We start from the raw sequence: 115,343 nt of genomic DNA on the forward strand, positions 1-115,343 counted from the left end.
TGCGGGCAATGGCCGCCGACGGCAAGCTGACCGCCGACGTGGTGACCAAGGCGCTGCTCGATCAGAAGCAGGCCATCGACGACAGTTTCGCCAAACTGCCGCTGACCATCGCCCGCGCGACGGAAAACGTGAAAACCCATTTCACGCTGATGCTGGGCGAGTTCGACAAAACCCATCAGGCATCGGCCTCGGTGGCCAATGCCATCGAAGGCATCGCCAACAATCTCGATGCCATTGCCAGTATCGCCACGACGGCCGGGGTGGCCATGGCGGCCGGATTCGCCGCGAAGACGGTGCCTGCGGTCATGAAAGTCGCCACGGAACTGGTTTCGGCAACGGTCAAGGCGGGCGGTCTGCGGGCGGCGCTTGCCGCCATGCCGACAAGCCTGGTGGTGACGATCGCCGTGGCGGGCGCCGACCTCGCCATCAATCAGGTGCTTAAGTTCGCTGAGGCCAACAGCGAGGCGCAGAAAAACCTGGATGCGCTGAATCAAAGACAGCACAGCGCGCAACTTCAGCACCGTGCCGATCTGCAGGCGACCCTGGCGGCACTGGCGCAGTACAAAGACACGACGCAAGCAACGGCAGCCGAATTCGCGGCCATGAGCGACGCGGAAAAGCAGGATTATCAGTACAAGATCGATGCTGCCCGCCGCTATAACGTCACGCTGCTGAATCTCGCCTATGCCCAACAGCAGCTTGGCGAGCAGGTTACCGCGAATGCCAAGGATGCCCACCAGGCCCTGGATGATCTGAAAACCGGCCAGGATGCCCTGAACAACCGGATCAGCATCGGCGCGCAGAAGCTGATCGACCAGTTCAATGCCGCGAAAACGCAAGGCGCTGAAACCAAGAAAACCCTGGAAGACATGGCCAAGGCGGTGGACATCGGTTCCGGCGGCAGCATCCAGGCATTCGGCGAAACACTGCGCAAGCTGGGTGAAGAAGGGAAAATATCCGCCGCCGACGTGCGTGGAAGCTGGGCGGCGGTGGTGCACGATCTCAACAATGCCGATCTGGCCCGATTCAACGAGAACAGCGCCATCGCGTTCAACGGGTTTGCCCGGGATGCCAAAGCGGCTGGCGATGCGGCTCAGGCTGCCCTGGATGAAGCGGCGAACCGCGCGGGTGTGGATGTCAAAACGGCCATGGGCCAGGTAACCCAGGGCATCACGGATGCCATGGGCAATATCGACAACCTGAAAACCGGGTTATTGGCGACCGGCAACACGGCCAGGGACATCGCACCCGTGATGGAACAGGCCCTCGGCAAAGCCATCGATACGGCGAAAACTCAGAGCGACATCGACGCCTTGAAGCGAAAACTGGCTGCGCTGCAGCAGCAACAGGTGCTGAATGCCGATGCCGCCGGTCGGCTCAGCGACCAGATGGATGCCCAGCGTCTGAAGATCGAGCAGACGATCCCCGGCATCCAGTCCCTGGATGAAGCCTTCGCCAATCTGGGCATCACCAGTGAAAAGGTATTGCAGAAACAGGCGAGCGATGCCAAGGCTGCTTACGATGCGATTCGCGGCGGTAACAGCACTCTCAGCGAGCAACAAGCCGCATTCGAGGCCTATGCGCAAATCGCCGTCAAGGCCAATGGCGGCGTCGCCGACGCTGCGCTCTATGCCCAGGCAGCTCAGGTCAGCATGGCCGATGCGCTCAAGCAAAGTCAGGTTGCCGCCATCAATGCCCAGCCGGCCGTTAAGGCACTGGCCGACGAATACAAGCGTGCGGCCGACAGCGCCAGCGCCAATACCCAGGCGGTGCAGGACTATGGCAATGCCCAGATCACCGCCGCGCAGACAGCCCTTGACCTGGCCAGATCGCAAAATGACGAAGTGGCAGCCGCCCGAGCCGGCTTGCAACTGGCCGATGCAAAAATCGCGGCATCTCAAAATATGGCCGCCGCGAAGCAGCAGGAAGCGGACGCCGCCAGTGCCTACGTGGCCGAACTCAGGGCACAACTGGCGGCGGATGGCGAACTGACCGCCGCAGATGAAGCGGTGATTGCCCAGGCACAGAAGGTCGCCCGGGCCAAACAGCTTGAGGCAGACACGGCCAGCCAGGCAGCAGACGCCGAACAGAAAAAGGCCGAGGCAACGCAGCAATCCAGCAAGGCCACGCTGGCCGGCATTCCGGCACTATCCGGTTATCAGGAAGCAGTCACCGGGCAAATTGCAGCCGTCGGAAAATACAATCAGAGCCTGGCTGAAAACATCAATCTCGCCATCCGCCAGGGGCAGTCCTGGTATGGACTGACCCGTGCCATCAAGGAGCTGGATGCAGCGGCTGGCAACGGCCCGATCGACAAGCTCAAAGCGGATCTACAGTCGGCCAATGCCGATGTTCTCCAGGCAGAAAAGGACATGCGCCAGCTGGGCAGCGCCGCTCAAATCACCGCCTACGAGGGATTCGGCGCGGTGTTGAATGCGATCGCCAGTCAGAAGAAGGCCGCTGCCGAGGCGGCCGCAGAGAACTTGCGTTATCAGTTGGCGTTGGCAGGCATCAAGGCTGCGAGCGATGCCGGCACGCTGTCGCTTGCGGAGCAGCGGGATCAACTGGTCGCGCTCAGCCACAAGTATCGGGATCTCGATGCCGCGACGCTCAGTCAGCTCCAGGCTCAGATCGATGCGGTCAACAACAAGCTGAAGGACATGCAGGATCAGGCCGATGCCACCCTGCGTTCGTTGCAGGAAGAATTGGCCAACCAGCAGGGCAATTATGCCGATGCCGCGCGGATCGAAGGCCAACAGAAACTCTTGAACCTGCAGCAGCAGCTCGACACGGCCAAAGCCGCCGGCAATGCTGCGGCCGTAGCCTCTTTGAAGGAATCCCTGGCCATCCAGACCAAACTCAACGATGCCGCACTGGCCGAGGCGAAGGCCAAGGAGCAACAGGCCAAGGTCGATGCGGCTGCGGCGCAGCAAGCCTCGGCCTTGGCCAACCCCGTGCAGAACACGACTGCCGCGGCGCCATCACCAACCGATACGCAACCTCAAACGGCCCCCGTACCCGCTGCTTCGACCATGCAAACGACAACGCTCGCCCCGAATATCTACATCCAGGGATTACTGGACGTGAACGACAACGCCACGCTCGATAGCCTGGCCCGCAAACTGCAACCGGTCTTCTCCGACCTGACACGGCGGGGGGTCAAGTAATGGACAGCATTTCGGTCAACCGGATCATTGGCAACGTCGACAATGCCCTGCGCACGGCGACGATTTCGGCCAGTACCCAGCGGGGCAGCACCGATATCCGACAGACGTCCGTCAGCCGACAGGGACGGGGGCGAATGAACCTGACGGGGAGTTATACCGGCGCCAGCGATACCACGGTGGATGTTCAGGTGCTTGGGGGTTCGGGATCCGCAATGCGTGCATCTGCCCCGGTCGTGCGTGGCGTGGGCAACGGCAAGATGACCATCTCGGCCATCGCACCGGGCGCCGTGGCCGAGACGCTGACGTTCACTCTGCTCGATGCCGGGGAGCCGGCCGTGGCGGCGACGCTGGATTTTTATGGTGTCACGCTCGCCGCTCAAATACCCGGGCTGCCTGGCAACAGCCTGAGTCTCACCGTGACACGCAATCTCTCGGAAGCACCCCTCTCTTTTGCGACGCTGGAGGCCATCAACAAAGGAACGGTCGATTTCGACGGTACGCAATTTGATTGGGGCGGTCCGCCCACGTCGGACGGCAATATCCCGGCCAATGCTCCGCGCATCCGCTTCGAGGGCTTTCCGCAGGTTTTCCGGCAGTGGAAGGCCTGGACCGGCAGTGTCTGGTCCTATCACATCGATCCAATGCCAGAGTACGAGATTCCGCCGGAAACCCGGATTCTCGGCGTGACGGGGGGCTATACGCTTTCGCTGACGGATGGCAACACGCTCGAAACCTATTCCGCCGTCACCCTGTATGACTTCCTCACCCAGATCAGTGCCCGCTCGGCATTGATCACGGTGCAGGGTGTCATTGCTGCCGATCGGGCTCCGGGCGGTATGGCCATCACCGACATTCCGTTGCGTACCGATGCCCATGCGCTGCCGGCGACGAGCGCGATTCGCAGCATCTACGCCGAGCCCATCGCCAACGTGGCGGCCGCGGCCAATGCACCCACCGAACTCATCACGATCCGCTGTCAGGGCGGTGCGGCCAATAGCGAGACATGGACGGTCTCCGGCTCGGTCTCTGGCCTACTCAATGGCGCAACCACAGGCACGGCCTACAGCAACGGTCCGATTGCATTCGAGATTCCGAGAATCGTCGCGCCGCGCAGCGCACAGGCACGAATCAGCGGCAAGGCCACATTGGCGGCGCGGACATCATCCGGGGCGATCCTGCCGGCGATCTGCTGGTCGCCCCTGGTGCTCGGCAGCCAGGCTAGCGACAAAACCATCACGTTCACCTACAAGGCACGACCGTCATCGACCTGCGATTGCAGCACGATGACGGTCGGTTCGATCTCTTCAAAATGTCTTGGCCTGGAGGGGGTAACCATGACGAACATCAACCCGGACTATCTCGCCCGGCTCACGGCCGTCTACACCTGGCGGGACGAGCTGGTGCAGGCCAACACGAATTCGGGAAACAACGGTTGGCAGGTAAACGTCAAAATCATCGGCGTCAACGATACGCCGTGCGTTCAGTGGGCCATCGGCGACACATACGGCTCTTCCGCCATGGCGCAGGCATTTGCCGATACGCTGGCAGGGACCAAGGTAGCGATTTCCGGCAGCATGCCCAATCTGTCCGCGACGTTTACCGACAGCAACGGCAATACGGTGTTCATCCAATCATCGCTGAATGTCTCCGCGCAGAACTGGCCGGAGTGCCTACCGATCGATGCGCCGAATTCGGTACTCGCCGTTGGCAGCGCGATCGTGGAACCGATCAATTCCGGCAAGGTATTCAATGCGGATACCTCCGATATCGACCTCGTCGATGCCGCCATCGGCATCATCCTGCCCTGTTTGCTGGATGTGATCGACAATGCCGATGCCGTGACGCAATGGGATACGCTTTGGTCCTCGGTCCGTGCCGACATGGGGACGATGGCGGGCGGCCCGTACCAGGCATCGAGCGTGAAGTATTTTGCCCGCTATCGCAGCCAATGCGACCTGATCCGCCTGACGGCGGGCATTCTCCCAAAGTCTGATGCCAGCACCGCGGCCGGGGACGGCTGCTGGCATGACGATCCGACCACCGCATTCTGGTGGGTTCCGGACGACACCGATTATCCCCCGGCATTTTCCAATCAGATTTACGTGGCCGCGAAAAAGGATGGCGATGGCGTTTGGCAGAGCACCCAGGAATTCGGATTCGGCCTGGCCATCGACTGCGTCGATAAGCTGGTCGACGGCGATCAGTTCCAGATCAAGATCTCCGGCACGGGCGGTGGCGCCAGTTATGTCGCCGGAGACCAGTTCGTCATTCCCCTGGTTGCCGCACAGGCTGCTGCATTTTCTCAAGGAACCGACGGTTCGTCGGTGCAGACCTGGACCGTGCGCGGCAGTATTTCCGGCGCATTGCCCGACTGGGCATGGGATCCAGCGAACCCAAACGATTACGTCAACGGTCCCGCGCGCACCCAGCTTGCTGCCGGCGGCATCCCGTTCGAGGTCGGCGACGTCATCAGCTATCAGATCGAGGGAGGACAACTGCAATGGCGCCGTGATGGCGGCACCTGGCAGACCGCCGATCTGTATGGCGCTGCGATCGACCTTGGGGATGGCCTTGTACTGAGTGCAGTACCCGGTGCAGCGCCATCCTTTCTCCCGGGCGATGCCTGGACATTCGATGCCCTGGCCACCCATGGTCCGGATCGACTGCGACTGCCGCGCATCGGCAAAGGGTTTTCCTGGGATGGCGACACGGTCGTGCTGGATATCGATCTGGGGTCGGTGACGGCATGTCCGATCCTGCTGATCGCCCTGCATAGTCTGCCTGTCACAGCCGGGGTCACGATTAGCGGTGGGGATGTGGCGATTGGGGAATGGTCATCCAACCCGGCCATCAGCAACGGCCCGATTGTATCCTTCAGTGCCGGGCGCACCGGCCGGTATCTGCGCGTTCTGGTGACCGGTGCCGGTACCGGCGCGCAAATCGGTTGGCTGTATGCCGGTAGCGGCTGGCAACCGACCGTGGGTGCCTCCAGTCTGGAACTGGTCCGTCAATACGGGCTCGCGCGCGGACAAGGCCTGAACCCCGCCGCGCTGTACCGCGGGCGCGGAATGGGCGGAAACTGGCGCTGGTCGATCGATCAAGGCAGCGCGCTCGAAAGCGATAACGCCGATGCGCTGATTGCACTCGTCGACCACGTCGCCGCCGAGGGAATCGAACCCGTCTGCATGGTGCCCGACGTGCGCGAGCCTGGTCGTGCCGCACTGGTCTTGATCGATACGGATTTGCTGACGTTGTCGGATCGCGTCAACTGGCAGTATCAGTCCAACCGGCTGATTTCGGTCGACCTGCCGCTCAAGGCCGTTCTGGCATGAAGACGCTGTCGATCAACCGTGTACCACCGATCATCCTGACCGAACCCGAGATCATCGGTGTTTCCGGTTACCGGCGCGCCCTTGGCGGTGAATCGCCGACCTTGACCGTCACCCTCGACAATGCCCGGGGTCTTCTGACCGGGCAGTTCGCCAATCCACCCTTGCGCGCCCGCGCCATCGTGACCGACCACGGTCAGACGATGACCGGCATCGTTCAGTCCGTTCGCTTGGGCGCCACCATTTCCATCGATATCGAGACCTGAATCAACCATGGGAGCATCGTCATGACCATTGGCCTTTCCGAATCCATCCGCAATGCCCGCCTGGATCTGATCACCGCTGCACTGGATGCCGGCACTACCGCCGGCCTGCTGCAATTCTTCACTGGACCTCGTCCCGCCACGGGCGCGGCAATCACGAGCCAAACCCTCTTGGGCACGGTGACCTTTGCGAGCCCCGCGGCGCCGGCCGCTGCATCCGGTGTTCTAACCTTTTCACCGATCACCCAGGACAGTAGCGCCGATGCCGACGGTACTGCCGTGTGGGCACGGGCAACCGATTCGGCGGGCAATTTCGTGGCGGACTTCAGTGTGGGTGGCAACGGTTCCGGTGAAGATATCGAATTGAATATCACCACGATCGTTACCGGCGGATCGATCAGCGTCACCTCGGGAACCATCACGGCGGGTAATGCCTGATCTTATGGCCGCACATCGCTACTGGCGTGTTTCGGTTACGGCTACTGGGGGTACGACTTGGTGCACCGTTGGTGAGATCGCCTTTCTCGATGCCCAGGGCAATGCGATATCGACGGCGAACGGCACACCGATTGCCAGTTCCTCCGTGGATTGGTTCACGCCTGACAAGGCTTTCGATGGTTCGCTCGTATACGATACGGGCAGCTGGTCATCGGCGGGTGACATTCCCCAGTGGTGCGGCTTCGATTTTGGTGCCGGCAATGCCCAAGACGTGCTGGCGGTGGTCATCACCAACACCGATGCCAGTTATACGCCTTCCGAGCATCCTGTAGCCGGCTCGATCGATTACAGCGACGATGGTGCGAGCTGGACCACGGTAGCCACCTTCAGCGGTCGGGATACCGCGGCAAACCTGGCAACGACCTATCCTACCGTTCCCAGCCTCATATCGTCGGTGCTGGCCGACGATCAGGTGACGATTTCGGCCCATCATGTCCCGCCGATATCCGCTCACCTGCAGATTGTCCTCGAAGATGATGCGGCGCACCTGGTTGGGCATCAAATCCCGTCGATTTCCGCATCTTTGGCGACTGGGCTAGATACGGATCATGCCAAGCTTGTGGGGCAGTTCATCCCCTTGCGCCAGGTTAATCTGAGCGCCATCCTCTCCGATGACGTGAGCTGCATTCGAGCCGGTACCTTCGCTCCAGCAATTTCGAGCGAAGAACCGGTCACCATCACTTTTCCCCGGCTTCTCTCCGATCCGCTGCCGTTGCGGCGTACCACCGAGTTGGCTCAGTTTCGCGACGATGCACTGATTCCCTGGATCTATGGCCGCTTATCGATCAAGCCGATCGCCCTCGATGCCGATGGACTGGAATGGCTGATCGCAGACCATGCAATCGCATCGATCGATGCTGTCACCCTCGGTGGGGTGGCCACCTCCGGCTGGCAACTGATCAATCGCCTCGATGACACGGGCCATGCCATTGCAACCCTGCGTTTGACGCAACCACCAAAAAACGGTGCCGCTGTCGTCGTGCGCCTGGCTGGGAAACGCCATCCGCAGACCGGCATATTGTTGGAGCATCCGGCCGATATCGTTCGCGATCTTTTGGCGGAATGTGGTTGGACACTTAGTCCGGCGGATCTCGATATCCTGCGGGATGACTACCCCGATCTGGCGATCGCCGGCCTGGTCGGTGAAGCGCGCCCCTTGCGCGATGCGATCGGCGAGATCATGCAGAGCATCGGGGCAATCTGGTCTGGATCACCGCTCAAGGCACGTAAGCGCGGGATCGTGTCTAATCCGATCGCGGTACTGAGCGCGTACGAGATGGAGAAACCGAGTGCCACCGCAAAATCCACGAATCTCGCCACCTTGCTGCGGGTGACCTACGATCAGAATCCCGCAACGGGCATGCCGGCTTCGGCGCTGACACTCCATGCGCCAGATCTCATCAATGAGATCGGGTCGATTGCCGTCGACCTGGCCTTACCCTGGCTGCGTACCTCACGGGATGCCTTGGCCGTGGCCACCGAAGCCTTGCAGCGACTGTCGCGGCCGCAATGGTCCATATCCGATTCCATCGATGCCCAGTATGGGCAAGATTGTGAGCCCGGCGATGTGTTCACGATCGATCATCCGTGGCTGCCAGGCGGCCAGGCGGAACTTCAAAGCACGGATTACGACCCGGATCGCGGCCGACTCGTCATCACCCTGAACTTGGCGGCAGGGGAAATTCCGCACGTCGAATTATTGAATCGATCCGTCGCGATCAATGCAGCCGCAACCGATCCGTTGAAAATCACATATACCAACGGTGTGGCGACCTTCAATATCACGGATGACAGCGGCGTACCGATCGCAGGCGCTGCCGTCACCCTTGATGGCCAAACGACGCATCAAACCGATCGATTCGGCCAGGTGCAGTTCAAAACAGCGCGCGGCGCACATACGCTGGAAGTCTCAGCCAGTGGCTACGCGCCTTTCGAACTCACCTTGACTGTTTGAGACTGATCCGGGAGGAATCCGTATGGCCAATAAGGTGATTCAAACCACGCCGAATCTTGGTCTCAATATCAAGCTGCAGAAGGTAGCCGCCGCTCCGGTTGAACTCGTTCCGGCTCTCGTGCTCGATATCAATGGAAATGTCCTGGCCAGCCTTGGACCTGGTGATGAATATACGTGCCAAGGCGCGCCGTCTGATTTGACCGGGATCAAGCTCATGAATTTCCCGGATAAGTGGGGCCAATATCCCACTCCAACCTTCGTCAATAACTCTTCGTTTGGCTCTAGCTATACGGTGTACCTGCTTCCGATCGGAACATTCCTGAGCACGGATATTTCCTGGTCTTCGGTGTGGCAAGGTGTCGATGTGAGCCAATGGTGTTCAGTTGCGATGAATGTTCAAACCCCCGGTCTCTTAGTTCTTGACGTCTATCTATGCTGCAACAATGGCGGGAATCCTGATGCTACTGCTACCTTGACACTGACGGCGACTACTTCCGATGGTGCGACGGCAAGCATCGATATCGACTTCTTGGTACAAGGCTTCTAAACCCTGCTGATGTGATCGTGTTTCAAAGAAACAGGGGGCATAATGCCCCCTTTACGAAATTCTCTTTCATCATGTTGAATACTGATGATGCCCATTTATGTCACTCGTGGCGCGAAATTTATCGCGCGCCGCTTCATCATGCGTGGGTGTTCATGACCAATCACGTGCATCTGCTGGCAACGCCAAGAACAGTCGATGGTATCTCATCCTTGATGCAGTCGCTTGGACGCCAATATGTGCGTTATTTCAACCATACCTACCAACGGACCGGGACACTGTGGGAAGGTAGATTCCGATCCTGCGTGATTGACGCTGAGGATTATCTGCTCATCTGCCAACGCTACATTGAACTGAACCCCGTCCGTGCCGGAATGGTCAGTCAGCCGGAAGATTACACCTGGTCGAGTTTTCGTTCTAACGGGTTGGGACACCCGGCTTCTTTCTGGTCACCGCATGAGGTATATCTTCGATTGGGTGCAACGCAGGAAGAAATATTGGGTGTTTACCGTAGCTTGTTCCGGGGGCATCTTGATCACAAGCAAACAGACGCCATACGTTCGGCAACCAACCAGAACATGGCCTTGGGCAACGACCGCTTCAAGGAAGAAGTGGCACGATTGACAGGGCGACGGACTGAAACAAAGCGGCGAGGGCGGAAGCCCAGGGAGATGAAGTTATGATTAATTTTACGCTGACTCCAATTGTCCCATTGCAAAGGGCATTCGATCGGGCTGATGACATAAAGATACTTGAAGAGGGGCAGCAACCCTGCTTCGCGGCGGCTACTTTGGTGCATACCAAGAAAGGCTTGAGACCCATTGAGGAAATCTGTGTTGGGGACTGGGTGTTGTCGTACCCTGATGACCAGCAACCCCCCGATAAATTCAGGGAAGGGCATGAATACACTTACCGCCAGGTCACGCAGACCTTTGTGACCGAAAATCAACCTATATCCAAATTGATTGTTGCAGAAATAGTAAACAACAGGAGAGAGACGATATATGTGACGCCCAATCACCCGATTTATCGCAAATATAGTGGATGGGTGCCGGTGTCTGAATTTGAGCCCGGTGACGTAGTGGAGAACTATCAATTTCGTAATCTGATGGTTGCGCGAGTATTCCATGCCGTAGATTTTGCTACGGTATATAACCTTGAAGTTGATGAATTCCATACTTATTACGTTGGCGAGGAAGGTATATGGGTTCACAACAAATGCGAGGTCGAATCGAGTAATTGGGCCAGAAGTAATTGGGGTCAGAATTACCGACCTCTGAGTTTTGAAATATCTTCAGGGAAGCAGGTTCGACTATGTCAAGATTGACCGTATTCCGGATGGAGGAAAACCGTTAGGGCGGAAGCTCAGGGAGATGAATTTATGATTAATTTTACTCTGACCCCAATTGTCTCAATTGTCTCAACGCAGAAATAGATGTAGCCGAATTGCAGGAAGGCGATCCTGTGCAGTTTGTACCGGAACCCAATAATTCTTATGACTCGAAAGCTATCCGCATCGAGCGGGCAGGCAAGCTGCTTGGTTATGTTCCAAGGGGACATCTCGAAATGCTGCACCGAATGCAGGAACAAGGGGCTCATTTGAGTGGAGAAATTTTTCGCAAAAATGGTAGTGCAGAACGTCCCTTAATCTATGTGCTGACGCAGATTTTGCTAGATCACGCAAACAACAACGTAGACACACAGCTGACCACGTCAGCTTAGATCGCAGGATATTTGCCCTCCATCCAGATGATGCAGAGCCCTTGCCCTGCAAAATCCTAAGATAGACCCCCATTTTACAACGCCTGGTTCCCAACCCTGTTCTGAGACGGATTTCCGATCGGTCAAAGGGTGGAGCGCACGGAGGTTACTTGGGTATGATTGTTCCCGGCGGACGGTAGTGCGTTATGTGCCTCGCCTGTTCTTCGAGCAAATGTGTGAAAGCGTCTGCCTGGGCGTAGTGGGCTTGCTGTACGGGATTTGAGAGGGTCGGTTGGGATGACGGTGAAAATCACGCGCAGACGGGTGGATCTGCGTTTTGCCAAGATGGATTCGGATTCGCGTCCGGGCGGCGTTCGGGGTTCCGAATTCCTGTACTACTCGATCTCCTTCTTCTTTCCGGCTGGGGAGAAATTTTTCATCGATTCCGTCCAGAATTACCGGAAGAAAATCACCGATCCGGTGCTGCAGGCCGAGGTCAAGGACTTCATCTACCAGGAAGCGATGCACACCACGATGCATCAGCGCTTCAATGACGCGGTGCTTTCACGCTACCCGGAGATGGTGGCTGTGGGGCAGGCCGGTGATTATCTGCTCGGATTGAACCGCCGTTTCGCGCCCAAGTTGTGGCAACTCGCGGTGACTTGTGCTCTTGAGCATTTCACGGCCCTGTTCGCCAACGAACTGCTCCAGGTTCAGGAATCTTTCGAGAAGAACAACGAACCCAATTTCGCCTATCTCTGGCTCTGGCATTCCGTGGAGGAACTGGAGCACAAGGCCGTCTGTTTCGACGTGTTTGAGACGGTGGCCGGCAAGGGGGTCTTCGCTTACCTGATTCGTTGCGCCTCCATGCTCGGAACCACGCTGCTATTCATGCTGGCCATCCAGATCGGCATGTGGACGCTGAAGCGGAAGGTGGATGCCAAGAACCCCGGAAAGGACGCACTGCCCGCCGAGGCGAAGCGCAAGCCGCCGAAGTCCGTGTTCAAGCTGGTGCCGTTCCGCCTGTATTTCGATTACTACCGCCCGAGCTTCCATCCCTGGAACCACGACAACCGGCACCTGCTCGATGAATGGTATCGCCGTCACCCCGATTCGGCGCCGCCGGCCGATCCGGAACACGTTCCCGCGCCGACCTGAACGGTAAATCAGGGTTTGCGGAACGCCAGCAGGTAGTAGTTCAACAGCCGCAATTTGCCCAGGGTCGTCAACAGGGCGACCAGGGCGTCGGATTTCCCATCGTTTTTTTCATGCGCCTGCTTTCCCTGGGCCGCGCCCAGCAGGCGTTGCAGGTACCGGTAGGTAGGCAGGATGTTCGGGGTGATGTTGTGCGCGACTTCGAGTTCGAATCCCGTGGCCTTTGCCAGCTTCCGGTAATGCCCGAGGGTATGGCTGACATTGCAATGACCGAAGTAATTGAATTTCTGGAATCTTTCTGAACTTGCGCCACGCGTGAAGGGCAGGAAGAGCCGGGATGGCACGAAGTCGGACAGTGCCAGTCGACCGCCCGGTTTCAGGGTGCGAAAGGCTTCCTTGAAAAACTGTTCCCGGCTCGGGAAATGAAAGATGCATTCCACCGCCAATACCGTATCGAACTGTTCGTCCGGGAAGGGCAGGTCACAGGCATCGGCCTGACAGAAGCGCACCGCGTTGGCATGTAACGGCTGGACGAGGGCTTGGGCCCGGGCCAGCTGACGGCCGTCGATGTTCAGCCCGGTCAGATCGAGGGACTGATGCGTCTCGTTCAGGCTGGCAATCGTGCCGCCGAAACCGCAGCCGACATCCAGAATGCGGCTGTTCTCGGTGATATGCGCCAGGGCGCACAATTCCTTGGTCAGCTGTTCCGCGGCCTGGGCGTAATCCGCGTCCTCGGTCGTCGCCGTACGGGGATCGGCCCAGTAGCCCCAGTGCACATGCCGGCCAAAACTGGTTTCAACCGACGGATTGTGTCGTTCGAGCTGCGTGAGCAGGTAGTTGAAGTAGGGCATGTTGCCTTGAGACATGGGGCTCCTTCGGGGCGTCGACGGTTGGGATGTTCCGGCTTGGGACGGTTGGGCGCTCTCGGGCCAGAACGGGCGCCCAACCTAGGATAAAGGAAAATCGGCGGGTGCGGGGTCAGGTGCCGGAAAAGGTGTCGTCCACGTGGCTCCGTTCCCAGAGGCGCCAGAGTCCCAGTGCCGTCAGTACGATGACCGGGCCTAGGATCAGGCCGATCAGCCCGAAGACTTCGATACCGCCGAGAATGCTCATGAGTGTCAGCAGTAGCGGCGTGTGGGTTCGGGCACCAATCAGATAGGGTCGAACCCAGAAATCGGCAATCCAGACGACGCCGTGACCAAGGCCGAACAGAAGGACTGCCGGTACGAAACCGTGCGTGGCCAGCAGCATGACTGAGGCGATCACCAGCACGATGCTGGTGCCCATGGGAATCAGCGAGGCCATCGCGACGGCGACGGCCCAGCCCACGGCATACGGCAGGCCCACGCCCAGCATGATCAGCCCCACGCCCACGCCGCAGAAGAGGGCTACGCCGATCATGCCGCCCAGCACGGACTGGATGGATTGGGCACAGAGGTTGAGTGCGGCACCGACGAATGCCGCATCGCCCGTCAGCCGGGTCAACCCACGTTCCAGGGCGGATGACAGCGCGCCGGCATGGTAGGAAATGCCGTCCATGACCAGCAGAGCGACGGCGATGTGCAGAATCAGGATCCACAGGTGCTTGGCGGAATCCTTGAGCACGCCGCTATGTTCCGTGAGCCATTGCTTGAGCCATTCGGCCGGGCTGTTGGACCCCAGCAGATGCGCGACGGCCTGAGCCGCGGAGTCGCCGACGAAGGGTATCACCCGAAACCAACCGGCGATCTCGTCCGCCTGGGGCGGATTGTGCAGGACGTGGGCAAGGGCGGGTGCCGCGCCACCCACGATCAGCCAGGCAGGCAGGGCCAGCAGCACGAACCAGAGCAGGGTGTTGAGCAGAACCGCAATGCGCAGGGATATGCCCAGGCGAAGGGCCTTCTGCAGATAGGGCTGCGATACGACGGCCATGCAGGCGCCGGCAATGATCGGCGTGGCGAAGGGTGACAGCACCCAGGCAGTGAGCAGGGCGACGGCGCCGAGGGTCAGCGGTTTGCCGACGTTGGCCTGCAGGGCGGTGGGCATCATGGGGGGCGTGTCCTGTGTTGCGAGTCTTGGGTGGCGTGTTTGGGATGGGTTCTACAAGGCAATCAAGTTACCGGAGTGATGCGACACGCGTCTGACACGGTGATGCCGAATGCCCGAGTCGCGTTACAGGCCGGGGCCGTCCGCACTGCCGTCGCATTTTTTCTGCTTCGGGTGCTGCGCGCAGTCCGTGGCTAGATCGATGTCCTGATTCAGATAATAGCCGTAGTAATCCATGGCCGTTCCCTGAATGGAGGTGATGCGCGAACCGTCTGGCGCCAGGAACAGGATGTACGGTACGCCGCGCACGTGGAGCTTGTTCGCGAGATAGGGATAGTCGTGCTTCTTGCCGTCGATGCCGATGTATTTCGTGTCAGCGTCCACCTGAACACGGCGGATCAGCAGGCGGTTCTTGTATTTGGGGTCCAGCCGCATGGGAATGATGAATTCGTTGTCCACGGCCACGCAGTAACCGCAGTAGCTGGCGTGGAAGAAGATCATCATCGGGATCTTGTGCGCCTGCATGTAGGCGAGGTCGGTCGGTACGTCCGTCAGGTGATCAACGAAGGAGACCGCCGCATTGGGGCCCATCGGGTCGACCGGTTGTTCCGCGTGGGCCGGCGTCGTGCCCAGCAGTGCGGCGACCAGGGCGATGGCGCCCAGATGCCAGAACGGCCGCCTGGCCGATAGCGTTGCATGATTCATCGGACTTCCTCTTGTACCGTGCGCCGAGGCGGCGCCGGGATTGTCTGCCGACTTTTCGCGTCGGTCGATGTTGTCGTTGCTTTCCAGCCGGGTCTTCCAAGCCGATTCGCGCGGAAGCGCCCTCGGCATTGGGCCAAGCCGGGGATCATTGTGCGCTTATGGCCCGTTGCGTGCCACTTTATATGTGACGAAAGGGAAAGCGGATCGTTGCGATCCAATCAGTAACGGACGGGACCGTATTGGGATCCTGACCGGGTGCTTGGGAGAATCCGGCGTGGGGCCGGTACGTGGGTATTCTGCCGGACATTGACAACGTCGATCGGGTCACTTCGCCCGTTTTTCGTTCGAGATCGGCGCCGCCTGCGTCATCTGGCGGCGCTGGGATAGACCTAGGGCGAACAGAATCAGCAACGTTGCCACCGCGAATGTGATCGTCATGCCCGTGGCAAGCTGCGGGGCACGGGCCGTCTGGAGGTCGTTCGTTCCGGCACCGAGAGTGAACACCGCGCCCATGACCGATGCGCCTGAAATCAGTCCGAGGTTTCTGGACAGGCTGAGCACGCCGGACAGGGCGCCGCGATGGGCGGCGGGCGCCGCCATCATCACGGCCGTGTTGTTGGCCGCCTGGAACAGCTGATAGCCAGAGGTCAGCAGGGCGATCGCCGCAATGTAGCCCGGAACGCCGATCAGATTCGGCAGCAGGGAAAGCCCCAGTGACCCGAGTGCCATGGCACCCAGACCCATCCTCATGATCCGCGCTGTGCCCATACGGTCCACTAGGCGCCCGGCCGGTACGCCGCTCAGGGCAGAGATGACCGGGCCAATGCTCATGACGAGGCCGACTTCCGCCAAGCCGAGCGCCAGGAAATGCGCCAGATAGAAGGGACCGACCACCAGCGTGGTCATCATCACCGTAGCAATGAACAGGTTCATGAGGAGACCGGCACGACGTGCTCCGTCCTGCAATAGCGACAGTTGGATCAGGGGCATCTTGGCGCGGCGTTCGATACGGAGAAAGAGACCGATGGCCAGCGCGGCGGCCGTCAGCAGGCCGAACACGTCCAGCCCCGAGCTGCCGCTTCCCGTCGTGACGGCCAGTGCATAGGCGGCCAGTGCGAGGGCGAGTAATAACGTACCAGCAAAGTCGAAACCGGAAAGATCCAATCGGGGAAGAGCGAGGCCGTGTTGATCGACATGGCTCCGTGCGTTGCCCGCGCCGGTATTTTCCTGTGATCGTTCATGGGTTTGATCATGGGGTTGATCACGGGTTCGATCTGGGGGCAGGTAACGCCAGGCCAGCAATCCGTTCAGCAGTCCCAAGGGGACGATGACGAGAAAGATGGCGCGCCACCCCGGTCCCGCGAGCAGGAGGCCACCCAGGGAGGGACCCAGTGCGGTGCCGATCGCCGACATGGTACCGAGCAGTCCCATGGCGCTGCCGGTCTGCGCCTTCGGCACGCTGTCCCGGACCAGGGCGATGGTCAGCGCCATCAGCACTGCCGCCCCCACACCCTGAACGGCCCGCGCGGCGACGAGCAGTCCGAATGTCGGTGACAGCCCGCAGACGAGGGAGGCGGCCGTAAAAAGGAGGATGCCGAGCAGCAACAGCCGTCGATGGCCGATCATGTCGCCGAGACGGCCCATGCTGACGATCAGGGTGGTAATCGCGAGCAGATACGCCAGCACGATCCATTGCACCGCGTGAAACGGAACCTGGAACGTCGCTGCGAACGTGGGTAGTGCCACGTTGGCGATGCTCGTGCCGAGGGAGGGCAACAGCATTGCCAGGGAAAGTGCCGCCAGAACCCCTCGGGGTGCTGCGGGCAGGTTCGGATTGGGGGGCATCATGGGCACCTCAGGGAAGGGGGATTGATGCCGTGATTCTAGGTTTGCGCTTCACCTATCGAAAAGTGCACTATTTGCATTGAATACCTGCATGAAACGCAATGATTGTTTCGTTATCCTGCGCGGATCGTGGCCCCGGTCTTTGGGAGGTTCTCGTGTCCAGACCCGATTTCAATCTGCTCGTGACGCTGGATGTGCTACTGACGGAAGGCAGCGTGGCGCGTGCGGCGCGTCGTTTGCACCTGAGCCCCTCGGCCATGAGTCGCGCATTGGCGCGACTGCGCGAAACCACCGGAGACCCCTTGCTGGTGCGTGCCGGCAGGGGGTTGGTCCCCACGCCGCGGGCACTGGCATTGCGCAGCGAGGTCGCCCGACTCGTCCAGGACGCCGAAGCCGTGCTGCGTCCCGCCGCCGCTCTGGATCTCGCCCGGCTGACGCGGACCTTCACGATACGCAGCAGCGAGGGCTTCGTCGAAAATTTCGGCCCGCCGCTGATCGCCCATCTCGCCGATGCGGCGCCGGGGGTTCGATTGCACTTTTTACCGAAATGCGCCAAGGACAATGCGCCGCTGCGCGAAGGTGCGGTCGATCTGGAAACGGGCGTGATCGGGGCGACTTCGGGGCCGGAACTGTGTGTGCAGGCCTTGTTTCGAGATCGCTTCGTCGGAGTGGTCCGGGTGGGACATCCGGTGATTTCGGGCGAGCCGACCGTCGCGAGCTTCGCGGCTGGGCGCCATGTGGCGGTTTCACGTCGCGGTCGTGCCCGAGGACCGATCGACGAGGCGTTGAGGGCACAGGGGCTGGAACGCTCGATTGCGACGGTCGTCGGCGGATTTTCGACCGCCCTGGCCCTGGTTCGCAGCACGGATCTGATCGCGACGGTGCCGGAGCGTCACACGGGCAATCTCCGATCCGGGTTGCATACCTTCCGGTTGCCGATGCCTCTTGAGGGGATCACTATTTCCCAGTTCTGGCACCCCCGTCTGGATGCCGATCCGGCACATCGCTGGCTCCGCGGTTGCGTGCGCGATCTCTGCGCGCCGTTGCGTGACTCGTCCGATTCGACCCGTTGAACCTCTACCGCCTGGGACTTATCGGTGTTGCTATGATTCTTCGAATCAATACCTGATTGGAGGTGCGTCATGACTGGAGGAAGAAACGGGTTCGGTCGGTGGTTGGCGGCAGGCATGGTCATGTTTGCGTTTTCCGCATTTGTCAGTCCGGGCGCGGCCGCTTCGGATGTGGTGACGGTGAAGCGTCTGGCCATGCCGCTGGCGGCAAAGATCGCTGAAAAAGCCGTGATGACCTGCCAAGCTCAGGGCTATGCGGTGACGGCGGTGGTCGTCGATCGCAATGGTGACCCTCAGGTCATGATGCGCGGGACGCAGGCCAACCGGTTCACCATCCAGATCGCGACGGACAAGGCCCGGGCGGTGATTCTCTCGGGCGTCGATTCGAGCGTGTTTCGTCACAATCGCGAGGATATCCGCATGGAAATGGATCACGTGGATGGCGTGCTGATGCTGGATGGCGGTGTCCGCATCGATTCGGTCGGCACCCTCGTCGGCGCTTTGGGTGTCAGCGGTGCGCCCGGCGGCGAGAAGGACGAGGCCTGCGCCAAGGCGGCTGTGGCGGCCTTCGTCGGTCAATTGGATCTGCCTTAATCTCCGCGGGCGACTAAGATAGTTGCACAGGCTATGTATTTGCCCGACCGAGAGGATTCAATTGAGGTGCGATCATGAAGAAAACACTGCTACTCCTGATGCTTTCCGCCACCTTTGCCATTGGCGGCTGCACTGCAAGGCCCTACGGGGTGTTCGACGAAAGTTACGACTATGGCTATCGGAACTACCCGGATCACGGATATCACCACGATCACGATCGTCGGGACGAAGGTCGCTACGGGGGTGATCGCGGCGGGTACGACGATCGGGATGACGGTCGCGACGACGATTGACGAATCGTCGTTCCCCTTCGACAGCTGCCCATGGCTTTGATCAGGGATTTGGCGGAACGGATCAAGGGGATCGTATGTGCAGGGCGGTTCGTATCGCCGCCCCTGTAATCCACCGGGGGCGTTCGCTGCGACGAACGGAACGCCCCCGGTTTTCTATTCAACGACTGATCCGGCAGCGTGCCGCCGGTCAGGTCCTGCTCAGGGATGAATGTTTAGGGATGAATACTCAGGGATGAATACTCAGGGATGAATACTCAGGGATGAATACGTGAAATCTTCGTGCCTTCCAGGCTCAGACTGGCCATCAGCCCCTGCTGGTCGAAGATGAATGCATAGGCGTCGTCCTGCAGGGTCGACGAGGAGAGATTCTTCGCCACGCCGGCATTGACCACCACGACGGACGGGCCGACGCCCACTTCCCAGCCATGGGATTCATGCAGGTATTTCAAGGCCTTGTCGCTCATGAGGAAAAGGGCATAGCCATAGGTTTGCGCACCTGCCTGCAAACCCCACGAGGCTGAAACGGTATTGTAATAGCCGCTTTCCTTGCCGCCCTCGAACAGGACACCCTCACCGTAACTGCCCCCAAAGACCAATCCGGCCTTGATGACCTTAGGGAAGACCAGTACGGCTTTGGCGTGTTTGGACAGCATGGCCGCGGTCGGGTTTGCCTTGTAAAGCCTGTTCAAGGCCTGTGTCGCATCCTGAGTCAGTTCGGCGGCCGTTTCCGCCTGGGCTACCGGGACGGTGCTCAGCCCGAAGGCAGTCATCGTCAGGCTACTCATTGCCAAAAAAAGAAGGTTCAGCATGGTGCGTCGTATTCTTGTCATGATGTCTCTCCTGCTTTGAAAAACAACGTCATTGAATCGGCATGCCATGGATCCCCATCGGTGGCTATTGCCCGGGGATCGATGGGAGGTTCTGGTCGGGGTTTGCGTTGAACGTGACCATGGCCTCCGACCTGAGCATAGACGGTAAAACCGGCGACGAAAGGAAAATTTCACTGTGTAATGAATGGAATAACGGCTGGGGTTTCGTCCGATCCGCCCATTGGATTTCCGAGAGGGCGCAAGCAGACGCGGTGTGGGCGCAGTCGTTCGCATTGCCGACGATTCTGGTCTATCTATGTGATCCCTACAGACCGGGAGAAATTGGATGATTACCTTTCATACGCAGGCTTCGGCAAATATCAGCATGTTCCAGGCGGATGCCCTGAGGATGCTCAGGATGATGGGGGTGGGGGATTCGGTTCCAGGGGCGATTCGGGCAGCGGATGTACCCGATGCCCTTCGACGGTTGCAGGCTTCCGTGACGGAGGCGCAGCGGAATTTTGTGCCCGCACAGGACGCGGCCGATGATGAAGAGGTGGCGCCTGAGACGCGGGCGCAACCCTTGATCAGACTTCTCAACGATGCGGCAAGCGCCGGGAAGGACGTCCTCTGGTCTGACGCTTCCTTGTTCGACTGATCACCGGTCAGTCCCGCCCTGCACGGGGCTGGTCGCGCAGTGCTCAGGGCTTGTCGACGAAATAACCCGCCACGGCCAGATCATGCACGCGTACGATTCCGGCGGGGACGATACGTGCCGCGGGCACCAGCGCCGGTTCGTGGCCCAGCACCTTGGCCATGTGCTTCAGCGCATTGTGACAGGCTGAGAAACGAACGCCTTCCGCAGCCAGTTTGGCGATCAGCTTGGTGTTGGGGTTGTCATGTGCGAACAGCAGTTTGATGCCGGGGCCAAACGCGACGATCTCGATATCGACCTTGTCCTTGCCGTAGTTCTTGAGCAGATGCTCGGCGACATGCAGCACCATGCTGCGTTTGGCTGGATCCGCATCGCTGATTTGCAGCGCATAGCGGGCAACGGCATCGGAATGGGCGGCCTTGACGGCCTCGACGCTCTCGGCGGCCGGGTTGGCGAGTGCGGTTCCGCCCATCATCAGGGTGGCAGCAAGGCCAACGGCGACCAGGGCGGTACGGCGTCGCAGGACAGCGGACATTAAGCGGTTATTCATGACGGTTCTCCTGTTTCTTGTATGTGACTTGTCACGGGCAGGACAAGCCCGACAAGATTAGTTCCTGTGCTCATACTTTGCCAAGCAATCTATATGCGCTGGCCCGGTGCTGCGATTGCCATCGGTCGTGTCAAATCGCGCGACGGATTGGCGGTATCTGTGTGAAATGCCGCGCCATGCGCACTTTATGCTTAATTAAATCAAGATGTTGATGTTGGCACGCCCCGTGCTCCAGAGAGGCCGACCTATCGGGCTCGGGGCGCGTAGGGTCGGCACGCATGCCGACATCCGTTTCATGTGCCGAGTTTGATTGGTCATTGTTCTTCAATAGCCAGGAAGCCCTTCACATGTATTTCGACACGCCGATTAGCCCGAGTGGCCGTTTCTCTCCCCGCCCCAGCGGACAGATAGTGCATGATCGACGCCATCAGCAGCTGCGGCCGCTGATCCAGGCCCGTCCAACCCTGATCGCCAGCCTGGTTTCCAGTTGGATCGTCCTTTGGGCCTGGGCCCCCGCGACGGTGGCCGCAGCAGAAGTGGACGGGGCGCCGGTTCAGATCGGCGAGGTGGTCGTGCAGGGGCAGTCGGATAGCCATTCTGCGACCGTGGCGGAGCAGGGGGCCATCCCCCGCGATACGCCGGGTGTCGTGGTACGGGTGCCGCGCAAGGATCTCAAGGCGATCAATCAGGTGACGACGTCGGAGGCGCTGCGCTATCAACCGGATCTCGACGTGCGGGAACGCTTCATCGGCGATACCAATGCGCTGATCGGCGGGCGGGATTTTTCCGTGCTGCAACCGGCGCGAGCGCTGGTGTACGTCGATGGCCTGCTGATCTCGAACTTGCTCGGCAACAACTATTCCTATCCGCCGAAATGGGGCGTGATCAGCCCGGACGACATTGGTCGGGTCGATATCCTCTACGGCCCGTTTTCCGCGCTGTATCCGGGTAATTCGATGGGCACCACGGTGGCGATCCAGACGCGCAAGCCGGATCGGCTGGCGGCTTCCGTGCAATCCCAGTGGCTGTCGCAGCGCTATAACGATCCCTATGGTCATGGCGACGATTTCTCAGGGAATCAGCAGTCCGTGCACTTGGCCGATCGACGGGGCAGTTTCTGGTACAGCCTGAATGCCAGCCGGCTGAGCAATGCCGGTCAGCCGATGATGTACGCCGTACCGTCCGCATCGAACAAGACCGGGACGCCGGTCACCGGCCTGGTTCAGGATACGGGCACGGATGGCCAGCCCCGGATGATCGCCGGACAGACGAGTCAGAGTCAGGTGCTGCAGCAGCAACAGAGTCTGCGCATGGGTTATGCCTTCACGCCGGACATCGAAGCCACGGCCACGCTGGGGCACTGGACGAATCACGCCGACACCACCGGTTATACCTTTCTCCGCGATGCCAACGGCAATCCCTTTTACAGTGGCACGTTCACTGAAAACGGCCGCAATTACAGCCTGCGCTCCTCGATGTTCTCGCCCAGTCGCAACACGGAGGAGGATTGGCTCTACGGCCTGGGTTTGACGGCGAAGCTGGCGGGCGGCTGGACGCTCAGTGCCAATGCCTCGAAATACGATATCGCGGAAAACACCACCCAGTCCGCGAGTACGGCGCAACCGGCCGCCAATACGGGCGGTGCCGGCAAATACGCCGACGGCAGCGGAACGGGCTGGCAGAATCTCGACCTGAAGCTCGTCTCGCCGAAGCTGGGTGCGCATCAACTGACGGCCGGCGTGCATGAGGATCAATATCATCTGAGCAGTCTCGTCTACGGCACGACGAACTGGCTCGCGGCCACGGATCTGTCGTTGAATTCCGTCTATGCCGGAAAGACGCGGACCGATGCCGCCTATCTGCAGGACGTCTGGACATTCCTGCCCAAGTGGACGCTGACGGTGGGGGCCCGCTACGAACGCTGGAAAGCCTACGATGGCCAACTGGGCAACGGTTCGACCACCCTCGACTACGCCGCCGTTCGGCACAATGCCTTCTCGCCGAAGGCGGCTCTGGCCTGGACCGTGACCGACAACTGGCTGCTGCGGTTGTCCTACGGCGCGGCAACGCGCTTCCCGACGGTGGGCGAACTGTTCCAGGGCACCATCGCGCAGGACAGTATCGTCAACAACAATCCGAACCTGCAGCCGGAGCGGGCGCAGGATCTGGATCTCACATCCGAGTATTTCCACGGCAATGGCCGCTACCGCGTCAGCCTGTTCCAGAGCCGCATCCGCAACGCGATCTACCAGCAGACGAGTCTCGATACGCCGCCGGTCACCAACTACCAGAACATTGGGCTCGTGCGCACGCGCGGCATCGAACTGGCCTATTCGGGACATGACGTGGGGATTCGCGGGCTGAAGGTGAACGCTAACGTTTCCTACGCGCAGGCACGGATTCTCGCCAACCCGTTCAACCCGACCTATGTGGGCAACACGGCCCCGGGCATCCCCCATGTGCGGGCCAACCTGCTGCTCGACTATGCCGTGACCCCGGCGTTGTCGGCGAGCGTCGGCGTGCGTTACGCCAGCAGCCAGTACGGCAGCCTCGACAACTCGGACACCTATGCCGACACCTATCAGGGCCGCAGCGCCTATACGGTGGTGGACACCAAGCTCAACTATGCCGTCAACCGACATGTCTCGGTGCAGGCAGGCATCGACAACCTGACCAACCAACGGTACTACGCCTACCACCCCTTCCCGAGCCGAACCTTCTTTGCGGGTGTGAAATGGCAGCTGTAATCGATTTAGATCAGATGGTCAGGAGGGGATGGTCATGACGGAAGCTCAGTTTGAAGGTTCGCGGTCGACGCGTGCGGTGGGTGATCCGGCCCAACCGACGGTCGGCAAGACCTATCGCCGGCTCTGGCGCTGGCACTTTTATGCGGCGCTGCTGGTGATTCCGTTCGTCCTCTGGCAGTCGGGCACCGGCTTGCTGTATCTCTGGGCGAACCAGTGGACGGCGTATCAGTATCCGGATCTCGTCCATGTCCACCCGGACGGGGCGAAGCATGGCCTGTCCGATCAGGTGCGCACGGCGTTGGCCACGGCGCCGGATCGGCCGGTGATCTCGATCGAGGTGCCGCCGGAGCCGGATCGCAGCACGATCGTGATGCTCAAGGGGGCCGATGGATTGCCGCAGCCGGTGTTCGTCGATCCGTACCGGGATCAGGTTCTGGGCACGTTGACGCCGACCCACTGGCTGCTGGGACTCAGTCGTCAGCTGCACGGCGGTTGGCCGCTCGGCGCACCGGGCAGCTGGCTGCTGGAGCTCGGCAACTGCTGGGCCATCGTGATGATCCTCACCGGTCTCTACCTGTGGTGGCCCCGGGGGCGCCGTCATTGGCTCAGCGGTCTTGTGCCCCGACTGGGGGGCGGGTCGCGGGTGTTCTGGCGTGATCTCCATGGTTGCGTCGCGGCCTGGTTCTCGATCGTTGTCCTGGCGTTCCTGATCTCAGCGCTGCCCTGGACGAAATTCTGGGGCGGTCAGATCCTCAAGCCGATCCAGCGCGCCACGCACCAGACGAGTCCGGCAGGCTTTTCACCCGGCGGCGCCCGCCCGGATCAGGTGCTCAAAGCCCTGCCGGCGCTGGATCAGGCGATGGTCCGGATCCAGGCTGAGGGTCTCGGCAATGGGTTGAGCGCACGTCTGTCCGCCCGACCTGGGTCGCCCTGGCGCATCCAGACGAAGGCCGTCGATCCGTTGGCCGAGCATGTGCTGCTGGTGTCGCCCACCACCGGGGCGGTGCTGCGGGACGTCACCCGGGACCAGTTGCCGCTGATCGCCGGTTTGGTCGCCCTTGGCATCAACCTGCATCAGGGGGATTTCGGCTGGGTCAATCGCTGGGGCAATACGCTCGTCGCCGTGGCCCTGATCTGGGTGGTGATCAGCGGATTCATGAGCTGGTTGCGTCGCCGGCCGGGGCAGGGCGTGACGGCACCCGCCGCTCCGGCCGCTCGTTGGCCGCGTTGGCTGGTGGCGACCGCTGTCGTCATGAGCGTGTTGCTGCCTCTGTTCGGTCTATCGGTGGTGCTGGTGCTGCTGACCGATTGGTTGTGGCGCAAGTGGCGACCCCCGGTCGGTCTGTCTGGCCGGCCCGCGTGACGATCGCCCATCCGCTGGTATCCCAACCGGGGGTGCCCCAATCCGCTGAATGCGGATCGGCGGGCACTCATCCGACTGCCCGGGGCTCGCCCCGGGTCGACGAATTGATCGCTCCACGGCGAGTCGTGATACCCATAGGGGATATCCGGGCCGGGGAGGGGCGGCGTTGGCTGATGGCGACGATGTTGGCCATTCTGCTCGAAAGCAGCCTGATCGCCGGGCTGGCCTGGTATGCGCAACATCCGTCTGCCCCTTTGCCGAAACCCCATCCGCTCGTGCAGCCCATCCAGGTATTCATGGCTGCGGTGGTGCCTGCATCCACGCCGCCCACCGCGGCCTCCGCCGTATTGCCGAAACCCATCCCCGCACCGGTCCTGAATCCGACACCGGTCCAACCTGAGTTCGACACGGGGATCAAGCCGGTGGTGGAATCGGACGAGCAGGCCGAACCGCAGTCGCTGCCGAAGCTGCCGATCCGTAAACCGGCGCCACCGACGCCGATGCAAGCGGCGCACAGCAAACCACGGCTGGAATCCGAATCGAAGCCTCAATCCACGCCCAAGTCCCTACGGAAGGCAGGTGATCGGCAGGAAGTCCCCAAGGCGCACCGACACGAACCGCAAGCCGCGCATTCGCCGCGTAAACCCGTGCATGGTCCGGTGCGGCAAGCACGGCCATCCCCGGTGAGCGCAGCAGCGTCAAGCGCCTCGGTGGCGCCACCCTCATCTCTGAAAGCCGAGGAAAACCCATCTGCCATACCGTCCCGTGCCATGCCGTCCAATCCACCGGCAGCCATCCCACCGGCACCCATCCCACCGGCACCCATCCCACCGGCACCCATTCCTCCGGCCGATCTCGGTGATCTGATTCGGACCTTTGGTGGCCGGCTTAGCCGGGCGGTGCAGGACAATCTGCGTTATCCCCCCGCGGCTCAGGCCATGGGGCAGGCGGGACGTACGCTCGTGGCATTCACGATCGAGGCGGGCCAGATACGCGATGTGCGCGTGAAGCGCTCCAGCGGGTCTGCCCTGTTGGACGCGGCGGCCATCCGGGCCGTGCAAACGCTGGCGTGTCCGCCGTTGCCGGGGCCGCTGGCGGATCGGACGCTGCCGTTTACCCTCTGGGTTCGTTTCGATTCGGATTGAGCGATTGGACAGAACGGGGGGTGCCGACCACCGGCCTTGAGATCAGGAAAAGGTCCGGACGTCCAATTGGCCTTCGTCGTTCAGCTCGATCAGGGCGCGCTTGCCCCAGGCAGGGTGCTTGGCGAGTTGTTCCCCATCCAGATAGATGCCGTTGATGGCGATGATTTCGGGTTCGAAGGATTCGCAGAAGATGCGGGTATGGGGCATGCCCGAAATGCCGGCTGCCGCCGTGCCCTTCAGGGCGCCGTGGATGTAGATCGAACCGTCTGCCACGATTCGGGCGCCGGCACTCACGACGTTCATGATCACGAGATCGCACTGACGTGCGTAGAGCTCTGCCCCGGATCGAACGGGGTGTCGCACGATCATGGGCGGCAGAAGGCCGACAGGCTGGGGTTCTGCCGGGTTGGCGGCGGGCGCATCGACCGGGGCTGCGGTCGTCGGCTCGGGCGGTGCAGCTTGTTCGACCGTCTCGGCTGCCGACGATGGGGTCTGGGTTGCCTCAATGGCTTCGCCGGGGCGCTGTTCGATGACCATCAGGCGGGCCAGCGCAGCTTGCTCACGCTGCTTTGCGTTGCCGCCAAGCACGGCGATCGGTTCGAGCTGGTAGTTGCGCAGCAGGCTGACCAGCGCCGGGAAATCCACCCATTTGCCGCTGTTTTCGATGCCGCTGAGATCGATGAGGACCGGCTCCGGTGCGGCAAAGATGCCCTGGCCTCCGAAACTGTCCTTGAATGCGCGGGTCAGTTTGAGCAGATGGGTTTCGCGGAGCGTGAGGCTGGTGATCGGGATGGGCGTGCGCTGGAGAGAGAAGGCACTGTGGTCGAAGGCGATGGCTTTGCTCATGATTTTTCTTATTGTACGGGCTGATTAGTCGGCGCGATGGATCGGTGCGCCCGGCGCGGGATCGTATCTCGTGTTCGGGGAATTATATTTGGCAGATGGCGATCTGGAAGGGGACATCGTGGTTTACCTGAGCCGGGTGACCGGACAGACGATCCAGTTTCATGAAGCGCACGATGACGCGATGCTTGCCCGCGCTGATTTCCGGATACACGTTGGCCTCGTCGGGCAGGAGTACCCGGGCGAGCTGGTAGGGCAGTCCGGAATCGATATTCTGCTGAAAGAACCCATCTTCTGCCAGGCAATCGGTGGGCGTGACGCTGGTCCGGATCAGGTCGATCACAAGCTCATTGGCCGCCCGAATGGTGGCCAGCGGTTCCATCCACTCCTTCAGGTCCGCACAGCGCTCGCTGTGCGGCAGGGCAAGCCAGTGGTGAAATGCGGGCAGATCGAATTCGCAGAGGGCGCCGGGAATGGAGGCCCGCTGCCGGACGGCATTGAGCAATTCGTGCTGTTTGAGATGTGCCCCGGGTTGGCCGAGGAAGCGGTGCAGCTGATCGAGCAATTGGGCCTGCCGATCGAGCAGACTCGTCAGTTTCTCGGCGTCGATGTCCGGGGTGTTCGCCAGTTGCAGCAGTTTGGCCTGCTGCCGCTCCAGTTCCTTGATGAGTTCGCGCTTGACGTCGATGCGACCGACCACGTCGGTGGCCTCGATCAACAGCAATACCGCGCACAAGGGGCCCTCCGCCGTTTCGTCCTCCAGGTGATGGTCGATGCGACCGAAGAGGTAATCGAGGCGAAGGCAGGCGCGGATTCGCTCATTCAGGGGTTGTTCGAAAATGTTCAGAGCAGTAATCCTATACCGTGTCGTCCATTTCCCTGTTCGTCTGTTTTCTCGGCTCGGATCAGATGCAGTCGGACACGGTAAAACGATAGACAGAACCTACATAAGGCAAGCGCTTAAACTAACACTAGTGCTTCGGTAGGTGCAATGCCCTCCATGTTCGAGGGATTGCCTGCTGCCACTCGGCTCGACGCGGCCGAATCACTCGGGTTCGTAGCCCAGGATCGGTGCCAGCCAGCGTTCGGTTTCCTTGATCGACCAGCCCTTGCGCTCGGCATAGTCGTGCACCTGGTCGCGGCCGATTTTGCCCGTGCCGAAGTAGCGCGAGTCCGGATGGGCAAAGTACCAACCGGAGACGGCGGCGCCGGGATACATGGCGAAACTCTCCGTGAGCGAGATGCCCGCGCGCTCCTCGGGTTCCAGCAGTTGCCAGAGCAAGCCCTTTTCCGTGTGGTCCGGGCAGGCCGGGTAACCAGGTGCGGGGCGGATGCCCTGGTATTTCTCTGCGATCAGGGCCTCGTTGTCGAGATTCTCGTCCGGTGCATAGCCCCAAAATTCCTTGCGTACGCGCAGGTGCAGGTGTTCGGCGAATGCCTCGGCGAGCCGGTCGGCCAGGGACTTGAGCAGGATGGCGTGATAGTCGTCGTTGTCCTTTTCGAAGGCCTCGATATGCGGTTCGATGCCGTGGCCAGTGGTTACGGCAAATCCGCCGATCCAGTCGCGGGTGCCGCTGCCCGTCGGCGCGATGAAGTCGGACAGACATTGGTTCGGCTTCCCGGCCGGTCGGGGGATCTGCTGGCGGATATGGTGCAGGGTGGTGTGCACCGCCTGGCGGGATTCGTCGGTGAAGATCCGGATGTCGTCGTCCACCGAGGCCGCCGGCCAGAACCCGATCACGGCACTAGCCTTGACCCAGCGTTCCGCCACGATGGTCTCGAGCATTTTCTGGGCGTCCGCGAAGAGCTTGGTGGCTTCCGCACCGACTTTCTCGTCGTCGAGAATGGCCGGATAGTGACCGAAGAGCTGCCAACTCTGGAAAAACGGGGTCCAGTCGATGCAGGGCAGGATGTCCGCGAGCGGATAGTCGTCGAATACCGTGATGCCGGGCTTGTTCGGCATCTTCGGCGTGTACTGCTCGTAGGACATGACCTGCCGATTCTGTCGGGCCTCGCTCAGGGTCACGCGCTTGGCGTCCTGCTGGTTGGCCTGGCGGCGTGCCACCAGGGCCGCGTAGTCGGCGCGGATCTCGGTCATGTAGTCGTCCCTGCGGTCACCAAGCAGGTTGGCGGCGACGCCGACGGCACGAGATGCATCGGACACGTGCACGACGGGTTGGTCGTAGGCCGGGGCGATCTTCAGGGCCGTGTGCAGCTTCGAGGTGGTCGCGCCGCCGATCAGCAGAGGCTGGGTGAAGCCGAGGCGCTGCATTTCGCTCGCTACGTTGACCATTTCGTCGAGGGACGGGGTGATCAGACCGGAAAGCCCGATGATGTCGACGTTCTCCGCCCGCGCGGTGTCGAGAATTTTCTGGGCGGGTACCATCACGCCGAGATCGATGATCTCGAAGCCGTTGCACTGCAGCACCACGCCGACGATGTTCTTGCCGATGTCGTGCACGTCGCCCTTGACCGTGGCCATCAGGATCTTGCCGGCGGATTCCACGGCACAGCCCTGGTTTTCCTCGGCCATGAAGGGGAGAAGGTGGGCCACGGCCTTCTTCATGACGCGGGCGGACTTCACGACCTGGGGCAGGAACATCTTGCCGGCGCCGAAGAGGTCGCCGACCACGTTCATGCCGTCCATCAGCGGCCCCTCAATCACGTGCAGGGGGCGCTCGGCGGCCAGACGGGCCTCTTCGGTATCCTCGATGACGAATTCGTCGATCCCCTTGACCAGCGAATGCTCCAGTCGCTTGTTGACTGGCCACTGGCGCCATTCGAGATCGGTGCGCTCCCTGGCTTCGCCGCCGCTGCCGCGGTATTTCTCGGCAATTTCCAGCATCCGGTCGGTGCCGTCCGGACGGCGATTGAGCACGATGTCCTCGACGGCTTCACGCAGTTCGGCCGGAATCTCGTCGATCACGACGAGCTGGCCGGCGTTGACGATGCCCATGTCCATGCCCGCCCCGACCGCGTGGTACAGGAACACGCTGTGGATCGCCTCGCGGACCGGTTCGTTGCCGCGGAAGCTGAAGGAGACGTTGGAAACGCCGCCGGACACGAGCGCGTGCGGCAGGTTCTGCTTGATCCAGCGGGTGCCCTCGATGAAATCGACGGCGTAGTTGTTGTGCTCCTCGATCCCCGTGGCGATGGCGAAGATGTTCGGGTCGAAGATGATGTCCTCAGCCGGGAAGCCGACTTCCTCGGTCAGCAGTTTGTAGGCGCGCGAGCAGATCTCTATCCGGCGTTCCAGGGTGTCCGCCTGGCCGTTCTCGTCGAAGGCCATGACCACGGCGGCAGCACCGTAGCGGCGCACGATGCGTGCGTGCTCCAGGAAGATGTCCTCGCCTTCCTTGAGGGAGATGGAGTTCACGATCGCCTTGCCCTGAACGCATTTGAGACCGGCTTCGATCACCGCGAATTTCGAACTGTCGATCATGATCGGCACGCGGGAGATGTCCGGCTCGGCGGCGATCAGCTTGAGGAAGCGCTCCATGGCGGCGGCGCCGTCGATCAGGCCCTCGTCCATGTTGATGTCGATGACCTGGGCGCCTGCCTCGACCTGCTGGCGCGCCACGTCCAGCGCCGTGCTGTAGTCGCCTTCCTTGATCAGGCGGCGGAACCGGGCCGAACCGGTGACGTTGGTCCGCTCGCCCACGTTCACGAACAGGGAGTCGGGCGTGATGTTGAAGGGCTCGAGGCCCGACAGGCGGCAGGCCGGTTCAGGTTTGGCCGGTACTCGGGGTGGGTGGGCGCTCGCCTTGCGGGCGATTTCGGCGATGTGCTGCGGGGTGGTGCCGCAGCAGCCGCCGACGATGTTGATCAGGCCGGAGGCGGCCCATTCGTCGATTTGCGCGGCCATCGTCTCGGCATCGAGATCGTATTCGCCCAGTTCGTTCGGCAGGCCGGCGTTCGGGTGCACCGATACGGGAAATTCGCTGACGCGGGACAGCTCCTGCACGTATTGGCGCAGCAGATCGGGACCGAGGGCGCAGTTCAGGCCGATCGACAGGGGCTTGGCGTGCCGCAGGCTGTTGTAGAACGATTCGGTTGTCTGGCCGGACAGCGTGCGTCCGGAGGCGTCGGTGATCGTGCCGGAGATCATCACCGGCCAGCGCTGGCCCAGTTCCGAGAACAGGGTTTCCAGTGCGAAGACCGCCGCCTTGGCGTTCAGGGTGTCGAAGATGGTCTCGATCATCAGGATGTCGGTACCGCCCTCGATGAGCCCCTGGGCCGATTCGCGGTAGGCAGCCACGAGCTCTTCGAAAGTGACGTTCCGGAAGCCGGGGTCGTTCACGTCCGGCGAGATGGAGGCGGTGCGGCTGGTCGGGCCGATGATGCCGGCGACGAAGCGCGGCTTGTCCGGGGTCTCGGCAGTCTTGGCGTCCGCGGCGGCCCGGGCCAGACGGGCGGCGGCTACGTTGATCTCGTAGGCGAGATCCTCCATCGCGTAGTCCGCCATCGAGATGCGGGTGGCATTGAAGGTGTTGGCCTCGATGATGTCGGCACCCGCATCGAGATAGGCCTGATGGATGCCGCGGATGACCTCGGGCTGGGTCAGCACGAGCAGGTCGTTGTTGCCCTTGAGATCCACCGGCCAGTCCGCGAAACGGCTACCGGAGATGGGCTCGCCGCTTGGCGTTGCCACCCCGCGGTAGGCGGCCTCGTCCAGCCGGTGCTTCTGGATCATCGTGCCCATCGCGCCATCCAGAATCAGGATGCGTTGTGCCATCAGGGCACGCAGGGTTTGGAAAAGCGGATGTTCGACGGGTTGGGATTGGGTCATGGGTAATTCGAAGATGTATCTGAAATTAGGGAAGCGGGTTCCGGTCCTGGTTCGCGGGCGCCTCGCGTTCGTCTCGGACTGACGTCGGCACCGCCGGTTCGCGGCGTGCCGCACGCTTGCGCTGTTTGTGCCGGATGATATGCCATCGCCACAGGAGTTGAATCAGTCCGTAGCTGACGAGGGCACTGAGGATGGAAAAGGTCAGCAGCCCCAGGAGGAGCGGCAGCCAGATCACCTGAACCTGATCGATGAGCCAGGGGACGGTCATGCCTTCGGCCGGCACGCGGATCGATTGCCCAGTGTACCAAGTCCCGAGCATGAATGCGGCCCAGGCAATGGGCAGCATGGTCAGGGGATTGGTGAGCAGTACCATGGCAACGGCCAGCGCCACGTTCACGCGGAGCAGGATGGCGGCCAGGGCGGCCCAGACCATCTGGAACGGCGTGGGGATGAAGGCGATGAAGAGCCCCACGGCGACGCCCCCGGAGACGGAGCGGCGATTGAGATGCCAGAGATTCGGGTGGGCGAGCCATTTGGCGAACGGGCGCATGAACGAAGGTGCCAGCACCGCTTCCCGGCTGGGGGCCCATTTTCGAAAAAATCTGCGCGGCATATGACTTTCGATCCTCGTGTATGCGTCCGAGTATAACCGATGGCACAGGCTCGGATGTGAGGTGATGGCGGTGGCGGCGGATTCTGATGGCGATCACCGGTCATGGCCGGTCGCGATGAGGATCATTCGCTGGCCGCTGCGGGCCTGGGGGTGCTTCTGGCCTTGCTTTCGGCGCGGAATGCGAGCACCACGGGCACCATGACGACGAAGCTCGCGAAAATCAGGACATAGGCGTCATGGTAGGCGAGCATGTCCGATTGGCTCATGAGGGTCTGACTCAGGATTGCCGCGCCGGTTGGCGAGTTCGGGGCCAGGTGTAGCGGGGCGAGATATTGCCAGGTCAACGGGTTGTCGAGGGTGATGCCGCCACCCAGCTGATTCCAGGCCGCTTGTGCGTGTCGACTGACCAGCGTGGCGACGATGGAAATGCCGATGGATGAACCGACAGTGCGGATCAGGCTGTATAGCCCGGCAGCCTCCGCGGCGAACTGGGGCGCCAGCGTCGAGAAGGCGATGGTCGACAGCGGGACGAAAATCATGCCGATGCCCGCGCCCTGGAACAGCAGGGGCCAGATTACCTGCCAGGTGTCGATGTCGAGGTTGTATTGCATCATCCCCCAGCTGCCCACGAGACTCAGGAAGATCCCGAAGCCGATGATCAGGCGAATATCGACGAAATTGATGATGCGGCCAATGATCATCATGGCGATCATGCTGGCAATGCCGCGTGGCGCGAGGACGAGGCCGGTCGTCAGGATGGGATAGCCCATCTCGCGCTCGAGCATGAGGGGCTGGACGTAGATCGCCCCGAACATGCCGAGCCCCATCAGCATCATGATGCCGTTGGCCAGGGTAAAATTGCGATCACGGAAGATCGCCAGCGAAAACACGGGTCTACGGTTGGGCACGAAACTCAGCCAGAGGAAGAACAGCCCGGAAACCACCGCGATGATGGCCGCCGAAACGATGACGGGCGAATCGAACCAGTTGTCCTGATTGCCGCGGTCCAGCACATACTGCGTGCCGCCGATCGCCAGGGCGAGCAGCGTAAATCCCAGCCAATCCATCGTCCGACCCGCCTTACGGGGCAGGCGGGGGGCAAATCTACCGATGGCGGCGAGTGCGAACAGCCCGACGGGCAGGTTGATATAGAAGGTCCAGCGCCACTCGATGGCCTGGGTGAGCCAGCCGCCGATGGTGGGTCCGAGGATCGGGCCAACCATCACGCCGATGCCCCAGATCGCCATGGCCTTACCCCGTTGATCCGGGGGAAATACCTGAACCATGATGGCCTGGGACAAGGGTACCAGTGCCGCACCGGCTATTCCCTGCAATAGTCGAAAACCGATGATTTCCAGCAGATTCTGCGAGATGCCACAGAGTGCCGAGGCCACCACGAAGAGCGCCACGCTGAACATCAGATATTCCCGCTGACCGAACTTGTCCGTGAAATAACCCGTCAGGGGCATGATGATGGCCGAGGCGACGAGGTAGCTGGTCAGTACCCAGGAAATCTGGTCAGGCGAAGCCCCCAGATCACCGGCCATGTAGGGGAGGGCGACGGAGGTGATGGTGGTGTCCAGTACCTGCATCACCGTCGCGGCCATGACGGCCACGGTGATCATGAATCGCTCGAACGACGTCAGTTGGGTGTAGTCGAAGCCCTGGCTCATGGGTGATGCCCCGGTCCTGCGTCAGGTCGTGGGTGCGTGCGCGGATCGGTTCGTTCCCGCGACCGGCAGGCCCAGAACGGCGAGCAAGGATTGCCAGTAACCGATCGGGTGATCCACCCGCTGAATGCGGGTGGTGGTACTGGTTCCGATGGGCAGGCGCGGGGCATCGGGGGCCTGATCCAAGACGATGCGGACCGGGACCCGTTGCGTCACCTTCACCCAGTTGCCGGTCGCATTCTGGGGGGGGAGCAGGGAGAAGGCCGTGCCGGCGCCGGCAGCGATGGACAGGACCTTGCCCTTGATGACCCGGCCGGGGTAGATGTCCGAGGTGATTTCCGCAGGCGCGCCGACATGGATGCCGGCCAGATCCGTCTCCTTGAAGTTGGCGTCGACCCAGACGCCCTGTGCAGCGACGATCACGAATTGCGGCTGGTCCGCGGCAATCGGTTGTCCGGGCATGATGGCGTAGTTGGCGAGGATTCCGGACATCGGCGCACGAACCTCGGTCTGCCCGAGGGCGTACTCGGCCTGAGCCAGTTGCGCCCGCGCCGCCTGGATCCGATCGTTTTCCTCGCCGGGTTTGCCTGCTGTCACCTTGGCTTGCGCCAATGCGGCAGATGCCTGATTGACGGCCGCTTCTGCCACGGCATAGGCCGCGCGTGCATCGTCAAGTTCCTGAGCCGACACGAATTGTCGCGTGCGCATCTGCAGCAAACGGTTCAGGTGGTCATGCGTGGATCGGGCGTTTGCCTGCTGCTGTTGCAACGCTGCCTGTGCAGTCACGATGGCCGCCTCGGCAGCGTGTTGTTGGCGTTCGGCCGTGGCTACGCCCGCGCGTGCGGCGGCGACTGCCGCACGAAAGGGCGTGGCGTCGAGGGTGAAAAGGACCTCGCCCTTGTGGACGAAGCTGTTGTTTTTCAGGGGGGCAGTCAGAATCTGACCGGAAACCTGGGCACCGATCTGGACCTGGTTGCCGCCGATAAAGGCATCGTCGGTGGAAAGAAATTGCTTGGTGTCGTACCAGTAGCCTGCGCCCAGCCAGGCGGCGAGCAGAAGAAGCAGGATCAGAACGATCAGTCGGCGTCGGGAAGCGGCGGTTTTCTTGTCGGAAGCCGGGGCAGAGCCCGGCCCGTTGGCGCTTGGCGGTGCGCTATTCGTCGTCTCCTTCGTCGTCTGATTCGGTGCCATGACACATCTGCTCCAGTTTGTGGCGTACCAGCGAGAGCAATCGGATGAATTCGTCCCGATCTTTCTCTTCCAGAACCGACACGATCTCGTGGCGAATGGTGCCCAGTTTCAGGTCCGCTTCCTTGATTTGGGCCATGGCATCCGGAATCAACCAGATGGTCTTGGCGCGACGATCGGTCGGTGCGACGCGACGTTCGATCCAGCCGAGTCGTTCCAGACTGTCCAGCAGCTTGACCAGAGTGGGGCCTTCAATGCCCAACTCGCTGGCGAGTTCCTTTTGTGTTTTCCCTTGACCCTCGTCCCGGAGAACGCGAATGACCGACCAAGCGGAAGCGGTCAATTCGTATTCGGCCAGAACGGTATTCAATTGCGCACGCCACATGCGTGTTCCGTCGAAGAACAGTCGAGCGATCTGTTCGTCACTGATGGTGGCGGGTTCCTTATTCATAATAGTAGTTACCTAATGATTTTTCAAATTAATAATTAATGACGCGATACTATTGTTGGCTCGACGCTATCCCTTCATCACGGGACTGTCAACTAAAATAATTAAGCCAATCTATGAGTCTAATCAAAAAACAGATGAAATAACATTAATCGGTCTAACGGATAGTAAGGCCATGTGATCGCCTTGTGCCGACGGCGTCAAATTGTTCTCGCGTGCCGAATGTTTTATGATGCCGCCCCATCTGCCGGGGTTCGACCGAAGTGGCGATCGCAGCGAATCGTCTGTCGGCCGTCCCCGTTCAAAGGTCCGGGGCGGGGTGTTTTCGTTGCCCGTTTCATGCGTGCTGATCGGCCGCTGCGGTTCCTGTCCGCTCTGCGGATGAAGGTTACTTGGGTCGCGGCCTTGGGTTATTCTTTCAGCGGTACCGGGCGGCCCTGGGGCTGGCTGCGTGATCACGATGAAATGCGCCGATTTTGCAGGACCTTTCGTTTTGTCTCTCTCTATTTGATGGTTCGGTCATGACCAAATTTGTATTCGTCACGGGTGGTGTGGTTTCGTCGTTGGGCAAGGGAATCGCTGCCGCATCCCTGGGTGCCTTGCTCGAATCCCGTGGGCTTCGTGTCACCCTGATGAAGCTTGATCCATACATCAACGTTGACCCGGGCACCATGAGCCCGTTCCAGCACGGCGAAGTGTTCGTGACGGATGACGGCGCGGAAACCGACCTCGACCTGGGCCACTACGAGCGCTTCGTGCGCAGCCCGGTGAGCCAGCGCAACAATTTCACCACCGGGCGTGTTTACGAGTCCGTGATTCGTCGCGAGCGTCGCGGCGATTACCTGGGCGGCACGGTTCAGGTCATTCCGCACATCACCGACGAAATCAAGCGTCGCGTGCTCGAGGGCAGCAAGGGCTATGACGTCGCCCTGATCGAGATCGGCGGCACGGTGGGCGACATCGAGTCCCTGCCGTTTCTTGAGGCGATCCGTCAACTGGGGGTCGAACTCGGTCGGGAGCGTGCCATTTATATGCATCTGACGCTGGTGCCCTACATCCGGGCGGCTGGCGAGGTGAAGACCAAGCCTACCCAGCACTCGGTCAAGGAGCTGCGTTCCATCGGCATCCAGCCGGACATCCTGCTCTGCCGTTCGGAAGTAACCTTGCCCGATGACGAGCGGCGCAAGATCGCCCTGTTCACGAACGTGGATTTCGATGCCGTCATCTCCGCCATTGACGCGGACACCATCTACCGAATCCCGCGGATGCTGCACGCCCAGAAGCTGGACGAAATCGTGCTGCGCAAGCTGCATCTGTCTGCCGGTGCCGCTGACCTTTCCGAGTGGGATCGCGTCGTCGAGGCGCAGACCAAGCCGGATCGCATCGTGGATATCGCCATGGTTGGCAAGTACGTCGATCTGATCGATGCGTACAAAAGCCTCAACGAGGCATTGCTGCATGCCGGTATCCAGACGCGTACCCGCGTCAATATTCATTATTTCGATTCCGAGCGGTTCGAGCGGGAAGGTACGACACCCCTTGAGCACATGGATGCCATTCTCGTCCCGGGCGGATTCGGGGAGCGCGGCGTCGAAGGCAAGATTGCCGCCGTGCAGTTCGCGCGCGAATCCGGCAAGCCCTATCTCGGGATCTGTCTTGGCATGCAGGTGGCGGTTATCGAGTTTGCGCGCCATGTCGCCGGTCTATCCGAGGCGCACTCCACCGAATTCCGCAAGGAAACGAGCCAGCCGGTTATCGCGCTCATCACCGAGTGGCGCGACGAGTCCGGTGAGTTGATTCAACGGGACGAGCAAGCGGATCTGGGCGGAACCATGCGCCTGGGCGCCCAGCGTTGCCATTTGACCCCGGGCACGCGGGCGGCTGAAGCCTACGGCAGCACGGAGATCAACGAGCGCCATCGCCATCGCTACGAGTTCAACAACGGCTACGAGAAGACCCTGTCCGATGCGGGGCTGGTGTTTTCAGGCTGGTCGGCGGAGAACCACCTGGTTGAGATGATCGAGTTGCCGACGCATCCCTTCTTCATTGCCTGCCAGTTCCATCCGGAATTCCATTCGACGCCGCGCGATGGCCATCCGCTGTTTACTGCCTTCATTCAGGCGGCGCTGGCACAACGCTCCGGTAACGCGGAAGTCGAGGTGAGCGCATGAAACTCCTGAATTTTACGGTTGGGCTGGATCAACCGATTTTCCTGATTGCCGGACCCTGCGTCATCGAATCCGAAACCCTGGCCCAGGAGACCGCTGGCCGGTTGAAGGAACTGACGACGGCGCTGGGGATCCCCTTCATCTATAAAAGCTCGTTCGACAAGGCAAACCGCTCTTCGGGTGCGAGTTTTCGCGGGCCGGGGCTGGAGCAGGGGTTGGCGATTCTGGAGCGCGTCCGCGCGCAGATCGGCGTTCCGGTGCTGACCGACGTGCATGAGGACACGCCGCTGGATGAAGTGGCTTCGGTCGTCGACGTCCTGCAGACGCCCGCCTTCCTGTGTCGCCAGACCAATTTCATCCAGAACGTCGCCCGGCAGGGCAAACCCGTGAATATCAAGAAAGGGCAGTTCCTGTCCCCCTGGGATATGGGGAATGTCGTGGACAAGGCCCGTGCAGTCGGCAACGAGCAGATCATGGTCTGCGAGCGGGGCGCCAGTTTCGGTTACAACAATCTCGTTTCCGACATGCGGAGTCTGGCGGTCATGCGTCAAACTGGTGCGCCCGTGGTCTTTGACGCCACCCATTCGGTGCAGTTGCCGGGCGGGCAGGGCAGCAGTTCGGGCGGGCAACGGGAATTCGTGCCCGTGCTGGCGCGTGCCGCCGTGGCGGCCGGCGTGTCCGGATTGTTCATGGAAACCCATCCGGACCCGGCCAAGGCGTTGTCCGACGGACCGAATGCCTGGCCGTTGGCGGATATGGCCGAACTCTTGCAAACCTTGATCAGCCTGGATGCGGTGGTCAAGCAGGCTGGGTTTCCCGAGCAGGCGTTATTGGCCGCCAAATGAATTCTGTCGTCCGCATGTCATGCGGAACTGACACCCTATAAACATCTTAAACGCTTTAATTTTTGGAGACCGGACACTATGACAGCCATCGAAGGCGTACGCGCAAGACAAGTGATTGATTCCCGTGGCAACCCGACCGTCGAGGCCGAGGTGACCGTTACCGGCGGTTTCATGGGGCGGGCCATCGTTCCTTCCGGGGCATCCACGGGGATCCGTGAGGCGATCGAACTGCGCGACGGCGACAAGACCCGCTTCGGTGGCAAGGGCGTGAGCAAGGCGGTTGCCAACGTGAACGGCGAGATCGCCGCCGCGATCATGGGTATGGACGTCAACGATCTCGCGGCAATCGATGACGTGATGATCAAGCTCGACGGTACCGAAAACAAGTCCCGCCTGGGTGCGAATGCCCTGCTGGCGGTATCTCTGGCGGCGGCGCATGCGGGTGCGGCGGCGGCCGGCAAGCCCCTGTTCGCCTATCTGGGCGGCGACGAGGCGGTGACCCTGCCGGTGCCCATGATGAACATCATCAATGGTGGTGCCCATGCCGACAATTCCGTGGACATGCAGGAATTCATGATCATTCCGGCGGGGGCCCCGAGTTTCTCCGAAGCCCTGCGTTACGGCACCGAGATTTTCCATACGCTGAAGAAGGTGCTGTCCGATCGCGGTCTGAGCACGACGGTAGGCGACGAGGGCGGTTTCGCACCGGATCTCGAGTCGAACGAGGCGGCGATTCAGGTGATCATCGAGGCCATCAAGCAGGCAGGTTACGTCCCCGGCAAGGATGTCTTCATCGGTCTGGATGCCGCGAGTTCCGAGTTTTACAAGGATGGCAAGTATCATCTTGAAGCCGAAGGTCGCTCCTTCACCGCCGCAGAGATGGTCGATCTGCTGGCTGGCTGGGTCGATAAGTACCCGATCCTCTCGATCGAGGACGGCATGGCCGAGCAGGACTGGGCGGGCTGGGCACTGCTCACCGAGCGTCTGGGCAAGAAGACGCAACTGGTGGGCGACGACCTGTTCGTCACCAACGTGAAGATCCTGCGTGAAGGAATCGACAAGGGGATCGCCAACTCGATCCTCATCAAGGTCAACCAGATCGGTACGCTTTCCGAAACGCTGGCGACAATGAAGCTGGCCGATGAGCGGAGCTACACCAACGTGGTTTCCCACCGTTCCGGCGAAACCGAGGACACCACCATCGCCGATCTGGCGGTGGCCACCAATGCCGGTCAGATCAAGACGGGCTCCCTGTCCCGCTCCGACCGGATGGCCAAGTACAACCAGCTGTTGCGCATCGAAGAGGCGCTTGGCTCGCGTGCCCGTTTCCCCGGTCTGTCGGTGTTCGGACGCTGATCACGCCAGGCTAGGCTGATTCGCGATCCCATGCGCATTCTGCTCCTGGTTCTGTTTGTCCTGCTCGGTGCCTTGCAGTGGCGTCTCTGGTTTAGTGACGCCTCGCTGCCGAATATCTGGAAAAAGGAGCAGCGCCTGAACGATCTGACGATGTCCCAGGATTATCTGGTTGAGCGCAACCGAAAACTGGCGGCTGAAGTGGATGATCTCAAGACGGGCCTGGGAGCTGTCGAAGCGCGGGCCCGGTTGGATCTCGGCTTGATCGGCCCCCACGAAACCTTTTATCAGGTAATCGAGGATACCCGGCCCGATCAGATTACGCCGAGTCTGGCGCCCGGGGACGCTGACTTGTCCGGAGGTGACGGCTCGGCGGCGAAGGCGCCGGATCCGTCGACGGCTCGCGGTGCGGGCCAGACGCCTCCGGTGGCGAGTGCCCGTGCCCGCTAACCCATTGTCTCCCGTGTTTCCCTGGTGGTTGGTGATCCCTGCGGCAGGGCAGGGGACTCGGATGCAGTCGCCGGTCGCCAAGCAGTACCTGTTGCTTGGCGAGCGCGCGATGCTCGTTGTGACATTGTCCCGATTTGCCGATCTGCCCGGTTTGCAGGGGGCTGTGCTGGCCCTGGGGCCGGGCGATGAGATCGCTACGGACCTGTTGTCCGGGTTTTCCGATTTTCCCCTGCACTTCGTTCAGGGCGGCGAAACGCGCGCCTGCAGCGTCCGCGCCGCCCTGGAATATTTATCGGCGCTGCCGGACTGTTCCCAGGATGCCTGGGTTGCCGTGCATGATGCGGCGCGCCCCTGTGTCCACCCCGCCGATGTGGGGCGCTTGCTGATGCGGGTGGCGGCAGCGGGCGATCGGGCCGGTGGACTGCTGGCAGCGCCGGTTCGGGATACCCTGAAACGGTCGACGGATCTGGGGCGAGTTGCTGCGACTGTTCCCCGCGAGCAGGTTTTCCATGCCCTGACGCCCCAGGTCTTCCCCCTTGATCGATTGATGTCCGCGATGGATCTGGCCAGGATGGCCGGCGCGAATCTGACGGACGAGGCTTCAGCGCTTGAGTTCATCGGCGCTGCCCCGCTACTGGTTGAAGGGCGTGCCGACAACATCAAGGTGACGCATCCCGAAGATCTTCCTCTGGCTCGGCTGATTCTACGTTCGCAGGGCGTGCTGGCTGATGAGAATGCAGCCATCGATCATGGTGGCGATCAATCCGGAGAAACGTGCTATGTCTGATTCAGGCGCCGCTTCAGCTATTCCATTTCGTATCGGTCAGGGTTTCGATGTGCACGCATTCAAGCCCGGCGACCATCTCATGATCGGCGGCGTCCGAATTCCTTTCGATCAGGCGTTTCGCGCCCACTCAGACGGCGACGTTCTGCTTCATGCGCTTTGCGATGCCCTGCTGGGTGCGGCTGCACTCGGCGATATCGGTCGTCTCTATCCCGACAACGATCCGGCCTTTGCGGGGATCGATAGCACGCTGCTGCTCGCCGATGTGTACCGTCGGGTCGAGGCGCTGGGATGGCGGGTCGGCAATCTGGACATGACCATCATTGCTCAGGCGCCGCGTATGGCCCCCCATGTTCCTGCGATGCGTGCACGCATCGCCGAGGTTTTGGGTGTTTCCGTCGACGTTATCAACATCAAGGCCACCACCACGGAACGCCTGGGTTTCACCGGTCGCGGCGAAGGGATTGCCGCAGAATCGATCGCCTTGCTCTGTCGCTAGGCGTCGGTTGGTCGGGGTGTCGTCGACGGCGGCCACGGAATGGTTGCCTGGAATCTTCCCCTTCCTGGTGAAATTGCGTATCATATGCGCGCTTCGCGAATTCGATCGCGGGGCAATTCACACGCCCGGTGTTAAAGCAGCGCGGGGTGCCGAAGGGCAGAGGCCTGACGGTTGCGTTGCTTGGCCGGGCGGAGGCTCAACCCAAAGTTAATTAAAGGCAGAAATTTCATGGCATCAATTAGCATGCGTCAAATGATCGAGGCTGGCGTGCATTTCGGTCACCAGACTCGTTACTGGAACCCGGGCATGGCGCCCTTCATTTTCGGTCAGCGCAACCGTATCCACATCATCAACCTGGAAAAGACCGTACCGATGTTCAACGACGCGTTGAACTTCATCGGCAAGGTCGTGAGCGGCGGCGGTACCGTCATGTTCGTCGGCACGAAGCGCTCCGCACGTGAGTCCGTAGCCGAGCAGGCAGCTCGTTGCGGCATGCCGTACGTCAACTATCGCTGGTTGGGCGGTATGATGACCAACTATGCGACCGTGCGTCAGTCCGTGCGTCGTCTGAAGTCGCTCCAGACGATGGAGCAGGACGGTTCGTTCGGCAAACTGAACAAGAAAGAAGCCCTGATGCTGAGCCGCGAGCGCGAGAAGCTCGAGCGTTCTCTGGGCGGTATCCAGGATATGGAACGGCTGCCGAGCGCCCTGTTCGTGATCGACGTCGGTCATGAAGACATCGCGGTCATCGAAGCGAACAAGCTGGGTATCCCGGTGATTGGTATCGTTGATACCAACAGCAGCGCCAAGGGCATCGACTATGTGATCCCGGGCAACGACGACGCGATCCGCGCCATTCAACTGTACACCACCGCCGTGGCCGATGCCGTGCTGGAAGCCAAGGGCGCCTCCGCGATTGCGCCTTCGGACTTCGTTGAAGAGGCTGCGGCCGATCAGGCCTGATCAGCGGATTTTCGACGTTCGGTCATGATCCGGACGTCCTAGGTACGACAACGTGAATGACGGGTCCCTGGTGACCCGTTATTGTTATCCACCCTATTCATTTGAACCTTATTGAAGAGGAAAGAATTATGACGACGATTAGTGCAGGTCTGGTCAAGGAACTGCGGGAGCGTACCGGTTCCGGCATGATGGAATGCAAGCGCGCGCTCGTTGAAACCCAGGGCGATATCGAAGCGGCCATCGAATACATGCGCAAGAACGGTATGGCCAAGGCCGACAAGAAGGCCGGTCGCGTCGCGGCTGAAGGGCAGATTGGCGTGGCCGTGTCTGCGGATGGCCGCAGCGCAGCGTTGATCGAAGTCAACTCTGAAACCGATTTCGTTGCGAAGAACCCGGACTTTGCCGGTTTCGTACAACTGCTCGCCGATCAGGTGCTGCAGAACGATCCGTCCGACATGGATGCGCTGCTGGCCATGACGGTCAATGGACAGTCCATCGAAGACATGCGCAAGGCGCTGGTAGCCAAGCTGGGCGAGAACATCCAGATTCGTCGTTTCGAGCGTTACAGCACCGAGGGTGTCGTCGGCGCCTACCGTCATGGCGAGCGCATCGGCGTTCTGGTTGAACTGGTCAGCGGCGGCGACGTCGATCTGGCGCGCGATATCGCCATGCACGTGGCTGCCAGCCGTCCGCTGTGCGTCAACGAGTCCGATGTGGATGCGGATCTGGTTGCGAAAGAGCGCGAGATCTTCATTGCTCAGGCGGCGGACAGCGGCAAGCCGGCCGACATCATCGAGAAGATGGTTGAAGGCCGGATTCGCAAGTTCCTGGCGGAGTCCGCGCTGGTTGGTCAGCCGTTCGTCAAGGATCCGGACCAGACCGTTGGCAAACTGTTGAAGAGCAAGGGCGCCACCTGCGTTCGTTTTGCCCGTCTGGAAGTAGGCGAGGGCATCGAAAAGGAAACTGGCGACTTTGCTGCCGAGGTCATGGCCCAAGTCAAAGGGGCCTGATGGTTCCTGAAACGGGCCGGAGGCGACTCCGGCCTTTTTTTGAGCACGAATTTATGCCGACTCTGATTGCTTGAGGATAGTTATGACAGACCAACCCGCTCCTCGTTACCAACGTGTATTGCTGAAGCTCAGCGGCGAGGCATTGATGGGCGATCAGGCCTTTGGCATCGATCCCGCGATCATTTTCCGCCTGGCCGATGACATCCTCGCCTTGCGCGCGATGGGGGTCGAAGTGGCGATTGTGGTGGGCGGCGGCAATATCTTCCGGGGCGAAGGGTTGGCCAAGGCCGGCATGGATCGGGTGACCGGGGATCAGATGGGTATGCTGGCCACTGTCATGAATGGCCTGGCCATGCAGGATGTGCTTGAGCAGCGCGGCCTGGAGGTACGTGTCATGTCCGCGCTGTCGATTCCCGCCGTGTGCGAGTCGTTCATTCGCCGCCGTGCCATTCGGCACCTCGAGAAGGGCCGGATCGTCATTCTGGTCGGTGGCACCGGTAACCCCTTCTTTACCACGGATTCGGGTGCCAGTCTGCGCGCGATCGAGATCCAGGCGAACATCATGATCAAGGCGACGAAGGTCGACGGGATTTACAATGCCGATCCCGTCAAGGACCCGGCCGCACGCCGTTACGACCAGCTGACATATAATGCGGCGCTGGACCAGCGGCTGGGCGTGATGGATGCCACCGCGATCGTATTGTGCCGGGATCAGGGCATGCCGATGATGGTCATCGACATTCATGCCCCGAACAATCTGGTGCGCGCCGTGATGGGCGAGCCCGTCGGCACGCTGGTGACGGCTTAGGAGTACTCAGAATGATTGAAGACATTAAAAAAGACTGTGATATCCGGATGCACAAGAGCATCGATACCCTGAAGACCGAACTGGCGAAGATTCGTACGGGCCGTGCCCACGTCAGTATCCTGGACCACGTGACCGTCGAGTATTACGGGGGCATGGTGCCGCTCTCCCAGGTGGCGAAACTGTCTGCCGATGACGCGCGCACGCTCTCGGTGGTGCCCTGGGAAAAGGATATGGTTGCCAAGGTCGAGAAGGCGATCATGACGTCCGACCTCGGGCTCAATCCATCGACGTCCGGCATGACGATTCGCGTGCCGATGCCGGCATTGACCGAGGATCGTCGTCGGGAGCTCGGCAAGATCGTGCGCCACGAGGGCGAAAATGCGAAGGTCGCGGTGCGGAATATCCGTCGCGATGCCAACAACGATCTCAAGTCGTTGCTCAAGGAGAAGGATATCTCCGAAGATGAAGAACGCCGGGGCCAGGATCTGATCCAGAAGCTGACCGATAGCTGCGTTGCCGAAATCGATCGGATTGTTGCGGAAAAAGAAAAAGAACTGATGGAAGTCTGAGTCGGCGTGGACGACCCCACTATCCATCCCGCCACAGCGCCCCTGTCCTCACTGCACGGCGATGAAGACTTTCTTGGGTTGCTCGATCCCGAGCGATTGCCGCGTCATATTGCCGTCGTCATGGATGGCAACGGTCGATGGGCCAAGGCTCGTCATCTGCCGCGGACCATCGGTCATCAGCGGGGGCGTCGCGCCGTTCGCCGGTTGATCGAATTCGCCAGCCGGGCGCAAATCCCCGTTCTCACCCTGTTCGCCTTTTCCTCAGAAAACTGGTCACGTCCCACCGATGAGGTGGAAGCGCTGATGGGCTTGTTCGTCTATGCCCTGGAGCGGGATATGGACGAACTGGTCGCCCATGACGTGCGAATTCGCTTTATCGGGGACCGCAAGCCCCTGTCTGCCCGCATACAGACCCTGATGCATGAGGCAGAGCGTCGAACCGAGTCGAGCGATGGCTTGAATCTGCTGATTGCCATCAGTTACGGTGGTCAGTGGGATATTCTGAATGCGGCCAAGAACTTGGCGGCCGCTACGATGGACGGGCAACTTCGACTCGATGGTGACCCCGATATCTGGCGTGCCGCATTCGAGGCCCAGTTATCCACAGCGCCTTGTCCGCCGGTCGATCTGTTCATTCGCACGGGTGGCGAACAGCGGATCAGCAACTTCCTGCTCTGGCAACTGGCCTATGCCGAACTGTATTTCACGGATTGTCTGTGGCCCGCGTTCGATAGGGCGCATTTTCTGGATGCCTTGCAGTGGTATGCCGCACGGCAGCGGCGCTTTGGTGGATTGAGCGAATGAATATTTCCCGACATATGACCCAGATGATGACGGCCACCCAGGTGCGCATTCTCACCGGCTTGGGCCTGTCTGCGCTTGGGCTGATGGTCATCCTCATGTTCCCGGAATGGGCCTTCATCGCATTCATGAGCGTGATGACCCTCGGACTCGGTTTCGAGTGGTTCCGGCTGAGTTGCGCTGCACCTGTTGGGCGGGCGGTTGCCTTACTCCTCATGAGCGCGGTTGGTGCGGTGCTGTATCTTGCGGTTTCCCCAGGGCAGATTCCCTGGTTGGCCGGTGTGACCACGTTCGGCTGGCTCCTGCTGATGGGCGGGCTATGGCTCCATCGAAAGAATGCCGGTAGCCGTCGCCCTGCCTGGCTGCGCACGCTCCTCGGGCTTTTGATTCTGCCGCTCTTCTGGTTTTCGGTCGTCGAAATCCATCGTCAGGAGACCGGCCCCTGGCTGCTGATCTTCGGGGTGATGATCGTTGCCGTGGCGGATTCCCTGGCCTATTTCGCGGGTCGTGCTTTCGGACGATACAAGCTCGCGCCGGCCCTGAGCCCCGGCAAGACGCTCGAGGGTCTCGTTGGCGGCCTGGTGGGCGTCGGTTTGCTGACCGCTATTGGCGCGGTACTACCGCTTTTCGCGAGCGTCCCGTCCTGGCAGCTGGCCCTGTGGAGTATGGGCGTCGCGCTGTTTTCCGTGGCCGGCGACCTTGAAGAATCGCGGTTGAAGCGGGAGGCAGGCGTCAAGGATAGTGGCCACCTCCTACCTGGGCATGGTGGGCTGCTAGATCGCCTCGATGGTCAATTGGCAGCGATGCCGGTATGGTTACTGGCTTTGGCCCAGATGAGTTTCCTGACGTTCCACTAACGGTATGGGATTTCGCGAGCCCTCGATCGTTCGAGATTCTCCTTGTAGCGTCTGAATGCGGTGGGCGAAAACAATAGGGTTGTGGTTGATCGATTGAAAAAGATTGCTATTTTCGGCTCTACCGGCAGTATCGGCGCCAGCACGCTGGCCGTGATCGAGCGGCATCCCGATCGATTTACCGTGGAAACCCTGGTGGCCCATGCGCGTATCGATGTGCTCCTGACCCAGATTAGACAGTTTCGGCCCCGTCAGGTCGGTGTGGCCGATCCGGTCGCAGCTGATTCGCTACGGCGCCAACTGGTACAAACAGAGCCCGATCCGTCGCTTCGGCCGGAGGTCATCGATGAAGCCCGTGCGTTGGTCGAACTGGCGGCGCAGGATGACGTGGATGTCGTGGTCGCCGCCATCGTGGGCACGGCCGGTCTTGCCTCCACCTGGGCGGCCGTGTCTGCGGGCAAGCAGGTGCTGCTGGCCAACAAGGAATCCCTGGTCGCCGCCGGCGCCTTGATGATGAGTGCGGCCGAACGCACCGGTGCGACGATCATCCCGATCGACAGTGAGCACAATGCCATATTCCAGTGCCTACCGGTCGACACGGCCCCGACCAAGGCCGTGGACAAACTCATTCTCACCGCGTCCGGCGGTCCATTCCGGACCTTGCCGGCTGCTGCGTTTGCGGAGATCACACCGGAGGCGGCCTGCCGTCACCCGAATTGGTCCATGGGGCGAAAGATCTCCGTGGATTCCGCCACGATGATGAACAAGGGCCTGGAAGTGATCGAGGCAGCATGGCTGTTCGGCATGCCGGCGGCACGGATCGACGTGCTCGTGCATCCCGAATCCATCGTGCATTCGCTGGTGCAGTTCGCCGATGGCTCCGTATTGGCTCAGATGGGGCATCCGGACATGCGTACGCCGATAGCCCATGCACTGGGCTGGCCGGACCGCATTGCATCCGGCGTCGGCAATCTCGATCTTCGCGCCATTGGCACGTTGTGTTTCGAGGCACCGGATCTGGACCGATTCCCTTGTCTGCGCCTCGCCTATGAAGCGCTTGAGCATGGGGGCGTGGCGCCTCTGACGGTCAATGCTGCCAATGAAATCGCCGTGGCGGCCTTCCTGGACGGGCGCTTGTCCTTTCTGCAGATTCCGGAGCTCATCGCGCGAACGCGCGATACCGTTCTGGAAGCAGCGGACGCGGACTATACTCAACCCGCTTCCATAGCGGATGTTCTGGCACTCGACGATCGGGTGCGTTCCGTCGCAACAGCGACCATCGCGCGGATCACCGGCAGGGGTGGACGTGTGACCGTCGGCAGCAAGCAGCAGGTGGTGTGATGAGTATCGCAATGAGTATCCTGGGTTTTCTATTGACGATCGGCGTGCTGGTCGCCTTCCACGAATATGGTCATTACTGGATGGCGCGCCGGCTTGGGGTCAAGGTGCTGACCTACTCGCTGGGTTTCGGGAAGGCGCTGTGGTCCACCCGACGGGGCCCGGATCAGACCGAGTATCGGATTGCCCTGTTGCCGCTGGGCGGTTTCGTCAAGATGCTCGACGAGCGGGAAGGTCCCGTCGCCGCTGCCGAGCAGCATCGGGCGTTCAACCGGCAACCGGTCTGGAAGCGATTCCTGATCGTGTTGGCGGGCCCCGTCGCCAATATTCTGCTGGCGCTGGTCCTCTGGGCCGCGATGTTCATGGTGGGTGTCCAGGGTGTGTTGCCGAAGGTGGGTGTGCTGCCGTCGGACTCGATCCTGGCCAAGAGCGGTTTGCAGGACGGAGACGTGATCACCCAAGTCGGCGGTTCAGTCATCCATAGCCTATCCGATTTGCGTCTGGCCGTGCTCGAGGGCGGGGTGGCGAATGCACGCGTGCCGATCGAGTTCGAGCATCAGGGAGCCATCAGTACCGGTACGCTTGATCTCAGCGAGCTCAAGCCACTCGCCGGTTCGACCGATGGCCGACCGCGCGATGTACTCAAGGAAATCGGTTATCGATTGTGGTCTCCCCCTGGGGATGCCGTCATCCACAAGGTGCTGCCGAATAGCGCAGCTGCTGCTGCGGGCCTGCAGGCCGGCGACCTCATCCGTGCCGTGAATGGCGAAAGCTATCGGGATCCCGGCAGCCTCATCCAGCGGATCGAACATTCCCCGGGCAAGGCCATGACGCTGCAAATCGTTCGGGACGGGCAGACGCGCACCTTGGCCGTGACGCCCCGACCGGTCGAGGCGGGTGGCGCGCGTAATGGGAAGGTAGGCCGAATCGGTGCGGAGATTGCGCTTAGCCCGGCGGCCATACAGCGCGCACGGGATTCCGGCGTCCGGTTGCTGGTTCTCGAACGATTCGGTCCCGTCACCGCCCTCGGCATGGCGGTCGAACGGAGTTGGGCCATGACGAGCCTCACCTTTCAGGTGTTCGGTGGTCTGCTCAGTGGTCAGGCGAGCCTGTCGAACCTGTCCGGTCCCGTCGCGATTGCCGAGTTCGCCGGCCAGAGTCTCCTGATCGGCTTTTCGACCTTCCTGGGCTTTCTGGCGCTGGTCAGTCTCTCCCTGGCGATCATGAACCTGTTGCCTGTGCCGTTGCTGGACGGCGGGCATCTGGCCATGTACGTGATCGAAGCTATTCGCGGCAAGGCGCCCGGGCCTCAGTTCGAGGCGATGGCGACACGGGTGGGGCTGTTTTTTCTGGTGAGCCTGATGATCGTTGCCTTTTACAACGATATCGCCCGGTTGATGCACTCCTGAGACTCGGAGACAATGCGTCGGGCCATGGCGTGAACTCCCGCGTATCCGCGGGCGTTTTTTTGATTCGGTTCACGCGTATGTGACGGTGAAGCGGTTATACTCGGCCGCTTGTTTTAGGTTTGCAATGCAATCAATTTTTTTTGACCCGATATTTTGGGAAATGACCACGGCATGACACTGAACCCTCGCATCTTGTTGGCCCCATTGATGGGCGCGTTTCTGTTGATCCCTGCATTGGCGCAAGCCTTTGTCATTTCCGATATCAAGGTCGAGGGTTTGCGGACCGTCACACCGGGCACGGTGTTCACCTACATTCCCTACCATGTGGGCGACGATTTCACGGATGCCGACAGTACCCGCGTGATCGACGCGTTGTACAAGACCGGGTTTTTCAGTGATGTGAGCGTGGGTCGACTCGACAACGTCCTGGTGATTCGCGTCAAGGAACGGCCGACCATCACCAGCATCGAGGTGAAGGGGAACAAGAAGGTCGAGACCGAAAAACTGCAGAAGGCCTTGAAGGCCATCGGTCTGGCGCAGGGCCACGTGCTCGACCCCCAGGCGCTGGACAAGATGAAGACCGAACTGCAGCGGGTCTATTACGGCATGGGGCAGTATGGGGTACAAATCGAGACCTCGGTCAATCAGCTCGAGGATAACCGGGTTTCCGTGCTGATCGACATCTACGAAGGCAAGCCGGCCAGTATCAAGAAGATCCGTATCATCGGGAATCACGATTTCTCCGAGTCCGAGTTGCTCGACCAGCTTGAGCTCCACCCCGTGCCCTGGTGGGAGTTCTGGTCAAACGCAGATCAGTACTCGAAGGAAAAAATGTCTGCCTCTCTGGAAAGCCTGCGCTCCTTCTACCTGAACCGGGGTTATCTGAAGGTCGGTCTCGACTCGACCCAGGTAAGCATTACACCGGATCGCAAGCAGATCGATATCGTGATCAATGTCAGCGAGGGGCCGCGCTACAAGGTCAGCGGCGTGACCTTCTCCGGCAACCTCCTGCTGGACCAGGCGACCCTGAAGAAGCTGGATGAGGTCCAGGTCGGCCAATATTTCAACCGTAAGCTGGTGATCGATACGTCCGATGCGATCGCCAAGCGCCTGGGTGACGACGGCTATGCCCTGGCCCGCGTCCAGCCCTCGCCGACGATCGACGAGAAGGACAAGACCGTCGCCATTGACTTCAATATTCAGCCGGGCGACCGCGTCACCGTGCGTCACATCGAATTCAAGGGCAATTTCAATACCAACGAGGAAGTCTATCGGCGTGAAATGCGCCAGATGGAAGGCAGTTGGTATGCTGCCAACAAGCTCGATCGTTCCAAGGAGCGCCTGCAGCGTCTGCCGTCGGTGCAGAGTGTCGATCAGAAGATGAAGCCCGTGCCGGGCGTGCCCGATCAAGTGGACATCGATTACGACATCACCGAACAGCTGTCCGGTTCGTTTACGGCCGGGGTGGGTTACTCCCAATCCGAAGGGGTGCTGTTCAACCTTGGCTTGAACCAGGCCAATTTCCTCGGTTCGGGCAAGTCCGTGGGGATCAATCTCGAGCGGAGTTCCTACCAGACCAGCGTCCAGTTCAACTACAACAATCCCTATTTCACCGTAGATGGTGTCAGTCAGGGTTTCGGCCTGTTCTACACGCGTCAGGATGCTGCGGCGCTCTCACTGTCGCAATATCTGGTCGATTCCTACGGTGGCAACATCAATTTCGGCGTGCCGCTGTCGGAGCAGACCTTTGCCAGCATCGGCTTCCAGCTGCAGCAGCAGAAAATCAAGGAGACGGGGACCTCGCCCAGCTGGATAACCGGGGTGTCGGTCAACGGCGATCAGCCGGGGCCCGGATTTGACGGCAAGAGCTTCTATACGTTCAGCGTAATCCCCGCGTTGACGTACGATACCCGTAACAAGTCGATTTTCCCGACGTCCGGGGTCTATCAGAAGCTGTCGGCCACCGTGGCCGTGCCGGGGAGCCAGTTGCTCTACTACAAGGGCGATTACAATGGCCGCGTGTACATTCCGCTATGGAAAAACACCACCTTGTCGGGCCATGCACAGGTCGGCCTGGCCCAGGCCTATGGCAGCACCAAGACGACCTATACGGGCGTCAGCCAGTACTACAGCGGTCTGCCGCCGTTCCTGAACTACTACACCGGCGGTATCCAATCCGTTCGGGGTTATCAGGATTACTCGCTGGGCCCGGTGGATTCGGCGGGCAACCCCATGGGCGGCACCTTGATGACCGCCGGCGGTATCGAGCTCATCACCCCGATACCGTTCCTGACCAGTCAGGTCAATTCCGTCCGGATGTCGCTGTTCTGGGATGTGGGTAATACCTACCGCACCTATCATGACTTCAGCGTGCCCTCGTTGCGACAGTCCGTCGGCGTCGGCTTCAACTGGATCTCACCGGTGGGCCCGCTGATTTTCAGTATCGCAAAACCACTGAACAGCAAACCGGGCGATCGGACCCAGATCTTCCAGTTCTCTGTTGGCGCCAACTTCTGATGGCGTGACTGCGAGGAATTTTGAGACTGCCCTACACGGGGGGTTTCGGGCTGTGCGATAATGCAGGCCCGCTTTCCCGAGGCGGGCCTATCGGTTTGAATTTTATTTGTTTGGGGAGAATCAGCGTGAATCGCTTTGCTATTTTGTTCGTGTCATTGATGACCCTGGTGTTCGCAGCTTCTGCCCAGGCCGCTGAGGTCAAGATCGCTTTCGTCAACTCGTCGACGCTCCTCGAGCAGGCCCCACAGGCCGATATCGCCAAGAAAAAGTTGGAAAAGGAATTCGCGCCTCGGGAAAAGGAAATCCGGGATGCCCAGCAGACGGCGCAAAACCTGGAAAACAAGCTGAATCGTGACGGCGTGACCATGAGCGATAGCGAGCGCTCCAAGCAGGAGCAGGAGCTCAACCGTCAGTTGCGCGATCTGCAGCGCATGCAGAGCAACTTCCGCGACGACCTGAACCTCCGCAAGAATGAGGAGCTCGGCAAGCTGCAGCGCGTGGTGCTGAGCGCGATCAAGGATGTGGCCAAGAGCAAGGGTTATGATCTGGTTCTGGCGGAGGGCGTCGTGTATGCCGCGCCGCAGGTCGATATCACCAACGACGTTCTGACCAAGCTGCAGCAAGACGTCAAAAGCGGCAAGTAAGAACGCTGTTTCTCCGGGTCAATAGGATTGGCGCAACGGATGCAGGAAGAGACAAGTACGAGCCTTTCCGCTGCGGAAATAGCCCAGATGCTTTCCGCCCCCGTCCATGGTGACCCGGATCGACGGGTGCGTAACGTCGCCTCCCTGAGTTCTGCGAAATCGGACGATCTGGCCTTTTACAGTGGTAACCGACGGGGCGTACATCCGAATCAGAGTAGAGCGGGGCTGATCCTCTGTCAGGAGACCCAGCGGCATCAGATGCCCACCACGGCCACGGTGATTTGCGTCGAGCAGCCGCAGGCTGCCTTCATCGACATTGCAGAACGCCTCCGACCGCGCCGTCCGATTTACGCAGGTATCGATCCCTCGGCCCGAATCGATCCCAGTGCCCGTTTGGCGCCGGGTGTGATTGTCGGGCCCTTGTCTGTCATCGGGCCGGGTTGCGAGCTGGCCGATGGGGTCGAGATTGGTCCCGGATGCATTCTCGGGCGAGATGTCTCGATTGGTGCGTCAACACGCCTGATCGCTCGGGTCACGATCCTAGACGACTGTCGTGTTGGCCGGGGCTGCGTGATCCAACCCGGCGCCGTGATCGGTTCTGACGGGTTCGGTCTCGTGATGCAGGCCGGGCGTTGGCGCCGCGTGCCGCAACTGGGGCGAGTGGTGATCGGCGATGACGTCGATATTGGCGCCAATACGACCATCGATCGCGGTGCGTTGGACGATACCCGGATCGACAATGGTGCCAAACTCGACAATCTGATCCAGATCGCCCATAACGTGGAGATCGGCGAACATTCCGCGATTGCCGGATGTGCAGGTCTCGCGGGTTCCAGCATCGTGGGCAAGTACTGTACCTTGGGTGGTGGCGTCGGTTTGGCCGGTCATCTGACGCTCACGGATGGCGTACATGTCACGGGCATGTCGATGGTGACGCGCTCGATACACAAGCCGGGCGTGTACTCCGCGGGCACGCCCCTGGACACCAATGAACGCTGGTTGAAGAACGCCGCCCGGTTCAAACAGCTTGATCGCATGGCTCTGCGCTTGCAGGCGCTTGAGTCGTCCCACCCAACACCACCACCGCTTTCTGATGAGGAAAACCCGTGACTGAAAAGACCATCATGATTCAGGAAATTCTGAATCTCCTGCCCCATCGCTATCCTTTTCTGCTGATTGACCGGGTCACGGACTGGGCGCCGAACGACTATCTCGTGGCAATCAAGAATGTCACGTTCAATGAGCCCTTCTTCCAGGGTCATTTCCCCGTTCGGCCGATCATGCCGGGTGTTTTGATCACCGAGGCCATGGCACAGGCGACCGGCGTGTTGGCTTTCAGCAGCCAGGGCGTGGTGCCGAACCCCAATGCACTCTACATGCTGGTCGGCCTGGATGAAGTGACGTTCCGCCGCGTGGTCGAGCCGGGCGATCAGCTGACCATTCGGGTGACCCTGAAGCGGCTCGTGCGCGGCATGGGCGTCTTCCAGTGCGAGGCACACGTGGGCGACGAACTTGCCGCCAAGGCCCTGATCAAATGTGTTGCCAAGGAAGTTGCTGCGTGATTCATCCAACTGCGATTATTTCGCCCGAGGCCAAGCTCGACCCCTCCGTGGTTGTCGGGCCCTATGTGGTGGTCGAGGGTGCGGTAGAAATTGGTGCGGGAACGAAGATCGACAGCCACAGCATCCTGAAGGGGCCCTGCCGAATCGGTCGCGACAATCATGTGTTTTCCCACGTGATCATTGGCGAGATTCCGCAGGATCTCAAGTTTCGGGGTGAGGAATCGTCGGTTGAGATCGGCGATCGCAACCAGATCCGCGAATTTTCCACGATTCATCGCGGTACCCAGGGCGGTGGCGGCGTGACCCGGATCGGCTCGGACAACCTCGTCATGGCGTATGCCCACATCGCGCACGACTGCACGCTGGGTGAGCACGTGATTTTGGCCAATGCCGCGTCACTTGCGGGCCATGTCTCCGTCGGCGACTTTGCGATTCTGGGCGGATTTGCCGTGGCCCATCAATTCTGCCGGATCGGGGCGCATGCCTTCATCGGCGGCTTCAGCAAGCTTTCCAAGGACGTGCCGCCCTTCGTGATGGCCGATGGCGCCCGTGCCCGTTCCGTCGGACTGAACAAGGAAGGATTGAAGCGTCGCAACTTCTCCTCCGAAACGATCAACCTGCTGAGCCGGGCCTTCCGTCAACTGGTCAAGAAGCAGGGCGACGAGAAGGTTTGGGCGGAATTCGACGAAGCGGCGAAGGGCGATGCGGCCCTGGCCCAGATGCTTGCCTTCATTCGCATGAGCGAACGCGGGATCACCCGCTGACTAGAGAGCCTTCCGCGATGACTTCCTCGTATCGAATCGAACACGACAGTATCGGCCCCGTCCAGATACCCGCCGATGCGCTGTATGGTCCGCAGACCCAGCGCGCTTTGGACAATTTCCCCATCAGCGGTCGTCCGTTGCCGCCAGAATTCATTCGTGCGCTGGGTATGGTCAAAGCGGCCTGCGCGGAGGCCAATGCAGCGGTCGGTGCCATGACGCCCAATCAGGCCGCCGCGATCAGTCTTATGGGCCAGCGTATCGCTGCAGGTCACTATATGGATGCGTTTCTGATCGACGTCTATCAGACGGGATCAGGCACTAGCACGAACATGAACGCCAATGAGGTGATCGCCCGCCTGGCGACCGCTGCCGGTACGGCGGTGCATCCCAACGATCACGTCAACATGAGTCAGAGCTCGAACGACGTGATTCCGACGGCGATCCGGGTGGCTGCCGTCGAGACGGCCCGCTCCGCCTTGTTGCCCGCACTCGACCACCTGTCCGCCGTGCTGGTCGAGAAGGCCGAGTCCCTGAAGCGCGTGACGAAGACCGGTCGAACCCATCTCATGGACGCCATGCCGATCCGTTTCGATCAGTCCCTGGGCGCCTTCGTCGATCAACTGGCCGGCGCGCGGCTGGGCATCGTGCAGGCCATGGATCGTCTTAGCGCGCTGCCGCAGGGCGGGACGGCCGTCGGGACCGGCGTCAATGCGCCGGAAGGGTTCGCCTCGGCCTTCGTCGAGAAGCTCAATCGCCTCACCGACGGCGGTTACCGTTTGATGCACCGGCCCTTTGCCGGGCTCTCGGCCCAGGACGAACCGGTTGCCTACAGCGCGGCATTGCGCGGGTTGGCCGTCGTTCTGACCAAGATCGCCAACGATCTGCGCTGGATGAATGCCGGTCCGCTCGCCGGTCTGGCGGAAATCAGTCTGCCGGATCTCCAGCCCGGCAGTTCCATCATGCCGGGCAAGGTGAATCCGGTGATTCCCGAAGCGGTGGCCATGGTTTGCGCCCAGGTGCATGGATTGGATGCCGCCGTCGCGCTGGCCGGTCAGTCGGGGAATTTCGAGCTGAACGTGATGTTGCCGCTGATCGCGCAGAACATCCTCGAGTCGACGCAATTGCTGGCGCAATCCATGCGGTTGCTGGCCGACAAGGCCATTGCCGGATTCACCGTCAATCAGGCGCAGATCGATCGGGCGCTGGGCATGAATCCAATTCTGGTCACGGCGCTCAATCCGGTCATCGGCTACGAACTCGGCGCCAGGATCGCCAAGCGGGCCTATGCCGAGCAGCGCTCGGTCCTGGACGTCGCGCTCGAGATGACCGATCTTTCTGAAGCGACCCTCAGGGAGCTGCTCGATCCCTATCTCCTGACCGGCTCTGCCGGTCGCTGATCACCGCGATTAGCCCCCGCCAGCAGGGTTTCCGCTAGGTCGGCGAGTTTCCTCAACGCGCCGGGATCCCCCAGATGTTGCCGGACGGTTTTCAGATCTTCGATCTGGGCCACTCGGGTGCTGCTGTCCATCGTGATCTGCGTGACGGCATCCGACAGGTGGTCTGCCGTGGCGGCGCCCTGAATCAGCTCCGGTACGGCATTCCGGCCGAGCATGATGTTCGGCAATCCCACCCGTTCGATGTGTACGAGATGGCGGGCAATAAAGTAGGTGAGGGGATTGGTGCGGTAGGTGATCACCATGGGCGTTCCGATCAGGGCGGCCTCGAGGGTCGCGGTGCCTGACGCGATGCAGAGGGTGTCGCTGGCCGTCATGACGCGTCGGGCGTTGCCGTCGATCAGGCTGAGCGCTCGGCGCAGTCGTTCGGAAGGGTGAGCGTGCTCGATTTGCGCCGCGAACCAGTCGACATCAAGCGAGGCGGCGCGGGGCAGGGCGAATCGCCAGTCCGGATGTCGGTCCAGCAATCGATCCGCGGTGGCCAGCATGAGGGGTAGCAGGCGGCCGATTTCGCTGCGCCGACTGCCGGGCAGCAGGCCGATCAGGGTGCCCGTCGTATCGAGACCCAATGCCTGCCGTGCCTGATTCCGGGGCACCGTGCGCGACTGCGGATCTTCGGGGCGCTGCAGCTCCGGTTCGATCAGATCGCGTAGCGGATGGCCCACATGGGTTGTCGGTAGTCCGTAGCGCGCGAACAGCGGGACCTCGAAATCGAAGAGGACAGCCAGATGATCGGCGACTTCCCCGAATCGACGGGCCCGTTTGGGGCGCCAGGCCCAGACCTGGGGGGCGACGAAGAACAGGACGGGAATGCCGCGTGCTCGGGCCGCGCGGGCGAGACGCTGATTGAATTCCTGGAAATCGATGGCGATCACGAGCGCGGGACGATGCGTGTCCAAGGCGTCGATCAGGGCATTCATGGCCCTGCGGAGTCGGCCGTAATGGGCGAGTACCTCCACGAGCCCCATCACCGATACGGTCTTGAGATCCACGCAGGTCTCGATGCCGGCGGCGCGGCTCTCGGCCCCCCCGAGGCCCAGAGCCCGGAGTTCCGGGCGGCGCTCATGGAGCATCCGGTAGATGGCGGCGGCATAATGGTCGCCGGAGGCCTCGCCGGCGGCAAAAAACAGGCAATTCGGGTCGAGCGCGGCAGCGTCGGTCATGAAGTCCTTACTCACACGGAAAACGGAGATGGGAGGCATTATGCGTCAAGGCAGTCTGTTCTGCGTCGAACAGGACACGGGATGGTACGCCGGTGTGGACGAAGCGGGTCGCGGCCCCCTGGCCGGACCGGTGGTGGCCGCCGCCGTCGTGCTGCATCCCGACCGGCCGATTGATGGGGCGAACGACTCCAAGAAGCTGACGGAGCGTCAGCGCGAGCGACTGTTCGATCGAATACGTGGCGAGGCTCATGCCTACGCCATTGCCGAAGCCAGTGTGGCCGAGATCGACCAGCTCAATATCCTGCACGCCTCGATGCTGGCCATGCGTCGTGCGGTGCAGGAACTGGTGGACCGGGGCATCGTGCTGGATCGGGTGCATGTCGACGGCAATCGCTGCCCATCGCCCTTGCCGCTGCTGTGTCATCCCATCGTGGGCGGTGACGCGACGGATGCGGCCATCGCCTGTGCCTCCATCCTTGCCAAGGTGACGCGGGATCGGTTGATGTGCGCCCATGCCGAGACCTATCCGGAATACGAGTTTGCGCGGCACAAGGGCTATCCCACACCGCGTCACCGTGCCCTGCTGGTCGAACTGGGCCCGTCACCGATTCATCGGATGAGCTTTGCGCCGGTGCGGCAGGCAATGCGTCGGGACGGCGCGTAACCGGTCCAGATCGGTTATTCGAGGCTTCGCATCCTGAGTGTGTCCCCAACGTAATCCGGGAGCAGCGAGGTTTCGGGCTTCGGCGTTCTTGGGGATCCGGGGGGTATTCGCCGATGGGGCATTCCCGGAGCGAAGCCGCCCCTTATGTCTTGTTGTTATTTACTGTTGTTATTTCTTGGCCCAGGAATCGCGAAGGGTCACTGTCCGGTTGTAGACGGGGCGTTTGGCCGTGTGATCGATCTGATCGGCGACGAAATAGCCGTGACGTTCGAACTGGAAGCGCGATTCAGGGGCCGCGTCCGCCAGGCTCTCCTCGATCATGCTGGTTTGCACCCGCATGGCATCCGGATTCAGATCGTCGAGGAAGTCGCGCTCCAGATCCGGCGCATCCCCTTCGCGACGGGCACCTGGCGCCGGCACGGCGAACAGCCGGTCGTACAGTCGGATTTCGGCCGCTCTGGCGTGGTCGCAGGACAGCCAGTGGATATTGCCTTTCACCTTGCGGGACTCCGCACCCGGCGTGCCCGATTTGGTATCGGGATCGTATTCGGCGTAGATGCAGGTGACGTTGCCGTCCGCATCCTGGTCGAAGCCGGTGCACTTGATGATATAGCCGTAGCGCAGGCGGACCTCGCCGCCAGGCACCAGTCGGAAGAACCCCTTGACCGGTTCCGGGAGGAAATCCTCGCGCTCGATCCAGAGCTCGCGGGACAGCGGTACGACGCGCTTGCCCCAGTCGGCGTGATGGGGGTGATTCGGCGCGAAACATTCCTCGCTCTGGGCTTCCGGGTAGTTCGTCAGGACGAGCTTGACCGGATCGAGCACTGCGATGCGCCGTTCCGCCGTGTCGTTCAGGTGTTCCCGCATGCAGTCTTCCAGCACGCCGTAATCGATCAGGCTGTCCGACTTGGAAACGCCGATCCGATCGGTGAACAGCCGGAACCCTTCCGGCGTGAAGCCACGGCGGCGCGCGCCCTTGAGCGTCGGCAGCCGGGGGTCGTCCCAGCCGTTGACGTGCTTACCGGTGACGAGCTGGATCAGCTTGCGCTTGGAGAGCACGACATAGGTGAGGTTGAGTCGAGAGAATTCGATCTGCTGGGGTAGGGGGCGCTCGAATTCCCCGAGCGTCGCCAATTGATCGAGGAACCAGTCGTACAGCGGGCGGTGGTCCATGAATTCCAGCGTGCACAGGGAATGGGTGATGCCCTCGATGGCGTCCGAGACGCAGTGGGCGAAGTCGTACATCGGGTAGATGCACCAGGCGTCGCCGCTGCGGTGGTGATGGGCGTGGCGGATCCGGTAGATGGCCGGGTCGCGCAGGTTCATGTTCGGCGAGGCCATGTCGATCTTGGCGCGGAGAATGTGGCTGCCGTCCGGGAATGCACCGGCGCGCATCTGGCGGAACAGTTCGAGGTTTTCCGCGACGGAGCGATTGCGGAACGGGCTGTCCTTGCCCGGCTCCGTCAGGGTGCCGCGGGTGGCGCGCAGAGTCTCGGCATCCTGCGAGTCGACATAGGCCAATCCCGCCTGGATCAGCAGTTCGGCACAGTGGTACAGCCGCTCGAAGTAGTCCGAGGCGTAAAACTCGCGTCCCGTGGCGTCGAAGCCCAGCCAGGACACGTCCTCGCGAATGGCGTCGACGTATTCGGTTTCTTCCTTGGTCGGGTTCGTGTCGTCAAAGCGCAGATTGCACACGCTGTCCGGACACTGGGCCTGGTAATCCCGAGCCAGACCGAAATTCAGGAAGATGCTTTTCGCATGGCCGAAATGCAGAAATCCGTTGGGTTCGGGGGGAAAACGGGTGACCACTTTATCGCCGTAGGTCTTTTGTGCGCAGTCTTCGTCGATGCGGGTACGGATAAAGTGGCTGGCGATCGCGGTGTCGGTCATGGTGTGTTTCGTCTTGGTCTGAACGATAAAGGGGGCATTGTACGAAATTTGGCCAGGGAAAAGCGCATGTTTCCCTGGGGGGATCGGGGTGAATCTGTGATTGTGACGGATGGAATGGGCCGAACGAAGGACGTTTTTGATTGATTCAATCTATTGAAAGCATTGAAATTCATCATTTGAGCCACTATATCAAGGAGGGTATGGTTGACACGTACCCTTAAGGGCCCCAGGCCCAAAACGATAAAGGAGCAGACACCGTGGCCAAGAAGAAAACGACCCAGAGCGACGTCAGCGATATCCAGATCGGTATTCCGCAGGCCGATCGACAGTCGATTGCCGAGGGGTTGAGCAAGCTGCTTGCCGATTCCTATTCCTTGTTCCTGATGACCCACAATTTTCACTGGAACGTGACTGGCCCCCAGTTCAACAGCCTGCATCTGATGTTCGAAACCCAATATACGGAGCTGTTCACAGCGGTGGACGAAGTGGCGGAGCGCATCCGTTCCCTGGGCGAACCGGCGCCGGCATCCTTCAGCAAATTTACCGCGCTGGCCTCGTTCACGATTCCCGACGAAGCCCTGTCTGCGAACGACATGATCGCGCACCTCGTCAAGGGACAGGAGGCCGTCGTGCGGACTGCGCGGGCGCTTTTCCCCGTGGCCGAGAAGGCAAACGATCAACCGACGCTCGATCTGCTGACCCGTCGTATGGAACTTCATGAAAAGAATGCGTGGATGTTGCGGGCCCTTTTGGCCTGATCCATTGGCCTGATCCATTCGTCTGGTCGGCTGGTCTATTCGATGGGCAGTACGGATCTAGAGAAAAAATTCGGCAAGACCATTGACAGAAGCATAAAGCGTTATATAATTCGCACCCTACTGACGCGGGATGGAGCAGCTCGGTAGCTCGTCGGGCTCATAACCCGAAGGTCGTAGGTTCAAATCCTACTCCCGCAACCAACATTAAACCCCTGATTTGAATGGATATTCAATCAGGGGTTTTTCTTTTTCCGTCATGCCCGCTCGCCGGGTGCGTCGACGAATCACTCCGGGGCTCTGTCGAGCGGTCTGTTCGCCGCCCGGGCTGGGCGCAAACCTGGGGGCGAATATTTCCGCTTTTCAACTAGGGTTTTTTCTGCCGGGGTAGTTCTACCGGCGGGGCTTTTCTGCCGGGGCTTATTTCGGGGTTTGCTGCCGGAGCCACTCACCCAATGCCGCACGCTCCGCTTCCGTCATCTGGGTCACGTTCCCGAGCGGCATGTAGTGCGTCTGCACTGTGGCCTGGAGGACGGCATCCCGGTGCAGGCGAAGCTCTGCGAGGGTGTCGAAGGCAAGTCCGGCCGGCGGTGCCTGGAATTGCGGATTGCCGGGATGCGCGCTGTGACAACTCAGGCAGCGGGTCGCGACGATTTGCCGGATCTGCGCGTCGCTGGCGATATCGCGGGCTGCGGCGCCCTGACCCGTTGCACCCGACTCGGAAGGCACCTGGGGCAGCAAGACCCCGATCAGGGCCAGGGTAAGCAGGCCGGGGGCGATCAGATACACCGGCCGGTTGATGTTCCGATGGCGCAGGTTGAAATAATGGCGGGCCAGGGCGGTGATGAAACCCAGCGCGGCCAGGATCAGCCAGCCGTCGGGCCGGCTGTAGAGCAATGGGGTGTGATTGCTGATCATGATGAGAATGATCGGCAGGGTCAGATAGTTGTTGTGCGTCGAGCGCAATTTCGCCTCGGCTGCCCGCCGCGCTACCTCGGGGCCCGGCGTCGCGCCGCGTTCCACGGTCCGCACCAGCAGGCGTTGTGCGGGCATGATGCCGAGGAAGACGTTGCCGACCATGATCGTGCCGATGATCGCGCCGACATGGATGAAGGCGCCCCGACCGGAAAACACCTGGAACAGTCCCCAGGCGAAGGCGACCAGCACGAGATAGAGCACGATGCCGAACAGCGCGCCGTGCCGGGCGAGGGGGCTGCGGAGCAGGGTCTCGTAGATGGCCAGTCCCGCCGCGATGCTGCCGAGGCCGATGGCTGCCGCCGTCCATGGCGCGAGCACTACCTTGGCCGGATCGATCAGATAGCCCGTCGATCCGAGATAGTAGACGAGGGTAAGCAGCGCCATGCCGCTCAGCCAGGTGGTATAGGCCTCCCACTTGAACCAGTGCAGTTCCGTGGGCATCTGCGGCGGTCCGAGCCGGTACTTGGCCACTTCGTAGAATCCGCCGCCATGGATGGCCCAGAGGTCGCCCTTGATGCCCAGGGCCTGCTTCCATTCGGGCGGTTCGCGCAGGTGATTGTCGAGCCAGATGAAGTAGAACGAGGCGCCGATCCAGGCGACGCCGGCGATGACGTGCAGCCACATGACCCCGAGGCTCAGCCACGCGTGGAGATAGGCCGTCATGCGATCAGCGCCCGGGTGGTTGGACTGCGATCATAGCGACAGACGCCGGCGACGTAGCTGCGCTGGATGCAGCGATCGTCGCCCAGGATCATCAGATCGAACAATCGTTCGGACAGGCTGGCATCCGGTGCCTGCTTGTGGGCGAGCATCGGCGTGGCGGCCGGATCCAGCACAAGGAAATCGGCCTGTTTTCCGGGTTCGAGGTTGCCGGTTTCGTCGGCCTGATGCAGGACGCGGGCATTGCCCAGCGTCGCGAGGTAGAACGCCTGAAAGGGAGACAGGGCTCGCCCGTTGAGCTGGCCGACCTTATAAGCCTCGCCCATCGTGGCCAGCAGGGACAGGCTGGTGCCGCCGCCGACGTCCGTTGCCAGTCCGACGGCCACGTCCGATGCGCGGGCGGCGGGCAGGTCGAAGAGTCCGCTGCCGAGAAAGGTGTTGGAGGTGGGGCAGAAGGCGATGCGCGCGCCGGTCTGCGCCAGGCGGTTGCGGTCGGTATCGTCGATGTGGATGCCGTGCGCCAGCACGCTGCGTTCCGTGAGCAGACCGTAGTGGTCATAGACATCCAGGTAGCTGTGTCGCTCGGGAAAGAGGTCCCGTACCCAGGCGATCTCCGCCTTGTTCTCCGCCCAGTGGGTCTGCATCAGCACATCCGGGTATTCCGACATGAGGCGTCCGGCCAGCGTGAGTTGCTCTGGGGTGGAGGTGGGCGCGAACCGGGGCGTGACGGCATAGCGCAGTCGTCCGCGGCCGTGCCAGCGTTCGATGAGACGACGGCTGTCCCGGTAGCTCTGCTCGGCTTCGTCACAGAGATCGGCAGGGGCGTGCCGGTCCATCATCACCTTGCCGGCCGTGATGGCCATGCCGGTGTTTTCCGCGGCCTGGAACAGGGCATCGACGGATGCGGGGTGCGCCGTGCAGAAGACGAGGGCGGAGGTGGTGCCATGGCGCAGGAGTTCGTCCATGAATCGGGCCGCCTGAGTCTGAGCCCAGTCCGGGTCGCCGAATCGACGTTCGGCCGGAAAGGTGTAGGTTTCCAGCCAGTCGAGCAGTTGGGCGCCGTAACTGCCGATGACGCCGAGTTGGGGGAGATGGACGTGCGCGTCGATGAAGCCGGGCACGATGAGACGATCGGGCCAGTGTTCCAGTGGCACGTCGGCGGACAGGGTCGGCAGTAGTTCGTTCGCGGGGCCGATGGCCTGTACGCGTCCGTCGGCGACCAGCAGCAGGCCGTCGGGATACCAGACGTAGCTGTCTGGTTGTGCGGCATCAAGGCCAGGGTCATCCAGAAAATGCAGCAGGGGGGCGCGAAAGGCGCTGAGTTCTGTTTTTTGCATCGCTCAACTGCCCCGGTAGGTCGAATAGCCCCACTGATTGAGCAGCAGCGGCACGTGATAATGATCGGCGGCGGCATCCACCGAGAATTCGATGCGTACCTGCGGGTAGAAGCAGGTTTTCCCCCGGGTCGTGAAATAGTCGGCGGTGGCGAAGGTCAGACGATAGGTCCCGCTGGCTACGGGCAGGTCCAGGCGAAATTTCAGCCGGCCGTCGGGATCGGTGATGCCCTGGGCCAGGGCGCGCCAAGTGTCCTGCTCGTGCTCCAGCGCGATCGCGACCCCGGCGGCGGGCTTGCCGGATCCGAGATCCAGCACATGGGTGGTAATGGGCAGATGCGTGCTCATAGGTGTTTATCCAGTCTCAGATGGGTGATTTTGGCCTGCTCGACGGCGGCGTTCACGAGTTCCTGTGCGCGGGTGTTCGGTAGGCGCGCTTCGAGCAGATCCAGCATCTTGGCGGCGGATTTGTTGGTGGCGCAGACGATGAAGATGAAGCCGAATTTCCGGTCGTAGGCGTCGTTTCCGTCCTTCAGGCGTTGCAATACGTCGGCGGTCGCCTGTTGCGCACCGGCCTGTTCGCTGCCCGCCAGTGCGGCGGTATGGGCGTATTTCTTTTGCAGGCTGCTCATATCGCCAATTTTGGGATGCGCCGCGAAGGCCTGAAGCCAGTCCGATTCGCTCAGTCGGGCGAACAGGGCATCCGCTTGCCGATGCAGGGCGACCGCGTCCGCATAGGGGCGTCCTTCGGTCATGCCTACCGCCCAGGGTTCGGCCGCACAGCAGGTGCGGAACAACGCCAGTGCGTCCAATTCCGGAAGCTCGTTCACGGTGGCGAGGCTCATTGGGCACTCCTGTCGGTGTCGTGTACCGGCTTCGATGGCGGATGATCCGCCGTAGTCGGGATCAGGTGGCGCAAGGTCGTCAGCGCCTGGGGGGACATGCCGCGCTGGGGCATGGCCTGGGAAGCCGGCGCCGTGTTGAGGCGGAGGAGTTCCGCGGCGATATCGACAGCAACCTCCATCGGCTGCTTGCCGGGAACGTCCCGCCGGCCCAGCGGGCAGCGGATGCGGTCGATTTCCGACCGTGCGTGGCCGAAATCCAGCAGGCGGTGGCGGAAGCGTTCGGCCTTGGTCTGCGAGCCGATCACGCCGATGGAGCGCACGCCCGCGGTTCGGAGCAGTACGCGGCAGAGTTCGAAATCCAGCTGATGATCGTGGGTGAGGATCAGCGCATGGGCGTCCCGGCAAAGGACGGGGGCCTCGCCCACGGGGTCCTGGGTGAGGTGGGCATGCACCATCTCGGCGGTGACGGGCGGAAAACAGTCGGCACGGGCATCGACCCAGGTGATCCGCCAGGGCAGATCGCCGAGGATCCGGACCAGCGCATGAGCGACATGGCCCGCACCGAACAGCACGAGGTGGGCGTCGCAGCCGGGGCGTGCCTCGAGCAGCACGGAAATCCGTCCGCCGCAGCACTGGCCCATCTGACTGCCCAGGGTGAATTCGGCGAGCGTCTGGCCGAACTGCTTTTCAGCCAGACGTTGGCGCGCCTGTTCGATGATCTGGAATTCCAGCTTGCCGCCGCCGATGGTGTCGAAGCAGGATTTGGCCGTGACCACCATCTTGCTGGCCGGTTCGCGCGGCGTCGATCCGGCGACGGCCAGGATCGTGACCAGCACATAGGGTTCGCCCTGGCGGGTGCATTCGGCGATGGCCTGATACCAGTTCAGGGTGGACTTCATGGCCGTGCTCCGAACTGTTCTCCGGTGGATTGGCCGGTCGTGCCGTCGATCGGGTCGTCGGCCATGTTGCCGGTCGCCGGGTTACGGTCGGCCCAGTCCAGAGTGTCCATGACGGCCGCGAGGACGCGTTCGGGCGTGGCGGGCGTATCGAGGGGCGGGCTGTACCGGTAATCGGCGAGGCTGGCCACGGCATCGCGCAGGGCGCTCCATACCGACATTCCCAGCATCAGCGGCGGTTCGCCCACGGCCTTGGAGCGGAATACGGTCGCTTCGCGATTCGGGCTGTTGCGCCAGAGCGCGACGCGGAAGTCCGGCGGCGTGTCCGAAACGGCAGGAATCTTGTAGGTGGCCGGGCCGTTGGTGAGCAGCCGCCCCGCCGCGTCGTAGACCAGCTCCTCGGAGGTGAGCCAACCCATGCCCTGGATAAAGCCGCCCTCGATCTGACCGATGTCGATGGCGGGATTCAGCGAATCGCCCACGTCGTGCAGGATATCCACGCGCATGACCTTGTACTCCCCCGTCAGGGTGTCGATCACCACCTCGCTGCAGGCGGCGCCATGGGAGAAATAGAGGAAGGGCCGACCCTGGCCGGTATCCCGGTCGTAATGGATTTTGGGTGTCGAATAGAACCCCGTGTCCGAGAGCGAGACGCGTGCCAGATAGGCCTCCTGGATCAATTCCACCCAGCCCACCGAATCCGCGCCCACCTGGACGCGGTTGTCCGCGAACGTCACCGCGTCGGGATCGACGCCGTAGCGTTCGGCCGCAAACTGGATCAGCCGCCTTTTGATCTTTTCGCAGGCATCGAGGGCAGCCATGCCGTTCAGGTCGGAACCGGAGGAGGCCGCCGTCGGCGAGGTGTTGGGCACCTTGTCGGTCCGCGTGGCGGAGACCTTGATGCGGCTGAGATCGATGCGGAACACGGTGGCGACGACCTGGGCGATCTTGGTATACAGACCCTGGCCCATCTCCGTGCCGCCATGATTGAGATGGATGCTGCCGTCGGTGTAGATATGGATCAGCGCACCGGCCTGGTTCAGGTGGATGGCGGTGAACGAAATGCCGAACTTCACCGGCGTGAGTGCCAGACCGCGCTTGAGGACGGGGCTCTGCCGATTGAAGGCGGCTATCTCCGCTCGCCGTTGCCGGTAGTCGGCGGAAGCTTCCAGCGCGTCGATCAGATCCGGGAGGACGTGCTGATCGATGTGCTGTCCGTAATGGGTGATGTCGCGACCGGGCCGGTACAGATTGCGCTTGCGTACGTCCAGCGGATCCAGCCCCAGATGGCGGGCGATGTCGTCCATGGCCCGTTCGATGATCATCATGCCCTGGGGGCCGCCGAATCCCCGGAAGGCGGTGTTGGAGACGGTGTGGGTCTTGCAGCGGTGACCGACGACGCGCGCGTCGCCGAGGCAGTAGGCATTGTCGGCGTGGAACATGGCCCGGTCGACGACGGCCTCCGAGAGATCGGCCGAGTAGCCGCAGCGGCCAGCGACCATGATGTCGGCACCGAGCAGCAGACCGTCCCCATCGAATCCGATGTCGTAGGTGTTGTAGAAATCGTGGCGCTTGCCTGTCTGGATCATGTCGTCCGGGCGGGACAGGCGATATTTCACGGCGCGCCCGGTCCGCCGGGCGAGCAGGGCGGCGATGCAGGCCAGCGGGGCGGCCTGGGTTTCCTTGCCGCCGAACCCACCCCCCATGCGGCGGACTTCGACCTGTACCGAATGGAAGGGCAGGGCCAGAACTTCGGCGACAAGCTTCTGCACCTCGGTGGGATGTTGGCTGGAGGTGTGGATGAACACGCCCTCGTCTTCCATCGGTTCGGCCAGGCAAACCTGACTCTCCAGATAGAAATGCTCCTGTCCGCCCACCCGCATTTCCGCCTGGAGACGGCAGGGCGCCCCGGCGAGCACGCCATCCGGATCGCCCCGTAGCTGGACATGCGTCGGGCGCACGAAACTCTGTCGTTCCAGGGCGGCTTCGGCGGTCAGTGTCGGCTCGAGCGGTTCGTACGTCACCTGGGCGAGACGGGCGGCCCGGCGGGCGGCACCGTGGCTCGTGGCTGCGACGGCAAACAGCGGTTGGCCGACGTGCTCCACGAGTTCGCCAGCGAGCAGGGCATCGCCGGGGAACACCGGACCGATGTCCGTATGGCCGGGGACATCGGCGACGGTGATGACGTCGATCACGCCCGGTGCGGCGCGCACGGCACTGAGGTCCATCGCACGAATGCGCGCATGGGCCTGGGTACTGTGACCAACGGCCGCATGCAGCAGGCCGGTGGGCTCGGGCAGGTCGTCGATGTAACGCGCCTGGCCACGTACGTGCAGCCAGTTGCTCTCGTGCGGGGCTGCCGTGCCAGCGAGCCCATGGGCTTCGCTGCGTGGTAGCCCCGCGCCGGGGGTGGGGTCAGTCGTGAGTGTGCGCATAGTCGAATACGGTCGTGGGGAAAGTGGACGATGGGTGCATCTGGCCGGAGACGGTTTCCAGCCAGGCGCGGCGGATCAGGTTGCCGGCGACGTGTCTACGGTAGTCGGCGGAGGCGCGAACATCGCTCATCGGGCTGAAATCCTCGGCGAGTGCCGCCATGGCGTCGGCGACCGCCGCCTCGTCCCAGGGACGGCCGATCAGCATCTGTTCGGCGCGGTGTGCCCGCTTGGGGATCGCCGCCATGCCGCCGTAGGCCAGCCGGCAGTCGGTGACGATGCCCGCGTTCAACGTGAGGGAGAACGCGCCCAGTACGGCGGAAATGTCATCGTCGATGCGCTTGGAAACCTTGTAGACCTTGAGCAGGGCAGCGGGGTCCTGATCGGGAATGAATACGCCGCGGATGAATTCATGGGGCTTCAGCGCCGTGCGCTTGTAGTCGAGGAAGAAATCGTCGATGGGGAGGCGACGAACACCGTCCGTGCTGTCCAACTCCAGTACGGCGCCCAGGGCGATCAGGATCGGCGGCATGTCGCCGATGGGGGAGGCGTTGCCGATGTTGCCGCCCAGGGTACCCCGATTGCGGATCTGGCTCGAGCCCAGCCGCTTGAGCAGCGCGCCGACGGCTGGCCAGCGTTCCGACAGGATGGGTTCCAGAGCCCGGTAGGTGACGGCCGCACCGATTTGGAGTCCGTCGGGTCGCGTTTCAATCTGTTGCAACGCCTCGATTCGGGTGAGGTCGATCAGATGAGCGATCTGCTTGAGTTGCTGGGTAACTTCCAGCATCAGATCGGTCCCGCCCGCGATCAACCGGGCTTCGGGATGGTCGCGGCGCAGGCGGCGCAGTTCGTCCAAGGTTTGCGGGGCGTCGTAGCGGCCGTGTTCGCGCAGTTCGAGGATGGCGTGTGCTTCCGCGATCCGGGCGAGTTCGGCGCACATCGCGGGGTTGTCGAGCCAGCCGGACGCGTCGGCCTGCGGCACTGCCGTGTCCGAATCTGTCGTAGGATCCTGACGGCAGGCTGCTTCGCCCGCAGCAAGAATCGGCCGGTAGCCCGTGCAGCGGCAGAGATTGCCGGACAGCGCATCGAGCATCTGAATCTCGGAAGGCGATTGCCGTTGGGCATGCGCCGCGTGATGCAGCGTGAACAGGGACATCACGATGCCCGGCGTGCAGAACCCGCATTGGGCTGCATGATGATCGACCATGGCCTGTTGAACCGGGTGCGGGCGCGCTCCGGCGAGGGCATCCACGGTGACGAGATGCTTGCCGTGCAGACTGCCGACGACGGCGATGCAACTATTGACGTTGTCATAGCGAATCCGGCTTGGCGCCTGCGGATCGAGAGATCCGATTGCGACGGTGCACGCACCGCAATCGCCCGAGGCGCAACCTTCCTTGGTGCCGGTGAGCGACATTTTGGTGCGTAAAAACGTCAATATGCTCATATTCGGGTCAACGGCGTCGAGTCGTTGCGGTTGACCGTTCAAATAAAATTCAATCACGACAATCCTCATTCATGGCACAGATCTCCTTGTTCCATGCAGGCCCCCGGCTTCGGTCATTGTCCCCGGGGCAGGGGCGCCCGCTTGCCGGGGCCCTGCATGGATATGGAAATCGGTAGTGCGCGTAGCGATCTCCTGGGGATACTTAGCAATTTGTAGACCACATGGTCAGTATTTTGTTGGCGCGGTCCAGATGCCCTGATATTGGCGTGTAAATTGCTTCGTCTTGAAAAGCTAATCGTTTGTTCAGGATTTTGTGGAGAGGTGGTTTGATGGCTGGCACCCTGTGCTTGCGCATGGAGAACATCGTGAAGACGTACCCGGGCTGTCGTGCCAACGACGGGGTCGATCTGCGCGTCGAAGCGGGGGAGATTCATGCCCTGCTCGGCGAGAACGGCGCTGGCAAGAGCACCCTGATGAAGATCATCTACGGGGTGGTTCAGCCGGATGAAGGCGTGATTCACTGGCAGGGCTCCTCCCTGGTCCTGAAAAACCCTGCTCATGCCCGTCAGATGGGGATCGGCATGGTCTTTCAGCACTTCTCCCTGTTCGAAACCCTGACCGTGGCCGAAAACATTGCGTTGTCGATGCCCCGGGAAATGGCGCGTTCCCGCAAGGCCCTCAATGACCGCATCGTCGAGGTTTCCCATCGCTACGGCATGGCGCTGGATCCCCAGCGCTACGTGAGTTCGTTGTCCATCGGCGAGCGCCAGCGGGTCGAGATCGTCCGTTGCCTCATTCAGGACAGCCGATTGCTGATCCTCGACGAGCCGACCTCGGTGCTCACGCCGCAGGAAGTCTGCGATCTGTTCGTGACTCTGCGTCAATTGGCCGCCGAGGGGCGCAGCATCCTGTTCATCAGTCACAAGCTTCAGGAAGTTCGCGACCTGTGTCATAACGCCACGGTGATGCGTCACGGGCGGGTGACCGGAACCTGCCGCCCCGCCGAGGTCAGTACCGAGCACATGGCGCGGATGATGGTCGGCAACGATACGCCGTTGACGACGGAAGTCCCGCCGGCGACCCCGGGTGCGGTCCTGTTGTCCGTCGCCAATCTCGATTACCGCCCGGACGATCCGTTCGGGGTCAGTCTGTCCGGCATCGATTTCGCGCTGCGGGCGGGCGAGATCGTCGGGATCGGCGGCGTGGCCGGCAACGGTCAGGACGAACTGATGCGTGCGCTCTCCGGCGAGGCGCGCGTCCCCGTGGCGCATATCCGTCTGAACGGCGCGGGATTGGGCGCGGCCGATCCGGCCAGCCGTCGTCGGGCCGGGATGGCGATCGTGCCCGAGGATCGACTGGGCCGTGGGGCGGTGCCGAGCATGTCCCTGACGGAAAATGCCCTGCTGACCACCTATACGAAGGATCTCGTGCAGCGCGGCTGGATTTCGTGGCGCAAGGTGACCGAATTCGCCGAGCGGATCCGCAGTCAGTTCCAGGTGCGGGCCTCGGGGCTGGACGCCGCCGCCGGCAGCCTGTCCGGCGGTAATCTGCAGAAATTCATCGTCGGCCGGGAGGCCTTGCAGGGGCCCTGCGTGCTGGTCGCTTCCCATCCCACCTGGGGGGTGGATATCGGCTCCGCGGTCGCCATCCACGAGGCGCTCGTCGCCCTGCGCGACCAGGGTGCCGCCGTGCTGCTCATTTCGGAGGATATCGACGAACTGTTCATGCTCTGCGATCGCATGGCCGCCCTCTGCGGCGGTCGATTGTCCCCGATGGTGCCGACGCGCGAACTCGGCATCGAACAATTCGGTCAATGGATGGCGGGGGATTTTGCCGATGCCGTTCCGGCTCAGGAGGTCGATCATGCTGTCGCTTGAGCGCCGCGCCGTCGATTCGCGGCTCATGACCTATGCCTCGCCGTTTCTGGCATTGCTGCTCACGCTGGTGACGGCGGCCGTGATTTTTGCGTTTCTGGGGCGTGACCCGGTGGCCGGTCTCCGGAATTTCTTCATCGCACCCCTCATGAGCGCGCAGGGCTGGGCGGAACTCTGCCTCAAGGCTTCCCCGCTGCTGCTGATCGCCGCCGGGTTGACGGTCTGTTTCCGGGCGCGGATCTGGAACATCGGTGCCGAAGGGCATTTCCTGGTGGGCGCGTTGGGCGCGAGCGCCGTAGCCCTGTCCTTCGGCGACCAGGAAGGCTTCTGGATTCTGCCGCTGGTGTTGCTGGCCGGCATCGTCTCCGGTGCGTTGTGGGCAATGATCGCCGCCGTGCTGAAGACGCATTTCCACAGCAACGAGATCCTGACGACGATCATGCTGAACTACATCGCCCTGAATCTGCTCCTGTTCATGGTGAACGGTCCCCTGAAGGATCCTCAGGGCTTCGGCTTTCCGCAGTCGGTGATGTTCGGCGATTCGGCGCTGTTGCCGATCCTCATTTCCGGCACGCGTCTGAATATCAGCATTCTTTTCGCCGTCGCGGCGGCCGTGGTTGTCGGGGTGCTGTTCGCCCGGACCTTCATCGGCTTCCAGCTGAAAGTGCTGGGGCAGGATCCTCGGGCGGCCGCCTTTGCGGGTTATCCGGCTCGGGGCCTGATCTGGTTCGCCCTGATCTTCGCCGGCGGGCTGGCCGGACTGGCGGGGGCGGCCGAAGTATCGGGTCCGATCGGTCAGCTGATTCCGCAGGTTTCGCCGGGTTACGGCTATACCGCCATCATCGTGGTCTTCCTCGGTCGCATGCGGGCGATCGGGATCGTGCTCGCCAGCCTGCTGCTCGCCCTGACGTTCCTCGGGGGCGAGACGATGCAGATTTCCATGAATCTCCCCAAGGCGATGACGGGCCTGTTCCAGGGGCTCCTGCTGTTCTACCTGCTGGCCTGCGACGCTTTCATTCACTACCGCCTTCGCTGGCGACCCCGACAACCCGTGCCGGCCGTTGCATCGTCAACCTCGGCATCGACAGCCCAGGCATCGACAGGCCAGGTATCGACAGGCCAGGTATCGACATTGGTTCGGGAGGAGGCCTGACATGGACATGACCCTGATCGAGAATGTGCTGGCGGCGGCTGTCGTCGCGGGGACGCCCCTGCTGCTGGTCGCACTGGGCGAATTGATCTGCGAGCGTTCCGGCGTGCTGAATCTGGGCCAGGAAGGGATGATGCTGATGGGCGCGGTGGCCGGCTTCATCGTCGCCTATGTCAGCGGGCACCTGTGGCTGGGCGTACTGGCCGGCATGGCGACCGGAGTCGTGATGTCGATGCTCTTTGCCCTGCTTGCCGTCACGCTGGCGGCAAACCAGTATGCGGTGGGGCTGGCCCTCACCATCTTCGGCACGGGGCTCAGCGCTTTCGTCGGTGCGGGCTATGTGGGCCAGACGCTGGACGGGTTCGGCAAGTTGCGCATTCCGTTGCTCAGCGATCTGCCGATCATCGGCCCGGCGCTGTTCCATCAGGATGCGCTGGTATATCTCTCGTTGCTGCTGTTCGCCGGCGTATACGGGTTTCTGCGGCATACCCGGGGCGGGGTGGTACTCCGGGCGGTCGGCGAGTCGCCGGAGTCGGCCAATGCCAATGGACTGCCGGTCATGCTGGTCCGCTACCTCGCCGTCGGCTTCGGTGGGGCGATGACGGGGCTGGCCGGTAGCTACCTGTCGCTGGCCTATACGCCCATGTGGTCGGAGGGCATGACGGCCGGGCGGGGCTGGATTGCGCTGGCGCTCGTGGTGTTCGCCACCTGGCGGCCGGAACGCGTGCTGCTGGGCGCCTATCTTTTCGGTACGGCCAGCATCCTGCATCTGGTGCTGCAGGGCATGGGCTGGAACAGCCCGACCGAGTTGCTGGCGATGCTGCCGTATGTGGCGACCATCGTGATGCTGGTGCTTCTGTCGCGCAATCCGATGCGGACCCGGATGCATACGCCGCTGTCGTTGGGGCAGCCCTACCGGCCGAGTCGATGACCTTGGGCGCGATCATCGAAGATGGTCCGACGTCCTTCTTTAACCCTGGATGTTTAACCTGTATGGCTGAGTTGAGATGATGAAACCTTCACCCGATGCAAGCGGATCCCTGGCGGCCGTCGCCGTCGATCGAGATGTCGAAGCCGCAGGCCCGTCGCGTAAAGCGTCCGCCAAGCGACCGAGCAAGTACCGTCCCAGCCGGATTCGCGAAAAGAACCACGAATGCATCCTGGCGGCAGCCGAGCAGGAGTTCGCCCTGCAAGGCTTCCAGGGCACGACCATCCAGAAGATCGCCGAACGGGCCGGTCTGCCCAAGTCGAACGTGCTCTACTACTTCAGCAACAAGCAGCGTATCTATCACACGCTGTTCGAAGACATCATGCAGCGCTGGAACAATGTCTTCTCGGAGATCAAGCCGGAAGACGATCCCGCCGAGGCGCTGGCGAAGTTCATCCGCGTCAAGGTCGAACTGTCGCGCACGCACCCGATTGCCTCGCGCCTGTTCGCCACGGAAATCATTCAGGGCGCGCCGTTCCTGAAGGATCATCTGAGGACCAACATGCGTGACTGGGTGCGGGATCGTGCGCAGGTGATCCAGCAATGGATCGATGCCGGTCGGATGACCGCCGTCGATCCCGTGCAGCTGATCTTCCTGATCTGGTCGTCCACGCAGCATTACGCCGACTTCCAGATGCAGATTCTCATGGTGGAGAACAAGGCCGAGTACGAGCAGCGCGATTTCGATCACGCGGCGGATTTCCTGGTCGGCGTAATTCTGCGCGGCTGCGGCCTCGTGCCGCCATCCGTGCCGAGGGCATGAAGCGATGACCCAGGGCTGCTATCCGCGGGATCTCGTGGGCTACGGGCGCAATCCCCCCCATGCCGACTGGCCCGACGGCGCACGAATCGCCGTCCAGTTCGTGCTCAACTACGAGGAGGGTGGGGAGAACTGCGTGCTGCACGGCGACACGCACTCGGAAATCTTCCTGTCGGAAATCGTCGGTGCCCAGCCCTATCCGGATCGGCACATGAGCATGGAGTCCATCTACGAATATGGGTCCCGGGTGGGCGTGTGGCGTGTGCTGGACGAATTCCGTCGGCGCGGGCTGCCCCTGACGGTATTCGGCGTCGCGATGGCCCTGCAGCGGAATCCGGATGTGCTGGCGGCCTTTCTGGCCGACGGTCACGAGATCGCGAGTCATGGTCTGCGCTGGATCCACTATCAGGACATGCCGGAGGCGGAGGAGCGCGCGCATCTGCGCGAAGCGATCGCGCTGCTGACCGAATTGACCGGGTCGCGTCCGCAGGGTTGGTACACGGGTCGGGACAGCCCGAACACCCGACGGTTGCTGGTGGAGGAGGGCGGATTTACCTACGACAGCGACTACTACGGCGATGACCTGCCGTTCTGGACCACCGTGACCACGTCGCAGGGCGAGCGCAAACCGCATCTGATCGTGCCCTATACCCTCGACACGAACGACATGCGGTTCGCGACGCCGCAGGGGTTCAACAGCGGGGAGCAGTTTTTCCAGTATCTGAAGGACGCCTTCGACGTGCTCTATGCCGAAGGGGCGACGACGCCCCGGATGCTGTCCATCGGGCTGCACTGTCGCCTGATCGGTCGGCCGGGCCGGTTCCGAGCGTTGCAGCGGTTCCTGGATCACATCGAAGCGCATGAACGCGTGTGGGTCTGCCGTCGCATCGATATCGCGCGCCATTGGCACGACGTCCATCCGTTCCCGAGCGATTGATTCGCCGGTTACGGTATTCATTCAGGCATTTGTTGACGCAACGCCCAGTGAACCCATGGGCTGAGAAGGAAATACGATGAGCGATTTTGTGTTGGCCCCGATCGTGGACGGGCCCGATTTCACCCGTACCGGACTCAATCTGGCCGATGGCAGCCTGGGGGCCGAGGTGACGTCCGTCACCGACGAGTTCTTCGCGCCGCGCGCGCGCCTGCTGAACCCGGAGCCGGCGCGCTTCTATCCGGATCGGTTCGACGACCACGGCAAGTGGATGGACGGGTGGGAAACCCGCCGCCGCCGAACCGTCGGTCACGATTTCTGCGTGATCCGTCTGGCGATGCCCGGCCTGCTGAGCGGTGTGGACTTCGATACGAGCTTCTTCACCGGCAATTTCCCGCCGGCAGCCGCCCTCGAGGCCTGCTGGTCGCCCCAGGGCGAGCCGGGTGAGGCGGCCGAATGGGTCGAAATCCTGCCGGCACAGGTACTTGGCGGCAATCAGCATCATTTCCATGCCATCGCAGCGGCAGGGCCCTGGACGCATCTGCGCCTGCACATCTACCCCGATGGCGGGATGGCGCGCCTGCGCGTCTATGGTCGCCCGCATTGCGACTGGTCTCAGGTGGACACGAGCCAGCCGGTGGATCTCCTGGCCCTTGCGCATGGCGGCGATCAGGTCGCCTGGAGCGATGCGCACTACGGCGAACCGCGCAAGCTGCTGCGGCCCGGTCGGGGCGTGAACATGGGCGATGGTTGGGAAACCCGCCGCCGCCGGGAGCCCGGCAACGACTGGTGCATCCTGCAGCTGGGCCGGCCCGGCGACATTTCATCGGTGACGGTGGATACCGCACACTTCAAGGGCAACTTCCCGGCGCGGTGCAGTATCCAGGCGGCCCATGTCGAACGGGCCACCCGGCCGTCGCTGATCGCCCAGAGCCAGTTCTGGCCCGTGTTGCTGGCGGAGCAGCCGTTGACGGCCGACGCCATTCATGACTTCGTGGTCGACGTTGCCTTGGGGCCGATCACGCACGTTCGGTTCAATATCATTCCGGATGGTGGGGTGAGCCGCCTGCGGCTCTGGGGAACCCCTCGGCCATGACCCCTATCGTGCTCCCTGTCCAACCCCTGACCCCCTCCGCCTTCGCCCCGTTCGGCGAGGTGCTCGCCCTAGAAGGTGCGGATTCGTTTCCGATCAACGGTGGGCGGACGCAGCGATTTCATGCCCTGGGCCGCGTGCGCTGTCTGGGGCGGGATGCCAACGTCGTCCTGTCCATCTTCCGCGGACAACCCCTGGTCCCGCCCGTGCTCGATCTCATGGAGCGTCACCCTCTGGGTAGTCAGGCGTTCATGCCGTTTTCGGGATCTGCCTACTGGGTCATCGTCGCGCCGCCCGGCGTATTCGATCCGGATGCCATCCAGGCGTTTCTGGCCCGCGGCGATCAGGGCGTGAATTACTTCGCGGGCACCTGGCATGCGCAGTTGCTGCCTTGCGATCCCGATGCGGATTTCCTGGTGGTGGACCGGGACGGGGCGGGTCAGAACTGCGACATCGTCCGGTTGAAGCCGCCGCGGACCTGGTGCTGACGGGGCCCCAAGTCGTCGCCAAGCCGCCGCCACGTTGCCGCGTCAGGTCAGGGCATCCAGCCGGGCAAGCAATTCGGCCCGCCGTTCCTCGGTCATGAATGCCGCCTCGAGCGCGTTGCGCGCCAGGGTCTTGAACAGATCGTTCGACCAGCCGAATGCCGTTTGGCAAGCCGTGAAATTGGCGAGCATGCCGCCGCCGAAATAGGCGGGATCGTCGGAGTTGATCGTGACTACCAGGCCGGCTTCCACGAGTTTGGGTAACGGATGCTCGGCCATCGTTTCGACCACCTTGAGCCGGACGTTGGACAGCGGACAGACGGTGAGGGGCGTCCGGCGGATACGGAGTTCCTCGACGACCGCCGGATCTTCCAGGCAACGCACGCCATGGTCGATGCGACAGACGTCGAGGAGGGTCAGAGCCTCGTGAACGTAGCTGGCCGGGCCTTCCTCCCCGGCATGGGCCAGGCGCGGGAGCCCGAGCGCCTTGGCTTTTTCGAATACCCCCTGGAACAGACTGGGCGGGTGATCGCGTTCCGCACTGTCCAGGCCCACGGCAGACAGCAGGTGGTAATACGGCGCCGCCGCCGTCAGAACCGAGAGGGCCTCCTCGGGCGAGCGGTCGCGCAGGAAGCTCATGATCAGGGCGGTCGACAGGCCGAGGGTTTCCTCGGCTTCCCGCATCGCCCGGGTCAACCCCTGGAAGGGGACGGGCAGGGGGATGTCGCGGATCAGGTGTCCCTGCGGATCGAAGGACAACTCGACATGAACCACGCCGTCGGCAACGGCGCGCCGGAAATAATCCATGGCCAGGTCGTAGAAGTCCTCGGGCGTCTGGAGCACCGCCATGCCCTGGTAATACAGATCCAGGAAGGACTGCAGGTCCGTGAAGTCATAGGCGGCGCGGACTTCGTCCACCGTGGCGAAGGGCAGTTCGACGCCGTTGCGTTTGGCCAGCGCGAACATCAGCTCGGGTTCGAGCGATCCTTCGATGTGCAGATGCAGCTCTGCCTTGGGTAGTGCTTTCAGAAATTCCGACATGGTGGGGCCTTTCCTGGCTGTTCCTGATAGGTTGTTGGGGTTGTGCGGGCATCCTGACATGGGCTCGATCGATCCGACAAGTGTCGCTCGACCGGGCCGCCCAGACATCGGTTCGGGGGGCATGCAACCCAATACGGTACCCGGGATACGGTACCGGCGTTCATCGAGCTTATTTAGGCAGTTGGGCCGTCATGCCATCCACATACCAGTCCATGCTGAGAATCTGCTTTTCGGTTGCGCTCTGGCCTGCGGGTACCCGTAGCTTGCCGGACTGATCCTTGAGGGGGCCGGCAAAGGGCTTGATGCTGCCGCTTTCGATGCCGGCGATCGTGTCCTCGATCGTCTTGTGCTGCTCGGGCGTCAGGCGATCGCTGATACCTTGAATTTCAATGGCCTTGTCGGCGAGATCGCCCCAGTAATCCTCGGATTTCCAGGTGCCGTCCATGACCTGTTGGACGGTCTTGATATACAGCGGTCCCCAGTTGTTGACGACGGACAACAGATGCGCCTTGGGACCGAAGTGCGACATGTCGGAGGATTGGCCCACGGCCCAGACGCCGCGCTTCTCGGCGATCAGCATGGGCGCGGCGCTGTCGGTATGCTGCAGGATCACGTCCGCGCCCTGATCGATCAGCGAGTTGGCGGCGTCCGCTTCCTTGGCCGGATCGAACCATGAGTTCACCCAGACGACCTTGAGTTCGGCTTTCGGGTTCACCTTCTTGATGCCGAGGAACGTGGCGTTGATGTCACGGATGACTTCGGGGATCGGGAAGGCGCCGATGAAGCCGATCTTGTTGCTCTTGGTGACGAGGCCGGCCGCCACGCCTGCGACATAGCGACCTTCATACGTCTTCCCGATGTAGGTGCCGACGTTCTTGGCCCGCTTGTAGCCGGTGGCATGCATGAACACCACGTTCGGGAACTGCTTGGCGACGCGAATGGTCGGGTTCATGTAGCCGAAGGAGGTGGTGAAGATCAGCTTGTTGCCATCCTGGGCCAGTTGCCGGATCACGCGTTCGGCATCCGCACCCTCCTTGACGCTTTCGACGTAGGTTGTCTTCACCTTGTCGCCGAAGTGCTTTTCCACGGCCAGTCGTCCCTGATCGTGCTGGTAGCTCCAGCCGTGATCACCAATGGGACCGACATACACGAAGGCCACCTTGAACGGGTCGGCAGCCCAGAGCTGCAGGGGCAGCGCCAGGGTGGCCACGGCAGCGGCAAGAGCAAATAAACGCAGGAATGGGCGCACGGAAACTCTCCTTCAATCGATGATGACTGTGCTGGTTGGAAACGGGGGCGGGCGCCGGGACCGAATTCAAGGAACAGGGAGGCCACCGGTGCGAACGCGCTTTCCCGAATATTTCTAGTCCGGTTGGTCAGGTTTCTAGCAAGAATCTCGCCAAAATCGATCAGAGTCGCTCCACGGGGCAGGAATGACTGTGCTCCTCAATGGGCTCTGGTCGTTTCCAGGTGAGAAAGCCATGTGAATACAGCGGGATGTAGTCGATCGATTTTTCGAAGAATGGGCGTCATCGTGGCAAGGCATCGTTACGGCGCAGTGAATCTTGCGGGGTGAAGGGCGCATATCGGGGCAGGCGGGTGGGGCTTGTGTCTCGAATTGGTGCATGGATTCGGTCGGTCCATGCGTGACCGGAACGGACGGCGCTGAATGCCCTATGCCCGGCGGTGTGGGCGTTCCCGTGTATTTCGGGGAATGATGGACAGCAGGGAATCTGACCAGTTGTTCAGGTTGGCACATGGCTTGCCTGATTCGTAGATGCGGGCGGGGCATTCCGCTGCGTGACGATGACCCAGATGATATTGCCGCGAGATTTCCCAATGAATCGCCGAATCCTAGCCAGTGCCTTCTTTTTCTATGCCCTCCTGCATTGCGGTTGGGTGAGTGCAGCAGCAACGGACAACAATGCCCGGCGTATTCCCGTCAAGGTGATGATCGTCACGATGTTCGCGCCGGAGGCCGGGGCCTGGCTCAAGCATTTCCACGATCCCGTCAAGATCAAGGTGCCGGGCCTGTCCGCGGAATATCCCGCGGTCACCTGCCGCAAGGATGGTGTCTGCCTGATGACCACGGGTATGGGTCATACCAATGCGGCGGCCTCGATGATGGCCGTGCTGTTCTCGCCGAAATTCGACCTCCGCGATACCTATTTCCTCGTGGCGGGTATTGCCGGGATCGATCCGCGGCAGGGAACCCTGGGTACGACGGCCTGGGCGCGATATCTGGTGGATTTCGGAACCCAGTGGGAAATCGATGCCCGGGAGATTCCGAAAAACTGGTCCACCGGATTCCTGGGTATCAACACGACGAATCCGGATCAGGTACCCAAACTCGATTACAAGACCGAAGTCTTTGCCCTGAATCCGCAACTGGTGGATGCCGCCTATGCAATGACCCGAGGCGTCTCATTGCTTGATACGCCTGCGATTGCCGCCTATCGGGCCAAATATCCCTATGCGCCTGCCAATCAGCCACCCCGGGTGACCCAGTGCGATACCCTCGCGGCGGATACCTGGTGGGAAGGGGATCTGATCGGTCAGCGTGCACGGGACTGGACCAAGATGCTGACCCACGGAAAAGGGGTGTACTGCACTTCCCAGCAGGAAGACAACGCCACGTTCGAGGCCATTAATCGGGCGGATGCGGCCGGCCTTGCGCACAAGGATCGCGTCCTGGTACTGCGCGGGGGATCCGACTTCGATCGACAGCCGCCCGGTGTGTCCGCAGCCGAAAATCTCCTGGACTATCAGAAACAGGGTGGCTTCGTGCCGGCCCTGGAAAATCTGTACCGCACAGGCGCACCGGTGGTTCAAACAATCGTGCGTCACTGGTCCCTCTGGCAAAAAGGCGTGCCCGCCACGCTGAAAAAGGCATCCTGACCGGCCGGTCCGCTTTTGGCGGGCCTCGTGCCTTGGCGGACGTTACATTCCATTCACATCGTCCGTGCTGATGATCGCCGATCGTCATCTGCTGCAGGGCGCATACCCTCACGGATTCCAGCCTGTTTTCATCTCCTCCTGCGTGAAGCCTTCGGGCGAAATCCATTTTGGATCAGTGACCTGTCACGCGAATTCCTGACCAAATCCCGCACCGATTCAATGCACCTGATTGGTGATGTGCTCAACCTCGGTGCCGAATTATCCGGGCTGATTTTGCCGAACTTTCCATTTCACGCGCCGTTAACCCAATGTTAACAGTGGCTTGCGAATTTCTTGAACAATTGGCCAGTTTTTTGCATTGCTAGATACGACTTCGCGCGCCGGTCAATTCCGGGCGCTTCAAGCCAGTTTGAACCCGATCAACCGGACCTTTTTTCTCGATTCGTGAGGCTTCGCCATGTTGGATTATTTGATTAAGTTGAGTGTCATGTCCGGCGGTCTGCTGCCGCTGATGGCCCTGCTGCTCCTGATTGCCCTGGCGGTCATCATCGAACGCCTCTATTTCTTCAACTGGGTGATCCGGGCTGGCCTGGCCATGGAGTACGCCGTGCAGAAGGTGCGCTACGGCGATCGCAAGAGCCTGCAGCAGGTGGCCGACCACTATGCCGGTGCGCCGCAGGCCGTGGTGCTCTCCGTCGCGCTCAACTCCCGCGGCGAGACGGCCGAGGTGATGGACCGGCATATCGAGGAGTCCATGCTGTGGCAGCTGCCCAAGCTCGACCGCATGCTGTGGATCCTCGACACCACCGTGACCTTAGCCCCGCTGCTGGGCCTGTTCGGCACCATCATCGGCATGATCGAGACCTTCGACGTGCTGGGTGATTCCAAGGATCCCAACGCCGTCACGGGCGGGATCGGCCATGCCCTCATCGCCACCGGCGGCGGTCTGCTCATCGCCATCATCACCGTGGTGTTCCTCAACTACTTCAGCAAGCGCGTCCGCCTGACCATGCATCAGATGGAGCTGCTCAAGACCATGGTCATCAACCGCATCCATGGCGGCGGCGTCACCCCGAGCGAGGCCTACGGCGCGCAGGCGGCCACGCCCGAGAACCCGCCGATCGGCAGCCAGCCCCAGGCCACCCTGTCCTGAGCCGCGGAACGACGAGGTAAACGACCATGGCCAAGCGATACCACTACCTGGATGCCGAGCGTCCGCGGATCGAGATCATCCCGATGATCGACATCATGATGTTCCTGCTCGTGTTCTTCATCATGGTGACGCTCAAGATGATTCCCGGCACCGGCGTGCAGCTCAACCTGCCCGGCGCCAGCACCGCAGACAAGCTGCCCACCACCCAGGTCGTCATCGGCGTCGCCGAAGACGGTTCCATGCACATCGCCGACCAGACCATGGACAAGGATCAGCTGGCCGCCTACCTGAACAAGATGCACCAGGACAAGACCCAGGAACTCCAGGTCATCATCGCCGGAGACAAGCAGGTCTCCCTGCAGAACCTGCTCGCCGTCATGGACGTCGCCCGTGCCCAAGGCATATCCGGCGTCGGCATCGCTACCAGTGAGGTGAAACAGTGAAACCGAAACATTGAACCCATCGACCGAACCAACGCATGAATCGGCGCATGTCCGGTTCCCGTTTTGACCCTGTTCCTGAACGTCGCGTGCCTTTCACCACGCACCTGATTAATAGAAAGTACGGAGAGTAGAAAATGATCAAGAAAACGCGTGTCAACCCGTCCGACCGGCAGCGGGGTGAGCTGTTCACCCTGACCGTGGGCCGGAAGAAGTGGATTCGTTCCTCCCTGTCGATGATGGTTCTGGCCGGTTCGGTCGCGGTTCCCGGGATTTCCTTCTCGGACGACATGGCTGCCAAGCCCGACGACAGCAAGAAGACCCAGAAGCTCGACAAGGTGGTCGTGGAAGGCAAGGTAAAAGATCGCATGGGCATCATGCCGTCCGAACCGGTGAAGTCCGTATTCGGCTTCGATATGTCGGTCAAGGAAACGCCGCGTTCCGTGACCTCGATCACGAGCGAAATCATGAACGATTTCAACGTGACCGATATCAACGACATGGTTGCCCTGAGCCCGGGTGTCTACACCCAGTCGTTCTTCGGCGTGGCCGGCTCCCTGGACGTGCGCGGTACGCCGGGTGAGGTGTATTTCCGCGGCGTGCGCCGTATCGAAAACCCGGGCAACTACCCGACGCCGATCGGGGCCAGCGACCACATCGACATCGTGCGCGGTCCGGCTTCGCCGATCTATGGCCCGTCCCGTATCGGTGGTTACCTGAACTTCGTCCCCAAGTCAGCCCGTTCCGATACCGGTCAGTATATGACCTCGAACAAGGGTCAGATCAGCATGACCAAGGGCAGCTACGACGAGAACGTCCTCTCGGCGGAAGTCGGCGGTCCCGGCGAACTGTTCGGCAAGAAGTTCGGTTACTACCTCTATGGACAGAGCGAGAACAACGGTTCGTACTACCAGAACACCCATACCCGCCAGAACTTGTATCAGGGCTCTGTGAGCATGGATCTGACCCCGAGCTCCCGCGTCGAGTTCGGTGGCATGTATCAGGATTACAAGGGTAACCAGGTCGCGGGCTGGAACCGCCTGACCCAGGATCTGATCAACAACGGCACCTACATCACCGGTAGCCCGGTCTCCCTGGATACCAACGGCGATGGTCTGATGTCCGCCGCCGAAATCAAGGCGTACTACAACACGGGCCACACGCTGCAGCCGTTCATCTTCAAGCCGGGCAACCTGACTGCTGCCCAGGCCGCGGCGAAGATGGATCCGGCCATGGCACTGCAGAACCCCGGTACCGCCCATCTGGACGGCAGCCAGGTACTGGTTGCGCCGCCCGACACCCTGCAGGACAAGGTCACCACCCTGTATCTCGATTACATCCACGATCTGGAAGACGGCGGCAGCCTCACCAACAAGATGTACTACGAGAACCTCGACAACCTGAACGAGAACGCTTACGGCTTCTCCCAGTACGCCAAGACCTGGGCGTTCGAGGATCAGCTGATCTTCGCGAAATCTCTGGATATCACCGACAACCTGAAGGGCAGCTACCAGTTCAGCCCGTCCATCCGTTATCAGGACTTCCGTCACGGCGACAACTATGCCTATGAGTTCTTCGATCGTCGGGATCTGACCGGCCCGAGCACGCCGATCGATCACCGGACGCTGGCCACAAAGGGACAGGAGCCGTACTCGCATAACACCACCGGTCGATATATCGATTATGGTCTGGCATTCCTGGCAAACCATACCTTGAACGATTCCCTGCATTTGATGACCGGTCTTCGTTATGACTGGCTGGACGTCAAGTCGACCTGTCTGGCGGGTGGCGTGAGTTGCGGCAGCATCGCCGGCATCGAGCAGTCCGATACCACCGGGGGTTTCTCCTGGTCTGCGAGTCTGACCTACGACATCCCGCACACCGGTTTGAGCCCGTATGTGACCGTATCTCGCCAGACGACCCTGATCACGGGGCAGGGTGGGCAGGTGCCGGCGGCCGTCGTGGCCAGTGGCAACAGCATTGCGGGTTCCAAGTTGAAGGAATTCGGGATCAAGGGTACCTGGTTCGACAACCGCTTGTACGCGGCACTTGATCACTTCGACCAGAGCCGTCTCGACTACAGCGCGCAGGATACCGTCACCAACAACACCACCGAGTCCAAGGGCTGGGAGCTGGAGTTGCGCGGCGTTGTCACGAACAACCTGACCGTCACGGGTGCCTGGACCAACCTTAAGGTGTACAACCTCACGTCGCTGCAGAACGGGACCCAGTTCCAGTTCATCGGTGCGGGTGACATGCCGGCCGGCTTCGATCCGAGCCTGATGTACGGCGGTGCCGTGCTGGGTATCGTTCCGGCGGGCGACGGCCGCAAGGCGGGTGTGCCGGAGAACATCTACAGCCTGAACTTCCTGTACAACTTCGACAGTGGTCCGCTGGCCGGTCTGACCAGCAGCCTGAGCCTGATCCGTGTCGACTCGACGTACTCCGGATTCTCGAAGGCCGTCAAGCTGCCGGGCTACACCCTGGTCAACCTGGGTGCCGACTACAGCACCAAGAACTGGAAGTTCGGCTTCTACGTCAAGAACGCGACCAACAAGAAGTACTACCGTGCCAACTTCACGGATCTGTTCGGTTCCAACGTCGTTCTGCCGCAGTTGCCACGTACCTACGAAGCCACCGTTACCTACAAGTTCTGATGCGCTTCGCCCCGGCCGTCCGTCTGCGACGGCCGACCGGGGCCGATGGGTATTCATGACGCAACCTAATGCATTCATCGAGAGTAAAAATCATGTTTCAACGCACCCAAAAATGGCTGCCCGCCCTGCTGCTAACGTGGGGGATGGGGGTCATCTGCAGTTCCGTTCAGGCGGAGCCGGCGGAACCGCAGATGGTCAGTGCTGCCGCGCACAAGCCGATCGAGGTCAAGGTCGTGGTGGTCACGATGTTCGAGATCGGCAAGGACAGCGGCGATCAGGCCGGCGAATTCCAACTCTGGCATGAGCGGCAGCATCTGAACGAGCGGTTCAAGTTCGCCCATCATCATGACCTCTTCTTCAACCCGAAAACCGGTGTGCTCGGCATGGTTACGGGGATGGGCACCGCCAATTCCGCCAGTGCGGTGATGGAGCTCGGTATGGATCCGCGCTTTGATCTATCTCACGCCTACTGGCTGGTGGCGGGGATTGCGGGGTTCGACCCGGCCAAAGCTTCCATCGGTTCGGCGGCCTGGGCCGAGTACCTCGTGGATGGCGACCTGGCCTACGAGATTGATGCCCGGGAAATTCCAAAAGGCTGGTCGACCGGCTATTTCGCCCGCGGGACGAAAAAGCCCTACGACCCGAATCGTCCCGCGCCAACCGGCGAGATGTTCCAACTGGATCCGAAGCTGACGGATTGGGCCTACGAGCTCACCCGGAACGTGAAGCTGGACGACAGTCCCGTGCTGCAGAAGCGCCGCTCGCTCTACACCAATTATCCCAATGCCCGGAAGCCACCCTTCGTGCTGAAGGGCGACAATCTCGCCGCCATGACGTTCTGGCACGGCAAGTTGCTCAACGAATGGGCCGAGCGCTGGGTGAAGTACTGGACGAACGGCAAGGGCAATTTCGTCTCCTCGGCCATGGAGGATACCGGCACCTACCAGTCGCTGAGCTATCTCAGCGAGACCGGCAAGGTCGACAAGAACCGCGTCATGGTGCTGCGGACGGCCAGCAACTACACCATGCCGCCGCCGGGCGTGACGGCGGTGGACGATCTGCTGCAGGATCACGAGGGCTACGCCGGGCTCGATGCCTCGGTCGAGGCCGCCTACCGGGTGGGTTCGAAGGTGGTGGATACCCTGGTCGATCATTGGGATATCTACCGGGATCATACACCCGCCCAGATGGCGGGTGCGGACAAGGCGGAGTAGGGCGATCATGCGCATGCCCCGATCTCGATGGACACAACGCCTGGTGACATGGCTTCTGGTCGCTGGTGCGGCCTGCGGAGTGACCAGTGGCGCCAGTCATTCCGCCTGGGCCGGCAACCCCATCGTCAACCGGCCGACTCCGGTCAAGGTGGTCGTGGTCAGCATGTTCGAGATCGGCAAGCCGACCGGCGATGCGCCCGGGGAATACCAGTTCTGGGTGGAACGGCAGAAGCTCGATCGGGTGTATCCGTTTCCCCTGGGCGAATACGATCTGCGCATGAACGACCAGGGCCTGCTCGGCATCTGCACGGGCGGCGGCATCACCAATGCCACGGCGTCGATCATGGCCCTGGGCATGGATCCCCGGTTCGATCTCTCCAAGGCCTACTGGGTGATCGCGGGCATCGCCGGCGGGGATCCCGAGGACGTTTCCCTCGGCACCGCGGCCTGGGCGCGCCATGTGGTGGACGGCGATCTGCTCTACGAGATCGATGCACGCGAGATTCCCAAATCCTGGCCCTACGGATTGCTGCCGCTGGGTGCGAAAGCCCCCAACGACAAGGCCACCGGCTGGACCGTCGACACCATTCATTTCCCGCTCAATGCCAAGCTGGCCGAATGGGCCTACGACCAAACCAAGGATCATCCCGTGGCGGACAGCCCAGGCATCGCCGATTTCCGCAAGCTGTACGTCGGTTATCCGAACGCGCAGCGACCACCCTTCGTCACGATGGGGGACGATCTGTCCGCCAGTACCTACTGGCACGGGGAAAAGCTGAATCAGTGGGCCAACGACTGGATGCATCTGCAGGCCGGGAAGGACAGCAATTTCATGATGGCCGACATGGAGGACAGCGGTACGTTGACGGCGCTGCGGCGCTTGGCGCGTACCCATCGGGTCGACCTCAATCGGGTGATGGTGCTGCGTACCGCGAGCAACTACAGCATGCCGCCCAAAGGCAAACCCGCCGCCTGGAGTACGACGGCACCGTATCCCGAGCAGGGCCGTCCCGCGCTGGAAGCCGCCTATCAGGTAGGCAACCGGGTCGTGCAGAAACTCATCGCCGGCTGGTCCGTGTATCGCGACCGTCTGCCGAGCCAACCGTAATCGGAGAACGTCCATGCGCCAAGCGCTCGTCGTGTTGATGACCGTTCTTCTCGGGGCATCGCCAGTCTATGCCGAAGACAAGATCGCGCCGAAGGTCATCGTGCTGGCCGGTTTCGAGGTCGGCGACGATACCGGCGATGCGCCCGGTGAGTTCCAGTACTGGGCCGAACGCGAAAAACTCACCGGGACATTGGTGGTACCGGGAGCGCCGCATCCGCTTCGATTCAACGCGGATGGGCTCTACGGCAGCGTGGCCGGCAATACGCGGGACAAGTTTCTGTCCACGGTGCCCGCCAGCGAATTGATCATGGCGCTGTGTCTGGATCCCTGTCTGGATTTGCGCAAAACGTACTGGATTATCACCGGTATCGCCGGGATCGATCCCAAGGCGGGTTCTATCGGTAGCGCCGTCTGGGCGAAGAACGTCGTGGATGCCGATGCGATGCGGGAGATCGGCGGGGCGGATATTCCCAAGGGCTGGCCCTACGGTCTGTTCGCGATCGGTACGATGGGGCCGAACCAGTTGCCCAAGACCCATGCGGATGCCGGCGGTTGGGGCGGCGCCACGCTCAGCTATTCGATGAATTATCCCCTGAATGCGGGGCTGGCCGACTGGGCCTACGACTATTCGAAGTCGCGAGTGACGCTCAAGGATGCGGCGGATCTGAAAGCCTGGCGGGACAAGTACAGCGGCTATACCCAGGCGCAGAAACCGCCGGAAATCCTGATGGGCGCCACCCTGGCCACGGCCCGCTACTGGCATGGGCCGGAACGGACGCAATGGGCACGCGATTGGGTCAAGCTCTGGACCGACGGCAAGGATCATTTCGCCACCACCGCCATGGAGCAGGCCGCCTATGTCGGCACCCTGCAACGTATGGCGAAGCAGGGCTATGTGGATTTCAGCCGGGTCATGATGTTGCGGGGCGCCAGCAACTACTGCATGCCGCCGCCGGGTCAGAGCGTGCTGACCACGATCGGTGACGAGTCTCTGGGCACGAAGCCAGCCTTCGAGGCGGAATACCGCGCGGGTTCGGTGGTGGCGCATGAACTCATCGCGCATTGGGATCGCTACAAGACAACGCCGCCGGGTCGCTAGAGGGCGCATCCCGTCGCGCCGAAGCCTGGCTGCAAGCCAGTGGGCCCGAAAGGTCGTTATGAAGTATTTGAGGAGTGCCTGTCATGAAACTTGGTCGTCTGTTGCTGGTTCTTGCCTTGCTGTGCTATCGCAGCGTGTTCGCGGCGGAAGGCGTGGACCATCCCACCTACTACACACCGACGGACACGATCCTGATCCTCGGTGCCGTGCCGCAGGAAATCCCACCCTTCGTCGCGGCCATGACCGATCGTGAGAAGAAGTCCCTCTGGGGTATTCCGTATTGGCAGGGAAAGATTGACGGCAAGCCGGTGGTCGTGGCGATTACCGGGATCGGCAAGGTGTTCACCGGCATGACCAGCACCTTGTTCATCACCCAGTTCAAGCCGCGGCTGGTGCTGATGAGTGGCACGGGTGCCCGGATCAACAAGAAGCTGCGTACGGGGGACGTGATCGTCGCCAATGTCGTGTATGAGCACGATTACGGCAGCCTCACCCGCAAGGGGATGGTCTATCGGCCGATGAACGGGCCGGATGATGGGAATGAGGTGCAGAACGCGTTCTCACCGCCTGATGCTTTGCTGAAATTGGCTGACAAGGCCATCGCCACCTACCAGGCACCGAAAGTGACTGCCAACGGGTCCACCTATACCGTGAAGGTGCGCCGTGGTGTGGTGGCCTCGTCGGATCTGTTCGGTGTGACCGAGCGGCGCATCCGGCTGCTGCGCACGCGCTTTCACGACGACATCATGGAAATGGAATCCGGCCCGTTGGGGCATGTGTGCCAGACACTCGGCGTGCCGTATCTCGTCGTGCGCGCGGGCAGCAATGTCGCCCAGGAAGCGCCGAACAACGATTACCTGCGTTTGGGCCCCATTGCGGCGCGCTCGGCAGCCGAGTTTTCGTTGCATTTGCTGACGTATTTGTAATTCGTGACGAATCCTGCCGAAGCCAAGATTCAGTCGTTATTTGAGGAGTTTTCCGGTGTTTAAGCGTCAATCATGGATTGTGGTGTTTGTCCTTTGCCTCCAATGGGTCGTCGGGCCAGCCGCCTGGGCGGTCGGGGACGAGGCCTGGTTTGATGCCGTGAAGCAGAAGGCGACACCGGCCCAGCTGTATACCTTTCTGTACGCCATGCCGAAGGGCGGTGACCTGCATGATCACCTGACCGGCGCCGGCCGTTCGGAATGGTGGTGGGCGGCGGCGCTGGCCCAGGAGACCCATGGTTACACCTATTACACCAAGGTTCGGATCAACAACTGTGCCCCCTTCGATGTGAACGAGTATGGTCGCGCACCGTATCTCCTGCTGTTCCGCAATCTTCAGGAATCCCATTACAAGCAACTCAGTGCCTGCGAACAGGGCGAATTCAAGCGTCTGCAGGATCTGACTCCGGCCGAGAAGACGGGCTGGCTGAACAGCATTCGCCTGAACAAACCCTATGAGGGTCGCGACGAATTCTTCGGCGCACACTGGCAGCGGCTGAACGACATCACCCGCAACCCGTACATCATCAGCGACATCCTGCTGGACAACATGCGGGCCTTCGGCCGGGAAGGGCTGATCTATCTCGAGATGATGAACGGGTCGATGGGGTTCCTGAAACCCGATGGCAGTCCCATCCCGCCGGACGACGTCGTGGCCCTGTACCGCAAGATCCTGGCTTCGCCCGAGGCGAAGGCGACGGGCGTGACCGTTCGGTTCCAGACCTCCGTGCTGCGGTTTGCGCCCACGGCAGAACAACAGCTACGGGCCGAATATGCCTTTGTCGACAAGCATCGCGACCTGTACGTCGGCATCAATTTCGTCGGGCGCGAGGATAACGGCAAGGGCTATCCGCTGCGCTTCCTGTCCACTTTGCGCGATCTGCGCCGGCAGTATCCCGCGATCAATCTGGCGATCCACGCCGGGGAAGAGGATCAGCCCGACCATCATGTGCGCGATTCCCTGTTGTTGGGCGCGAAGCGGATCGGTCATGGCGTGAACCTCATCGAGGATCCGCAGACCATGCTGCTGATGCGCGACAACCACTTCATGGTCGAGATCAACCTGATCAGCAACCTGCTGCTCGAATACGTGCCCGACTTCGCGCATCACCCGTTCCCCGAGTATCTGCGCATCGGCATTCCGGTGGCGCTCTCCACGGACGACCGGGGCATGTGGGATTCGAACCTGACGGACGAGTTCTACGTGGCCGTGACCAACTTCAACCTGTCCTGGCACGAGATCGTGACGCTGGGGCGCAATTCGATCCAGTACGCCTTCGTGGATGCGGCGACCAAGCAGAAACTCCTGAAGGAATACGACCAGCGCATCGCCCGATTCGAGTCCGAGTTCAAGCGCAAGGGCTGGGCGGCCTTCAAGGACGTGCATCCGGTGAACTATTCCTTTGCCTGCAAGCACTTCAAGCTGTGTTTCCCACCCAAGGATCCGGCGGCGCCGACCGACTCGCCTCAGACCAATCTGCCCGCCGCCTTGCCGCATGATTTTGCGGTGACGAATTAGGGTTGAGGCGCGGCGAATGAACGATCAAGGTCAACAAAATCAGGGATATGGCATTCGGTCCAGGGGGCTGGTCGGGCTGATGCTGGCCATGGTGTCGGTGTTTTCGCCGCCACTGCTTGCCGCTCCGACCCAGTCCTCGACGGCGGAGGACCGTGTCCAGACGCTGATCGATTCGCTGGGATTGCAACACCTGAATGCGGAGTCGGGCATGTATTCGGTCGCGCGCGTCTCGGATCTCCAGGTCACCGCATCGGATGGCCAATCGCCAGCCAGCAATGCGATCTATTTCATGCTGACGCCCAAATATCGCGTCAATTACCTGCATTGGCTGTATTCCGACGACTACCAGACCCTGATCGAGGGAGGACCGGCCGATTACTACCTGTTCTATGCCGATGGTCACGTCGCCAAGTACACCATGGGACGCGATCTGGCGAAGGGACAGGTGCTCATGGTCCCCTGTCCGGCGGGTACCGCCAAGGCCATCGTGCTGCACAAGGAGGCGAAGTACCTGCTGGTCAGTTCCGTGCTGTCGCCGGCCTGGAGTCCACAGCGCGCACGCATCGGAGCCGACTACGCCTTCCTCAAGAAGTATGGGAGCAAGGCCGACTGGGCGACACCGGGGTTTCTGACGTTCCTGATCGGACCGAATTTCGCCCATACGATCGGTGCGGACAACAAGGGGTTTTCGCTGGACGTTGACGGCAACGAGCAACTGCTCTGGAAAGGCATGCAGCTCTCGGAGAAGCAGGTGCGCGTGGAACTGAAGAAGATGGCGGCTGCCGATCCGAATCGCGTCCTGACGATTACGTTTCTGGGCGAGGCTGCCCGCGCCGTGGCGATGAAGATGCAACGGATAGCGCATGAAATCGGGGTTCGTCAGGTGAAGATCCTGCCGGCCCACGATCATTGAGCGGCATTGACCATCAGGCGTGCATACCAAATGAATTCGTGCACTGGGGCGCTGATTGTGGAGTGTGATGAGTGATGAATAGGCGAGTCTTGTTGCGTGGATTGATCCTGGTGGTCAGTGTCTGGCTGGCAACGGCCCAGGCTGAGGGGCTGGCTTCGGATCAGAAATCCGATTCGGCCATGGATCCGACCTTAAATCCGACCAAGGTCCCGCTGCGACCCAAGCTGGTCGTGGTGACCTATTTCGAGATCGGCAAGGATACGGGCGACAAGCCCGGCGAACTGCAGCACTGGGTGACGCGGGATCACCTCGATCGGGTGATTCCGGTGCCCGGCATGACGCATCCCGTGCGCGCCAATGCCGACGGCAGCGAGATCGCCGTGGTCGTCGGGCCCGGCCAGATCCGACCGGCAGTCAATCTCATGGCGTTGGGCCATGATGCCCGGTTCGATCTGCGCCAGAGCTACTGGCTGATCAACGGTATCGCCGGCGTGTCGCCGAACGATGGCACGATGGGCGCGGCCTTCTGGACGGATTACGTGGTGAACGGCGATCTGCTGCATCTGATCGATCCCCGGGAAATGCCCAAGGATTGGCCGGATGGCTATTACGCCATCGACAAGACCCGACCGGGGGAGGAACCGCGCGTGCCGGCCGGTTCTCCCGAAGACGTACGTACCTGGCCCAAGGACCAGGCGCACCTCAACAGCCGGGGCACCGTTATCCAGCTCAATCCGAAATTGTTGCACTGGGCCTACGGGCTGACCAAGGGAATTTCCCTGCCACAGGATGCGGCGATGAAGGCGGTGGATGCGGAATACACCGGTTTTCCGCTGGCGCAGCAGACGCCGAAAGTGGCCATCGGCGCCAATATCGCTTCGGAAACCTTCTGGCACGGTCGACTGATGGATGAATGGGCGCATCGCTGGGTGGCCTATGAAACCGATGGCAAGGCCCGACTGGGCACCACGGCCATGAACGATTCCGGTGCGCTGCTGGCCCTGTATTCCCTGACCCAGTCCGGCCTGGCCGACTGGAATCGGGCACTCCTGCTGCGGACGGCCAGCAATTTTGACGCGCAACCCCCGGGCATGACGGCGGAACAGAGCGCCAACGGCGAGCAGCACGGCGCGTACACCGGGTATGACGCCTCCCTGGAGTCGGCCTATCTCGTCGGCAGTCGGGTCGGCAAGGCGATCCTGGCCGGCAAGGCGCCGACGCCATGACCGTCCGGGCCCGGTACATCGGCACCGAGATTAACCGTATGAATCATGTAGCCAGACCATGAGTCACGAATCGTTCCGAGTCCGTCAGCCATGACGATGCCCATTTAACGGAGAGAACACCCCATGTCATTGATCAGGAATCCAGTATTGCGTATGCCCAACCCGTCCGGACGGCTCCGGTCGGCCCCGCGCCGTGTGATGACCTCCGTTGCAATGATGGCGCTGGTCGCGGCAGGGTGGCTGGGGGTGCCGCAGATCGCAGCGGCAGCGCCCGACATGACCTACCATCCACAGCCCCGTCTGGGCATTCTGGTCCCCATCGGTCCGCCGGACTACAGCGTGCTGATGTCGCAGTTCGTGAAGGAAAAGACGCTCAAATACGGACCGTTCACGTACTTCGTGGGCACCCTCAAGCAGGTGCCGACCGTCATCTGCATCCAGCCCTTCGGCGGGCCGGTCACCCGCGCGATGTCGGCCCAGGCGATGCTCACGCATTTCAATATCAAGGCCCTGATCTATCCGGGTACCTCGGGTGCGCATCTCGAGGCGGATCAGATGGTGATTGGCGATGTGGTGCTGGGTGCCAAGCACGTGAATTTCGCCAACTTCTTCATGACGAAAGCGGGCGATCTGATTCCCGACGAGTTCACTGCCGAGAGTGCGATGGGGCGCTTCAACATGCTGTATGCCAACCCGACCCTGCTGCACTATCTGGCCTGCTCGGCGACGGAGGTCGCCGCCAAGGCGAAAATGCCGGACTGGGTGAATCCCGGCGTGACGCAAGCGCATCCCAAGATCTTCTATTACGGGATTCAGGGTACTTCGACCATGTGGCTGGCGAACAAGGCGTTCATCCACAAGACCCATCAGGTCTTCCACGAGCTGGACGAGGATGGCGACTGGTTCTCCGCGGTCGTGGCGGCCATGTACGACGTGCCCTTCATCGAGGTCAGCACGATATCGGACAGCATTTTCGAATTTCCCGATACCGAGCGGGGCATTCCGGTGCCGCCCAAGTCGACCGACCCGGGGGTTCATGTGAAGAACGCCTCCGTACTGGCCCAGGACATGAGTAATCGGATTGCCGTGGCCCTGATCGGGCGCTATGGCGAAAAGATCCTCAAGGGGCATTACCCGACACCGGAAACCTCGCCGGTTCCCGATGCCTGGTATGCCGACGCGGCCAATCCGCGAGACCTGCTCAAAGGCAAGGATTGCCTGCCCTGATGGGCGTGGGGATGCGTGGTTCGAGGGGCCGGGCGTCCGATCCCTGTACTAGGGGCGGCACCCGTGAGGTAAGGGAAACGGATAGTAAAACTTTTGCGAAGGATTGCTTGATTCTCTGGCTTGTATAGCCGTCTTGAATCGTTTTGTGTGATGCGATGTTGCCGGGGTCAAAGTACCCCGGCTTTTTTCAGCATGGTTCTGCTGGACCGGTTATGACGCTTGACCAGCATGTCAACGTCGAGCCCAACGACCTGATGATCCTCGACCACGATCCGTCCGTTGATCAGTGAAAACCAGGCGCGCGCCGGTGCACAGGTGACGAGGGCGGCAACCGGATCCCCCAGGGCACCGGCATGGCCCAGATCGTCGATGCGGAAGGCGACAATATCCGCAGCCTTGCCGACTTCCAGACTGCCGATGTCGTCGCGCTGCAGCACCCGTGCGCCACCGAGCGTAGCCAGTTCCAGCGCTTCCCGGGCGGAAAATCGGTCGGCGCGGGATTCGAAGCCGGGCCAGCCGACGCGCTGCAGCAGCATCGCCTGTCGCGCTTCGCCCAGCATGTGGTTGCCGTCGTTGCTGGCCGAGCCGTCCACGCCCAGGCCGACCCGCACCCCCAGATCCACCATCCGACGCACCGGCGCGATGCCGGAAGCGAGAATCATGTTGCTGCTCGGGCAATGACAGACCCCGGAGCAATGATGGGCCATTCGCTGAATTTCCGGTTCCGTCGGGTGCACCATGTGCGCGAACCAGACGTCCGCGCCCATCCACTCCACCGACTCGGCGTATTCCAGCGGACGCATGCCGAATTGTTCGAGGCAGAAACGATCCTCATCCAGGGTTTCGGCCAGATGGGTGTGCAGCCCGACGCGGCGGTAGCTTCGGGCTAGCCGCGCGCTTTCGCGCATGAGGTCGCCGGTGACGCTGAACGGGGAGCAGGGGGCGAGACCGATCCGAACCATGGCGAGCGGTTCCGGGTCGTGAAAGGTTTCGATGACCCGCTGGCTGTCCTCGAGAATGGCCGCTTCGGATTCGACCACGCGATCCGGGGGAAGGCCGCCCTGGCTTTCGCCGAGGCTCATGCTGCCGCGGGTCGGATGAAAACGCACCCCCAGTTCCTGCGCGGCAGCAATCTCGTCATCGAGTCGAATGCCGTTGGGAAAGAGATAAAGATGATCGGCGACGGTGGTGGCGCCGGACAGCAGCAATTCGGCGAGGCCAACCTGTGTGCTGGTATAGATGGCCTCGGGATCCATTTCTGCCCATATGGGGTAGAGCATCTTCAGCCAATCGAAGAGTACCTTGCCTTCCCCGGTGCCGATGGTGCGGGTCAGGGTCTGGTAGAGATGATGATGGCAATTGACGAGGCCCGGCGTGACGACACAGCCCTGAGCATCGAGGATTCGGTCCGGTTGGCGGTTGCCGGGATCCTGCTGGATCCAGAGCAGCATTCGGGCGGCGGAATCGATGTGGACGATCCGTGAATCGACGACGAGGAGGCTGGCATGGGGCAACTCCTCGCGGTCGGCATTCATGGTGACCAGAACGTCGGCATTATGGATGAGGATTCGATTCATGCGGGCTTCTTGGGTTGAGGCGGTTATCTGCTGTGGTGCCGCCCCGCGCGGGAGCCTGTGGCTCCCCGGCTTACGAACACGCACCTTGGGCCGGTTCCGTTACTGATCGCTCAGCTTGAACTGGATCACCTGTTCCACCTGACCATCAACCGCCTTGCCGTCTACCATCTTGGGCTTGAACTCCCAGTGCTTGACCGCATCCACGGCAGCGCGATCGAACAGGCGTGGCGGGTTCGATTCGATGACGGTCACGTGGTCGACATGTCCGTCGGCCGTGACGGTGAACCGGAGCTTGACCCAGCCTTCGATACCGGCGTTCAAGGCACGTCGCGGATAGTCCGGCTTCACGCGGCTGACGCTTTTCGCTTCGCTGCTCGCACCGGCTTGCGCGGGTTTGGGTGGTGCCGGTTCGGCGGGCTTGGGCGGTGCCGGTGGCGCCTTCTCGGCCACGGGTTTCGGGGGTGGCGTCGGTTTTGGCGGTTCCTTGGGCGGCTCTACCTTTTTCGGCTTGGGCTTATGCGGCTTCGGCTTCTCGTGATGAACCGGCTTTGGCTTGGGCGGCTCCTGAATCGGCGATTTCGGTAGCGGCTTGGGCGGCTCGGTCTTGATCGGATCCGGCTTTGGCGGTGGCGTCGGCTCAGGCGGCGGTGGCGGCGGTGGCGGCACCGGCTCCGGTGGTGGCGGGGGTTCCGGGGGCGGGGGCTCCACGGGCTTGGGCGGCGTGGGTGCCGGCATGGACATGGGGATGAATTCGGTGACCTGGGTGATTTTCTCCGGTGCTTTCTTGTGTTGGGTCGACACATAGGCGATGCCGGCGATCAGCGCTGCTTCGATCACCAAGGCCACCATGATCGCCTTGGGCAAGGAGAGGCGCCGTTCCTTGGGAATGCTGAAATCCAGCGCGATGGGCGAGGAAACGGTTTCCGCCCGACTCATCGTGGGTTTCACTTTTTCACCTCACTGGTAGCGATGCCGACGCCGGAGATGCCCTGAGCGCGGGCGACGTCCATGACGGCGAGCAGGTTCTGCAGGGAGACCTGCTTGTCGCCGGCGATGATGACCTGGAGTTCCTGGGTCTTGTCCTGGTGCATCTTGTTCAGGTAGGCGGCCAGCTGATCCTTGTCCATGGTCTGGTCGGCGATGTGCATGGAACCGTCTTCGGCGACGCCGATGACGACCTGGGTGGTGGGCAGCTTGTCTGCGGTGCTGGCGCCGGGGAGGTTGAGCTGCACGCCGGTGCCGGGAATCATCTTGAGCGTCACCATGATGAAGAACACGAGCAGGAACATCATGATGTCGATCATCGGGATGATCTCGATCCGCGGACGCTCGGCATCCAGGTAGTGATATCGCTTGGCCATGGTGGGTTACCTCGTCGTTCCGCGGCTCAGGACAGGGTGGCCTGGGGCTGGCTGCCGATGGGCGGGTTCTCGGGCGTGGCCGCCTGCGCGCCGTAGGCCTCGCTCGGGGTGACGCCGCCGCCATGGATGCGGTTGATGACCATGGTCTTGAGCAGCTCCATCTGATGCATGGTCAGGCGGACGCGCTTGCTGAAGTAGTTGAGGAACACCACGGTGATGATGGCGATGAGCAGACCGCCGCCGGTGGCGATGAGGGCATGGCCGATCCCGCCCGTGACGGCGTTGGGATCCTTGGAATCACCCAGCACGTCGAAGGTCTCGATCATGCCGATGATGGTGCCGAACAGGCCCAGCAGCGGGGCTAAGGTCACGGTGGTGTCGAGGATCCACAGCATGCGGTCGAGCTTGGGCAGCTGCCACAGCATGGACTCCTCGATATGCCGGTCCATCACCTCGGCCGTCTCGCCGCGGGAGTTGAGCGCGACGGAGAGCACCACGGCCTGCGGCGCACCGGCATAGTGGTCGGCCACCTGCTGCAGGCTCTTGCGATCGCCGTAGCGCACCTTCTGCACGGCGTACTCCATGGCCAGGCCAGCCCGGATCACCCAGTTGAAGAAATAGAGGCGTTCGATGATGACCGCCAGGGCAATCAGGAGCAGCAGGGCCATCAGCGGCAGCAGACCGCCGGACATGACACTCAACTTAATCAAATAATCCAACATGGCGAAGCCTCACGAATCGAGAAAAAAGGTCCGGTTGATCGGGTTCAAACTGGCTTGAAGCGCCCGGAATTGACCGGTGCGCGAAGTCGTATCTAGCAATGCAAAAAACTGGCCAATTGTTCAAGAAATTCGCAAGCCACTGTTAACATTGGGTTAACGGCGCGTGAAATGGAAAGTTCGGCAAAATCAGCCCGGCAAATTCGGCACCGAGGTTGAGCACCTGAGTTATGCCATGCATTCAATTAGTGCGGAAAATCCGGCCAGATTGACGATTGTCTGGAAAGGCCCGTGAAGACGCAGGATTGCTGAAATGCCGCCAGAATGACGGACGCGATACCCCAGCATGGGATTCCGTTGGATGGAAGGCGATTCGCTGTATTCCGGGCAATTGACCGGGCACGCCATGCGATGGTGCACGAAAGCGTCCCGTGGTCAGCATTTAGGATTGAGCGGACAATCCGCTTGCCCCGTACTGTCAGGTCAGCGCGGATCATCAGGACAGAGCGGGCCGTCAGGTCAGACAAAGGGGATCAACGATGCCCGCCTGCCAGGGAACAAGGGTTTTGCCCGTACGCGCAGTTGCCGGCTGCGGCGGTGTGGTTCTGGGCGGCGTGGCAGGTTCTTCCGCCAGAGCCATCCGTACCCGTGCCTGTTCCGGCAACAAGGGAAGAAACCCCGACTTCATGATTTCTTCTGCATCGCTCATGCCCAGACGATTCAGATGGTCTGCGGGGGCCGCGAGAAAATCCTCGAAGCTCAGCCCCGTTTGTTGGAGGCGACAGGCCTGATAGATCTCGGCCCAGGTTTCGATCACTTCGTCGGCGTAGGTAGTCATGATGGCGCTCCTATGTGCGATTACGTGCCTAGAAACAAGACACACCCAAATAGTAGACGCACAAAAATCACCTGTCAACATATCGTGTCTACTTTATTGACATAAATACGGGCGCTGTCAGAATGTGCCTGGAAATACTGCGTGGGAGAGACGCGTGAACGCGACAAGCGAGTTGAAGTGGGATGTGCAGCAACGTCTGAAGCTGCTCGAATGCACGGTACTGTTGACGGGCTGGGTGCGCACGCAGGCATTGATCGAAACCTTTGGCATCAGTCGTGCGCAGGCCTCGAAGGATTTCGCGGTCTATCACGGGTTGCGGCCCGAGAACCTCATCTACAACAAATCCCGCAAATACTATGAGGCGAGCGCGGTGTTCGAACCGCTATTGCTGAGCGGCAAGGCATCGGAGTTGTTGGATGCTCTGCCGCTGATGCAGTCCGGTGCGCCGGTGGTGGCCCTGTCGGCGCAAAGCCCGGCCATGGCCATGGTCAAGCCGCTGGAACGGGAACTGGACTGGTCGTTGTTGCGCGCCGTGAGCCGGGCGATCTGCCAGCAGATCAAGCTGCAGGTGTCGTATCAGTCCATGAACCGTCCCGAACCCGCTGTTCTGACGCTCTCCCCACATACGCTGGTATATAACGGGTTTCGCTGGCACGTACGGGCCTTCAGCGACACCCATGAGGCTTATCGGGATTTCGTGTTGGCACGCATGCGTGGGCCGGTTGTCTTGCTCACGGAACAAGGGATCCCCGATGGGGACGACACGGCGTGGCATACCCTGCACGAGGTGGCGATTGTCCCGCATCCCGAGTTGCCTCCGGCTCAGCAGGCCGTCATCGCCGAGGATTACGGGATGACGGATGGCCGGATTGTCCAGCCGGTCCGTCAGGCGCTGATTCCGTATTTTCTGCGGATGATGCAGATCGATCCGCGCCGACTGGATCCCGATCCGCGCATTCAGCAGATCGTCCTGCAAGATGTGGCGGCCGTGCGCCCCTATCTCTGGTCGTGATGAGGCGATTCGGGCGCGCTCATTCGAGAGGCCGCCCGTGAGGCATCAATGCAGCGTGTCCTCGATGACGATCTGATCCGCGCAATTGCCGCGTCGACCCGCCTTGAAGCTTCGGGGTTGCGGGAAGGTGTCGAGTTTATCCGTGGGGATGGTAATCCAGACCTGGGTGAGCACGTCGCGGCGCTGACTGCCCGGCCGGGCATCGCAACGCAGTTCGAGGGCGGCGGCATCCCGTTGCCGGAAACTGGTGGCGAATGCCTGGCGAATGGCACCCTTGGCGACGGTCTGGCCGCGATGTTCGCTGATCCACCGGGTGAAACGGCTGGCATTGAGGCGATTCAGGACGGTCAGGGCATCGCTGAAGAACGTGTCTTCCTTCGGGCCGAAGCAGGCGATGTGCTTGGTGTATTCATGCCGGTCCAGACAGATGTTCGTCAGGGGCATCGCGGCATCGAGCCGTTGTTGCAGGGTGGAAGGCAGCGCGGTGCGCGGCAGGGCGCAGCTCTGGGGAATTCGGTGGTCGGGCGCATACCAGTAGCAGCCGTATTTCCACCAGGTCGGGGGTTTCATGCCGCGGTCGCTCAGTTCCTTGGGAATGCTCGGCCACAGCCCGTGCAGGGAAAATTCCCGGGTAACCGCTGCGTCGTTCGGTGTGGTGTCGCAGACCGTGCCGATATCGTGCCAGCTATGGCAGACGCCAGGCATCCAGAGTGCGGCGAAGGTGTAATGATCGAACGACATGCCGCGTGCCGCAGTCAAGCCTTCCAGGCCTCGTGGTCCCAGCCCCGAGGCCTGGGCGGTTGCCGTGAACATCAGGGTAAGCAGCAGGGTACGGGCAATCGCGCGGGCGACGTTCGGGATCATCACGGGCTCCTTGGATAATCAGGATCCCGGGCGATCGTTGCCCGGGCAATATGTCGGTTCGTCGGCGATCAATCCCAGCCGAGATCGGCCAGGGTGATCCGGTGCGTCCACTTGGTCTGACCCTTCGTATCCTTGGTGGCCAGCTCCAGAGTGCGGTCCTTGCCTTTCCCCGTGAATTTCAGCACGCCGTAGTTGCGCTCCGTGACCAGGGTGCCCGGCACGCGGTTCGGGTCGTCGTCGCCTTCGGCAGGCCCGGAGTTGATGGGCGAGGAGGTGAACTCGATCAGCGGGTAATCCCGCTTTCCACCGTAGTGGGGGCGCGGATAGCGGATCAGTTCGGTGATGTGCCGATCACCGGACAGGAAGAGGACTCCGGGAATCTGGTATTGCTGCAGCCAGCCCAGGAATTCGGCCCGTTCGATCGGGTACTGGTTCCAGCCCTCGTAGGCATCGTCGTCGTTGAAGAACTGGCCACCGGCCGCGATGATCTTGAACTTTGCCTTCGAGAAGAGCAGGGCATTACGCAGCCAGTTCATCTGCTCGGGGCCGAACATCACCTTGCCTCGATCGCCCGGACTCGTCCGGTCCGCATCGCGGTACCAGCGGTCGTCCAGCAGGAAGAAGTCCGCATCATACTGGCTCACCTTGGTGAACACGCCCGGCGAGCCAGGCAATCCGTAACTCGGGTTGGCCCAGTAGGTCTTGAAGAGTTCCAGGGCGTGGCCCTTGAACTGGAAACTCATCTCGCTGTCGTTGGGGCCGTAGTCGTGGTCGTCCCAGATGGCGACCTGTGGGGTCGAACGCAGGAATTTCTGCAGGGGGGCGAAGGCCCGATCCTTGCGGTAGCGCAGCGACATGCCTTCGGGACTGAGCAGGTCCGGTTCGCGGAAATACAGGTTGTCGCCCAGCCAGACCATCAGGTCGGCCTGTTCGCGGGCCATGGGTTCGTAGATTTCGTAGCCGCCGCCATAGGGTTTGCCGGGGCGTTCGTAGAACGGATCGTTGATGTAGGCGCAGGATCCGGTCAGTACGGTGAAATCCGGTGCCGGTCCACGCCACATCCAGATCTTCTGCGTGCGCAGCAGGAGTGTCTTGTCGGCGACGGGTTGGTTGTTGACGTAAGGCTGGCAGTGATAATTCACGCCGGGCGTCAGGTCGTCGATCGAGATATGGGCGCAGAATGCCTGCTCGGCCACGGTTTTCTGCGGATCGGTCCGTCGTTTGTCGTCCGGCTTGTCCACGGGCGCAAATTCGACGAAGACGTCCGCCGCGCCAGGCGTCTGCAGCCAGACGATACCGGAACGGGATGCGACGTAACCTTGCATGGGACCGGCATGAAGAACTCCGGGTGGCGCCGGTTCGGCCCAGGCCGACGGAAACGGCCAGAAACCACCAACGACGAGCGCACCGGCCGTGACGCCGGTGCGCAGGAATTCCCGCCGATCCGCCGAGGGCAGATCGTTGGATTGGGTCATGTTAGAACTGGGCCTCCAGACTCAGGTAGAAGCTCCGCGGCATGTTGCGATATTCACTGCCATAAGCCTGCTTGTACGTGTAATGCTTGTTCAGCAGGTTGCTGGCATTCAGGGCGACGGTCAGCTTATGCAGTCCGAAGTGGTCCATGCCACCGCGATCCAGAGTATAACGCAGGCTGGCGTCGACCAAAGTATGCGCGTCCACCGGGTTCAGGTTCTTGTCGTAGGACTTGCCGACCGACTGCGCACCGAGGGTGGCGCGCCAGGGGCCCATCGTATAGACGCCGCCGAGGGACAGGGTATGCTTCGGCGCGTACGGGAAGGGCTGATCCTGGGTCTTGATCCGGGCATTCAGCAGGCCGAGGTTGGCATAGAAGGACCACTGATCGTCGATCTTGAAGTTGTTCTGCCAGGAAATGCCCTCGTTGAGCGCGGTTCCCGCATTGGCCAGCATGGAGACCTGTTGGCCGGTGCTGTCATAGACGTCGGTACTCAGGATGTAGTTCTGGAAATCGACGCGGAACAGATCGAGCGCCCCGGTCCACATGCCCGCATCGTAGATCATGCCGACATCGTAGGTCTTGCCCTTTTCCGGAGCGAGATTGGGATTGTAGGTCCCGGTATAGAACTGGTTGTACTGGGGCGGTTGCGTGTTCTGCGTGTAGTTGGCGTACACGCTGATCGCCTTGTTGATGCGGTAGTTGAGGCCAATGGACGGCATCGTGGTGTGGAAATCCACGCCGAACTGGCCGGGCTTGCCCTGTGCTAGCGCGCCCAGGTTGGTGAAGTCACGATGGACCTTGAGGTATTTCAGGCCACCCTGAACGGTGAGGGCGTCGGCCGCTTTCCAGGTCAGGTTGACGTAGGGTTCCCAGAGCTTGGTGACCACCGGTTCCCTATACAGGGACCCAAGGTAATTGCCGTCGAAGCCGTCGAAATACCGGCGGTCGTGGGTCGTGTCGTTGTGGTTGTACCAGAGGCCGGCCTCGACATTGAAATCCTGGGTGACGGCCGTGTTCATGCGCAGGATATTGCCCCAGCGCTTGGTGTCGTTGCGGGACTGATAGATCAGAACGCCGCTGGCCGGTGTGGCGACCTTGCTCACGGTATTGGTGTCCGGATGATACAGCCAGGTGGCATAGCTGCTGGCGCCGCCCCCATAGCCATTGCCGCGGTAGGTATACAGCTGGTCGGAGAGGGTGGTCTTGCCGAAGGTCGCTTCGTACTTGGCGTAGCCCATCCAGTTGTTGTACTCGTTGAATCGGTACACATAGGAATTCGTGTTGGGCTTGCCGTTGACGATCGGCTCGCCGCTGGTGCCGTTGCAGGATTCACCGTACTTCGCGAGATCGGCTTCCGAGCAACCCCAGTAGTAGTTGAACTTCTGATCGTTGCGGGAGTAGAACAGGGTCAGGGCGCCCGGGCCAACCTGGGTGATGCTCTTGAACAGCAATTGCTTCTGGTCGCTGGGCGTTTTCTGGAAATAACCCTTGCTGTAATTCTTGTTGGCATAGACCCAGAATGAGGTCGGCAGGGCAGACTTGGCGCCCAGCAGACCGGAGTTGATCAGCGCGCCATAATTGTAGGTGCCGAAGGAGCCATAGCCGGTCAACACCGAGGCCGAGAAGTCCGGACCGGGGTCGAGGGTGTAGGTGTCCACCGAGCCGCCAAAGGCAGCGAGGCCGGGCAGGGCGGCGGAGGCGGCACCGGGGTAGTACTTGATGCCCGAGATCAGGCGGGTCGGAATGAACTCGTTGGTGTAGATGGTGTAGCTGTCGTTATCGTTCAGCGGTACGCCGTCCAGTGTCCAGTTGATCAGGTTCTTGTCGAACCCGTTGATGGTCACGTTATCGCCGTTCTGACTGCTGCCGTCGCTCGTGACCACCACGTTGGGCTGGTTGGCGAGACTCTGCGTGAAGGAATCCGTGGGGGCCAGCATCTGCAACTGGCCGGGCGTGATTTCCGTTTGCGCCTGGCTCGCGCTCTTGTTGAAGGTCTGGATCTTGTTCAGCTTCTCCGCGGGGATGTCATTGACCGTACCGCTCGGGGCAGTCATGAAGAAACCGGTTCCGGCCTGGGATTTGCCCTGAACCTGGATGTCGCCCGTGTCGACGGCGGCATAGGTGGCAGGAATAGCGCCTAGGCTCAGAGCGATGGCGATGGCAATTTTTGAGGGTGAATGGCACGCGGGATGCGAAAACATGGATAGCCTCTGGAATGGTTGGGATGTAAATGGGTCATTCACAAACAGGCTAATGTGACAGTATTGCATCGCGCTTAAATACGGGTGAATAAACGGTGACAGGGGGCCGATTTGGTCAGATTATGGATGTACCTACATGCGAACATTGAGGATCGGTGATTGAAAATTCTGCATACCGCAGACTGGCAGATCGGACGCCAGTACAGTGGTTTCGATCCGGACGACGCGGCGCCGCTGGCCGCCGAACGCTATCTCGCCGTCGAGCGTATCGCTGCCTTGGCGCAAAGCCGACAGGTGGATGCCGTACTGGTCGCCGGGGACGTGTTCGACAGCCAGACACTCCGGGATATCAGTATCCGCCGGCTATTCAACAGCCTGGAGGGGTATGCGGGTCCGTGGGTACTGTTGCCCGGCAATCATGATGCCGCCCTGGTCGAGAGCATCTGGACGCGGGCGCAACGACTGGCTGTCGTGCCATCGAATGTTCATCTGGCGCTGCAACCTGAGGCAATGCCGTTCCCTGATGTTGGCATGGTCGTATTGACCGCCCCGCTGACCCAGCGTCATACCTTCGCCGATCTGACCGCCTGGTTCGATAACGCCGATACGCCGACTGGCCTCGTGCGAATCGGCTTGGCGCACGGCAGCGTTCAGGGTGTGATGGCGGCGGACATCGATGCGCCTAACCCCATTGCCGCGAATCGCGCGGAAACCGCCCGGCTCGATTATCTGGCTCTCGGGGACTGGCACGGTCTCAAGCAGATCGACGCGCGTACGGCCTACAGCGGGACGCCGGAGTCGGATCGCTTCCGCAACAACGATGCCGGTCAGGTTCTGGAAGTCGAGATTGACGGGCCGGGTGCCCTGCCGAGGATCACACCCCATCGGATCGGTCGCTATCGTTGGCAGGCGCTGCGCGTCGATCTGAATGTGCCGAGCGATCTCGAACGATTGGTGGCCTCCCTGACTGCCCTGAACGGGGATGACGTGCTCGACCTGCGCGTCTCGGGACGTACCGACCTGTCCGGGCAGACCCGAATGCAGGATCTGATTGCCGCCACCGCAGCACGGGTTCGCGGCATGCGGGCCGACTTCAGCGACTTGCACGTGCAGCCCACGGAGGCGGATCTGGCCGATCTGCAGGCCGACGGTTATCTCGCGGACGTGATTGCCGAATTGCAGGCGCGTCAGCAGCGCGGGCCGGCGTCACCACCGGGCGATGCGCCTGCCGAGATTGCCCGGGAGGCATTGACCCTGCTGGCCGGGCTTCTGAAGGATCGGCAGGCGCCGGTCGGTGACGAGGTACGGGGATGATGAAGCTGACGCGTCTTCGAATCGAACAGATTCGTCAGTTTCGACAATCCCTGACCATCGATTCGTTCTCGTCCGGACTCAATATCTTCGCCGGTCCGAACGAGTCGGGGAAGAGCACGATCGTGCGTGCCATCCGTGCCGCATTCTTCGAGCGCTACAAGACACAGAAGGTGACCGATCTTCTCCCCTGGGGCGATTCGTCCGCTGCGCCCCGGATCGAACTGGACTTCGAGATCGGCGGCGCGCACTTCCAGTTGCGCAAGGTGTTTCTCAAATCGCCCCGTTGCGATCTGGATCGGGCGGGGCATCACTTTGCCGGCGAGGAAGCCGAGCAGTATCTCGGTCAATTGCTGGGTTTCGAGTTCGCGGCCAAGGGCGAGAGCCGGGCGCAGCACTGGGGCATTCCGGGGTTGTTGTGGATCGAGCAGGGCAGTGGTCAGGAGATCCATCAGGCCGTCGCATTCGCCACGGATCACCTGCGCGCCGCCCTGCAGGAAGAGCTGGGCTCCGTGGCAAGCAGCGAAGGGGACGCCGTGCTGGACACGGTGCGTGACTGGCGTGCCGCCCTGAGGACGGCCACCGGAAAACCCCGTGGAGAACTTGCCGACAGTCAAGCGGCCTGTGCAGAGCTGGGTGATCGGCTTCGAGACCTGGATGCGCGAATCGAGACCTATCGCCAGCAGGTGGATCAACTCGGCGCCTTGCAGGCGGATCAGAACCGGGATGATCAGGATAAACCCTGGGATGCCTTCGATCGGGCGCGCGTGGCGGCCGAGACCAAACGGGCGGAGCTGGCGGAACGGGAGCGCGGGCTCCGTGCCGATCGTCAGCGGTTGGCAGAGCTTGAGACCCAGCGGACCCTGGTGCAGGAACAGCTGACGGCGGTGGATCGTCGTCAGCAGGCGCTGACACGACGCGCCGCAGATGAGAAGCAGGCTGTGGCGGAGCGTCAGGCCGCGGTGGTCGATGCCGACCGTCTGGTTGCGCAGCAGGCAGAATTGATCGCTATCGTCCGGACGGCGCGTCTGGGGTATGAACGGTGCCGTCAGCAGGCGGACCGTGAGGCCGTGATGCAGCAAATGGCGACCACCGAAAACGAACTGGCGCGGTATTCCGCGCAATTGGCCGAGGCGGATCGACTTTATCAGGCGCAGAGTGACCTGCGCGTCGAGGCGCAATCCCTGGCTGTGGCACCATCCGATCTGGACGCATTGCGTCGCTGCCAGCAATCCCTGCGCGAGAACGCCATTCGACAGGAGGCTGGGGCAACTCGCCTCGCGTTCGATCTGGACTCCGGTGTGGCACTCACAGTGGACGGTCGGACACTCACCGGCAAGGGCGAGCAGCTTCTGGTTCGGCCGGTGTCGTTGGTACTGCCGAAGCTGGGCCGGATCCGGATCGAGCCGGGCGGCTCGGATTTGTCCCAGTTGGCCGAGGCGGCGACCGGGCTGACCGCCGAAACGCAGCGACTGCTGCAGCGGATCGGCGTCGACTCCCTGGCAGAGGCCGAGCAGCGCTTCGTTGCCCTGCGACGCGTCCGGCAATCATTGCAGGAGGTAGAACGCGAACTGGCGCAACTGGCGCCTGAGGGTCGGGATGCGCTGGCGATCGCCCGGTCGGAAGCGCAGAGCCGACTGGCTGGTTTGAAAGCGACGCTAGCGCGCCTGTCCGAGCCGCCGCAGGATGAGATGTCGGCGATGCCGGGGACTCTGGCGGAAGCGCAGCATGCACTTGATCAGGCCCTGAGCGGGCAAGCAGCCCTGCAGGCGCAGGTTCAGGAGGCGATCAGTCGTCGTGCGGTCGCCGAGGCACGCTGGGAAGTTGCGCAGCGGGAACACGCCGAGTTGCAGGGCCTGGTGGCCGACCCCGCCGAACAGCAGCGGATACAGACCCATCGGCAGCGCCTGGTCGATATCCAGGCGGAAATCGCGGTGCTGGGTGAGCGGGTGGCGACGCAGCAGGCGGCGCTGGATCAGGCCCGACCGGACATCCTCGATCAGGACATCGCACGCTATCGACAGAGTGCCCAACAGGCGCGACAGACCTTCGACGAGCGCAGAATCCGCATTGCCCAGCTTCAATCCGCGTTGCAGGTCGCTGGCGCCCAGGGGCTGGAGGAAGAGCGCGCGGGGGTACAGCTCGAACACGAGGCGGCCGAACGTCGTTTCCGGGAGTTGGAACGCCGGGCACAGGCCCTCGATCTGCTCGTGCGCCTGCTCGAGGAGAAGCGCGCCGAGTTGACCCGACGCCTTCAGGCCCCGTTGCAGCGCCATCTGGATCATTATCTGCCGTTGCTTTTCCCGGGGGGGGCGTTGGCGATCGAGGAAGATCTCTCACCCGGTGATCTGGCTCGACCCAACGGTGCTTCCGCCGAGCACCTGTCCTACGATGCCCTGAGTTTCGGGGCACGGGAGCAGCTGGGACTCGTCAGTCGCCTCGCCTACGCGGATTTGCTGAAGGCAGCAGGGCGGCCGACGTTGATCATCCTGGACGACGCGCTGGTGCACAGCGATCCCAGCCGACTGGTGCAGATGAAACGGATCATCTTCGATGCGGCCACGCGGCATCAAATCCTGCTGTTTACCTGCCATCCCGCGGACTGGACGGACATGGGCGTTTCGATCCGCCAGATCGAGCAATTGCGTGCGCCCGGTTGATGCGTCATTGGCACCGCAGCGAGGCCGACTTGGTCCGCCTGAATCGGGTTGTGTGTAGATGCATTGCATAACTAATTGTTCGCCACCTGTGTAAATTGCCCGAATCTAGTCTAGTGTTTCTGTCTGCATGAAACGGCGATCCGCCGATCGCTGCCAACGCTGTCAGAAAAACCAAGGAGCACAAGATGATCAAAGCCTATGCTGTATTTGAACCCGGTGGCGAACTCAAACCCTACGAATACGATCCCGGCCCGCTGGCTTCGGATCAGGTCGAGATCGAGGTCGAGCATTGTGGTATCTGCCACAGCGATCTGAGCATGATCGACAACGAGTGGGGGATGTCCCAGTACCCTCTGGTCCCCGGTCATGAAATCATCGGCACGATCGGCGCGGTCGGTGCGGACGTCACGCATCTGAAACCGGGGCAACGGGTCGGCCTGGGCTGGCATTCGGGGTATTGCATGCATTGCGAGACCTGCCTCTCCGGCGATCAGAACCTCTGCAGCGCCGCAGAGTCCACCATCGTCGGCCGTCACGGCGGTTTTGCCGACAAGGTTCGGGCGTCGGCGGCAAGCGTCGTGCCGTTGCCGGAAGGCGTCGACCCGGCCAGTGCCGGCCCGTTGTTCTGTGGTGGTATCACCGTCTTCAACCCGCTGGTTCAGTACGGTATTTCGCCGAATGCCCGGGTGGGCGTGGTCGGCATCGGCGGCTTGGGACACATGGCCCTGCAATTCCTGAACGCCTGGGGTTGCGAGGTGACGGCCTTCACTTCCAGTGCAGCAAAGCGTGAGGAGGCGTTGTCTCTCGGTGCGCATCACACCCTGGATTCGCGGGACAACGATGCGCTGGCTGCCGCGGCGGGTCGCTTCGACCTGATCCTGTCGACCGTGAACGTGAAGCTCGACTGGAACGCCTACCTCGGCACGCTGAAGCCCAAGGGGCGGCTGCATATCGTGGGCGCCACGCTGGAACCGCTGGACGTGGGCGCGTTCTCGCTGATCCTGGCCCAGCGTTCCGTCTCCGGTTCGCCTGTCGGCAGTCCGGTCACCATCGGCAAGATGCTCGATTTCGCCGCCCGCCACGACATCAAGCCGGTGACCGAGTCCTTCTCCTTCGAGGAGATCAACGATGCGATCGCGCACCTGCGCAACGGGAAAGCGCGTTACCGAGTTGTCCTCAGTCGATAGTGATAACGCCGACGGTCGCCGGTAAACAGGCCGTCGGAACGAGATGTCATCGGTGTCTGGGATACCGTGAACGGAGCGCGCCTCGGATGTATCCAGGCACAAGATATAAACCCGCCTATATCAGGCGGGTTTTTTTGTCACTGCTTATGGGTTTTCCCTTTGGTTTTCGTACTCATTATATTTTCTGGAACGCCCAGGTTTTCCTGTGAGTCGATCAATCCAAAATGTAATTGCAAGGTGGGAATGGATTATTCCACAGTTTTTATAATTTTTATTTCGTGAGTTCGGCGCTTAGGTTGGTATTTAGTAATTTTCTAATGTTGTTGGTATTGGTTTTTTTAAGGAAAATGGTGTTATTTTTATTGCCAATGCTTATCACTGGGCTTGTGTACTATTTTAATCTGTTTTTCTGTTTTATTTGTTAACTTTTTTGAGTTTTGGTCGATAATCAGGTTGCGGATAATAAATAAGGAAAAGAGCCGTGAAAAACAATCAGCCTGTAACCCAGAGGAATGTCGATTATGATCAGGATCTACTGCTCATTTCGACGACAGATCTGAAGGGTGTCATCACCTACGTCAATCATGATTTCATCCAGGTTTCGGGATTTACCGAAAATGAATTGATCGGTGTCAGTCATAATGTGGTTCGGCACCCGGATATGCCCCCGGCGGCCTTCAAGGATCTCTGGGATATCATCAAGGGCGGCGGTACCTGGCGACAATTGGTCAAGAATCGATGCAAGAATGGCGATCATTATTGGGTCGATGCCTTCGTCACGCCGGTGTACGAACAGGATCAGCTTGTCGGTTATCAATCCGTTCGGACCAAACCGACAGCGGAGCAGATCAAGGCGGCCGAGCGACTCTACGCGCACATGAATCAAACCCCGGGTGCCGGTGTGCCGCGTCACCGCAGTTTTTACAATGTGCCCCTCAAATGGCTGCTGCTTCTGGGGTTCAGCATACTCTTCCTGCTGCAGTTGCTGTTGCTCGGAATCAATCTCCACGAGTCCGACACGATCAAGTCTGTCGTTCGGCACGAAACGACACAGATTGCCCAGATTCAGTCTGACTGGCGGCAGGCGGTGCAAGATTCTGGTCAACCGATCCCATCGTCGCTCCAGGCGTTCGCGTCGAAACTGGCGTCTGCCGAAGATCCGGCCTGGTCGCAGTCTGTTGTCTCAGGCGGCAAACGTGCGTTCTTCCTGACCCTCTCCACCATGTTCGTTCTGGCGCTCACCACGGTCCTGTTGTATCTCTTGGTGATGTTTCAGCTTATCCGGCCTTTGTGCCATGTCGGGCGGCAAATCAAGGATATGGCTTCCGGACAGTTGCGACAGACCATCGATGTACTCGGCAATAACGAGATTGGCCAATTGAGCGAGTCGGCCAAACTGCTGCAAGCGCGCCTCGGCACTGTATTCGGTCAATTCAACGAGTCCGCGCAGTTGCTGTCGACAACTTCAGGGCATCTGTCGGTCAATGGCAACAAGGCCCTCGACGGCATGCGCCAGCAAAGTGCCGAGACCGAGCAGGTGGCGGCAGCCATGAACGAAATGACGGCAACCGTGCAGGAAGTGGCGCGAAGCGCGGCCGAGGCTGCCGATGCCGTGCAGAACGCGGATCGTGAAACACAGAATGGCTACGACAAGGTCGAGCAGACGCATAATGCGATTACGCTGCTGGCTGAAAAGAACGAGAAAACCGCCAAGGTCATTGAGCAATTGCGGCAGGATGGCGACGAGATCAATTCGATCACTAATCTCATCAGCAGTATCGCCGATCAGACCAATTTGCTGGCGCTGAATGCCGCCATCGAGGCAGCCCGTGCCGGCGAACACGGCCGCGGTTTTGCGGTGGTTGCCGATGAGGTTCGCTCCCTGGCAGCCAAGACGCAACAATCGACCCTACAGATCACCGACATGATCCTGCACTTGCGCGAGGGAATTACCGAGGCCGTCAAGGCGATGGATAGTGGCCGAGATCAGATGAATGCGGTCAAGTTGCATGCGGATGAGACCGAACAGTCTCTCAAGCAGATCAATGCCTCCATCCAGTTGATCGATGGGATGAGCATGCAGATTGCGACGGCGACCGAACAGCAGAGCGCCGTGGCCGAGGAAATGAACCGCAATATCACCTCCATCAGCCGACAGACGGAAATGACGACGGAAAATGGGCAGGAGATTGCCCATCAGGGCGATACGCTGGCGGCCATGGCCGAGAACCTTCAGCGTCTGCTGGCCCAATTCCGAATCGATCGTCGCTGATCCGTGCCTGGGGGGATTACCGGGGCGACAGCTTCGTGGCCCCTATTGATCCTGTGATTCCGAGATAAATAGCCTGCCTTGCAAATTCGCAGACCCCCTGACTAAGCTCTAGGACAAGAATCGATGACCGGTCGGTGGCCTTGCCTTCCGCATCAGAGGAGACGATGTATGAGCGATCAGGATCACACGTATTGCGACGACCAAGCCGGGGCGTGGCGTTCCATGAAGTCCTTGTCGACGTGCGAACCGCTGCAGGTTGCCGAAACATCGGTTCGACGAATCGGCGCCGATGCGGGCACGTTGCTGCGGCCGATCATTGAGGAGGTGCCCATCGAGATCGTCTGTGATGGCCAGTCGTATGCGGTGATGATGGTGACGCCGGGCGATCTTCGGGATTTCGTGACGGGGTTTCTGATGTCCGAACAACTCATCGTCGATGTAACGGGCATCCGTGATCTTCATCTGGTCGACACGCCGCTGGGATGGCGTGCGGAGGTCGTACTGAGCGATGGTGGCGGTTTGACCGGGCGTACACGTCATCGCATTGGCGACAGTGGCTGCGGGTTATGCGGATTGGGGCGCCTGGAGCAGGTGGCTCGCCCCCTGAATCCGTTGACGCGGGGGACGCCGTCGCCTATCCCCGAACCTGTGCTCTTTCAGGCCCTGGCCGACCTGGAAGCCTATCAGCCCCTCAACCGGGCTTGTGGCGGCGCCCATGCCGCGGCGGCGGTGCATGTCACCGGCGATGTCCACTTGGTCAGAGAGGATGTGGGCAGGCACAACGCCCTCGACAAACTGATTGGTGCAGCGTCTCGACAAGGGGTCGATTTGCGGCAGGGTTTCGTTCTCCTCAGTTCTCGCTGCAGCTACGAACTGGTTGAAAAGGCCATTGTGGCGGGCATACCCATGCTGGTAACCCTGTCCGTACCGACGTCGATGGCTATTCGGCGAGCCGTTGCCCACGACCTGACGCTGGTTTCTCTGGCGCGTCGCGATTCGATGCTGGTGATTCACGATCCCTATGGCAGTATTGCGTCCGAGGCCGTGCAATAGCCCCTCCGCCATTCGGTGGCCGTGACCCACGGGTGTCAGTCTGGTCGTTCTGACTGTCCCACGGTCCGTACGTTTTCAGGAAGAATATGATGCCCCCATCTGCCCGTTGCGCAATGAACCTGGTCCGGGTGTATCCCGGAAGCAGCGATACGCCCAGATGTCCTGTCTTTGTCTCCTTGCCGATGTGGCGAACATTCGTGGTGATGCCTCGCGTTCTGTCGGGGGCGGCCTAATGTCCCAGTCGTCGACGCCGCATCGGCCCAAATACTATGGCTCGTCGTTATTGCTGGACGAGGCAATCGAGATCATCCGAGCCCGGATCGATCCTTTACGTGAGCAGGAAACCGTCCTGTTGACCGAAGCGGCCGGACGCATTCTCGGCGAGTCCGTCGTTGCTCATGCCCCCGTCCCCGCCGAACCGCGTTCAGCCATGGATGGTTATGCATTGCGCGCCGATGATCTGCCGCGCATGCGGCAGAGCGGGTTGCCCGTCTGCGGTACGGCGCATGCCGGGCACCCTTACCGGGGTTATGTCCGCGAGGGCTGTTGCATCCGTATCATGACCGGCGCCGTGCTTCCGGATGGGACCGATACGGTTGTGCTGCAGGAGGATACGCAACCGGTCGATGACGGGATCCGCCTGATCGAGGGCGGCTATCAGCGAGGCAAAAATGTCCGGCAGCCCGGAGAGGACATTGCGATGGGGCAGATCCTGTTTGAGGCCGGACGACGCCTGCGGGCGGCCGACATCGGGGTTCTGGCTTCCCTCGGCAGGGTGCATGTACAGGTACAGCGTCGATTGCGTGTTGCCCTATTCACGACGGGGGATGAGTTGAAACCCGTCGGATCGGTGCTGGCCTCGGGTCAGATCTTCGACAGCAACCGCTATACGCTGACGGCGCTGTTGGCGCGTGATGGTTGCGAACTCATCGATCTCGGGATCGTGCCGGACGATCTGGCGCAGACGCGACAGGCATTGAGGACGGCGGCCAGTGTGGCGGATATCGCGCTCAGCACGGCTGGGGTGTCGGTCGGCGATGCCGATCTTGTCAAGGAAGCGGTGGGCTCGTTAGGCGAGGTCGAGCTTTGGGGCGTCGCGCTCAAGATGGGCCGCCCACTGGTTTTCGGGCATCTCGGCCAGTGCTGGTTTTTCGGTTTGGCCGGCAACCCCGTCTCCGCCATGATCAATTATCTGGAAATCGTTCGGCCGATCATTCTCCATCTGGCGGGTGCGGGGCAGATCCGTGCATTCCGCTACCAGGCAACCCTGGGTGAGGCCTTGACGATGAACGCGTACCGGGAGGAATACCGGCGTGCCGTACTTCGGGTCGACCCGGATGGCATCCAGCGGGTCTATAGCGTTTCGCAGCAGGGGTCTGCTGTACTGACGTCGATGAGCCGCGCCGATTGTCTTCTGGTCGTGCCTCGGGGGGAAGGGGTAATGGATCGGGGGTCGCCGGTCTGGATCGAGCCGGTCGATTTCTAGCGGCAGCGCGCGGCCTGTATCGATTGCCGGGCCGCTGCGAAGCGAAATAATTGTAGTACGGGGCGTTAGAGAATTTCGGTGGTATCGGCTGAATCCGATTTGGTCGGGATGCCCATGACACAGTCTCGCCCCTCGCTTTTCGCCAGCAGGAGTGCGTCGTCGGCACGCCGCAGTAGCGTGTCGGGCGTGTCGTTGATGCCGATGCTCGCGATGCCCAGCGAGATGGTGAGTCCGCCAAGGTTGCGCCCGCTTTCGGCCAGCCTCAGTCGTGCGGCGGAAATCTTCTGGCGCAGATGTTGGGCCACGACCAGACCGCCTTCGTAGCGCGTATCGGGCAGCAGGATCGCGAACTCCTCGCCGCCAAAACGGATGACGGTGTCCTGCCCCTTGACGTTGGACATCAGGGTGCGTGCAACAAACCGCAGGATCTTGTCGCCAACCAGATGTCCGTAACTGTCGTTGATACGCTTGAAGTGGTCGATATCGGCCAGGATTAGACAGAATTCGGTCTTGTTCTGGATGAATTCGTTGATTTTCTGCTGGATCATGTCGTTCAGGCCGCGCCGATTGGGTAGCCCGGTCAGCGGATCGGTACGGGCATCGCGACGTGCGGCTTCGAGCTCTTCCTTGAGTTTGGTGATCTGGTCGCCTGCATTGGTGAGGCGATCGGAAGTCTCCATGGAGCTTCGCTCGATGGCCCGGGAGTCCTCGATGACCTCGGCCGTCAGCAAACGCAAATCCTGT

At 61.4% G+C, this 115,343-nt stretch carries 98 protein-coding genes and 1 tRNA gene (2 of these 99 cut by a window edge); 66 read left to right on the forward strand and 33 right to left on the reverse strand.

Annotation, left to right across the window (positions count from 1 at the left end; all coding sequences use genetic code 11):
* The 10 genes from A9404_RS00515 to A9404_RS00555 all read left to right on the forward strand — a co-directional run.
* Positions 1-3,167, forward strand: partial view of a tape measure protein gene (locus tag A9404_RS00515; RefSeq protein WP_066097688.1) — the 3' portion only. 1,192 nt of this gene lie to the left of the window's left edge; 3,167 of the gene's 4,359 nt are visible here — the last part of the coding sequence; its start codon lies off the left edge, out of view; the stop codon is at positions 3,165-3,167.
* Complete coding sequence (locus A9404_RS00520; protein WP_066097690.1) at positions 3,167-6,499, forward strand: hypothetical protein; 3,333 nt, start codon at positions 3,167-3,169, stop codon at positions 6,497-6,499. The genes A9404_RS00515 and A9404_RS00520 overlap by 1 nt, the downstream gene beginning before the upstream one ends.
* A complete protein-coding gene (locus tag A9404_RS00525) occupies positions 6,496-6,762 on the forward strand; it encodes a hypothetical protein (RefSeq protein WP_082922615.1) in 267 nt (88 codons plus the stop codon). The genes A9404_RS00520 and A9404_RS00525 overlap by 4 nt, the downstream gene beginning before the upstream one ends.
* Positions 6,763-6,783: 21 nt before the next feature.
* The gene (locus A9404_RS00530) at positions 6,784-7,197 is read left to right on the forward strand and encodes a hypothetical protein (RefSeq protein WP_066097692.1); all 414 of its coding nucleotides are present in this window, start codon (positions 6,784-6,786) and stop codon (positions 7,195-7,197) included.
* A complete protein-coding gene (locus tag A9404_RS00535) occupies positions 7,190-9,211 on the forward strand; it encodes a carboxypeptidase regulatory-like domain-containing protein (protein WP_082922616.1) in 2,022 nt (673 codons plus the stop codon). Before A9404_RS00530 ends, A9404_RS00535 begins: the two co-directional genes overlap by 8 nt.
* 22 nt (positions 9,212-9,233) lie before the next feature.
* Complete coding sequence (locus A9404_RS00540) at positions 9,234-9,758, forward strand: hypothetical protein (protein ID WP_066097696.1); 525 nt, start codon at positions 9,234-9,236, stop codon at positions 9,756-9,758.
* 71 nt (positions 9,759-9,829) lie between these two features.
* Positions 9,830-10,438 (forward strand): transposase, encoded by a 609-nt coding sequence (locus A9404_RS13020; protein ID WP_197490372.1) that lies wholly within the window; start codon positions 9,830-9,832, stop codon positions 10,436-10,438.
* Positions 10,435-11,082: a polymorphic toxin-type HINT domain-containing protein gene (locus tag A9404_RS13025; protein WP_082922617.1), complete on the forward strand. Its 648-nt coding sequence runs from the start codon at positions 10,435-10,437 to the stop codon at positions 11,080-11,082. The genes A9404_RS13020 and A9404_RS13025 overlap by 4 nt, the downstream gene beginning before the upstream one ends.
* Before the next feature lie 119 nt (positions 11,083-11,201).
* Positions 11,202-11,477: an HIRAN domain-containing protein gene (locus A9404_RS13030; protein WP_257736812.1), complete on the forward strand. Its 276-nt coding sequence runs from the start codon at positions 11,202-11,204 to the stop codon at positions 11,475-11,477.
* A gap of 276 nt (positions 11,478-11,753) precedes the next feature.
* The gene (locus tag A9404_RS00555) at positions 11,754-12,614 is read left to right on the forward strand and encodes a metal-dependent hydrolase (RefSeq protein WP_066097702.1); all 861 of its coding nucleotides are present in this window, start codon (positions 11,754-11,756) and stop codon (positions 12,612-12,614) included.
* Between the two features lie 8 nt (positions 12,615-12,622).
* Here A9404_RS00555 and A9404_RS00560 read toward each other — a convergent pair whose 3' ends face one another.
* The 4 genes from A9404_RS00560 to A9404_RS00575 all read right to left on the reverse strand — a co-directional run bounded on the left by A9404_RS00560 (position 12,623) and on the right by A9404_RS00575 (position 17,189).
* Positions 12,623-13,477, reverse strand: coding sequence for a class I SAM-dependent methyltransferase (locus tag A9404_RS00560; RefSeq protein WP_066097704.1), 855 nt, complete (start codon positions 13,475-13,477; stop codon positions 12,623-12,625).
* 112 nt (positions 13,478-13,589) lie between these two features.
* Entirely contained in the window at positions 13,590-14,639 is a 1,050-nt protein-coding gene (locus A9404_RS00565; protein WP_066097706.1) for an AI-2E family transporter, read from the reverse strand.
* 123 nt (positions 14,640-14,762) lie between these two features.
* Positions 14,763-15,341: a thioredoxin family protein gene (locus tag A9404_RS00570; RefSeq protein ID WP_197490374.1), complete on the reverse strand. Its 579-nt coding sequence runs from the start codon at positions 15,339-15,341 to the stop codon at positions 14,763-14,765.
* Positions 15,342-15,665: 324 nt separating this feature from the next.
* A complete protein-coding gene (locus A9404_RS00575) occupies positions 15,666-17,189 on the reverse strand; it encodes an MFS transporter (RefSeq protein ID WP_066097710.1) in 1,524 nt (507 codons plus the stop codon).
* Positions 17,190-17,341: 152 nt separating this feature from the next.
* Between A9404_RS00575 and A9404_RS00580 the strand changes: the two genes are divergently transcribed.
* The 3 genes from A9404_RS00580 to A9404_RS00590 all read left to right on the forward strand — a co-directional run bounded on the left by A9404_RS00580 (position 17,342) and on the right by A9404_RS00590 (position 19,143).
* Positions 17,342-18,259 carry a LysR family transcriptional regulator gene (locus A9404_RS00580; RefSeq protein ID WP_066102504.1) on the forward strand — a complete coding sequence of 306 codons (918 nt, stop codon included), beginning with the start codon at positions 17,342-17,344 and terminating at the stop codon, positions 18,257-18,259.
* Between the two features lie 69 nt (positions 18,260-18,328).
* Positions 18,329-18,850 (forward strand): GlcG/HbpS family heme-binding protein, encoded by a 522-nt coding sequence (locus A9404_RS00585; protein WP_066097712.1) that lies wholly within the window; start codon positions 18,329-18,331, stop codon positions 18,848-18,850.
* 74 nt (positions 18,851-18,924) lie between these two features.
* The gene (locus A9404_RS00590; protein ID WP_066097714.1) at positions 18,925-19,143 is read left to right on the forward strand and encodes a hypothetical protein; all 219 of its coding nucleotides are present in this window, start codon (positions 18,925-18,927) and stop codon (positions 19,141-19,143) included.
* A 254-nt stretch (positions 19,144-19,397) separates the two neighbouring features.
* Here the strand turns inward: A9404_RS00590 and A9404_RS00595 are convergent, their stop codons facing one another.
* A complete protein-coding gene (locus A9404_RS00595; protein WP_066097716.1) occupies positions 19,398-19,973 on the reverse strand; it encodes a lipid-binding SYLF domain-containing protein in 576 nt (191 codons plus the stop codon).
* Between the two features lie 325 nt (positions 19,974-20,298).
* Between A9404_RS00595 and A9404_RS00605 the strand changes: the two genes are divergently transcribed.
* Complete coding sequence (locus A9404_RS00605) at positions 20,299-20,610, forward strand: DUF1840 domain-containing protein (protein WP_066097721.1); 312 nt, start codon at positions 20,299-20,301, stop codon at positions 20,608-20,610.
* A 43-nt stretch (positions 20,611-20,653) separates the two neighbouring features.
* Here the strand turns inward: A9404_RS00605 and A9404_RS00610 are convergent, their stop codons facing one another.
* Complete coding sequence (locus A9404_RS00610) at positions 20,654-21,157, reverse strand: DsrE family protein (RefSeq protein WP_197490375.1); 504 nt, start codon at positions 21,155-21,157, stop codon at positions 20,654-20,656.
* Between the two features lie 347 nt (positions 21,158-21,504).
* Between A9404_RS00610 and A9404_RS00615 the strand changes: the two genes are divergently transcribed.
* The 3 genes from A9404_RS00615 to A9404_RS00625 all read left to right on the forward strand — a co-directional run bounded on the left by A9404_RS00615 (position 21,505) and on the right by A9404_RS00625 (position 26,412).
* Positions 21,505-23,904 (forward strand): TonB-dependent receptor, encoded by a 2,400-nt coding sequence (locus tag A9404_RS00615; RefSeq protein WP_156521177.1) that lies wholly within the window; start codon positions 21,505-21,507, stop codon positions 23,902-23,904.
* A 34-nt stretch (positions 23,905-23,938) separates the two neighbouring features.
* Positions 23,939-25,267 carry a PepSY-associated TM helix domain-containing protein gene (locus tag A9404_RS00620; RefSeq protein ID WP_197490376.1) on the forward strand — a complete coding sequence of 443 codons (1,329 nt, stop codon included), beginning with the start codon at positions 23,939-23,941 and terminating at the stop codon, positions 25,265-25,267.
* A 173-nt stretch (positions 25,268-25,440) separates the two neighbouring features.
* Positions 25,441-26,412 carry an energy transducer TonB gene (locus tag A9404_RS00625; protein ID WP_066097727.1) on the forward strand — a complete coding sequence of 324 codons (972 nt, stop codon included), beginning with the start codon at positions 25,441-25,443 and terminating at the stop codon, positions 26,410-26,412.
* A 42-nt stretch (positions 26,413-26,454) separates the two neighbouring features.
* Here A9404_RS00625 and minC read toward each other — a convergent pair whose 3' ends face one another.
* The 7 genes from minC to A9404_RS00660 form a co-directional block, all read right to left on the reverse strand.
* The gene (minC, locus tag A9404_RS00630) at positions 26,455-27,258 is read right to left on the reverse strand and encodes a septum site-determining protein MinC (protein WP_066097729.1); all 804 of its coding nucleotides are present in this window, start codon (positions 27,256-27,258) and stop codon (positions 26,455-26,457) included.
* Between the two features lie 82 nt (positions 27,259-27,340).
* Positions 27,341-28,195, reverse strand: a complete 855-nt coding sequence (zapD, locus tag A9404_RS00635) for a cell division protein ZapD (RefSeq protein ID WP_082922620.1) — start codon at positions 28,193-28,195, stop codon at positions 27,341-27,343.
* A 105-nt stretch (positions 28,196-28,300) separates the two neighbouring features.
* Positions 28,301-32,044: a methionine synthase gene (gene metH / locus A9404_RS00640; protein WP_082922621.1), complete on the reverse strand. Its 3,744-nt coding sequence runs from the start codon at positions 32,042-32,044 to the stop codon at positions 28,301-28,303.
* A 25-nt stretch (positions 32,045-32,069) separates the two neighbouring features.
* Positions 32,070-32,657: a DUF2062 domain-containing protein gene (locus A9404_RS00645; RefSeq protein ID WP_066097733.1), complete on the reverse strand. Its 588-nt coding sequence runs from the start codon at positions 32,655-32,657 to the stop codon at positions 32,070-32,072.
* A 122-nt stretch (positions 32,658-32,779) separates the two neighbouring features.
* Positions 32,780-34,330 (reverse strand): DHA2 family efflux MFS transporter permease subunit, encoded by a 1,551-nt coding sequence (locus A9404_RS00650; protein WP_066097735.1) that lies wholly within the window; start codon positions 34,328-34,330, stop codon positions 32,780-32,782.
* Between the two features lie 21 nt (positions 34,331-34,351).
* The gene (locus tag A9404_RS00655; protein WP_066097737.1) at positions 34,352-35,518 is read right to left on the reverse strand and encodes an HlyD family secretion protein; all 1,167 of its coding nucleotides are present in this window, start codon (positions 35,516-35,518) and stop codon (positions 34,352-34,354) included.
* On the reverse strand, positions 35,481-35,966 hold the full coding sequence (locus tag A9404_RS00660; protein WP_066097739.1) for a MarR family winged helix-turn-helix transcriptional regulator: 486 nt from the start codon (positions 35,964-35,966) through the stop codon (positions 35,481-35,483). Before A9404_RS00660 ends, A9404_RS00655 begins: the two co-directional genes overlap by 38 nt.
* 518 nt (positions 35,967-36,484) lie before the next feature.
* On the opposite strand from A9404_RS00660, the gene A9404_RS00665 reads away from it, so the two are divergent.
* The 20 genes from A9404_RS00665 to A9404_RS00760 all read left to right on the forward strand — a co-directional run bounded on the left by A9404_RS00665 (position 36,485) and on the right by A9404_RS00760 (position 56,698).
* Positions 36,485-38,134, forward strand: coding sequence for a CTP synthase (locus A9404_RS00665; RefSeq protein ID WP_066097741.1), 1,650 nt, complete (start codon positions 36,485-36,487; stop codon positions 38,132-38,134).
* Positions 38,131-38,976, forward strand: coding sequence for a 3-deoxy-8-phosphooctulonate synthase (gene kdsA, locus A9404_RS00670; RefSeq protein ID WP_066097743.1), 846 nt, complete (start codon positions 38,131-38,133; stop codon positions 38,974-38,976). The genes A9404_RS00665 and kdsA overlap by 4 nt, the downstream gene beginning before the upstream one ends.
* 78 nt (positions 38,977-39,054) lie before the next feature.
* Positions 39,055-40,332, forward strand: a complete 1,278-nt coding sequence (eno, locus tag A9404_RS00675) for a phosphopyruvate hydratase (RefSeq protein ID WP_066097745.1) — start codon at positions 39,055-39,057, stop codon at positions 40,330-40,332.
* Between the two features lie 30 nt (positions 40,333-40,362).
* Positions 40,363-40,779 (forward strand): FtsB family cell division protein, encoded by a 417-nt coding sequence (locus A9404_RS00680; protein WP_066097747.1) that lies wholly within the window; start codon positions 40,363-40,365, stop codon positions 40,777-40,779.
* 31 nt (positions 40,780-40,810) lie between these two features.
* Entirely contained in the window at positions 40,811-41,566 is a 756-nt protein-coding gene (gene ispD, locus A9404_RS00685; protein ID WP_407645342.1) for a 2-C-methyl-D-erythritol 4-phosphate cytidylyltransferase, read from the forward strand.
* Positions 41,559-42,062, forward strand: a complete 504-nt coding sequence (gene ispF / locus A9404_RS00690) for a 2-C-methyl-D-erythritol 2,4-cyclodiphosphate synthase (protein WP_066097751.1) — start codon at positions 41,559-41,561, stop codon at positions 42,060-42,062. Before ispD ends, ispF begins: the two co-directional genes overlap by 8 nt.
* 228 nt (positions 42,063-42,290) lie before the next feature.
* Positions 42,291-43,025: a 30S ribosomal protein S2 gene (rpsB, locus tag A9404_RS00695; RefSeq protein ID WP_066097753.1), complete on the forward strand. Its 735-nt coding sequence runs from the start codon at positions 42,291-42,293 to the stop codon at positions 43,023-43,025.
* A gap of 128 nt (positions 43,026-43,153) precedes the next feature.
* Entirely contained in the window at positions 43,154-44,035 is an 882-nt protein-coding gene (tsf, locus tag A9404_RS00700; protein ID WP_066097755.1) for a translation elongation factor Ts, read from the forward strand.
* A gap of 82 nt (positions 44,036-44,117) precedes the next feature.
* Positions 44,118-44,843, forward strand: a complete 726-nt coding sequence (pyrH, locus tag A9404_RS00705) for a UMP kinase (protein ID WP_066097757.1) — start codon at positions 44,118-44,120, stop codon at positions 44,841-44,843.
* A gap of 11 nt (positions 44,844-44,854) precedes the next feature.
* Positions 44,855-45,412, forward strand: coding sequence for a ribosome recycling factor (frr, locus tag A9404_RS00710; protein ID WP_066097759.1), 558 nt, complete (start codon positions 44,855-44,857; stop codon positions 45,410-45,412).
* A gap of 78 nt (positions 45,413-45,490) precedes the next feature.
* Entirely contained in the window at positions 45,491-46,216 is a 726-nt protein-coding gene (gene uppS, locus A9404_RS00715; protein WP_156521348.1) for a polyprenyl diphosphate synthase, read from the forward strand.
* Positions 46,213-47,070 carry a phosphatidate cytidylyltransferase gene (locus A9404_RS00720; protein ID WP_082922622.1) on the forward strand — a complete coding sequence of 286 codons (858 nt, stop codon included), beginning with the start codon at positions 46,213-46,215 and terminating at the stop codon, positions 47,068-47,070. Before uppS ends, A9404_RS00720 begins: the two co-directional genes overlap by 4 nt.
* 93 nt (positions 47,071-47,163) lie before the next feature.
* Positions 47,164-48,408 carry a 1-deoxy-D-xylulose-5-phosphate reductoisomerase gene (locus A9404_RS00725; RefSeq protein ID WP_066102519.1) on the forward strand — a complete coding sequence of 415 codons (1,245 nt, stop codon included), beginning with the start codon at positions 47,164-47,166 and terminating at the stop codon, positions 48,406-48,408.
* A complete protein-coding gene (gene rseP, locus A9404_RS00730) occupies positions 48,408-49,814 on the forward strand; it encodes an RIP metalloprotease RseP (RefSeq protein WP_066097761.1) in 1,407 nt (468 codons plus the stop codon). Before A9404_RS00725 ends, rseP begins: the two co-directional genes overlap by 1 nt.
* Positions 49,815-49,985: 171 nt before the next feature.
* Positions 49,986-52,331, forward strand: coding sequence for an outer membrane protein assembly factor BamA (gene bamA / locus A9404_RS00735; RefSeq protein ID WP_066097763.1), 2,346 nt, complete (start codon positions 49,986-49,988; stop codon positions 52,329-52,331).
* Positions 52,332-52,456: 125 nt separating this feature from the next.
* The gene (locus A9404_RS00740; RefSeq protein WP_082922623.1) at positions 52,457-52,975 is read left to right on the forward strand and encodes an OmpH family outer membrane protein; all 519 of its coding nucleotides are present in this window, start codon (positions 52,457-52,459) and stop codon (positions 52,973-52,975) included.
* Positions 52,976-53,014: 39 nt separating this feature from the next.
* Entirely contained in the window at positions 53,015-54,085 is a 1,071-nt protein-coding gene (lpxD, locus tag A9404_RS00745; protein WP_066097766.1) for a UDP-3-O-(3-hydroxymyristoyl)glucosamine N-acyltransferase, read from the forward strand.
* A 14-nt stretch (positions 54,086-54,099) separates the two neighbouring features.
* The gene (gene fabZ / locus A9404_RS00750) at positions 54,100-54,537 is read left to right on the forward strand and encodes a 3-hydroxyacyl-ACP dehydratase FabZ (RefSeq protein WP_066102521.1); all 438 of its coding nucleotides are present in this window, start codon (positions 54,100-54,102) and stop codon (positions 54,535-54,537) included.
* A complete protein-coding gene (gene lpxA / locus A9404_RS00755) occupies positions 54,534-55,301 on the forward strand; it encodes an acyl-ACP--UDP-N-acetylglucosamine O-acyltransferase (RefSeq protein WP_066097768.1) in 768 nt (255 codons plus the stop codon). Before fabZ ends, lpxA begins: the two co-directional genes overlap by 4 nt.
* Before the next feature lie 17 nt (positions 55,302-55,318).
* Positions 55,319-56,698 (forward strand): class II fumarate hydratase, encoded by a 1,380-nt coding sequence (locus A9404_RS00760; RefSeq protein WP_066097769.1) that lies wholly within the window; start codon positions 55,319-55,321, stop codon positions 56,696-56,698.
* On the opposite strand, the gene lpxB is transcribed toward A9404_RS00760, so the two are convergent.
* A complete protein-coding gene (lpxB, locus tag A9404_RS00765) occupies positions 56,668-57,918 on the reverse strand; it encodes a lipid-A-disaccharide synthase (protein ID WP_066097771.1) in 1,251 nt (416 codons plus the stop codon). The two genes, A9404_RS00760 and lpxB, sit on opposite strands and share 31 nt — an antisense overlap.
* Positions 57,919-57,958: 40 nt before the next feature.
* Here lpxB and A9404_RS00770 point away from each other — a divergent pair, with 40 nt between their 5' ends.
* Complete coding sequence (locus tag A9404_RS00770; protein ID WP_066102524.1) at positions 57,959-58,582, forward strand: ribonuclease HII; 624 nt, start codon at positions 57,959-57,961, stop codon at positions 58,580-58,582.
* A gap of 168 nt (positions 58,583-58,750) precedes the next feature.
* On the opposite strand, the gene A9404_RS00775 is transcribed toward A9404_RS00770, so the two are convergent.
* Complete coding sequence (locus A9404_RS00775; protein WP_066097773.1) at positions 58,751-60,472, reverse strand: glutamine--tRNA ligase/YqeY domain fusion protein; 1,722 nt, start codon at positions 60,470-60,472, stop codon at positions 58,751-58,753.
* A 257-nt stretch (positions 60,473-60,729) separates the two neighbouring features.
* On the opposite strand from A9404_RS00775, the gene A9404_RS00780 reads away from it, so the two are divergent.
* Both A9404_RS00780 and A9404_RS00785 read left to right on the forward strand, forming a co-directional pair.
* A complete protein-coding gene (locus tag A9404_RS00780; protein ID WP_066097775.1) occupies positions 60,730-61,230 on the forward strand; it encodes a Dps family protein in 501 nt (166 codons plus the stop codon).
* Between the two features lie 124 nt (positions 61,231-61,354).
* Positions 61,355-61,431: transfer RNA gene (locus tag A9404_RS00785), tRNA-Met, on the forward strand.
* Positions 61,432-61,647: 216 nt separating this feature from the next.
* Here the strand turns inward: A9404_RS00785 and A9404_RS00790 are convergent.
* From A9404_RS00790 to xdhA, 7 genes are read right to left on the reverse strand one after another with little or no spacing between them, the layout of a single operon-like run.
* Entirely contained in the window at positions 61,648-62,868 is a 1,221-nt protein-coding gene (locus A9404_RS00790; RefSeq protein WP_066097777.1) for a urate hydroxylase PuuD, read from the reverse strand.
* A complete protein-coding gene (guaD, locus tag A9404_RS00795) occupies positions 62,865-64,202 on the reverse strand; it encodes a guanine deaminase (protein WP_066097779.1) in 1,338 nt (445 codons plus the stop codon). The genes A9404_RS00790 and guaD overlap by 4 nt, the downstream gene beginning before the upstream one ends.
* A 3-nt stretch (positions 64,203-64,205) precedes the next feature.
* The gene (gene uraH / locus A9404_RS00800; protein WP_066097782.1) at positions 64,206-64,547 is read right to left on the reverse strand and encodes a hydroxyisourate hydrolase; all 342 of its coding nucleotides are present in this window, start codon (positions 64,545-64,547) and stop codon (positions 64,206-64,208) included.
* A complete protein-coding gene (gene uraD / locus A9404_RS00805; protein WP_066097784.1) occupies positions 64,544-65,044 on the reverse strand; it encodes a 2-oxo-4-hydroxy-4-carboxy-5-ureidoimidazoline decarboxylase in 501 nt (166 codons plus the stop codon). Before uraD ends, uraH begins: the two co-directional genes overlap by 4 nt.
* Complete coding sequence (gene xdhC, locus A9404_RS00810; RefSeq protein ID WP_066097786.1) at positions 65,041-65,943, reverse strand: xanthine dehydrogenase accessory protein XdhC; 903 nt, start codon at positions 65,941-65,943, stop codon at positions 65,041-65,043. The genes uraD and xdhC overlap by 4 nt, the downstream gene beginning before the upstream one ends.
* On the reverse strand, positions 65,940-68,375 hold the full coding sequence (gene xdhB, locus A9404_RS00815; RefSeq protein ID WP_066097788.1) for a xanthine dehydrogenase molybdopterin binding subunit: 2,436 nt from the start codon (positions 68,373-68,375) through the stop codon (positions 65,940-65,942). Before xdhB ends, xdhC begins: the two co-directional genes overlap by 4 nt.
* On the reverse strand, positions 68,356-69,876 hold the full coding sequence (gene xdhA / locus A9404_RS00820; protein ID WP_066102527.1) for a xanthine dehydrogenase small subunit: 1,521 nt from the start codon (positions 69,874-69,876) through the stop codon (positions 68,356-68,358). Before xdhA ends, xdhB begins: the two co-directional genes overlap by 20 nt.
* A 272-nt stretch (positions 69,877-70,148) precedes the next feature.
* Here xdhA and A9404_RS00825 point away from each other — a divergent pair, with 272 nt between their 5' ends.
* From A9404_RS00825 to A9404_RS00855, 7 genes are all read left to right on the forward strand, one after another.
* Positions 70,149-71,696, forward strand: coding sequence for an ABC transporter ATP-binding protein (locus A9404_RS00825; RefSeq protein WP_066097790.1), 1,548 nt, complete (start codon positions 70,149-70,151; stop codon positions 71,694-71,696).
* Positions 71,683-72,846 (forward strand): ABC transporter permease, encoded by a 1,164-nt coding sequence (locus A9404_RS00830; protein ID WP_156521178.1) that lies wholly within the window; start codon positions 71,683-71,685, stop codon positions 72,844-72,846. The genes A9404_RS00825 and A9404_RS00830 overlap by 14 nt, the downstream gene beginning before the upstream one ends.
* A 1-nt stretch (position 72,847) precedes the next feature.
* Entirely contained in the window at positions 72,848-73,774 is a 927-nt protein-coding gene (locus tag A9404_RS00835; RefSeq protein ID WP_066097792.1) for an ABC transporter permease, read from the forward strand.
* A 76-nt stretch (positions 73,775-73,850) separates the two neighbouring features.
* On the forward strand, positions 73,851-74,594 hold the full coding sequence (locus tag A9404_RS00840) for a TetR/AcrR family transcriptional regulator (RefSeq protein ID WP_197490378.1): 744 nt from the start codon (positions 73,851-73,853) through the stop codon (positions 74,592-74,594).
* 4 nt (positions 74,595-74,598) lie between these two features.
* A complete protein-coding gene (gene puuE / locus A9404_RS00845) occupies positions 74,599-75,528 on the forward strand; it encodes an allantoinase PuuE (RefSeq protein ID WP_066097794.1) in 930 nt (309 codons plus the stop codon).
* A gap of 76 nt (positions 75,529-75,604) precedes the next feature.
* Positions 75,605-76,621 (forward strand): allantoicase, encoded by a 1,017-nt coding sequence (gene alc / locus A9404_RS00850; protein WP_156521179.1) that lies wholly within the window; start codon positions 75,605-75,607, stop codon positions 76,619-76,621.
* Positions 76,618-77,106, forward strand: a complete 489-nt coding sequence (locus A9404_RS00855; RefSeq protein WP_066097796.1) for an ureidoglycolate lyase — start codon at positions 76,618-76,620, stop codon at positions 77,104-77,106. Before alc ends, A9404_RS00855 begins: the two co-directional genes overlap by 4 nt.
* A gap of 42 nt (positions 77,107-77,148) precedes the next feature.
* On the opposite strand, the gene A9404_RS00860 is transcribed toward A9404_RS00855, so the two are convergent.
* Together A9404_RS00860 and A9404_RS00865 are read right to left on the reverse strand one after the other, a co-directional pair.
* On the reverse strand, positions 77,149-78,144 hold the full coding sequence (locus A9404_RS00860; protein WP_066097798.1) for an adenosine deaminase: 996 nt from the start codon (positions 78,142-78,144) through the stop codon (positions 77,149-77,151).
* Between the two features lie 169 nt (positions 78,145-78,313).
* Positions 78,314-79,393 (reverse strand): BMP family ABC transporter substrate-binding protein, encoded by a 1,080-nt coding sequence (locus A9404_RS00865; RefSeq protein WP_231880928.1) that lies wholly within the window; start codon positions 79,391-79,393, stop codon positions 78,314-78,316.
* Between the two features lie 590 nt (positions 79,394-79,983).
* On the opposite strand from A9404_RS00865, the gene A9404_RS00870 reads away from it, so the two are divergent.
* The 12 genes from A9404_RS00870 to A9404_RS00925 all read left to right on the forward strand — a co-directional run bounded on the left by A9404_RS00870 (position 79,984) and on the right by A9404_RS00925 (position 94,581).
* Positions 79,984-81,042: a purine-nucleoside phosphorylase gene (locus A9404_RS00870; protein ID WP_066097800.1), complete on the forward strand. Its 1,059-nt coding sequence runs from the start codon at positions 79,984-79,986 to the stop codon at positions 81,040-81,042.
* A 457-nt stretch (positions 81,043-81,499) separates the two neighbouring features.
* Positions 81,500-82,195, forward strand: a complete 696-nt coding sequence (locus tag A9404_RS00875) for a MotA/TolQ/ExbB proton channel family protein (RefSeq protein ID WP_082922626.1) — start codon at positions 81,500-81,502, stop codon at positions 82,193-82,195.
* Between the two features lie 26 nt (positions 82,196-82,221).
* A complete protein-coding gene (locus A9404_RS00880) occupies positions 82,222-82,638 on the forward strand; it encodes an ExbD/TolR family protein (protein ID WP_066097803.1) in 417 nt (138 codons plus the stop codon).
* A gap of 134 nt (positions 82,639-82,772) precedes the next feature.
* Positions 82,773-85,292: a TonB-dependent siderophore receptor gene (locus A9404_RS00885; RefSeq protein ID WP_082922627.1), complete on the forward strand. Its 2,520-nt coding sequence runs from the start codon at positions 82,773-82,775 to the stop codon at positions 85,290-85,292.
* Positions 85,293-85,384: 92 nt separating this feature from the next.
* Positions 85,385-86,506 carry a purine nucleoside permease gene (locus A9404_RS00890; protein WP_066097807.1) on the forward strand — a complete coding sequence of 374 codons (1,122 nt, stop codon included), beginning with the start codon at positions 85,385-85,387 and terminating at the stop codon, positions 86,504-86,506.
* 7 nt (positions 86,507-86,513) lie between these two features.
* Positions 86,514-87,614 carry a purine-nucleoside phosphorylase gene (locus A9404_RS00895; protein WP_066097809.1) on the forward strand — a complete coding sequence of 367 codons (1,101 nt, stop codon included), beginning with the start codon at positions 86,514-86,516 and terminating at the stop codon, positions 87,612-87,614.
* A gap of 13 nt (positions 87,615-87,627) precedes the next feature.
* Positions 87,628-88,713 carry a purine-nucleoside phosphorylase gene (locus A9404_RS00900; protein WP_066097811.1) on the forward strand — a complete coding sequence of 362 codons (1,086 nt, stop codon included), beginning with the start codon at positions 87,628-87,630 and terminating at the stop codon, positions 88,711-88,713.
* Positions 88,714-88,796: 83 nt separating this feature from the next.
* Positions 88,797-89,639 carry a 5'-methylthioadenosine/S-adenosylhomocysteine nucleosidase gene (gene mtnN, locus A9404_RS00905; protein ID WP_156521180.1) on the forward strand — a complete coding sequence of 281 codons (843 nt, stop codon included), beginning with the start codon at positions 88,797-88,799 and terminating at the stop codon, positions 89,637-89,639.
* 55 nt (positions 89,640-89,694) lie between these two features.
* Entirely contained in the window at positions 89,695-91,215 is a 1,521-nt protein-coding gene (locus tag A9404_RS00910) for an adenosine deaminase family protein (protein WP_197490379.1), read from the forward strand.
* 16 nt (positions 91,216-91,231) lie between these two features.
* Positions 91,232-92,128 (forward strand): cupin domain-containing protein, encoded by an 897-nt coding sequence (locus A9404_RS00915; RefSeq protein WP_066097817.1) that lies wholly within the window; start codon positions 91,232-91,234, stop codon positions 92,126-92,128.
* A 74-nt stretch (positions 92,129-92,202) separates the two neighbouring features.
* On the forward strand, positions 92,203-93,354 hold the full coding sequence (locus A9404_RS00920; RefSeq protein ID WP_066097821.1) for a purine-nucleoside phosphorylase: 1,152 nt from the start codon (positions 92,203-92,205) through the stop codon (positions 93,352-93,354).
* 198 nt (positions 93,355-93,552) lie between these two features.
* Entirely contained in the window at positions 93,553-94,581 is a 1,029-nt protein-coding gene (locus tag A9404_RS00925; RefSeq protein ID WP_197490380.1) for a phosphorylase family protein, read from the forward strand.
* A gap of 167 nt (positions 94,582-94,748) precedes the next feature.
* On the opposite strand, the gene A9404_RS00930 is transcribed toward A9404_RS00925, so the two are convergent.
* From A9404_RS00930 to A9404_RS00950, 5 genes are all read right to left on the reverse strand, one after another.
* Positions 94,749-96,158 carry an 8-oxoguanine deaminase gene (locus A9404_RS00930; protein ID WP_066097825.1) on the reverse strand — a complete coding sequence of 470 codons (1,410 nt, stop codon included), beginning with the start codon at positions 96,156-96,158 and terminating at the stop codon, positions 94,749-94,751.
* A gap of 99 nt (positions 96,159-96,257) precedes the next feature.
* Entirely contained in the window at positions 96,258-97,106 is an 849-nt protein-coding gene (locus tag A9404_RS13265; RefSeq protein ID WP_156521181.1) for an energy transducer TonB, read from the reverse strand.
* The gene (locus A9404_RS00940; RefSeq protein WP_066097829.1) at positions 97,103-97,519 is read right to left on the reverse strand and encodes an ExbD/TolR family protein; all 417 of its coding nucleotides are present in this window, start codon (positions 97,517-97,519) and stop codon (positions 97,103-97,105) included. The genes A9404_RS13265 and A9404_RS00940 overlap by 4 nt, the downstream gene beginning before the upstream one ends.
* Before the next feature lie 26 nt (positions 97,520-97,545).
* Positions 97,546-98,241, reverse strand: coding sequence for a MotA/TolQ/ExbB proton channel family protein (locus A9404_RS00945; protein WP_082922626.1), 696 nt, complete (start codon positions 98,239-98,241; stop codon positions 97,546-97,548).
* Positions 98,242-98,752: 511 nt separating this feature from the next.
* Positions 98,753-99,076, reverse strand: coding sequence for a hypothetical protein (locus A9404_RS00950; RefSeq protein ID WP_066097831.1), 324 nt, complete (start codon positions 99,074-99,076; stop codon positions 98,753-98,755).
* Positions 99,077-99,230: 154 nt separating this feature from the next.
* Between A9404_RS00950 and A9404_RS00955 the strand changes: the two genes are divergently transcribed.
* Positions 99,231-100,088 (forward strand): WYL domain-containing transcriptional regulator, encoded by an 858-nt coding sequence (locus A9404_RS00955; protein ID WP_082922632.1) that lies wholly within the window; start codon positions 99,231-99,233, stop codon positions 100,086-100,088.
* A 45-nt stretch (positions 100,089-100,133) separates the two neighbouring features.
* On the opposite strand, the gene A9404_RS00960 is transcribed toward A9404_RS00955, so the two are convergent.
* The 3 genes from A9404_RS00960 to A9404_RS00970 all read right to left on the reverse strand — a co-directional run bounded on the left by A9404_RS00960 (position 100,134) and on the right by A9404_RS00970 (position 104,630).
* Positions 100,134-100,952, reverse strand: a complete 819-nt coding sequence (locus A9404_RS00960) for a ribonuclease T2 family protein (RefSeq protein WP_156521182.1) — start codon at positions 100,950-100,952, stop codon at positions 100,134-100,136.
* Positions 100,953-101,020: 68 nt separating this feature from the next.
* Complete coding sequence (locus tag A9404_RS00965; protein ID WP_066097836.1) at positions 101,021-102,427, reverse strand: alkaline phosphatase D family protein; 1,407 nt, start codon at positions 102,425-102,427, stop codon at positions 101,021-101,023.
* 1 nt (position 102,428) lies between these two features.
* The gene (locus tag A9404_RS00970; RefSeq protein WP_066097839.1) at positions 102,429-104,630 is read right to left on the reverse strand and encodes a TonB-dependent receptor; all 2,202 of its coding nucleotides are present in this window, start codon (positions 104,628-104,630) and stop codon (positions 102,429-102,431) included.
* 159 nt (positions 104,631-104,789) lie between these two features.
* Between A9404_RS00970 and A9404_RS00975 the strand changes: the two genes are divergently transcribed.
* The 6 genes from A9404_RS00975 (at position 104,790) to moeA (ending at position 114,599) form a co-directional block, all read left to right on the forward strand.
* Positions 104,790-105,944 carry a metallophosphoesterase family protein gene (locus A9404_RS00975; protein WP_066097841.1) on the forward strand — a complete coding sequence of 385 codons (1,155 nt, stop codon included), beginning with the start codon at positions 104,790-104,792 and terminating at the stop codon, positions 105,942-105,944.
* Positions 105,941-108,601, forward strand: coding sequence for an AAA family ATPase (locus tag A9404_RS00980; protein ID WP_082922633.1), 2,661 nt, complete (start codon positions 105,941-105,943; stop codon positions 108,599-108,601). The genes A9404_RS00975 and A9404_RS00980 overlap by 4 nt, the downstream gene beginning before the upstream one ends.
* A 185-nt stretch (positions 108,602-108,786) precedes the next feature.
* Complete coding sequence (gene ahr, locus A9404_RS00985) at positions 108,787-109,788, forward strand: NADPH-dependent aldehyde reductase Ahr (RefSeq protein ID WP_066097843.1); 1,002 nt, start codon at positions 108,787-108,789, stop codon at positions 109,786-109,788.
* A 481-nt stretch (positions 109,789-110,269) separates the two neighbouring features.
* The gene (locus tag A9404_RS00990; RefSeq protein ID WP_066097845.1) at positions 110,270-112,060 is read left to right on the forward strand and encodes a methyl-accepting chemotaxis protein; all 1,791 of its coding nucleotides are present in this window, start codon (positions 110,270-110,272) and stop codon (positions 112,058-112,060) included.
* Positions 112,061-112,228: 168 nt separating this feature from the next.
* Positions 112,229-113,113 carry a formate dehydrogenase accessory sulfurtransferase FdhD gene (gene fdhD, locus A9404_RS00995; protein WP_197490381.1) on the forward strand — a complete coding sequence of 295 codons (885 nt, stop codon included), beginning with the start codon at positions 112,229-112,231 and terminating at the stop codon, positions 113,111-113,113.
* Positions 113,114-113,345: 232 nt separating this feature from the next.
* Positions 113,346-114,599 (forward strand): molybdopterin molybdotransferase MoeA, encoded by a 1,254-nt coding sequence (gene moeA, locus A9404_RS01000; RefSeq protein ID WP_066097847.1) that lies wholly within the window; start codon positions 113,346-113,348, stop codon positions 114,597-114,599.
* A gap of 65 nt (positions 114,600-114,664) precedes the next feature.
* On the opposite strand, the gene A9404_RS01005 is transcribed toward moeA, so the two are convergent.
* On the reverse strand, positions 114,665-115,343 hold the 3' portion of the coding sequence (locus A9404_RS01005) for a GGDEF domain-containing protein (RefSeq protein WP_066097849.1). Its footprint extends 383 nt past the window's final position; only the last 679 of its 1,062 coding nucleotides appear in the window; the start codon falls outside the window, past its right edge; the stop codon is at positions 114,665-114,667.

The sequence above is a fragment of the Halothiobacillus diazotrophicus genome, assembly GCF_001663815.1.
Lineage (GTDB): Bacteria > Pseudomonadota > Gammaproteobacteria > Halothiobacillales > Halothiobacillaceae > Halothiobacillus > Halothiobacillus diazotrophicus.

Excerpts from the sequence above, each read along its gene's own strand:
- uraD (WP_066097784.1), bottom strand. The coding sequence starts at position 65,044 with ATGAGCCTCGCCACCGTGAACGAGCTTCCGGAATTGGACGCACTGGCG.
- A9404_RS00595 (WP_066097716.1), bottom strand. The coding sequence starts at position 19,973 with ATGACAAGAATACGACGCACCATGCTGAACCTTCTTTTTTTGGCAATG.
- A9404_RS00970 (WP_066097839.1), bottom strand. The coding sequence starts at position 104,630 with ATGTTTTCGCATCCCGCGTGCCATTCACCCTCAAAAATTGCCATCGCC.
- A9404_RS00840 (WP_197490378.1), top strand. The coding sequence starts at position 73,851 with ATGATGAAACCTTCACCCGATGCAAGCGGATCCCTGGCGGCCGTCGCC.
- fabZ (WP_066102521.1), top strand. The coding sequence starts at position 54,100 with ATGATTCAGGAAATTCTGAATCTCCTGCCCCATCGCTATCCTTTTCTG.
- metH (WP_082922621.1), bottom strand. The coding sequence starts at position 32,044 with ATGACCCAATCCCAACCCGTCGAACATCCGCTTTTCCAAACCCTGCGT.
- lpxB (WP_066097771.1), bottom strand. The coding sequence starts at position 57,918 with ATGACCGACGCTGCCGCGCTCGACCCGAATTGCCTGTTTTTTGCCGCC.
- A9404_RS00775 (WP_066097773.1), bottom strand. The coding sequence starts at position 60,472 with ATGACCGACACCGCGATCGCCAGCCACTTTATCCGTACCCGCATCGAC.
- A9404_RS00525 (WP_082922615.1), top strand. The coding sequence starts at position 6,496 with ATGAAGACGCTGTCGATCAACCGTGTACCACCGATCATCCTGACCGAA.
- ahr (WP_066097843.1), top strand. The coding sequence starts at position 108,787 with ATGATCAAAGCCTATGCTGTATTTGAACCCGGTGGCGAACTCAAACCC.
- A9404_RS13025 (WP_082922617.1), top strand. The coding sequence starts at position 10,435 with ATGATTAATTTTACGCTGACTCCAATTGTCCCATTGCAAAGGGCATTC.
- A9404_RS00790 (WP_066097777.1), bottom strand. The coding sequence starts at position 62,868 with ATGACGGCCTATCTCCACGCGTGGCTGAGCCTCGGGGTCATGTGGCTG.
- A9404_RS00535 (WP_082922616.1), top strand. The coding sequence starts at position 7,190 with ATGCCTGATCTTATGGCCGCACATCGCTACTGGCGTGTTTCGGTTACG.
- rseP (WP_066097761.1), top strand. The coding sequence starts at position 48,408 with ATGAGTATCGCAATGAGTATCCTGGGTTTTCTATTGACGATCGGCGTG.
- rpsB (WP_066097753.1), top strand. The coding sequence starts at position 42,291 with ATGGCATCAATTAGCATGCGTCAAATGATCGAGGCTGGCGTGCATTTC.
- A9404_RS13020 (WP_197490372.1), top strand. The coding sequence starts at position 9,830 with ATGTTGAATACTGATGATGCCCATTTATGTCACTCGTGGCGCGAAATT.
- guaD (WP_066097779.1), bottom strand. The coding sequence starts at position 64,202 with ATGCAAAAAACAGAACTCAGCGCCTTTCGCGCCCCCCTGCTGCATTTT.
- A9404_RS00835 (WP_066097792.1), top strand. The coding sequence starts at position 72,848 with ATGGACATGACCCTGATCGAGAATGTGCTGGCGGCGGCTGTCGTCGCG.
- A9404_RS00560 (WP_066097704.1), bottom strand. The coding sequence starts at position 13,477 with ATGTCTCAAGGCAACATGCCCTACTTCAACTACCTGCTCACGCAGCTC.
- eno (WP_066097745.1), top strand. The coding sequence starts at position 39,055 with ATGACAGCCATCGAAGGCGTACGCGCAAGACAAGTGATTGATTCCCGT.
- A9404_RS00540 (WP_066097696.1), top strand. The coding sequence starts at position 9,234 with ATGGCCAATAAGGTGATTCAAACCACGCCGAATCTTGGTCTCAATATC.
- A9404_RS00625 (WP_066097727.1), top strand. The coding sequence starts at position 25,441 with ATGGCGACGATGTTGGCCATTCTGCTCGAAAGCAGCCTGATCGCCGGG.
- alc (WP_156521179.1), top strand. The coding sequence starts at position 75,605 with ATGAGCGATTTTGTGTTGGCCCCGATCGTGGACGGGCCCGATTTCACC.
- xdhC (WP_066097786.1), bottom strand. The coding sequence starts at position 65,943 with ATGAAGTCCACCCTGAACTGGTATCAGGCCATCGCCGAATGCACCCGC.
- A9404_RS00615 (WP_156521177.1), top strand. The coding sequence starts at position 21,505 with ATGTATTTCGACACGCCGATTAGCCCGAGTGGCCGTTTCTCTCCCCGC.
- bamA (WP_066097763.1), top strand. The coding sequence starts at position 49,986 with ATGACACTGAACCCTCGCATCTTGTTGGCCCCATTGATGGGCGCGTTT.
- A9404_RS00605 (WP_066097721.1), top strand. The coding sequence starts at position 20,299 with ATGATTACCTTTCATACGCAGGCTTCGGCAAATATCAGCATGTTCCAG.
- A9404_RS00830 (WP_156521178.1), top strand. The coding sequence starts at position 71,683 with ATGCTGTCGCTTGAGCGCCGCGCCGTCGATTCGCGGCTCATGACCTAT.
- lpxD (WP_066097766.1), top strand. The coding sequence starts at position 53,015 with ATGCAGGAAGAGACAAGTACGAGCCTTTCCGCTGCGGAAATAGCCCAG.
- A9404_RS00760 (WP_066097769.1), top strand. The coding sequence starts at position 55,319 with ATGACTTCCTCGTATCGAATCGAACACGACAGTATCGGCCCCGTCCAG.
- A9404_RS00585 (WP_066097712.1), top strand. The coding sequence starts at position 18,329 with ATGACTGGAGGAAGAAACGGGTTCGGTCGGTGGTTGGCGGCAGGCATG.
- A9404_RS00965 (WP_066097836.1), bottom strand. The coding sequence starts at position 102,427 with ATGACCCAATCCAACGATCTGCCCTCGGCGGATCGGCGGGAATTCCTG.
- minC (WP_066097729.1), bottom strand. The coding sequence starts at position 27,258 with ATGAGCAAAGCCATCGCCTTCGACCACAGTGCCTTCTCTCTCCAGCGC.
- A9404_RS00860 (WP_066097798.1), bottom strand. The coding sequence starts at position 78,144 with ATGTCGGAATTTCTGAAAGCACTACCCAAGGCAGAGCTGCATCTGCAC.
- kdsA (WP_066097743.1), top strand. The coding sequence starts at position 38,131 with ATGAAACTCCTGAATTTTACGGTTGGGCTGGATCAACCGATTTTCCTG.
- A9404_RS00655 (WP_066097737.1), bottom strand. The coding sequence starts at position 35,518 with ATGGCACCGAATCAGACGACGAAGGAGACGACGAATAGCGCACCGCCA.
- A9404_RS00945 (WP_082922626.1), bottom strand. The coding sequence starts at position 98,241 with ATGTTGGATTATTTGATTAAGTTGAGTGTCATGTCCGGCGGTCTGCTG.
- A9404_RS00570 (WP_197490374.1), bottom strand. The coding sequence starts at position 15,341 with ATGAATCATGCAACGCTATCGGCCAGGCGGCCGTTCTGGCATCTGGGC.
- A9404_RS00895 (WP_066097809.1), top strand. The coding sequence starts at position 86,514 with ATGCGCATGCCCCGATCTCGATGGACACAACGCCTGGTGACATGGCTT.
- A9404_RS00650 (WP_066097735.1), bottom strand. The coding sequence starts at position 34,330 with ATGAGCCAGGGCTTCGACTACACCCAACTGACGTCGTTCGAGCGATTC.
- A9404_RS00855 (WP_066097796.1), top strand. The coding sequence starts at position 76,618 with ATGACCCCTATCGTGCTCCCTGTCCAACCCCTGACCCCCTCCGCCTTC.
- A9404_RS00960 (WP_156521182.1), bottom strand. The coding sequence starts at position 100,952 with ATGATCCCGAACGTCGCCCGCGCGATTGCCCGTACCCTGCTGCTTACC.
- moeA (WP_066097847.1), top strand. The coding sequence starts at position 113,346 with ATGTCCCAGTCGTCGACGCCGCATCGGCCCAAATACTATGGCTCGTCG.
- A9404_RS00665 (WP_066097741.1), top strand. The coding sequence starts at position 36,485 with ATGACCAAATTTGTATTCGTCACGGGTGGTGTGGTTTCGTCGTTGGGC.
- A9404_RS00925 (WP_197490380.1), top strand. The coding sequence starts at position 93,553 with ATGACCTCCGTTGCAATGATGGCGCTGGTCGCGGCAGGGTGGCTGGGG.
- A9404_RS00825 (WP_066097790.1), top strand. The coding sequence starts at position 70,149 with ATGGCTGGCACCCTGTGCTTGCGCATGGAGAACATCGTGAAGACGTAC.
- A9404_RS00610 (WP_197490375.1), bottom strand. The coding sequence starts at position 21,157 with ATGAATAACCGCTTAATGTCCGCTGTCCTGCGACGCCGTACCGCCCTG.
- A9404_RS00645 (WP_066097733.1), bottom strand. The coding sequence starts at position 32,657 with ATGCCGCGCAGATTTTTTCGAAAATGGGCCCCCAGCCGGGAAGCGGTG.
- pyrH (WP_066097757.1), top strand. The coding sequence starts at position 44,118 with ATGACAGACCAACCCGCTCCTCGTTACCAACGTGTATTGCTGAAGCTC.
- A9404_RS00555 (WP_066097702.1), top strand. The coding sequence starts at position 11,754 with ATGACGGTGAAAATCACGCGCAGACGGGTGGATCTGCGTTTTGCCAAG.
- A9404_RS00930 (WP_066097825.1), bottom strand. The coding sequence starts at position 96,158 with ATGAATCGAATCCTCATCCATAATGCCGACGTTCTGGTCACCATGAAT.
- A9404_RS00590 (WP_066097714.1), top strand. The coding sequence starts at position 18,925 with ATGAAGAAAACACTGCTACTCCTGATGCTTTCCGCCACCTTTGCCATT.
- tsf (WP_066097755.1), top strand. The coding sequence starts at position 43,154 with ATGACGACGATTAGTGCAGGTCTGGTCAAGGAACTGCGGGAGCGTACC.
- A9404_RS00885 (WP_082922627.1), top strand. The coding sequence starts at position 82,773 with ATGATCAAGAAAACGCGTGTCAACCCGTCCGACCGGCAGCGGGGTGAG.
- A9404_RS00875 (WP_082922626.1), top strand. The coding sequence starts at position 81,500 with ATGTTGGATTATTTGATTAAGTTGAGTGTCATGTCCGGCGGTCTGCTG.
- A9404_RS00900 (WP_066097811.1), top strand. The coding sequence starts at position 87,628 with ATGCGCCAAGCGCTCGTCGTGTTGATGACCGTTCTTCTCGGGGCATCG.
- fdhD (WP_197490381.1), top strand. The coding sequence starts at position 112,229 with ATGAGCGATCAGGATCACACGTATTGCGACGACCAAGCCGGGGCGTGG.
- A9404_RS00950 (WP_066097831.1), bottom strand. The coding sequence starts at position 99,076 with ATGACTACCTACGCCGACGAAGTGATCGAAACCTGGGCCGAGATCTAT.
- A9404_RS00940 (WP_066097829.1), bottom strand. The coding sequence starts at position 97,519 with ATGGCCAAGCGATATCACTACCTGGATGCCGAGCGTCCGCGGATCGAG.
- A9404_RS00720 (WP_082922622.1), top strand. The coding sequence starts at position 46,213 with ATGAATATTTCCCGACATATGACCCAGATGATGACGGCCACCCAGGTG.
- A9404_RS00770 (WP_066102524.1), top strand. The coding sequence starts at position 57,959 with ATGCGTCAAGGCAGTCTGTTCTGCGTCGAACAGGACACGGGATGGTAC.
- A9404_RS00680 (WP_066097747.1), top strand. The coding sequence starts at position 40,363 with ATGCGCATTCTGCTCCTGGTTCTGTTTGTCCTGCTCGGTGCCTTGCAG.
- A9404_RS00915 (WP_066097817.1), top strand. The coding sequence starts at position 91,232 with ATGAACGATCAAGGTCAACAAAATCAGGGATATGGCATTCGGTCCAGG.
- mtnN (WP_156521180.1), top strand. The coding sequence starts at position 88,797 with ATGAAACTTGGTCGTCTGTTGCTGGTTCTTGCCTTGCTGTGCTATCGC.
- A9404_RS00575 (WP_066097710.1), bottom strand. The coding sequence starts at position 17,189 with ATGATGCCCCCCAATCCGAACCTGCCCGCAGCACCCCGAGGGGTTCTG.
- ispF (WP_066097751.1), top strand. The coding sequence starts at position 41,559 with ATGTCTGATTCAGGCGCCGCTTCAGCTATTCCATTTCGTATCGGTCAG.
- frr (WP_066097759.1), top strand. The coding sequence starts at position 44,855 with ATGATTGAAGACATTAAAAAAGACTGTGATATCCGGATGCACAAGAGC.
- A9404_RS00870 (WP_066097800.1), top strand. The coding sequence starts at position 79,984 with ATGAATCGCCGAATCCTAGCCAGTGCCTTCTTTTTCTATGCCCTCCTG.
- A9404_RS00660 (WP_066097739.1), bottom strand. The coding sequence starts at position 35,966 with ATGAATAAGGAACCCGCCACCATCAGTGACGAACAGATCGCTCGACTG.
- A9404_RS00980 (WP_082922633.1), top strand. The coding sequence starts at position 105,941 with ATGATGAAGCTGACGCGTCTTCGAATCGAACAGATTCGTCAGTTTCGA.
- A9404_RS00880 (WP_066097803.1), top strand. The coding sequence starts at position 82,222 with ATGGCCAAGCGATACCACTACCTGGATGCCGAGCGTCCGCGGATCGAG.
- A9404_RS00920 (WP_066097821.1), top strand. The coding sequence starts at position 92,203 with ATGAATAGGCGAGTCTTGTTGCGTGGATTGATCCTGGTGGTCAGTGTC.
- puuE (WP_066097794.1), top strand. The coding sequence starts at position 74,599 with ATGACCCAGGGCTGCTATCCGCGGGATCTCGTGGGCTACGGGCGCAAT.
- A9404_RS00565 (WP_066097706.1), bottom strand. The coding sequence starts at position 14,639 with ATGATGCCCACCGCCCTGCAGGCCAACGTCGGCAAACCGCTGACCCTC.
- xdhB (WP_066097788.1), bottom strand. The coding sequence starts at position 68,375 with ATGCGCACACTCACGACTGACCCCACCCCCGGCGCGGGGCTACCACGC.
- uraH (WP_066097782.1), bottom strand. The coding sequence starts at position 64,547 with ATGAGCACGCATCTGCCCATTACCACCCATGTGCTGGATCTCGGATCC.
- A9404_RS00520 (WP_066097690.1), top strand. The coding sequence starts at position 3,167 with ATGGACAGCATTTCGGTCAACCGGATCATTGGCAACGTCGACAATGCC.
- A9404_RS00890 (WP_066097807.1), top strand. The coding sequence starts at position 85,385 with ATGTTTCAACGCACCCAAAAATGGCTGCCCGCCCTGCTGCTAACGTGG.
- A9404_RS00530 (WP_066097692.1), top strand. The coding sequence starts at position 6,784 with ATGACCATTGGCCTTTCCGAATCCATCCGCAATGCCCGCCTGGATCTG.
- A9404_RS00620 (WP_197490376.1), top strand. The coding sequence starts at position 23,939 with ATGACGGAAGCTCAGTTTGAAGGTTCGCGGTCGACGCGTGCGGTGGGT.